The 112,561-nt window shown below is 72.9% G+C and carries 110 protein-coding genes (1 of these 110 cut by a window edge); 83 read left to right on the top strand and 27 right to left on the bottom strand.

What is annotated here, in order from left to right; translation table 11 throughout:
- Positions 1-814, top strand: partial view of an amino acid permease gene (locus ROT00_RS10665; RefSeq protein ID WP_404774699.1) — the 3' portion only. It extends 770 nt beyond the left edge of the window; only the last 814 of its 1,584 coding nucleotides appear in the window; its start codon lies beyond the left edge, outside the window; it ends in the stop codon at positions 812-814.
- Positions 815-1,027: 213 nt separating this feature from the next.
- Positions 1,028-2,485 carry an aspartate ammonia-lyase gene (locus ROT00_RS10660; protein ID WP_404774872.1) on the top strand — a complete coding sequence of 486 codons (1,458 nt, stop codon included), beginning with the start codon at positions 1,028-1,030 and terminating at the stop codon, positions 2,483-2,485.
- 61 nt (positions 2,486-2,546) lie between these two features.
- On the opposite strand, the gene ROT00_RS10655 is transcribed toward ROT00_RS10660, so the two are convergent.
- A complete protein-coding gene (locus ROT00_RS10655) occupies positions 2,547-3,422 on the bottom strand; it encodes a fumarylacetoacetate hydrolase family protein (RefSeq protein ID WP_404774697.1) in 876 nt (291 codons plus the stop codon).
- A gap of 110 nt (positions 3,423-3,532) precedes the next feature.
- Positions 3,533-5,068, bottom strand: coding sequence for an AlkA N-terminal domain-containing protein (locus ROT00_RS10650; protein WP_404774696.1), 1,536 nt, complete (start codon positions 5,066-5,068; stop codon positions 3,533-3,535).
- A gap of 74 nt (positions 5,069-5,142) precedes the next feature.
- Here ROT00_RS10650 and ROT00_RS10645 point away from each other — a divergent pair, with 74 nt between their 5' ends.
- The 4 genes from ROT00_RS10645 (at position 5,143) to ROT00_RS10630 (ending at position 9,129) form a co-directional block, all read left to right on the top strand.
- Positions 5,143-6,546 carry an FAD-binding oxidoreductase gene (locus ROT00_RS10645; RefSeq protein WP_404774694.1) on the top strand — a complete coding sequence of 468 codons (1,404 nt, stop codon included), beginning with the start codon at positions 5,143-5,145 and terminating at the stop codon, positions 6,544-6,546.
- 10 nt (positions 6,547-6,556) lie between these two features.
- Positions 6,557-7,696: a PrsW family intramembrane metalloprotease gene (locus ROT00_RS10640; RefSeq protein ID WP_404774692.1), complete on the top strand. Its 1,140-nt coding sequence runs from the start codon at positions 6,557-6,559 to the stop codon at positions 7,694-7,696.
- 198 nt (positions 7,697-7,894) lie between these two features.
- Positions 7,895-8,266 (top strand): FKBP-type peptidyl-prolyl cis-trans isomerase, encoded by a 372-nt coding sequence (locus tag ROT00_RS10635; protein ID WP_189086090.1) that lies wholly within the window; start codon positions 7,895-7,897, stop codon positions 8,264-8,266.
- Positions 8,267-8,418: 152 nt separating this feature from the next.
- Entirely contained in the window at positions 8,419-9,129 is a 711-nt protein-coding gene (locus ROT00_RS10630) for a lysoplasmalogenase (RefSeq protein ID WP_404774690.1), read from the top strand.
- Here ROT00_RS10630 and ROT00_RS10625 read toward each other — a convergent pair.
- Entirely contained in the window at positions 9,041-9,340 is a 300-nt protein-coding gene (locus tag ROT00_RS10625; RefSeq protein WP_404774688.1) for a protealysin inhibitor emfourin, read from the bottom strand. The genes ROT00_RS10630 and ROT00_RS10625 overlap by 89 nt on opposite strands.
- Positions 9,341-9,384: 44 nt before the next feature.
- Positions 9,385-10,437, bottom strand: coding sequence for a M4 family metallopeptidase (locus ROT00_RS10620; protein WP_404774687.1), 1,053 nt, complete (start codon positions 10,435-10,437; stop codon positions 9,385-9,387).
- Between the two features lie 51 nt (positions 10,438-10,488).
- Between ROT00_RS10620 and ROT00_RS10615 the strand changes: the two genes are divergently transcribed.
- The gene (locus ROT00_RS10615) at positions 10,489-11,322 is read left to right on the top strand and encodes a CPBP family glutamic-type intramembrane protease (protein ID WP_404774685.1); all 834 of its coding nucleotides are present in this window, start codon (positions 10,489-10,491) and stop codon (positions 11,320-11,322) included.
- 76 nt (positions 11,323-11,398) lie between these two features.
- Positions 11,399-12,421 carry a CPBP family intramembrane glutamic endopeptidase gene (locus ROT00_RS10610; protein ID WP_404774683.1) on the top strand — a complete coding sequence of 341 codons (1,023 nt, stop codon included), beginning with the start codon at positions 11,399-11,401 and terminating at the stop codon, positions 12,419-12,421.
- 18 nt (positions 12,422-12,439) lie between these two features.
- On the opposite strand, the gene ROT00_RS10605 is transcribed toward ROT00_RS10610, so the two are convergent.
- On the bottom strand, positions 12,440-12,811 hold the full coding sequence (locus ROT00_RS10605) for a DUF488 domain-containing protein (RefSeq protein WP_404774681.1): 372 nt from the start codon (positions 12,809-12,811) through the stop codon (positions 12,440-12,442).
- A 133-nt stretch (positions 12,812-12,944) separates the two neighbouring features.
- On the opposite strand from ROT00_RS10605, the gene rpsO reads away from it, so the two are divergent.
- The gene (rpsO, locus tag ROT00_RS10600; protein WP_189086083.1) at positions 12,945-13,214 is read left to right on the top strand and encodes a 30S ribosomal protein S15; all 270 of its coding nucleotides are present in this window, start codon (positions 12,945-12,947) and stop codon (positions 13,212-13,214) included.
- Between the two features lie 118 nt (positions 13,215-13,332).
- On the opposite strand, the gene ROT00_RS10595 is transcribed toward rpsO, so the two are convergent.
- Entirely contained in the window at positions 13,333-13,875 is a 543-nt protein-coding gene (locus tag ROT00_RS10595) for a CGNR zinc finger domain-containing protein (RefSeq protein WP_404774679.1), read from the bottom strand.
- Between the two features lie 53 nt (positions 13,876-13,928).
- Between ROT00_RS10595 and ROT00_RS10590 the strand changes: the two genes are divergently transcribed.
- From ROT00_RS10590 to ROT00_RS10580, 3 genes are read left to right on the top strand one after another with little or no spacing between them, the layout of a single operon-like run.
- Positions 13,929-15,005: an EamA family transporter gene (locus ROT00_RS10590; protein WP_404774677.1), complete on the top strand. Its 1,077-nt coding sequence runs from the start codon at positions 13,929-13,931 to the stop codon at positions 15,003-15,005.
- A gap of 9 nt (positions 15,006-15,014) precedes the next feature.
- Positions 15,015-15,902 (top strand): LLM class flavin-dependent oxidoreductase, encoded by an 888-nt coding sequence (locus tag ROT00_RS10585; protein ID WP_404774675.1) that lies wholly within the window; start codon positions 15,015-15,017, stop codon positions 15,900-15,902.
- Between the two features lie 46 nt (positions 15,903-15,948).
- Positions 15,949-16,542, top strand: coding sequence for a hypothetical protein (locus ROT00_RS10580; protein ID WP_404774674.1), 594 nt, complete (start codon positions 15,949-15,951; stop codon positions 16,540-16,542).
- A gap of 9 nt (positions 16,543-16,551) precedes the next feature.
- On the opposite strand, the gene ROT00_RS10575 is transcribed toward ROT00_RS10580, so the two are convergent.
- The gene (locus ROT00_RS10575) at positions 16,552-16,926 is read right to left on the bottom strand and encodes a thioredoxin family protein (RefSeq protein ID WP_404774672.1); all 375 of its coding nucleotides are present in this window, start codon (positions 16,924-16,926) and stop codon (positions 16,552-16,554) included.
- Positions 16,927-17,041: 115 nt separating this feature from the next.
- Here ROT00_RS10575 and ROT00_RS10570 point away from each other — a divergent pair, with 115 nt between their 5' ends.
- Positions 17,042-18,013, top strand: coding sequence for an alpha/beta fold hydrolase (locus tag ROT00_RS10570; RefSeq protein ID WP_404774670.1), 972 nt, complete (start codon positions 17,042-17,044; stop codon positions 18,011-18,013).
- Here the strand turns inward: ROT00_RS10570 and ROT00_RS10565 are convergent.
- A complete protein-coding gene (locus ROT00_RS10565) occupies positions 17,998-18,747 on the bottom strand; it encodes a glycosyltransferase family 2 protein (RefSeq protein WP_404774669.1) in 750 nt (249 codons plus the stop codon). The genes ROT00_RS10570 and ROT00_RS10565 overlap by 16 nt on opposite strands.
- A 135-nt stretch (positions 18,748-18,882) precedes the next feature.
- Here ROT00_RS10565 and ROT00_RS10560 point away from each other — a divergent pair, with 135 nt between their 5' ends.
- Together ROT00_RS10560 and ROT00_RS10555 are read left to right on the top strand one after the other, a co-directional pair.
- Positions 18,883-20,142, top strand: coding sequence for an LLM class flavin-dependent oxidoreductase (locus ROT00_RS10560; protein WP_404774668.1), 1,260 nt, complete (start codon positions 18,883-18,885; stop codon positions 20,140-20,142).
- On the top strand, positions 20,139-20,771 hold the full coding sequence (locus ROT00_RS10555; RefSeq protein ID WP_404774666.1) for an FMN reductase: 633 nt from the start codon (positions 20,139-20,141) through the stop codon (positions 20,769-20,771). Before ROT00_RS10560 ends, ROT00_RS10555 begins: the two co-directional genes overlap by 4 nt.
- 72 nt (positions 20,772-20,843) lie before the next feature.
- Here the strand turns inward: ROT00_RS10555 and ROT00_RS10550 are convergent, their stop codons facing one another.
- Positions 20,844-21,428, bottom strand: a complete 585-nt coding sequence (locus tag ROT00_RS10550; protein WP_404774664.1) for a DedA family protein — start codon at positions 21,426-21,428, stop codon at positions 20,844-20,846.
- A gap of 182 nt (positions 21,429-21,610) precedes the next feature.
- Between ROT00_RS10550 and ROT00_RS10545 the strand changes: the two genes are divergently transcribed.
- Together ROT00_RS10545 and ROT00_RS10540 are read left to right on the top strand one after the other, a co-directional pair.
- Positions 21,611-23,659: a GDSL-type esterase/lipase family protein gene (locus ROT00_RS10545; protein WP_404774663.1), complete on the top strand. Its 2,049-nt coding sequence runs from the start codon at positions 21,611-21,613 to the stop codon at positions 23,657-23,659.
- A gap of 192 nt (positions 23,660-23,851) precedes the next feature.
- Positions 23,852-26,137: a polyribonucleotide nucleotidyltransferase gene (locus ROT00_RS10540; protein ID WP_404774661.1), complete on the top strand. Its 2,286-nt coding sequence runs from the start codon at positions 23,852-23,854 to the stop codon at positions 26,135-26,137.
- Positions 26,138-26,264: 127 nt separating this feature from the next.
- Here the strand turns inward: ROT00_RS10540 and ROT00_RS10535 are convergent, their stop codons facing one another.
- From ROT00_RS10535 to ROT00_RS10525, 3 genes are all read right to left on the bottom strand, one after another.
- Entirely contained in the window at positions 26,265-26,477 is a 213-nt protein-coding gene (locus ROT00_RS10535; RefSeq protein ID WP_404774659.1) for a hypothetical protein, read from the bottom strand.
- A gap of 2 nt (positions 26,478-26,479) precedes the next feature.
- Positions 26,480-27,133, bottom strand: coding sequence for an ArsR/SmtB family transcription factor (locus tag ROT00_RS10530; RefSeq protein WP_404774657.1), 654 nt, complete (start codon positions 27,131-27,133; stop codon positions 26,480-26,482).
- A gap of 160 nt (positions 27,134-27,293) precedes the next feature.
- A complete protein-coding gene (locus ROT00_RS10525) occupies positions 27,294-27,752 on the bottom strand; it encodes an Lrp/AsnC family transcriptional regulator (protein ID WP_404774655.1) in 459 nt (152 codons plus the stop codon).
- Positions 27,753-27,916: 164 nt separating this feature from the next.
- Here ROT00_RS10525 and pdhA point away from each other — a divergent pair, with 164 nt between their 5' ends.
- From pdhA to ROT00_RS10505, 4 genes are all read left to right on the top strand, one after another.
- A complete protein-coding gene (gene pdhA / locus ROT00_RS10520) occupies positions 27,917-29,071 on the top strand; it encodes a pyruvate dehydrogenase (acetyl-transferring) E1 component subunit alpha (RefSeq protein ID WP_404774653.1) in 1,155 nt (384 codons plus the stop codon).
- Positions 29,068-30,078, top strand: coding sequence for an alpha-ketoacid dehydrogenase subunit beta (locus ROT00_RS10515; protein WP_404774651.1), 1,011 nt, complete (start codon positions 29,068-29,070; stop codon positions 30,076-30,078). Before pdhA ends, ROT00_RS10515 begins: the two co-directional genes overlap by 4 nt.
- Positions 30,075-31,451 carry a dihydrolipoamide acetyltransferase family protein gene (locus tag ROT00_RS10510; RefSeq protein WP_404774650.1) on the top strand — a complete coding sequence of 459 codons (1,377 nt, stop codon included), beginning with the start codon at positions 30,075-30,077 and terminating at the stop codon, positions 31,449-31,451. The genes ROT00_RS10515 and ROT00_RS10510 overlap by 4 nt, the downstream gene beginning before the upstream one ends.
- Positions 31,452-31,536: 85 nt before the next feature.
- Positions 31,537-31,827 (top strand): 4a-hydroxytetrahydrobiopterin dehydratase, encoded by a 291-nt coding sequence (locus tag ROT00_RS10505; RefSeq protein WP_404774648.1) that lies wholly within the window; start codon positions 31,537-31,539, stop codon positions 31,825-31,827.
- A 33-nt stretch (positions 31,828-31,860) separates the two neighbouring features.
- Here ROT00_RS10505 and ROT00_RS10500 read toward each other — a convergent pair whose 3' ends face one another.
- The 3 genes from ROT00_RS10500 to ROT00_RS10490 all read right to left on the bottom strand — a co-directional run bounded on the left by ROT00_RS10500 (position 31,861) and on the right by ROT00_RS10490 (position 33,730).
- Entirely contained in the window at positions 31,861-32,340 is a 480-nt protein-coding gene (locus tag ROT00_RS10500; protein ID WP_404774646.1) for a GNAT family N-acetyltransferase, read from the bottom strand.
- On the bottom strand, positions 32,319-32,930 hold the full coding sequence (locus tag ROT00_RS10495) for a TetR/AcrR family transcriptional regulator (RefSeq protein ID WP_404774644.1): 612 nt from the start codon (positions 32,928-32,930) through the stop codon (positions 32,319-32,321). Before ROT00_RS10495 ends, ROT00_RS10500 begins: the two co-directional genes overlap by 22 nt.
- 86 nt (positions 32,931-33,016) lie before the next feature.
- Entirely contained in the window at positions 33,017-33,730 is a 714-nt protein-coding gene (locus ROT00_RS10490) for an MBL fold metallo-hydrolase (protein ID WP_404774643.1), read from the bottom strand.
- An 85-nt stretch (positions 33,731-33,815) separates the two neighbouring features.
- Between ROT00_RS10490 and ROT00_RS10485 the strand changes: the two genes are divergently transcribed.
- The 9 genes from ROT00_RS10485 (at position 33,816) to ROT00_RS10445 (ending at position 44,058) form a co-directional block, all read left to right on the top strand.
- On the top strand, positions 33,816-34,514 hold the full coding sequence (locus tag ROT00_RS10485; RefSeq protein WP_404774641.1) for a TetR/AcrR family transcriptional regulator: 699 nt from the start codon (positions 33,816-33,818) through the stop codon (positions 34,512-34,514).
- 47 nt (positions 34,515-34,561) lie between these two features.
- Positions 34,562-36,169, top strand: a complete 1,608-nt coding sequence (locus tag ROT00_RS10480; RefSeq protein ID WP_404774640.1) for a carboxyl transferase domain-containing protein — start codon at positions 34,562-34,564, stop codon at positions 36,167-36,169.
- Between the two features lie 5 nt (positions 36,170-36,174).
- Entirely contained in the window at positions 36,175-38,259 is a 2,085-nt protein-coding gene (locus ROT00_RS10475; RefSeq protein ID WP_404774639.1) for an acetyl/propionyl/methylcrotonyl-CoA carboxylase subunit alpha, read from the top strand.
- Positions 38,244-39,410 carry an acyl-CoA dehydrogenase family protein gene (locus ROT00_RS10470; RefSeq protein ID WP_404774637.1) on the top strand — a complete coding sequence of 389 codons (1,167 nt, stop codon included), beginning with the start codon at positions 38,244-38,246 and terminating at the stop codon, positions 39,408-39,410. Before ROT00_RS10475 ends, ROT00_RS10470 begins: the two co-directional genes overlap by 16 nt.
- Before the next feature lie 17 nt (positions 39,411-39,427).
- Positions 39,428-39,958 carry a MaoC family dehydratase gene (locus ROT00_RS10465; RefSeq protein ID WP_404774636.1) on the top strand — a complete coding sequence of 177 codons (531 nt, stop codon included), beginning with the start codon at positions 39,428-39,430 and terminating at the stop codon, positions 39,956-39,958.
- A complete protein-coding gene (locus ROT00_RS10460) occupies positions 39,955-40,782 on the top strand; it encodes an HpcH/HpaI aldolase/citrate lyase family protein (RefSeq protein WP_404774635.1) in 828 nt (275 codons plus the stop codon). The genes ROT00_RS10465 and ROT00_RS10460 overlap by 4 nt, the downstream gene beginning before the upstream one ends.
- A 74-nt stretch (positions 40,783-40,856) precedes the next feature.
- Positions 40,857-41,921, top strand: coding sequence for an aldo/keto reductase (locus ROT00_RS10455; protein ID WP_404774634.1), 1,065 nt, complete (start codon positions 40,857-40,859; stop codon positions 41,919-41,921).
- Positions 41,922-42,035: 114 nt separating this feature from the next.
- Positions 42,036-43,418: a M16 family metallopeptidase gene (locus ROT00_RS10450; protein ID WP_404774632.1), complete on the top strand. Its 1,383-nt coding sequence runs from the start codon at positions 42,036-42,038 to the stop codon at positions 43,416-43,418.
- 37 nt (positions 43,419-43,455) lie between these two features.
- On the top strand, positions 43,456-44,058 hold the full coding sequence (locus ROT00_RS10445; protein WP_404774630.1) for a histidine phosphatase family protein: 603 nt from the start codon (positions 43,456-43,458) through the stop codon (positions 44,056-44,058).
- 5 nt (positions 44,059-44,063) lie between these two features.
- Here ROT00_RS10445 and ROT00_RS10440 read toward each other — a convergent pair whose 3' ends face one another.
- Positions 44,064-44,549: a GNAT family N-acetyltransferase gene (locus ROT00_RS10440; protein ID WP_404774628.1), complete on the bottom strand. Its 486-nt coding sequence runs from the start codon at positions 44,547-44,549 to the stop codon at positions 44,064-44,066.
- A gap of 90 nt (positions 44,550-44,639) precedes the next feature.
- On the opposite strand from ROT00_RS10440, the gene dapB reads away from it, so the two are divergent.
- Together dapB and ROT00_RS10430 are read left to right on the top strand one after the other, a co-directional pair.
- A complete protein-coding gene (dapB, locus tag ROT00_RS10435) occupies positions 44,640-45,392 on the top strand; it encodes a 4-hydroxy-tetrahydrodipicolinate reductase (protein ID WP_404774626.1) in 753 nt (250 codons plus the stop codon).
- A complete protein-coding gene (locus tag ROT00_RS10430; RefSeq protein ID WP_404774625.1) occupies positions 45,389-45,823 on the top strand; it encodes a hypothetical protein in 435 nt (144 codons plus the stop codon). The genes dapB and ROT00_RS10430 overlap by 4 nt, the downstream gene beginning before the upstream one ends.
- Positions 45,824-45,887: 64 nt before the next feature.
- Here the strand turns inward: ROT00_RS10430 and ROT00_RS10425 are convergent, their stop codons facing one another.
- From ROT00_RS10425 to ROT00_RS10410, 4 genes are all read right to left on the bottom strand, one after another.
- Positions 45,888-46,781, bottom strand: coding sequence for a TIGR01777 family oxidoreductase (locus tag ROT00_RS10425; protein ID WP_404774623.1), 894 nt, complete (start codon positions 46,779-46,781; stop codon positions 45,888-45,890).
- Positions 46,782-46,783: 2 nt separating this feature from the next.
- Complete coding sequence (locus ROT00_RS10420) at positions 46,784-47,209, bottom strand: OsmC family peroxiredoxin (protein WP_404774621.1); 426 nt, start codon at positions 47,207-47,209, stop codon at positions 46,784-46,786.
- A 142-nt stretch (positions 47,210-47,351) separates the two neighbouring features.
- Positions 47,352-47,834 (bottom strand): DUF4395 domain-containing protein, encoded by a 483-nt coding sequence (locus ROT00_RS10415; RefSeq protein ID WP_404774620.1) that lies wholly within the window; start codon positions 47,832-47,834, stop codon positions 47,352-47,354.
- Positions 47,821-48,327 (bottom strand): TlpA family protein disulfide reductase, encoded by a 507-nt coding sequence (locus tag ROT00_RS10410; protein WP_404774618.1) that lies wholly within the window; start codon positions 48,325-48,327, stop codon positions 47,821-47,823. Before ROT00_RS10410 ends, ROT00_RS10415 begins: the two co-directional genes overlap by 14 nt.
- 122 nt (positions 48,328-48,449) lie before the next feature.
- Here ROT00_RS10410 and ROT00_RS10405 point away from each other — a divergent pair, with 122 nt between their 5' ends.
- From ROT00_RS10405 to ROT00_RS10355, 11 genes are all read left to right on the top strand, one after another.
- On the top strand, positions 48,450-49,259 hold the full coding sequence (locus ROT00_RS10405) for a thymidylate synthase (RefSeq protein WP_404774616.1): 810 nt from the start codon (positions 48,450-48,452) through the stop codon (positions 49,257-49,259).
- Positions 49,256-49,864, top strand: a complete 609-nt coding sequence (locus tag ROT00_RS10400) for a dihydrofolate reductase (protein ID WP_404774614.1) — start codon at positions 49,256-49,258, stop codon at positions 49,862-49,864. The genes ROT00_RS10405 and ROT00_RS10400 overlap by 4 nt, the downstream gene beginning before the upstream one ends.
- A gap of 277 nt (positions 49,865-50,141) precedes the next feature.
- Entirely contained in the window at positions 50,142-51,041 is a 900-nt protein-coding gene (locus ROT00_RS10395; RefSeq protein ID WP_404774612.1) for a type IV toxin-antitoxin system AbiEi family antitoxin domain-containing protein, read from the top strand.
- Positions 51,042-51,303: 262 nt separating this feature from the next.
- Entirely contained in the window at positions 51,304-52,278 is a 975-nt protein-coding gene (gene dapA / locus ROT00_RS10390) for a 4-hydroxy-tetrahydrodipicolinate synthase (RefSeq protein ID WP_404774610.1), read from the top strand.
- A 72-nt stretch (positions 52,279-52,350) separates the two neighbouring features.
- Positions 52,351-54,024: a ribonuclease J gene (locus tag ROT00_RS10385; RefSeq protein ID WP_404774608.1), complete on the top strand. Its 1,674-nt coding sequence runs from the start codon at positions 52,351-52,353 to the stop codon at positions 54,022-54,024.
- A gap of 280 nt (positions 54,025-54,304) precedes the next feature.
- Entirely contained in the window at positions 54,305-55,306 is a 1,002-nt protein-coding gene (locus tag ROT00_RS10380; protein ID WP_404774606.1) for an efflux RND transporter periplasmic adaptor subunit, read from the top strand.
- Positions 55,303-56,013: an ABC transporter ATP-binding protein gene (locus ROT00_RS10375; protein WP_404774604.1), complete on the top strand. Its 711-nt coding sequence runs from the start codon at positions 55,303-55,305 to the stop codon at positions 56,011-56,013. The genes ROT00_RS10380 and ROT00_RS10375 overlap by 4 nt, the downstream gene beginning before the upstream one ends.
- Complete coding sequence (locus tag ROT00_RS10370) at positions 56,010-57,248, top strand: ABC transporter permease (protein ID WP_404774602.1); 1,239 nt, start codon at positions 56,010-56,012, stop codon at positions 57,246-57,248. Before ROT00_RS10375 ends, ROT00_RS10370 begins: the two co-directional genes overlap by 4 nt.
- 75 nt (positions 57,249-57,323) lie before the next feature.
- Positions 57,324-60,161, top strand: coding sequence for an FtsK/SpoIIIE family DNA translocase (locus ROT00_RS10365; protein WP_404774600.1), 2,838 nt, complete (start codon positions 57,324-57,326; stop codon positions 60,159-60,161).
- A gap of 18 nt (positions 60,162-60,179) precedes the next feature.
- The gene (pgsA, locus tag ROT00_RS10360) at positions 60,180-60,785 is read left to right on the top strand and encodes a CDP-diacylglycerol--glycerol-3-phosphate 3-phosphatidyltransferase (protein ID WP_404774598.1); all 606 of its coding nucleotides are present in this window, start codon (positions 60,180-60,182) and stop codon (positions 60,783-60,785) included.
- A gap of 86 nt (positions 60,786-60,871) precedes the next feature.
- Positions 60,872-61,342 carry a CinA family protein gene (locus ROT00_RS10355; RefSeq protein WP_404774870.1) on the top strand — a complete coding sequence of 157 codons (471 nt, stop codon included), beginning with the start codon at positions 60,872-60,874 and terminating at the stop codon, positions 61,340-61,342.
- On the opposite strand, the gene ROT00_RS10350 is transcribed toward ROT00_RS10355, so the two are convergent.
- Together ROT00_RS10350 and ROT00_RS10345 are read right to left on the bottom strand one after the other, a co-directional pair.
- A complete protein-coding gene (locus ROT00_RS10350; RefSeq protein WP_404774596.1) occupies positions 61,339-62,022 on the bottom strand; it encodes a response regulator in 684 nt (227 codons plus the stop codon). The genes ROT00_RS10355 and ROT00_RS10350 overlap by 4 nt on opposite strands.
- Positions 62,019-63,638, bottom strand: coding sequence for an ATP-binding protein (locus tag ROT00_RS10345; protein ID WP_404774595.1), 1,620 nt, complete (start codon positions 63,636-63,638; stop codon positions 62,019-62,021). Before ROT00_RS10345 ends, ROT00_RS10350 begins: the two co-directional genes overlap by 4 nt.
- Positions 63,639-63,821: 183 nt before the next feature.
- Here ROT00_RS10345 and ROT00_RS10340 point away from each other — a divergent pair, with 183 nt between their 5' ends.
- The 11 genes from ROT00_RS10340 to ROT00_RS10290 all read left to right on the top strand — a co-directional run bounded on the left by ROT00_RS10340 (position 63,822) and on the right by ROT00_RS10290 (position 74,758).
- Positions 63,822-64,883, top strand: a complete 1,062-nt coding sequence (locus tag ROT00_RS10340) for a Bug family tripartite tricarboxylate transporter substrate binding protein (protein ID WP_404774593.1) — start codon at positions 63,822-63,824, stop codon at positions 64,881-64,883.
- On the top strand, positions 64,880-65,434 hold the full coding sequence (locus ROT00_RS10335) for a tripartite tricarboxylate transporter TctB family protein (protein ID WP_404774592.1): 555 nt from the start codon (positions 64,880-64,882) through the stop codon (positions 65,432-65,434). The genes ROT00_RS10340 and ROT00_RS10335 overlap by 4 nt, the downstream gene beginning before the upstream one ends.
- Complete coding sequence (locus ROT00_RS10330; RefSeq protein ID WP_404774590.1) at positions 65,427-66,986, top strand: tripartite tricarboxylate transporter permease; 1,560 nt, start codon at positions 65,427-65,429, stop codon at positions 66,984-66,986. The genes ROT00_RS10335 and ROT00_RS10330 overlap by 8 nt, the downstream gene beginning before the upstream one ends.
- A gap of 213 nt (positions 66,987-67,199) precedes the next feature.
- Positions 67,200-67,508, top strand: a complete 309-nt coding sequence (locus ROT00_RS10325; protein ID WP_189086033.1) for a helix-turn-helix domain-containing protein — start codon at positions 67,200-67,202, stop codon at positions 67,506-67,508.
- Positions 67,509-67,600: 92 nt separating this feature from the next.
- A complete protein-coding gene (locus tag ROT00_RS10320; protein WP_404774588.1) occupies positions 67,601-67,831 on the top strand; it encodes a DUF3046 domain-containing protein in 231 nt (76 codons plus the stop codon).
- 371 nt (positions 67,832-68,202) lie between these two features.
- Positions 68,203-69,267 (top strand): recombinase RecA, encoded by a 1,065-nt coding sequence (gene recA, locus ROT00_RS10315; protein ID WP_404774586.1) that lies wholly within the window; start codon positions 68,203-68,205, stop codon positions 69,265-69,267.
- A 5-nt stretch (positions 69,268-69,272) separates the two neighbouring features.
- Positions 69,273-70,076 (top strand): regulatory protein RecX, encoded by an 804-nt coding sequence (locus ROT00_RS10310; RefSeq protein WP_404774584.1) that lies wholly within the window; start codon positions 69,273-69,275, stop codon positions 70,074-70,076.
- A gap of 12 nt (positions 70,077-70,088) precedes the next feature.
- Positions 70,089-71,693: a tRNA (N6-isopentenyl adenosine(37)-C2)-methylthiotransferase MiaB gene (miaB, locus tag ROT00_RS10305; protein ID WP_404774583.1), complete on the top strand. Its 1,605-nt coding sequence runs from the start codon at positions 70,089-70,091 to the stop codon at positions 71,691-71,693.
- Between the two features lies 1 nt (position 71,694).
- A complete protein-coding gene (gene miaA / locus ROT00_RS10300) occupies positions 71,695-72,615 on the top strand; it encodes a tRNA (adenosine(37)-N6)-dimethylallyltransferase MiaA (RefSeq protein ID WP_404774581.1) in 921 nt (306 codons plus the stop codon).
- A 5-nt stretch (positions 72,616-72,620) separates the two neighbouring features.
- Entirely contained in the window at positions 72,621-73,502 is an 882-nt protein-coding gene (dapF, locus tag ROT00_RS10295) for a diaminopimelate epimerase (protein WP_404774580.1), read from the top strand.
- Positions 73,499-74,758: an MFS transporter gene (locus ROT00_RS10290; RefSeq protein ID WP_404774579.1), complete on the top strand. Its 1,260-nt coding sequence runs from the start codon at positions 73,499-73,501 to the stop codon at positions 74,756-74,758. Before dapF ends, ROT00_RS10290 begins: the two co-directional genes overlap by 4 nt.
- 19 nt (positions 74,759-74,777) lie before the next feature.
- Here ROT00_RS10290 and ROT00_RS10285 read toward each other — a convergent pair whose 3' ends face one another.
- Positions 74,778-75,392 carry a class I SAM-dependent methyltransferase gene (locus ROT00_RS10285; RefSeq protein WP_404774577.1) on the bottom strand — a complete coding sequence of 205 codons (615 nt, stop codon included), beginning with the start codon at positions 75,390-75,392 and terminating at the stop codon, positions 74,778-74,780.
- 42 nt (positions 75,393-75,434) lie between these two features.
- Here ROT00_RS10285 and hflX point away from each other — a divergent pair, with 42 nt between their 5' ends.
- From hflX to metE, 3 genes are all read left to right on the top strand, one after another.
- Positions 75,435-76,964, top strand: coding sequence for a GTPase HflX (gene hflX / locus ROT00_RS10280; protein ID WP_404774575.1), 1,530 nt, complete (start codon positions 75,435-75,437; stop codon positions 76,962-76,964).
- Positions 76,965-77,231: 267 nt separating this feature from the next.
- Entirely contained in the window at positions 77,232-78,185 is a 954-nt protein-coding gene (locus ROT00_RS10275; RefSeq protein ID WP_404774573.1) for a methylenetetrahydrofolate reductase, read from the top strand.
- Between the two features lie 104 nt (positions 78,186-78,289).
- The gene (metE, locus tag ROT00_RS10270; RefSeq protein WP_404774571.1) at positions 78,290-80,623 is read left to right on the top strand and encodes a 5-methyltetrahydropteroyltriglutamate--homocysteine S-methyltransferase; all 2,334 of its coding nucleotides are present in this window, start codon (positions 78,290-78,292) and stop codon (positions 80,621-80,623) included.
- A 92-nt stretch (positions 80,624-80,715) separates the two neighbouring features.
- On the opposite strand, the gene lexA is transcribed toward metE, so the two are convergent.
- Complete coding sequence (gene lexA, locus ROT00_RS10265) at positions 80,716-81,405, bottom strand: transcriptional repressor LexA (RefSeq protein WP_404774569.1); 690 nt, start codon at positions 81,403-81,405, stop codon at positions 80,716-80,718.
- 257 nt (positions 81,406-81,662) lie between these two features.
- On the opposite strand from lexA, the gene ROT00_RS10260 reads away from it, so the two are divergent.
- The 8 genes from ROT00_RS10260 to ROT00_RS10225 all read left to right on the top strand — a co-directional run bounded on the left by ROT00_RS10260 (position 81,663) and on the right by ROT00_RS10225 (position 91,610).
- Entirely contained in the window at positions 81,663-82,028 is a 366-nt protein-coding gene (locus ROT00_RS10260) for a LysM peptidoglycan-binding domain-containing protein (protein ID WP_404774567.1), read from the top strand.
- An 82-nt stretch (positions 82,029-82,110) separates the two neighbouring features.
- Positions 82,111-83,211: a histidinol-phosphate transaminase gene (locus ROT00_RS10255; RefSeq protein ID WP_404774565.1), complete on the top strand. Its 1,101-nt coding sequence runs from the start codon at positions 82,111-82,113 to the stop codon at positions 83,209-83,211.
- Positions 83,208-83,822, top strand: a complete 615-nt coding sequence (gene hisB, locus ROT00_RS10250) for an imidazoleglycerol-phosphate dehydratase HisB (RefSeq protein WP_404774563.1) — start codon at positions 83,208-83,210, stop codon at positions 83,820-83,822. The genes ROT00_RS10255 and hisB overlap by 4 nt, the downstream gene beginning before the upstream one ends.
- Positions 83,819-84,457: an imidazole glycerol phosphate synthase subunit HisH gene (hisH, locus tag ROT00_RS10245; RefSeq protein ID WP_404774561.1), complete on the top strand. Its 639-nt coding sequence runs from the start codon at positions 83,819-83,821 to the stop codon at positions 84,455-84,457. Before hisB ends, hisH begins: the two co-directional genes overlap by 4 nt.
- A 122-nt stretch (positions 84,458-84,579) precedes the next feature.
- A complete protein-coding gene (gene priA / locus ROT00_RS10240) occupies positions 84,580-85,326 on the top strand; it encodes a bifunctional 1-(5-phosphoribosyl)-5-((5-phosphoribosylamino)methylideneamino)imidazole-4-carboxamide isomerase/phosphoribosylanthranilate isomerase PriA (RefSeq protein WP_251202568.1) in 747 nt (248 codons plus the stop codon).
- Positions 85,327-85,336: 10 nt separating this feature from the next.
- On the top strand, positions 85,337-86,179 hold the full coding sequence (locus ROT00_RS10235; protein WP_404774560.1) for an SseB family protein: 843 nt from the start codon (positions 85,337-85,339) through the stop codon (positions 86,177-86,179).
- Positions 86,180-86,218: 39 nt separating this feature from the next.
- Entirely contained in the window at positions 86,219-90,826 is a 4,608-nt protein-coding gene (locus ROT00_RS10230) for an ATP-dependent helicase (protein WP_404774558.1), read from the top strand.
- A complete protein-coding gene (locus ROT00_RS10225) occupies positions 90,813-91,610 on the top strand; it encodes a DNA-formamidopyrimidine glycosylase family protein (RefSeq protein ID WP_404774556.1) in 798 nt (265 codons plus the stop codon). The genes ROT00_RS10230 and ROT00_RS10225 overlap by 14 nt, the downstream gene beginning before the upstream one ends.
- Positions 91,611-91,662: 52 nt before the next feature.
- Here the strand turns inward: ROT00_RS10225 and ROT00_RS10220 are convergent, their stop codons facing one another.
- Complete coding sequence (locus tag ROT00_RS10220; RefSeq protein ID WP_404774554.1) at positions 91,663-92,070, bottom strand: DUF1844 domain-containing protein; 408 nt, start codon at positions 92,068-92,070, stop codon at positions 91,663-91,665.
- Positions 92,071-92,349: 279 nt separating this feature from the next.
- Here ROT00_RS10220 and infC point away from each other — a divergent pair, with 279 nt between their 5' ends.
- From infC to ROT00_RS10135, 17 genes are all read left to right on the top strand, one after another.
- On the top strand, positions 92,350-92,970 hold the full coding sequence (gene infC / locus ROT00_RS10215) for a translation initiation factor IF-3 (RefSeq protein ID WP_189086189.1): 621 nt from the start codon (positions 92,350-92,352) through the stop codon (positions 92,968-92,970).
- A 46-nt stretch (positions 92,971-93,016) separates the two neighbouring features.
- Positions 93,017-93,211 (top strand): 50S ribosomal protein L35, encoded by a 195-nt coding sequence (gene rpmI, locus ROT00_RS10210; protein ID WP_243568617.1) that lies wholly within the window; start codon positions 93,017-93,019, stop codon positions 93,209-93,211.
- A 29-nt stretch (positions 93,212-93,240) separates the two neighbouring features.
- A complete protein-coding gene (gene rplT / locus ROT00_RS10205) occupies positions 93,241-93,624 on the top strand; it encodes a 50S ribosomal protein L20 (protein WP_189086013.1) in 384 nt (127 codons plus the stop codon).
- Between the two features lie 215 nt (positions 93,625-93,839).
- Positions 93,840-94,640, top strand: a complete 801-nt coding sequence (locus ROT00_RS10200) for a TrmH family RNA methyltransferase (RefSeq protein ID WP_404774552.1) — start codon at positions 93,840-93,842, stop codon at positions 94,638-94,640.
- Positions 94,641-94,708: 68 nt separating this feature from the next.
- Positions 94,709-95,497 carry an amino acid ABC transporter ATP-binding protein gene (locus ROT00_RS10195; RefSeq protein ID WP_404774551.1) on the top strand — a complete coding sequence of 263 codons (789 nt, stop codon included), beginning with the start codon at positions 94,709-94,711 and terminating at the stop codon, positions 95,495-95,497.
- A gap of 56 nt (positions 95,498-95,553) precedes the next feature.
- Positions 95,554-96,453: a glutamate ABC transporter substrate-binding protein gene (locus ROT00_RS10190; RefSeq protein WP_404774549.1), complete on the top strand. Its 900-nt coding sequence runs from the start codon at positions 95,554-95,556 to the stop codon at positions 96,451-96,453.
- Between the two features lie 66 nt (positions 96,454-96,519).
- Positions 96,520-97,176, top strand: coding sequence for an amino acid ABC transporter permease (locus tag ROT00_RS10185; RefSeq protein ID WP_404774548.1), 657 nt, complete (start codon positions 96,520-96,522; stop codon positions 97,174-97,176).
- Positions 97,173-98,075: an amino acid ABC transporter permease gene (locus tag ROT00_RS10180; RefSeq protein ID WP_404774546.1), complete on the top strand. Its 903-nt coding sequence runs from the start codon at positions 97,173-97,175 to the stop codon at positions 98,073-98,075. The genes ROT00_RS10185 and ROT00_RS10180 overlap by 4 nt, the downstream gene beginning before the upstream one ends.
- A 46-nt stretch (positions 98,076-98,121) precedes the next feature.
- On the top strand, positions 98,122-99,162 hold the full coding sequence (pheS, locus tag ROT00_RS10175; RefSeq protein WP_404774544.1) for a phenylalanine--tRNA ligase subunit alpha: 1,041 nt from the start codon (positions 98,122-98,124) through the stop codon (positions 99,160-99,162).
- Positions 99,163-99,164: 2 nt separating this feature from the next.
- Entirely contained in the window at positions 99,165-101,690 is a 2,526-nt protein-coding gene (gene pheT / locus ROT00_RS10170) for a phenylalanine--tRNA ligase subunit beta (RefSeq protein WP_404774542.1), read from the top strand.
- Positions 101,691-102,019: 329 nt separating this feature from the next.
- Positions 102,020-103,063, top strand: coding sequence for an N-acetyl-gamma-glutamyl-phosphate reductase (gene argC, locus ROT00_RS10165; protein ID WP_404774541.1), 1,044 nt, complete (start codon positions 102,020-102,022; stop codon positions 103,061-103,063).
- Positions 103,060-104,217: a bifunctional glutamate N-acetyltransferase/amino-acid acetyltransferase ArgJ gene (argJ, locus tag ROT00_RS10160; protein WP_404774539.1), complete on the top strand. Its 1,158-nt coding sequence runs from the start codon at positions 103,060-103,062 to the stop codon at positions 104,215-104,217. The genes argC and argJ overlap by 4 nt, the downstream gene beginning before the upstream one ends.
- 2 nt (positions 104,218-104,219) lie before the next feature.
- Positions 104,220-105,143: an acetylglutamate kinase gene (argB, locus tag ROT00_RS10155; RefSeq protein ID WP_404774537.1), complete on the top strand. Its 924-nt coding sequence runs from the start codon at positions 104,220-104,222 to the stop codon at positions 105,141-105,143.
- On the top strand, positions 105,140-106,324 hold the full coding sequence (locus ROT00_RS10150) for an acetylornithine transaminase (protein WP_404774535.1): 1,185 nt from the start codon (positions 105,140-105,142) through the stop codon (positions 106,322-106,324). Before argB ends, ROT00_RS10150 begins: the two co-directional genes overlap by 4 nt.
- Before the next feature lie 23 nt (positions 106,325-106,347).
- On the top strand, positions 106,348-107,283 hold the full coding sequence (argF, locus tag ROT00_RS10145) for an ornithine carbamoyltransferase (protein ID WP_404774868.1): 936 nt from the start codon (positions 106,348-106,350) through the stop codon (positions 107,281-107,283).
- On the top strand, positions 107,280-108,728 hold the full coding sequence (gene argH / locus ROT00_RS10140) for an argininosuccinate lyase (protein WP_404774533.1): 1,449 nt from the start codon (positions 107,280-107,282) through the stop codon (positions 108,726-108,728). Before argF ends, argH begins: the two co-directional genes overlap by 4 nt.
- 8 nt (positions 108,729-108,736) lie before the next feature.
- Positions 108,737-109,342, top strand: a complete 606-nt coding sequence (locus ROT00_RS10135; RefSeq protein ID WP_404774531.1) for a DNA-3-methyladenine glycosylase — start codon at positions 108,737-108,739, stop codon at positions 109,340-109,342.
- A gap of 47 nt (positions 109,343-109,389) precedes the next feature.
- Here ROT00_RS10135 and ROT00_RS10130 read toward each other — a convergent pair whose 3' ends face one another.
- Both ROT00_RS10130 and ROT00_RS10125 read right to left on the bottom strand, forming a co-directional pair.
- Positions 109,390-109,983: a hypothetical protein gene (locus ROT00_RS10130; RefSeq protein WP_404774530.1), complete on the bottom strand. Its 594-nt coding sequence runs from the start codon at positions 109,981-109,983 to the stop codon at positions 109,390-109,392.
- Positions 109,980-110,624: a DNA-binding protein gene (locus tag ROT00_RS10125; RefSeq protein ID WP_404774529.1), complete on the bottom strand. Its 645-nt coding sequence runs from the start codon at positions 110,622-110,624 to the stop codon at positions 109,980-109,982. Before ROT00_RS10125 ends, ROT00_RS10130 begins: the two co-directional genes overlap by 4 nt.
- 120 nt (positions 110,625-110,744) lie before the next feature.
- On the opposite strand from ROT00_RS10125, the gene tyrS reads away from it, so the two are divergent.
- Positions 110,745-112,046, top strand: coding sequence for a tyrosine--tRNA ligase (gene tyrS, locus ROT00_RS10120; RefSeq protein ID WP_404774527.1), 1,302 nt, complete (start codon positions 110,745-110,747; stop codon positions 112,044-112,046).
- Positions 112,047-112,561: the final 515 nt, after the last annotated feature.

Here is a 112,561-nt window from a genome sequence, read left to right as displayed (position 1 = left end):
CCTCATCGCCCGCGCGACGCTCATCATCACCGGCCTCCTCGTGCTCTTCCTGAACACCGGGGTCATCGGCGCCGAGGCGACGGGGACGGCGGGGGAGCCCCTGCTCGACGGGTTCCGGGCGATCGTCGGCGACGGCGCGGCCGCCGTGCTCGCCCTCTTCGCCCTCGTCGGCCTGCTCGCCTCGCTGCAGGGCATCATGTTCGCGTACGGACGCAACATGTACTCGCTCTCGCGGGCCGGGTACTACCCGAAGTTCCTCTCGCTGACGGGCTCGCGGCAGACGCCGTGGGTCGCGCTCGTCGCCGGCGCCATCATCGGCTTCGTCGCGCTCATCATCGTCGACCTCGCGGGCGGCGCGACGGGGGTCGCGGGCGCGATCGTGCTGAACATCGCGGTGTGGGGCGCCGTGCTCGCCTACCTGATGCAGATGGTCGCCTTCGTGCTGCTCCGCCGCAAGTTCCCGAACGCGAGCCGGCCCTACCGCAGCCCCTGGGGCGTGCCCGGGGCGATCGCCGCGGCCGTCATCGCCGGGCTCATCTTCGTCGGCTTCCTGCTGAACCCGACGTTCGTGCCCGCGATCATCGCGATCGCCGTCGTCTACGTGGTGATGCTCATCGGCTTCGGCGTCTGGGGCCGGCATCGGCTCGTGCTCTCCCCGGAGGAGGAGTACGCGGTGTCCGGCGGCCTGCACGGCGACCCGCAGGCCGAGGGCTACGGCGGCACGGTCGAGGAGGAGCTCCTCGCGAGCGACGGCGTCGACGAGCCGGCCGACGGCCGGCCCGCGGGCGGTCAGGGCGGTGCCCCGCTCGGCTGAGCGGGGGACGAGCGTCCCGGCTCGGGGGGAGCCGGGACCGGACGAGCGGCGGGGCGCTGGGGGCGCTCCGCCGCTCGGCGCTTCGGGCTAGGCTCGTGGGAGGCGCGGATCCGCGCCGGTACCACCCGCCGGGAGAACCCCGGCGGCCGAGGCGATGGAGCCAGCGTGTCGATCTCCGCACACCCGACCCACGAGCGCCGCCTGGAGGCGAACATGATCGGACCCGACGTCCCCACCCGAGTCGAACGCGACTCCCTCGGCGAAGGTCAGGTGCCGGCCGACGCCTACTGGGGAGTCCACACGCTCCGCGCCCTCGAGAACTTCCCGATCACGAAGCGCCCGATCTCCGTCTACCCCGAGCTCGTCGTCGCCCTCGCCTCGGTGAAGCAGGCGGCCGCGCGCGCCAACCGCGAGCTCGGCGTGCTCACCCCGCAGAAGGCTGCCTGGATCGACGAGGCCTGCCAGCGCATCATCGACGGCGAACTGCACGACCAGTTCGTCGTCGGCGTCATCCAGGGCGGCGCGGGCACCTCGACGAACATGAACGCGAACGAGGTCATCGCGAACTTCGCGCTCGAGATCGGCGGGCACGAGAAGGGCCGCTACGACGTCCTGCACCCGATCGACGACGTCAACCGCAGCCAGTCGACGAACGACACCTACCCGACCGCGGTGAAGCTCGCCATGGCGTTCTCGCTGCGCACGATGCTCACCGAGCTCGACCTGCTCCGCATCGCCTTCGGCGCGAAGGGCCGGGAGTTCCACGAGGTGCTGAAGGTCGGGCGCACCCAGCTCCAGGACGCGGTGCCGATGACCCTCGGCCAGGAGTTCCACGGCTTCGCGACCACGCTCGGCGAGGACGTCGACCGGCTGCGGGAGACCATCAAGCTGCTGTCCGAGGTGAACCTCGGCGCGACCGCCATCGGCACCGGCATCACGGCCGAGCCCGGCTACACCGACGCCGTCGTGCGCGAGCTCAGCGCGATCACGGGGCTCACGCTCGAGTCCGCCCCCGACCTCATCGAGGCGACGAGCGACACCGGCGTGTTCATGACCTTCTCGAGCGCCCTGAAGCGCAGCGCGATCAAGCTGTCGAAGATCTGCAACGACCTCCGACTGCTCTCCTCCGGCCCCCAGGCCGGCCTCGGCGAGATCAATCTGCCGCCGAAGCAGGCGGGCTCCTCGATCATGCCGGGCAAGGTGAACCCGGTCATCCCCGAGGCGGTGAGCCAGGTCGCGTACGCCGTCGCCGGAGCCGACCTCACGGTCACGATGGCCGCCGAGAGCGGGCAGCTGCAGCTGAACGCCTTCGAGCCGGTGATCGCGCACTCGCTGCTGCAGTCGATCACCTGGATGCGGCAGGCCTGCTGGACCCTGCGCGTGAACTGCGTCGACGGCATCACCGCGAACACCGAGCGCCTGGAGCACATGGTCTCGACGAGCGTCGGCGTGATCACCGCGCTCATCCCGTTCATCGGCTACACCGAGGCCGCGACGCTCGCGAAGCTCGCCCTCGCGACCGGGCGACCCGTCGCCGACCTCGTCGTCGAGGCGGGCCTGATGAGCCGCGACGAGGTGGAGCGCCAGCTCTCGCCGTCGAAGCTCTCCGGCATCCGCCCGATCACGACGGCCATCCCGGTGCAGCAGCTCCAGGCCGAGCCGAGCGAGTGACGCGAACGGCGCCCCGGGTCTCCCCGGGGCGCCGTCTCCGTCGGAGCTCTGCGACTCGGCGTCAGACCATCCGGCAGTGCGTCGTGAGCGAGCCGATGCCCTCGACCGTGATCGTAACCGTCGAGCCGTCCTGCAGGAACACCTGCGGGTTGCGCGAGTACCCGGCGCCACCCGGGCTGCCGGTGCTGATCAGGGTGCCCGCCGGGATCGTCGCGGAGCGCGAGAGGTAGGCAATGATCTCCGCGACGCTCCGCACCATCTCGTTCGTGGAGGCGTCCTGGAGGATGCGGCCGTCGAGGTTCGTCGTGAGCCAGAGGTCCTGCGGGTCGGCGATCTCGTCGGCCGTGACGACGACGGGCCCCGTCGGGGTGAAGCCGTCGAACGACTTGCAGCGCGACCACTGGGCCTCGCTGAACTGGATGTTCCGCGCGGTGATGTCGTTCACCACCGTGTAGCCCCAGACGTAGTCGAGCGCGTCGCGGACGTGCACGCCGCGGGCGGGGCGGCCGATGATGACGCCGAGCTCGGCCTCGTAGTCGACCTGGGTCGAGAGCTCCTCGGGCCAGCTCGTGGTCGCGCCGTGGGCGGTGAGCGAGTTCGGCCAGAGGGAGAAGATCGTGGGCGCCGTCTCGTGGCGGAGCTTCAGCTCCTGGGAGTGCGCCGCGTAGTTCGCGCCGATCGCGAGGATGTGCGGAGGCCGCAGCACGGCGGAGGCGTGCCGGAGCTCGGAGACGGGGGTGAGCCGCGCGCCGGCCTCGAGGGCGGCGTCGACCGCGACGCGGACGGCGGCGAGACCGTCTGGGCCCTGCTCGATGAGGTCCTGCAGATCGCGCGGCGAGGGGTCGAGCACCTCGTCGAGGAAGAGTGCTGCTTCGGCGATCACCACCGCGAGCCGGGGGGTCGTCTGGCCTTCGACTCTCAGGTGCGCGAATTTCACCATTCCACGCTATCGGGTGGGATCCGGGCGAAACCTGACGGCATGTACAACAGTCCAGCGGGATCCTTCCACAATGGCGACAGTCGCTTCCGCCATCCGAAAGCGCCGGGTCAGGGGGCCGCGCGCCAGAGGTGCATCGAGGCGTAGCTCCGCCACGGCGCCCACACGGCGCCGCGCTGCGCGAGCTCCGTCGCGTCGCCGGGCAGGCCGAGCGCCGCGGCCCCGGCGCGCAGCGCGAGATCCCCGGTGAGCAGCACGTCGGGGGCGCGGGTGACGCGCATGGCGACGTAGCCCGCGGTCCACGGACCGATGCCGCGGATCGCGAGGAGCTCAGCCGCGAGCTCCTCGCGCGAACGCTCGGCGGAGACCACGAGCTCACCCGTCGCGAGGCGCTCGGCGACGTCGAGGATCGTCGCGATCCGCGCCCGCGGCCCGGTGAGCACCTCGGCTCCGCGCTCGGCGACGGCCGCAGCGGTCGGGAAGAGGAGCGGGAGGCCGTCGGCGCCGGGCTGCGGCATCCGCTCGCCGAGCGCGGCCGCGAGGCGGCCGAGCGCGGTGCGGGCCGCGGCGACCGAGATCTGCTGGCCGATGAGGGCGCGGAAGAGCAGCTCATGGGCGTCGAGGCAGCCGGGGACGCGGATGCCGGGGACGCGCGCCACCGCCGGGGCGAGCGCCGGATCGTCGGCGAGGGCCGCGTCGATCGCCACGGCGTCCGCGTCGAGGTCGAACAGCCGGCGCACGCGGGCGACGAGCGGCGGGAGGTCGCCGAGCGCGGCGAGTCTGGCCTCGACCTCGACGGCGGCGCCGCCCTCCGCCTTCGTGAAGGCGAGGAGCGCCGGGCCGCCGGGCAGGCGGAGGGTGCGCTCGAAGCTCCCCGCGCCGGCGCGCTCGACCCCCGCGACCGCGCGGGCGGCGAGCCAGGCGAACACGCCGTCGGCGTCGAACGGCTCACGGGCGGGCAGCCTGAGCCGCACGTGCGCCCCGCCGTCGGCGGTCGCCTCGGGCGGGGCGGTGCCCGCGCCCGTGCGGTGCGCCGCCGCCCGCAGTTCGAGCGGGCTGCGGTCGTACACCTCGCGGATCGTCTCGTTGAACTGGCGGACGCTCCCGAACCCGGCGGCGAACGCGATGTCGGCCGCGGGCATGCTCGTGGAGAGGAGCAGTGTGCGAGCGGTCTGCGCCCGGTGCGCGCGGGCGAGGGCGAGGGGGCCCGCGCCGAGCTCGGCGCCGAGCACCCGGGTCAGGTGCCGCGTCGTGTAGCCGAGCCGCGCCGCGAGGCCGGGCACGCCCTCCCGTTCGACCACGCCGTCGGCGATGAGCCGCATGGCGCGCGCGGCGAGATCGTCGCGGAGGTCCCACTCCGGCGAGCCGGGGACCGCATCGGGCAGGCAGCGCTTGCAGGCGCGCAGCCCCGCCTCGTGCGCGGCCGCTGCGGTGAGGTAGAAGGTCACGTTCGAGGGTTTGGGGGAGACGGCCGGGCAGCTCGGCCGGCAGTAGATGCCCGTGGAGTGCACGCCCGTGATGAACTGGCCGTCGAAGCGGGCGTCGCGGGCGCGCATCGCCCGGTACCGCTCGGCGAAGACGGGGTCGGCGAGCGCGGCCTCGTCGCGGGCGGCGACCCGGCGGGAACGGTCGAGTGTCGTGGGCATGCCTCCAGCCTGCCACCGTCCACCGACAGGAACTCGCGGAAATCGGACACGGGCGCCGCGGCTAGGCTGCATCCATGTCGAACGAGGTCGTGGAGCAACTGGTCGCCGAGCTCGGAGCCGCCGTGGTCCTCGACGGCGCCGCGCTCGACGCGGTCCGGGAGGACCGGTCCGGGCACCGCGCCGCCGAGCGGCCCCTCGCCGTCGTCCGAGCCGGCACGGTCGGCGAAGTGCAGGCGACAATGCGGATCGCCGCCGCGACGCGTACCGCCGTGGTGCCGCGCGGGGCCGGCACGGGGCTCGCGGGCGGCGCCATCGCGAGCCCGGGCGCGATCGTGCTCGACCTCTCCGGGATGAACCGCATCCTCGAGCTCGACGAGGCCGACGAACTCGCCGTCGTCGAGCCGGGCGTGCTGAACGGCGCGCTGAACGCGCGCGCCGCCGCGAGCGGGCTGTGGTTCGCCCCCGACCCCGCGAGCCGGGAGATCTCCTCCATCGGCGGCAACATCGCCACGAACGCCGGCGGGCTGCTCTGCGCGAAGTACGGCGTCACCCGCGAAGCGGTGCTCGGCCTCGCCGTGGTGCTCGCGGACGGGCGGCTCGTGCGCACCGGGCGCCGCACCGTGAAGGGGGTGACCGGCTACGACCTCACCGCTCTGCTCACCGGCTCGGAGGGCACCCTCGGCGTCATCGTCGAGGCGACGGTGCGGCTCCGGCCGATCCCGCTCGGCGGGCCCGTCACGATCGCGGCCGCCTTCCCCGACGTCGAGGCGGCCGCGGCGGCGTGCGCGGCGGTCACCGCAGGCAAGCTCCGCCCGGCGATGCTCGAGCTGCTCGACGCGGGCTCGATCGCCCGGATCGCCGAGCACCTCGGCGCCGCGGCGCTCGCCGGCACCCCGCTCGACGGGCTCGCCCCGGGGGAGGCGTTCGTCGTCGCGCAGTGCGACGACGCGGGCGCGGAGGCCGATGCGCTCGCCGTCGCGGCGGTCTTCGAGGCGGCCGGCGGCCGGACCCGGTGCTCGAGCGACCGGCAGGAGGGCGAGCGGCTACTCGGCATCCGCCGCGCGATGCATCCCGCGATGGCCGCCCGCGGCGAGGTGCTGATCGAGGACGTCGCGGTGCCCCGCTCGAAGCTCGCCGAGATGTTCCGCGCCATCGAGGAGATCGGCGCCCGGCACAGGGTCGAGATCCCGACGATCGCGCACGCCGGCGACGGCAACCTGCACCCGAACTTCGTCTACGAGGGCGGCGAGGTGCCCGCCCGCATCTGGGCCGCCGCCGACGAGATGTTCCGCACCGCGGTCCGCCTCGGCGGCACGCTCACGGGGGAGCACGGCGTCGGCATCCTGAAGCGGCGCTGGCTCGCCGACGAGCTCGGCCCCGAGGTGTTCGAGCTGCAGCGCGGCATCAAGCAGCTGTTCGACCCGCTCGGCATCCTGAACCCGGGCGTCATGTTCGATGCGGAGCCCTCCGCTCGATAGGCTGCGGCCCGTGAGCTTCCACCCGCAGGCCCAGCCGCAGTTCCTGCCGCCCGCCGCGACGCCGCCGCGCCGCACGGGCGGGCTCGTGTTCGCCGTCGTCGGCATCTCGCTCGCCGGACTCGTCGGCCTCCTCGTGCTCGCCTACCTCGGCGTCGCGCTCGGCGGTTCGAGCCTCGTCGTGGGCTCCGTGCTCGCCGTCGTGCCGCTCGTGATCGTGCTCCTCGCGGTGCGCTGGGTGGACCGCTGGGAGCCCGAACCGCGGTGGGCGCTCTGGTTCGCGTTCCTCTGGGGCGCGGCGGTCTCCGTCGCGATCGCCCTCATCGTCGACCTGGGCGTGCAGATCGCTGTCGCGGTGACCACGCCGGGCGGCGCGAGCGACGAGGTGCTCCAGTCCGTCGTGCAGGCCCCCATCGTCGAAGAGCTCGCGAAGGGGATCGGGGTGCTCCTCATCTACCTGTTCTCCCGTTCGCACTTCGACGGGCCGGTCGACGGACTCGTGTACGCCGCGACCGTCGCCGCCGGGTTCGCCTTCACCGAGAACGTGCTCTACTTCGGCGTCGCGCTCGCCGAGGGCGGGGCGCAGGAGCTCGGCGCCACCTTCGTCGTGCGCGGGCTCTTCTCGCCGTTCGCCCACGTGCTGTTCACCGCCTGCACCGGCCTCGCGCTCGGAGTCGCGGCGAGCCGGGGCGGCGGCCCCCGCGTCGTGGGCTGGTTCCTCGGCGGGCTCGCGCTCGCCATCGCGCTGCACGCGCTGTGGAACGGCTCGCTCGCCTTCGCGGACGCCGTGCTCCTCTACGCGACCGTGCAGGTCCCGATCTTCGTCGGCGCGATCGTCGTCACCGTGCTGCTCCGACGGCAGGAGGTGCGCATCACCCGCCTGCGCCTCGGCGAGTACCAGCTCGCCGGCTGGTTCGACGCGGGCGAGGTGGACGGGCTCTCGACGCCGGCCGGTCGCCGGGCCGCGCTCGCGTGGGCGAAGGCGCAGCGGCCGCCGAAGACCGCCGCGGTGCGGAGCTTCATCGTGAACGCGACCCGGCTCGCCTTCACCCGGAACGCGATCGCGACCGGCCGCGCCGACGTGCGCCGCCTGGAGGACGAGCGGGTGCTGCTCGAGCGGGTGGCCGCCGACCGCCGCGCGATCATGGGCTAGCCCGCGAGCCGGGACGGAAGAAGCTCGTCGCCGGGAACGGAAGAAGCTCGTCGCCCTGGGGTGTGGCACTGCCGACAGCTCTCCTGGGCGACGAGCTCCTTAGGGTTCCAGGGTGCACGCTGTTCGCAGTCAGCGCAAGAGCGGGGTGGACGCGCGTCCGCGATTGCCCTCGGCCGTGGCATCCGTTTGGATGGATGCATGACCGACACCAACAGCAAGCCTGAGATCGACGCCCCCGAGGGGCCCGCCCCCACCGAGCTCGTCATCGAGGACATCGTCGTCGGCGACGGCGCCGAGGCGCAGCCCGGCTCGACCGTCGACGTGCACTACCTGGGCGTCGAGTACGACTCGGGCGAGGAGTTCGACTCGTCCTGGAGCCGCAACCAGTCCATCAACTTCCCGCTGCAGGCGCTCATCGCCGGCTGGCAGGAGGGCATCCCCGGCATGAAGGTCGGCGGGCGCCGCAAGCTCACCGTCCCGCCGCAGAAGGCGTACGGCCCCGCGGGCGGCGGACACCGCCTCTCGGGTCAGACCCTGATCTTCGTGATCGACCTCCTCGGCGTCAGCTGAGCGATCCACTTCCACGACGAGGGCCGGCGGGCATTCCCGCCGGCCCTCGTCGCGTCAGGGGCGGTCCGGGCCGTGGATCCGGGCCGTCGCGGCCGGGCCGTCGCATCCGGGCCGTCGCGCCGGTCGATCCGGCCCGCGCTACGATGCCTGCTGTGCTGCCCCCGTTCCTGCCCTACCTCGGGCTCTCGCTCGTGCATCTCCTGTTGCTCACGCTCGGCCCGGACTGGTCGGTCACCGCGACGAAGGCGCTCCTCATGCCGGCGCTCGTGCTCGCCGTGCTGCTCGCCGCGCCGCGTCCTCGCGGGACCGCGTGCTGGCTGCTCGTGGCGGGGCTCGGCTTCTCCTGGGGCGGCGACGTCGCGCTGAGCTTCCCGGGCGACGGCTGGTTCACGGTCGGGCTCGGGTCGTTCCTCGCCGCGCACCTCGTGTACCTCGCACTGTTCCTCCGGCTCTCGCGGGGGTCCGGCTCGCTGCGGCTGCACCGCCGTCGCCGCGTGCCGATCTGGGCGCTCGTCGTGTACCCGCTGTGGTTCGCCGGCTTCCTCGCACTGCTCGGCCCCCACACCGGGGCGCTCCTCGTACCGGTCGCCGCCTACGGCCTGGCGCTCGGCGCGATGGCGGCGTTCGCCGCGGGCGACGGCCCCCTGCTGGCGGCCGGTGGCGCGCTCTTCGTCGTCTCCGACTCGGTGCTCGGGCTCGGCCGCTTCCTGCCGGGCTACGACTTCGCGTGGCACGATGCCGTCGTGATGGTGAGCTACCTCGCCGCGCAGGGCCTCATCGCCCTGGGCGTCGTGGTGCACCTCCGCGTCGCGGCGATGCGGTCTGCCGCACCCGTTCGACGAGCTGCTGCCACGGCCCGGTGAGCTGACCCTCGCCGAGCTCGACCTCGTTCGGCGGGCAGCTGATGCGGTAGACGTAGCGGTCGGGCTCCCGCGGGGCCTGCGGCACCTCGTGCCAGGGCAGCCCGTCGAGCAGGAGCACCCAGTCGTCGCGGTCGGGTTGCGCGTCGACTTCGACCTGCCAGGTGACGCGGAGCCCGGCGATCCCGCCGCTGCGTTGCACGATGACGTCCATCGCGCCAGATGCTACTCCTCGGAGCGGGCGCCGCGCCCGTGCCTTCACCCCTCGGCGGGCGGCGCGGGCTCGACGCCGACCTCGAGCCAGCCGCGGCGCACCGCCTCCTGCTCGCGCGACCCCGGGCCGAACCGTTCACCGGCGGTGCGCACCGTCTCGGCAGCGAACCCGGCGAAGGTCTCGTCGACGCGCAACCGGCCCGACACGAGCGCGTCGTACCAGACGCGGCCCACGTGCTCCCAGGCGAAACCGCCGAGCTCGCGCGCGGCGAGGGCGAAGGCGCGGTTCGGGATGCCGGAGTTCAGGTGCACCCCGCCGTGGTCGTCGGTGGTCTCGACGTAGTCGCGGAAGTGCCCCGGCTGCGGATCGCGGCCGAGCACGTCGTCGTCGTACGCCGTGCCGGGCTCGAGCATGGAGCGGAGCGCCCGCCCCTCGACCTCGGGCGTGAAGATGCCCTCGCCGATGAGCCAGTTCGCCGCCTCGGCGTCCTGGCCGAGGGCGTACTGCTCGACGAGCGCCCCGAAGGCGTCGGAGACGTGTTCGTTGAGCGCGCCCGACTGGCCTTCGTACCTGAGCCGCGCGGTGTGCTCGGTGACGCCGTGCGCGAGCTCGTGGCCGATGACGCTGAGCGAGCCGGTGAAGCTCCGGAACACCTCGCCGTCGCCGTCGCCGAAGACCATGCGCTCGCCGTCCCAGAACGCGTTGTCGTAGCGATCGCCGAAGTGCACCGTGGCCTCGAGCGGCATGCCGTCGCCGTCGATCGAATCGCGGCCGAAGACGCGCTCGAACAGCCGGTGCGTGTCGCCGAGGCCGTTGTACGCCTCGTCGACGGCCTCGTCGCCCGTGGCCGGTTCGCCCTCGCGCCGGACGAGCCGTCCCGGCAGCTTCTCGAGGCCCTCGGCGTCGGAGATGCGGCGAACGGGCGTCGAGGGGGCGTCGGGGAGCGCACTCGGCAGCTCGGGCAGCGGGCCGGGGCCGAGCCGCGGTGACGCGGGTCGCAGCAGTGCCCGGCGGGCGGCCTCGGCGGCGAGCGGGAAGCGCGGCCCGGCGGCCTCGGCGATGCGATCGAGCAGGTAGGGCGGGACGATCTCCGTCATGCCCCGATGCTGCCACCGACGGCCGACAGCGGCCACCTCTAGGCTGGATCCGTGCCAGCGCTTCCGACGGGCGAACTCCGCCGCCATGCGATCGGCCTCCTCCCTGCCGCGGCGGTCTGCGGCGCCGCGGTGCTGCTGTTCGGCGTGCAGCTGGTCTGGCCGGGCTACGCGCTCCTCGCCATCGGCCTCGTCGGCGCCTGGGCCTGCGATCGCAGCGGCCGTACCGAACGGCTCGCGCCCGATCTGGCGCTCATCGCGCTCGGGCAGCTCATCATCTCGACCGTGTCGCTGAAGGCCGACCTCTCGAACGAGGGCATGGTCCGCTTCACCGTCGTGCTGGGGCTCGCCGTGGCGGTGCCGTACCTCGTCTCGCGCTTCGTCTACCGCGAGCGGGTCATCCGCTTCCCGTGGCGCACGGGGCAGCGCTGGACGCTCGTGCAGTGGGGGTATCTCGCCGCGGTCGTGGTGGCGGGATGGCTCATCCTGCCGTTCTACTTCATCACCTCCGGCGTCTACACGAACTGGCCGACGGTCGTCGCGCCCGACGAGATCGCTCGCCTCTTCGTCGGCGTGAACGCGGTCGGCACCTGGGACGAGCTGTTCTTCATCTGCACCGTGTTCACCCTGCTCCGCCGGCACTTCCCGGTCTGGCAGGCGAACCTGCTGCAGGCGACGGTGTTCGTCTCGTTCCTCTGGGAGCTCGGCTACCAGTCGTGGGGGCCGCTCCTCACCATCCCGTTCGCCCTCGTGCAGGGCTGGACGTTCACGCTGACGAAGTCGCTCACCTACGTGCTGACCGTGCACCTGCTCTTCGACGCGGTCGTCTTCGCGGTCATCGTCTACGCGCACACCGGCTGGCCGGCGATCTTCCTGCTCGCGCCCTGACCTCCCACGGGCGGGGGAGAGGATTCCGTCGCGCGGGGGAGGCGAGGCATCCGCCGGCTCCGATTCGATGGGAGCCATGAGCGACTCCGAGATCACCATCGCACCCGACGCGGCGCACGGCGCCGGCGGCCCGAGCGCCGCCGACCGCCAGCGCGCGAAGAACTCCGAGCGGGGCGCGGTGCTGCCGACGTCCGTGCCGTGGCGGGCGGTGGTCGTCTTCCTCGTCATCGCGCTCGGCGGAGCCTGGCTCGTCGAGCTGCCGGTGTGGTTCTCCGGCGAGGGGCTCGCGAGCCCGCTGTTCGGCCCGCTCACGCTCGCGATGATGTTCACCCCGACGATCGCCGCCCTCGTCGTGGTGTTCTGGGTGCACCGCGCCCCGAGCGTGCCGCGCTGGCTCGGGCTCTGGCCGGTGCGGCCCGCCGGCCGCACCTGGCTCTTCATCGCGCTCGGCGCGGTCGGCTTCACGGTCATCCCGTTCGCCGCCCTCCTCCTGGGTGACGCGATGGGGCTCATCCGGCTCGACCTGACGGGCTTCAGCGGGGTCGCCGCGGCGCTCGCCGCGAGCGGAGGGCAGGGCGCGGATGCCTCGACCGTCGTGACGATCACGCTCCTCATGCTCCCGATCGTGACCCTCGTCAACTGCGGCGCCACCTTCGGCGAGGAGCTGGGCTGGCGCGGCTGGCTGCTGCCGGCGCTCCGTCCGCTCGGCACATGGGCTGCGCTCCTCCTGAGCGGGGTGATCTGGGGGCTCTGGCACGCGCCCGTCATCCTGCTCGGCTACAACTACGGCCGCACCGACGTCGTGGGCGTCCTCTGCATGATCGTCTTCTGCGTGCTCGTCGGAGCCGTCTTCGGCTGGCTGCGCCTGCGCAGCGCCTCGGTGTGGCCGGCGGTCGTCGCCCACGCGGCGCTCAACACCGCCGGCTCGCAGTTCCTGATCTTCGTCGACGCGAGCGACCTCCCGGCCGACCCGTGGGGCTCGATGCTCGGCTGGCCCGGCTGGATCCTCTTCGCCGTGGTGATCGTCGTCCTCGCGCTGACGGGGCAGTTCCGGAAGCAGCCGCAGCCGGGGCTCACGCTCGCCGAGTCGCGCGTCTGAGTGCGCTGGCGGCGCGGCTCAGGCCGGGCGCTCGACGTCGGCGCCGTGCGCGGCGAGCCAGTCGAGCAGCACCGCCGCGTGGTTCACCCGTTCGTCGCGGGCGCCGAACAGCAGGGTGACGCGCGGGTGCTCCCGTCCGAGCTCGAGGAGCTCGCGCCCAGCCGTTCCGGCGTCGAGCTCCTGCCGGTACTGCTCGGCGAAGTGCGCGAAGTCCTCGAGCCGGTGGTGCCAGGCGGTGCGGAGCTCGGGCGACGGGGCGACGTCCTTCGCCCAGAGATCGAGCTCGGCCCGCTCCCGGCTCACCCCGCGCGGCCACAGCCGGTCGACGAGCACCCGGAATCCGTCGTCGGCCGAAGCCGGCTCGTACACGCGCCTGATCGCGAACACCATGGTTCCAGTGTGCGGCAAGGCGGGCACCCGCGCTCTGCTAAGCTAGTTCGGTTGCCGTCCACCGGCCGCGCATGAAGAGAGCCCAGGCATCAGGCCCCGGGCAGCGCGCAACGAGAAGAAAGGGGATCCCTCTATGGCACTGGATTCAGAGACCAAGAAGGCGATCATCGAAGAGTACGCGACGCACCCCGGTGACACTGGATCCCCCGAGGTCCAGATCGCGATCCTCACCAAGCGCATCAAGGACCTCACCGAGCACCTGAAGGAGCACAAGCACGACCACCACTCGCGTCGTGGTCTGCTGCTCCTCGTCGGTCAGCGTCGTCGTCTGCTCGGCTACCTCGCCGACGTCGACATCGAGCGCTACCGTGCGCTCATCGAGCGTCTCGGGCTGCGCCGCTAAGCGTCGCATCCGACGCGGCTCTCGACGATTCCGCGAACTTCTTGCGAAGGCCCCCGCACCTGCTCCTCGGAGCACGGCCGGGGGCCTTCGTCATGTCCGGCGTGCGCCGCGGCCCGGCTCAGCCCCGGGCCCGGTAGGCGCGCACCGCCATCCGATTGCCGCAGCGCGTCGAGCAGAAGCGCCGGGAGCCGTTCTTCGAGAGGTCGAGGTAGGCGCCGGCGCAATCGTCGGCGTCGCAGATTCGGAGCCGGTCGAGCTGGTCGGCGCGCACGACGTCGACGAAGGCCATGGCCGCCTCGACGAGGATGCGCTCGGCGAGCGGCGCCTCGTTGGAGGTCGCGTGGATGTGCCAGTCGAGGGCGTCGTGCCGCACGAGCCGGGGCACCGCGTTCGACTCGGCGAGGATCGCGTTGACCTCCTCGACCGCATCGTCGCGGTCGAGCGACCAGAGCGCGCGCAACCGTGCGCGGGCGGACGCCACCTCGGCGAGCTCGCGGCGGTCGCCGTCGCGCCGGCCCGAGTACCACCAGCGGTCGAGGATCGCCACGAGCGCCGCGGGGTCGGCCAGCTCGTCCGTGCCGGAGTCGCTCGCCTCCGGCACGGTGTTCGCGAGTGCGGCCGCGAACTGCAGGGCATCGATCGTGTCATTGGTGAAAATCATTTGACTCCTGACTTCGCGGTGCCGTACTGTCACGAGCATAACGGCGTTCGCCCATGACGGGCGGGCGTTTCGGCATCGGAGTCGAGGAGGAGCTCGTGCGGGGTACGCGCGGCATGACGGGGATCGCGCTGGGCGTGGCGGCGGGGCTCGCCTTCGGCGTCGGCGGCGTGTTCGTGAAGCCGCTGCTCGAACAGGGCTGGTCGCCGGGCGCCGCGGTGCTCGCCCGCATCTCGATCGCCGCCGTCATCCTCGCCGTGCCCGGCATCCTCGCCCTCCGCGGCGATCTCCGCCCGCTGTGGCGGGCGCGCTGGACGGTGCTCCTCTTCGGGCTCATCGCCGTCGCCGGCGTGCAGTTCTTCTTCTACGCCTCCCTCGAACGCATCCCGGTCTCGCTCACCCTCCTCATCGAGTACCTCGCGCCGATCGCGCTCGTGCTGCTCGCCTGGGTGCGCGGCAGACGGATGCCCCGGCGGATCGTGCTCGCGGGCTCCGCGCTCGCGCTCGCGGGCCTCGTCCTCGTCATCGGCCCCGGCGGCGGACGGCTCGACCCGCTCGGCCTCGCCTTCGCCGCCCTCGCGATGCTCGGCGTCTGCGTCTACTACGTCGTCGGCGAGACCTCGGCCGCCCAGCTGCCGCCGCTCGCGCTCATCGCGGCCGGCTTCCTCGTCGGCGCCGTCGCGCTCGCCCTCCTCGGTCTCGCGGGCCTGCTGCCCATGACCTTCGTCTTCGACGACGTCGCCTTCCTCGGTGGCAGTGCGCCGTGGTACGTGCCGCTCCTCGCGGTCGGCCTCGTGTCGACGGCCTTCGCGTACACCGCGGGGCTCGCGGCGATCGGGCGCCTCGGCTCCCGGCTCGCCGCCTTCCTCGGGCTCTCCGAGGTGGTGTTCGCGGGCATCGCGGGCTGGGTGCTGCTCGGCGAGGTGCTCGGTCCGCTGCAGATCCTCGGCGGCGTGCTCATCCTCGCGGGAATCGTCTGCGTGAAGCTCGAACGGCCGGCGACGACCGCCCACGGGAGCGCGGAGCCTGCGCCGGGCGCGCGCATCGATGCCGTCGAGCTCGGCGCCGAGCCGATGCCGATCACCGCCTCGCTCACGCTCCCGTCCGATGCGGACGACGGACGAGCGGCCTAGGCTCGCAGCATGCGATTCGGCATCGTCATCCTGCCCCAGTTCCCCTGGCCGGAGGCCGCGCGGCGGTGGCGCGCCGCCGAGGAGTACGGCTTCGACGTCGCGTGGACGTACGACCACCTCTCCTGGCGCTCCCTCGCCGACGAGCCGTGGCACGCGACGGTGCCGACGCTCACCGCCGCGGCGCTGTCGACCTCGAGCATCGGGCTCGGCACCTTCGTCGCGAACCCGAACTTCCGCCATCCCGTGCCGTTCGCGAAGGAGCTGGCGACGATCGACCAGATCTCCGGCGGCCGGGTCGTCGCCGGGCTCGGCTCCGGCGGCACCGGCTTCGACGCCCACGTGCTCGGCCAGGAGGCCCTCTCGCCCCGGCAGCGGCACGAGCGCTTCGTCGAGTTCGCGGACGCGCTCGACCGGCTGCTCCGCTTCGAGGCGCCGGGCTCCGGCGGCGTCTCGTTCTCCGGCGAGTGGTTCACGGCCGACCGCGCCCGCATGGTCGGCACCCCGGCCCAGTCGCCGCGGATGCCGATCCAGCTCGCGGCGAACGGCCCGCGCGGCATCGCGCTCGCCGCCGGCCTCGCCGACGGGTGGATCACCACCGGCCGCGAGGACCTCGAGCCCGAGGCCTGGTGGCGGCACGTGGGCGAGCTCTCCGCACGGTTCGGCGAGGCGTGCGCGACGCTCGGCCGCGACGTCGACGGCGCCGCCCGGGTGCTCTCGATCGACGCGGGCGAGCGGTACTCGCTCGCGAGCGTCGACGCCTTCGAGGACGCCGTGGGGCGAGCCGCGGAGCTCGGATTCACCGAGGTGGTCGCGCACTGGCCGCGCGAGTCCGGCGTCTACGCGGGGGAGGAGCGGGTGCTCGACGAGGTGGCCGCCCGGCTGCCGGCGCTGCGCTGAGAAGGCGCCGTGAGTCCTCGGGCGACGAGCAGATACCGTTGAGGGCATGTCCGCCCCCCGCCGCAAACCGCTGCTTCTCTGGGAGCCGTTCCCCTACCTCGTGCTCTTCGTCGTGCTGCTCGCGACGAGCTTCGTGCGCCCGGGCGCCGAGCCGTGGCTGTTCTGGCCCCTCATCGTGCTGCTCGCGGCGGCGATCGTGTACCTCGTGATCTCGATCGGGCGGGAGAAGCGCGGGGCGAACCCCGACCAGTGGGGCAACCTGCTCGGCGTCGACGACCTCACCCTCGTCGAGACGCCCGCGGTCGACCGGGAGGTGCGCACGGTCGTGCCGATCGACGGGGCCGCGCACCGGCAGTCGGGCATCGAGATCGCGCGCACGCAGGGCGGGCCCGACCAGGCCGCGGTGCTCGTGCCCCGGGCGAGCCGCTGGATGGCGCGCCGCTACCGGGTCGGCGTGCAGCTCGTCGGCGGGCAGCGGCCGAGGCACGCCGGGTACCTCGGGCAGGCGGCCGAGGACCGCTACGTCGACCGGCTCGACGCGCTCCGCAGCGAGGGGAAGTACGTCACGGTGCCGGCGCGCATCGTGGGCGACGGCCGGCCGTTCAAAGTGGAGCTCGACCTCAGCGGGCTCGACGGCTGACGCGCGGCGTCAGGAGGCCTTGCCGTCCTCCTCGCGCGCGAGCTGCTCGCGCACCTGGTCCATGTCGAGCGCGCGGACCTGCGAGACGAGGTCGTCGAGCACCGGCCGGGGGAGGGCGCCCGCCTGGGCGAAGACGCCGATGCCGTCCTTGAACGCCATGATCGTCGGGATCGAGGTGATGTTCATCGCGGCGGCGAGCTGCTGCTGGTCCTCGGTGTCGACCTTCGCGAAGACGAGGTCGGGGTTCGCCTCGGCCGCGGCCTCGTAGTTCGGGGCGAACTGCAGGCACGGCCCGCACCAGGCGGCCCAGAAGTCGACGAAGACGGTGCCGCCTTCGAGGATCGTCTTCTCGAAGGTGTCCATGGTGAGCGCGACGGTAGCCATGGGCGTCAGCCTACGTGGCCGAGCTTCGAGCTCGCCCGGTGTTCGCTGTCGGCGATGGCCGGGCGGGGCGCCGCGGTTCCGCCGACTCGAGCGGCGACGGCGCTATCGTGAGGGCGTGACTGAGCGCGGTCCCGATGAGGTGGAGCCGGCGACGGATGCCTCCATCCGGAGCACGCCCGCGGGCGTGCTCGCGCCGCCGCCGCCCGGGTGGGAGCCCCGCGCGGCCGAACTCGACGCCGCCCTTCCCGACTTCGACTGGCGCTCGCTTCCCGCGGGCGCCGAACGCGTCGCGTTCGCATCGCCGAGCGGCCGGCTCGCGGGTCTTGCGATGGGGCCGGCGAACGGGCCCCGAGTGCTCCTCGTGCCCGGGGCGACGGGCTCGAAGGAGGACTTCGTGCTCATGCTGCCGCTCCTCGCCGATGCCGGGTACCGGGTCGAGGCGTTCGATCTCGCGGGGCAGTACGAGTCGGCGGCCGCCGGGCCGTGGCGGCTCGATCCGCCGCGCGAGCGCTACGACCGCGCGCTCTTCCTCGGCGACCTGCTCGCGGTGCTCCGCTCTGGCACAGGGCCGGTGCACGTCCTCGGCTACAGCTTCGCCGGCACGATCGCACAGGAGGCGCTGAGTCTCGAGCCCGAGCGCTTCGCGAGCCTCGCACTGCTCTCGAGCCCGCCGGAGCCCGGTCAGGCGTTCCGCGGCGTGAAGCGGATCGGCGCGCTGTCCGGGTTCACGACGCCGCGGCAGGGCGCGGCGCTCATGCTCTGGGGCATCCGGAACAACCTGAACCGGGTGCCGCCCGGCCGGCTCGCCTTCGTGCGCGAGCGCTTCCGGCTGACCCGCAGGGACAGCGTCGACGACCTCATCGCGTGCATGATGGCGACGCCGGATCTCCGGCAGGAGGTCGCGGCATCCTCGATCCCGAAGCTCGTCGCCGTCGGTGCGCACGACCTCTGGCCGCTCGAGCTGCACGCGCGTTCCGCGCGCGAGCTCGGGGCGCGGTTCACCGTGTACCCGACCGGGCACAGCCCGTGCGAGACGACCCCGCATCAGCTCGTCCGCGACCTGCTCGGGCTCTACGCGACCGCCTGATCCTCGGCGGCCGCGTCGCGGCGTTCGGCGCGCCGGGTGAGCGGCGGCCACTCGCGCCACTCGACGGCGAGCGTGTGGAAGGCCATCCGGAGCCGCCGCCCGAGCGCCGACCAGCTGTCGAACGGGCGCGCGGAGACGTCGACGAGCAGGCTCGGCTCGTAGGCGACGGTCATGCCCGGCTGCAGCCACCAGGCGAGGTCGAGGTCGTCATGGAGGTCGGCGCGGTCGCGGTGCACGATCTCGCGGAGGTTGCGCCAGGCATCCGCACGCAGCGCGTAGTTCGAGCCGAAGAGCGGGGGATGGCCGAGCATCAGGCCGACGGCCCAGAAGTAGCCGCCGATGTAGAGTCGCCGCGCGATCCAGCGGGTGGCCCGGGTGCCGCCGTAGAAGTGGCCGGGCCCAGTGACCGCGGTCGGTGCGTCGGCCGCCGCCATGCGCCGCTCGACGCGCTCCAACCAGTCCTCCGGTGGGACGGAGTCGGCGTCGAGCCGGGCGAGGATCGCGCCGTGCGCCGCGTCGAACCCGGCGGCCGTGGCCGGCCAGATCCCGCGCCGCGGTTCCACTACGACGCGGGCGCCCGCCGCGACGGCGACGGCGACGGAGTCGTCGCGGGAGCCGTTGTCGACGACGATCACCTCGTCGGCCGGGCGGCGCTGGGCGGCGACGGCGGCGAGGCATGCCCGGAGCATGACGGCATCGTCCAAGCAGGGGATGACGACCGAGATGCTGCCCATCACCCCGGAGTCTAGACCCGCCGCGCGCGAGGTCCGCGGCGCCGGGGGAGACTGGATCCGGATGCGTCCGAGCGCCGATCTTCGATCGGATCGGCGAAGCGGGAATAGTCTCGGAACCGAGCTGGTTCCCTATCTATGCAAACGCATCGAACAGCTCCATCGACCCGCATCCAGGAGGACGCCGTGCAGTTCGGAATCTTCACCGTCAGCGACATCACGCAGGACCCGACGACCGGCCGCACGCCGACCGAGGCCGAGCGCATCCAGGCGACCATCGCGATCGCGAAGCACGCCGAGGAGGTCGGACTCGACGTCTTCGCCCTCGGCGAGCACCACAACCCGCCGTTCTGGTCGTCCTCGCCCACGACGACGCTCGCCTACATCGCCGGGCAGACCTCGACGCTGCAGCTCTCCACCGCGACGACGCTCATCACCACCAACGATCCGGTGAAGATCGCCGAGGACTACGCGATGCTCCAGCACGTGTCCGGCGGCCGCGCCGACCTCATGCTCGGGCGCGGCAACACCGGGCCGGTCTACCCCTGGTTCGGCAAGGACATCCGGCAGGGGCTCCCGATCGCCGTCGAGAGCTACGAGCTGCTGCACCGGCTCTGGCGCGAGGACGTCGTCGACTGGGAGGGCAAGTTCCGCACGCCCCTCCAGGGCTTCACCTCGACCCCGCGCCCGCTCGACGGCGTGCCGCCCTTCGTCTGGCACGGCTCGATCCGCACCCCGGAGATCGCCGAGCAGGCGGCCTACTACGGCGACGGCTTCTTCGCGAACCACATCTTCTGGCCCGCCTCGCACACCCAGCGCATGATCGCCCTCTACCGTCAGCGCTTCGAGCACCACGGGCACGGCAGCGCCGCGCAGGCGATCGTCGGCCTCGGCGGCCAGGTCTTCATGCGCCGGAACTCCCAGGACGCCGTGCGCGACTTCCGCCCCTACTTCGACAACGCGCCGGTCTACGGTCACGGCCCGAGCCTCGAGGAGTTCACGCAGCAGACGCCGCTCACCGTCGGCAGCCCGCAGGAGGTCATCGACCGCACCCTCGGCTTCCGCGACTACGTCGGCGACTACCAGCGCCAGCTGTACCTGGTCGACCACGCGGGCCTGCCGCTGAAGACCGTGCTCGAGCAGCTCGACCTCCTCGGCGAGGTCGTCGCGGTCCTCCGCACCGAGTTCGCGAAGGACCGCCCGGCCGAGGTGCCCGACGCGCCGACGCACGCCTCGCTCGTCGCCGCGAAATACGGTGACGAGGCCCCTCGCCAGGCGACCCCGAACGCCAACCGCGGCGACAACCTCACCGTGGGCGCCTCGCCCTACCAGGACGGGCCCGCGCCCGCCGGCTCGGCCTTCGGCCCCGCCGCGACCCGTGCAGGAGGTGCACGATGACCGCCAAGCAGATCGTCGTCGTCTCGGCGGGGCTCTCCACGCCGAGCTCCACCCGCCAGCTCGCCGACCGGCTCGCCGCCGACTCGGTGGCGGCCCTCGCCGAGCGCGGGGTCGAGGCCGAGGTGCGCACCTTCGAGCTGCGCGAGCTCGCGCACGACATCACGAACCACCTGCTCATGGGCTTCGCGCCGCCGAAGCTCGAGGAGACGCTCGACGCCGTGGCGTCGGCCGACGGCCTCATCGCCGTGACGCCGATCTTCACGACGAGCTACGCCGGGCTGTTCAAGTCGTTCGTCGACGTGATCGACCCGCAGGCGCTCACCGACCTGCCGGTGCTCCTCGGCGCGACGGGCGGCACGCCCCGGCACTCGCTCGCGATCGACTACGCGATGCGCCCGCTGTTCACCTACCTGCACGCGGTGCCGGTGACGACCGGGGTGTTCGCGGCGACGAGCGACTGGGGCGGCGCGGACGGCGACGGCGTGCGCTCCCTGCCCGAGCGCATCTTCCGCGGGGCGAAGGAGTTCGCCGAGCTCGTCGAGCGCACCGACCGTTCGGATCGGGTGGCCGATCCGTTCCGGCTCGACCGGCCGATGGGCCACCTCATCGGCGGTCTCGCCGGCGAGTAGCCGCATCGCCCCTCTCGCATGACGAGTTGCCCGACTTCCATGGAAGTCGGGCAACTCGGCGTTCGAGTGGACTCAGGGCGCGAAGCGACGCACGAGCGCGTCGACGGCGAGGCCGGAGAGGATTGCGACGGGGATCGAGACGGCGAGTGCGAGGAGCGGCTGATCCGCGAACGCCGAACCGACGACCGCGCCCATCGTCGTGTTGAACACCGCCCAGGCGAGTCCGGCGGCGGCCGAGAGCGGCAGATACCTCGCGAGCGGGATCCGGACCGCTCCCGCCGCGAGGTTCACGGCGATGCGGGCGAACGGCACGTAGCGGGCGGTGAACACGAGCACCGCCGTGCGGCGGCCCACGGTGCGGCGCACCCGGTCGATCGCCGCGGCCACGCGCGGCGTCCGCTGCCACGCCCAGCGGTCGAGTCCGCCCGCGCGGCCGATCCCGTAGCAGGCGAGGTCGCCGACGACGGCCCCGACCGCGGCGACGGGGATGACGAGGAGCAGGTTCGGCTGCCCCGTCGTCGCCGCGAGCGCCCCGAGGGCCACGACGAGGGTCTCGCTCGGCAGCACGACGAGGAAGGCGTCGCCGACGACGAGCGCGAAGAGCGCGGGGAGCAGCCACGGCGAGGCGGCGAGCTGCGCGAGGGCGTCGTCCGGCACCCAGCCTTGCTATCCCGGTGAGATGAACGGCGGGTGACGGGGCGCCCGCTCGTCTCCGTCCCGCGGCGCCCGGCGACCGGCGCGCGACCGGGCGGCGAACGATCGCCGACGCCCGGGTGAATCCTCGGTGCCCCGGCCCGCTTCGGCGCCGCCGCGGCCCGCCGCCGGGGCACCCTGGTCACGTGAAGGTCGCGATCCTCGCCGAATCGTTCCTCCCGCACATGAACGGGGTCACCCACTCGCTCCTGCAGGTGCTCGGGCACCTCGAGCGCGCCGGGCACGAGGCCCTCGTCGTGGCACCGCGCGCCGGCCGCGTGGATGACGCCGCGCTCCGCGGCGCGCGGCTCCTGCAGCTGCCCTCCACTCCGCTGCCGCGCTATCCGCAGGTGCGGATCGCCGTGCCGGGCGTGCGCCGGCTCGCCGCCGCGCTCGCCGAGTTCTCGCCCGACGTCGTCCACCTGGCCTCGCCGTTCGTCCTCGGCTGGCAGGGCGTGCGGGCGGCCGAGTCGATCGGGGTGCCGAGCGTCGCGGTCTACCAGACGGATGTCCCGGCCTACGCCGCGCGCTACGGGGTGCCGGCCGCGGCGCCGGCCCTCGAACGGCACGTCGCGAGGCTGCACGGGCGCGCGACGCTGACGCTCGCCCCGTCGAGCTCCGCCCTCGAACGGCTCGACTCGCTCGGCGTCGCCGGATCGAGGCTCTGGCGGCGGGGCGTCGATCTCGAGCGCTTCCGGCCCGGGCGCCGCGACGAGGCGTGGCGGCGTCGCATCGCGCCGGGCGGCGAGGTCGTCGTCGGTTACGTCGGCCGGCTGGCCCCCGAGAAGCAGGTCGAGGATCTGCTGGCGCTCCGGGACCTCCCCGGGATCCGGCTCGTGATCGTCGGCGACGGACCCTCGCGCGACGAGCTCGAGGCGCTGCTGCCGGACGCCGTGTTCACCGGCTTCCTCGGTGGCGAGGAGCTCGCGACCGCCCTCGCGAGCTTCGACGTCTTCGTGCACCCGGGCGAGAGCGAGACCTTCTGCCAGACCGTGCAGGAGGCGCACGCAAGCGGCGTCCCGGTCGTCGCCACCGGAGCCGGAGGACCGCTCGACCTCGTCCGGCAGAGCGTCGACGGCTGGCTCTACCGCCCGGGCGAGCTCGCCGAGTTCGCGGCCAGGGTCGCCGACCTCGCCGGCGACGCGGCGAAGCGCCGGGCCTTCGGCCGGGCGGCGCGGCGGGGCGTCGAGGGGCGCGGCTGGGACGTGCTCTGCGAGGAGCTGCTCGGGCACTACCGCGACGCGCGCGCCCTCGCCGCGGGCGTCGGGCGGGCCGAGGCCGGCGCGGGCGATGCGCGCCGCGGCGGCCCGGGCGACCCGAGCGCCGCGGCCGTGGCGCCGCTCCGCTTCGTCGCCGTCGGCGACTCGCTCACCGAGGGCCTCTGCGACGACTCCCGCACAGCTCCGGGGGAGTACCGCGGCTGGGCCGACCGGCTGGCGATGCTCCTCGCGATGAGTCGCCCGGGACCGGGCGTGGAGTACGCGAACCTCGCCGTGCGGAGCCGCAGGATCGACGACGTCGTCGACGAGCAGCTGCCCGCGGCGCTCGCCCTCGGCGCCGATCTCGTGGGCGTCTTCGTCGGCGGCAACGACCTCGTGAAGCGCGGCGCGGACCCCGACGCGCTCGCCGAGCGGCTCGCCGAGGGGGTGCGCGCCGCGACGGCGGCGGGATGCCGCGTGCTCCTCGTGACGCCCTTCCTCCCGGACCGCTGGGAGGTCCGCGGGCTCCGCGCCCGCTTCGCCCGCTTCGACGAGCGGCTGCGGGGCATCGCGGCGGAGCACGGCGCGGTCCTCGTCGACGTCGAGCACGCGCCCGAGCTGCGCACCCGCACGAGCTGGGCGGAGGACCGGGTGCACCTGAACCCCGCGGGCCACCGCACCCTCGCCTACGCGGCGGCGCGCGCGCTCGGCATCCCCGACGCCGCGGTGCTCGCCGATCTGGAGCTCGCCCTGCACGACGCCGGCCGCACCACGCGGGTGTCCGGGCCGACCTGGATGGCGGTCCACGTGGTGCCCTGGGTGCTCCGGCGGCTCCGCGGCAGGACGGCGGGGGAGGGCCGCTCGCCGAAGCGCCCGGAGCTCGCCGCGCTCCGGATTCCGGCCCCGACCGGGCCCGCTCTGCTAGAGTCGAAGCGGTTGCCCGTGTGGTCACCGCCTCTCGGTTCTGCGTCAGCGCAGGCCGCGAACCGCAACTGAACACCGAGCACCTTCGGAGCAGGCCGGCAGGAAGCTGGTCCCCTGTGGTGGCTTACCGACTCGATCGGTGGACTTCTACTGGTGGCCAGCGTGAGCGCATCGTCCTGATGCGATTCGTATTGCCTGTTCCTGCTCCTTCGTATGCAGTCGTGCCCACACGGGGTGCGACGGGAAACAAAGGAGAGAGACCTCTTGGAAGGTCCTGAAATCACGTTCGCCGAGACCGTCATCGACAACGGCAAGTTCGGCACCCGCACCATCCGCTTCGAGACCGGCCGCCTCGCCCAGCAGGCGCAGGGCTCGGCCGTCGCCTACATCGACGAAGAGACTATGCTGCTCTCGGCGACGTCCGTCTCGAAGCAGCCGAAGGATCACTTCGACTTCTTCCCGCTCACGATCGACGTCGAGGAGCGCATGTACGCCGCGGGCCGCATCCCCGGCTCGTTCTTCCGCCGTGAGGGCCGTCCCTCGACCGAGGCGATCCTCACCTGCCGCCTCATCGACCGTCCGCTCCGTCCCTCCTTCGTCGAGGGGCTGCGCAACGAGGTCCAGGTCGTCGTGACCGTCCTCGCCATCGAGCCCGACGAGCTCTACGACGTGCTCGCGATCAACGCCGCGTCGCTCTCGACGCAGCTGTCCGGCCTGCCGTTCTCGGGCCCGGTCGCGGGCGTCCGCGTCGCGCTCATCGACGGCCAGTGGGTCGCCTTCCCGAAGCACTCGCAGCTCGAGGACGCCGTGTTCAGCATGGTCGTCGCCGGTCGCGTCGTGACCGAGGACAACGGCTCGCAGGACGTCGCGATCATGATGATCGAGGCCGAGGCCACCGACAACGCGTGGAACCTCATCCAGGCCGGCGCCGTCAAGCCGAGCGAAGAGGTCATCGCGCAGGGCATCGAGGCCTCGAAGCCCTTCATCAAGCAGCTCGTCGAGGCGCAGCAGCAGGTTGCGAAGACCGCCGCGAAGCCCACCGCCGACTACCCGACCTTCCCGCCCTACCAGGCCGAGGTCAAGGCGGCCGTCGAGGAGTTCGCGAGCGCCGAGCTCAAGGACGTCTACAAGATCGCCGGCAAGGTCGAGCGTCAGGACGCCGACGACGCCCTGAAGGCGCGCGTCAAGGAGCACATCGCGGCCAAGGTCGAGGCGGGCGAGCTGCCCGAGTCGGCCAACGCCGAGGTCTCCGCGGCCTACAAGTCGGTCACCAAGAAGGTCATGCGCACGCGCGTGCTCGAGGAGGGCGTCCGCATCGACGGCCGCGGCCTCGCCGACATCCGCCCGCTCGACGCCGAGGTGCAGGTCGTGCCCCGCGTGCACGGCTCGGCCATCTTCCAGCGCGGCGAGACCCAGATCCTGGGCGTCACCACGCTGAACATGCTGAAGCTCGAGCAGCAGATCGACTCGCTGAGCCCGGTCACCAAGAAGCGCTACATGCACAACTACAACTTCCCGCCCTACTCGACCGGTGAGACCGGCCGCGTCGGGTCGCCGAAGCGTCGCGAGATCGGGCACGGCGCACTCGCCGAGCGCGCCCTCGTGCCGGTGCTGCCGACGCGCGAGGAGTTCCCCTACGCGATCCGCCAGGTGTCCGAGGCGCTCGGCTCCAACGGCTCGACGTCGATGGGCTCCGTCTGCGCCTCGACCCTCTCGCTGCTGAACGCCGGTGTGCCGCTCCGCGCTCCCGTCGCCGGCATCGCGATGGGCCTCATCTCCGACACGGTCGACGGTGAGACCCGCTACGCGGCCCTCACCGACATCCTCGGGGCCGAGGACGCGCTCGGCGACATGGACTTCAAGGTCGCCGGCACGAGCGAGTTCGTCACGGCCATCCAGCTCGACACGAAGCTCGACGGCATCCCCGCCTCGGTGCTCGCCGGCGCGCTGACCCAGGCCAAGGACGCCCGCACCACGATCCTCGCGGTGCTGAACGCGGCGATCGACGGCCCGGACGAGATGGCCCCGACCGCGCCGCGCGTCATCAGCGTGCAGATCCCGGTCGACAAGATCGGCGAGCTGATCGGCCCGAAGGGCAAGACGATCAACGCGATCCAGGACGAGACCGGCGCCGACATCTCCATCGAGGAGGACGGCACCGTCTACATCGGCGCCACCGACGGCCCCTCGGCCGAGGCGGCCCGCGCCCAGGTGAACGCGATCGCGAACCCCACCAACCCGGAGGTCGGCGAGCAGTTCCTCGGCACCGTCGTGAAGATCGCCACCTTCGGCGCCTTCGTGTCGCTGCTGCCGGGCAAGGACGGCCTGCTGCACATCTCCGAGGTGCGCAAGCTCGCGGGCGGCAAGCGCGTCGAGAACGTCGAGGACGTGCTGGGCGTCGGCCAGAAGCTCCTCGTCGAGATCACGAAGATCGACGACCGCGGAAAGCTCTCGCTCGCCCCGGTCCTGCAGGAGGACGCCGACGTCGAGGGTCGTGCCGCCACGGGCGAGCACACCGACGCGCCGGCCGAGGGCGCCGAGATCGCCTGATCCGGTTCCCGCCTGACACGCGGATGCCCCGCCCGATTCGTTCGGGGCGGGGCATCCGTCGTTCTGCGGCGGGGCGAGCGGCGCGGCGGCGGCGCGGCTGCCGGCGCGATGGCAGGGCCGGCGCGGCTCAGAGGGGCAGGTAGCCGGCGCTGCGGAACAGCTCCTCGCGTTCGGCGAGGGCGCGCCGGGCGGCGGCGGCCGACTCCGCCCGGCTCAGCAGCTGCTCGCGATCGGTGCGTCGGCGTGCGCGGCGGAGACCCCAGCTCGCGAGGCCGAGTCCGCTGCGGACGGCGAGGCCGGCGAGCCGGCCGGCGCCGGGGGAGAGGGTGGCGGTGGTCATGATCACTCCTTCCGAGTGTCTTCGGTGGCCTCGCCGCGCACGAGCGGGAAGGCGTTGAGGTGGATCTGCACGGGCATGGAGCCCGGCGTGGGCGTGCGCTTGTAGCGCTCGCCGAACTTCTGGAAGACGGCGTCGATCTCGGCGACGAGCTCGGCGAGCTGCTCGACGGTCAAGCGGAGGTTCACCGTGTCGCTCGTCGCGACCTCGAGCCATTCCTTGCCGAAGACGTGCGGGCCGTCCGAGACGAAGTCGCGGTAGTTGCGGTCGCGGATCGTGAGCCACTCGTCCTCGACGAGCTTCGCCGCGAGCCGCTCGGCGCTGCCCGGGGGCAGGTCCTGCGGGTCGGGGACGGCGACCGAGCCCGGCGTACGCTCCCACCAGCGTTCGCGGCCGGTGCCGCGGCTCGTGTCCTCCCGGACGAGCCCGGCGCGCTCGAGCTGGCGCAGGTGGTAGCTCGTGGAGCCGCTCGACTCGCCCAGCCGTTCGCCGAGACCGCTCGCGGTGAGTGGGCCGTAGGACGACAGCTCGTCGTAGATGCGGATGCGCAGCGGATGCCCGAGGGACTTCAGCGCCGTCGTCGACAGCACGTGGTCGATGCCGGGATGGCGGGTGCTGCTCGGCTGCGCCTCGATGTGGTTCGGGGTCGTCTCGCTCATGGGTGCAAAGATAGCATTGCAAAGAAAACTTTGCAAGCATTTGTTTGCAAGCATGTGTTTGCAAGGAAATGTTTGCAGCGTGCTCTCTGCCTGTGCCGGGCCGTGCCGGCACTCCAGCTCCCAGGGCGGAGCCGATCGCTGCGCTCGTCCCCGGCTCGGCTCAGCGTTCGAGCAGCGGCCCGAGCCGATAGGGGATGAGCTCGCCCATCGAGAGCGACGTCTCGGTGCGTTCGACGCCGTCGATCGCGAGGATCTCGCCGTCGATGCGGAAGAGGTCGTGCGCGTCGCGGCAGACGACGCGCACCAGGAGGTCGACGGAGCCGGAGAGTCCGTGCGCCTGCAGCACCTCGGGGATCTCCGCGATGCGCTCGACGACCTCGCTCAGCCGCTTCTGCCGGACGTGCACGGCGACGAAGGCCTCGAGCGGATAGCCGAGCGGCGCCGGGTCGATCGCGCGCTCGAAGGAGGCGAAGGCCCCGGACGCCTCGAGTCTGGCGAGCCGGGCCTGCACCGTGTTGCGACTCAGGCCGAGTCGCTCGGCGAGGGCGACCACGGTCGCGCGGTGGTCGGCCGCGAGCGCCGCGAGCAGGGCCCGGTCGAGCTGGTCGAGAGTGGTCATGCTGCGCAGTCTAGCGAGAGGCATCCGCCACCTGCTTGGCAACATGCTCAAGCATTCGGTCGATGCTTGAGCTGTGTGACCTGCAGACGTACGCTCGGGGCATCCGGCGAGGTGGCCGGAGCCGGAGCGCGCGGGACGCGCTCCGCCGAACAGGAGGATCGACGATGACCCTTTCCGACCGGGACGCGACCGGGCTCTTGACGAGGCCCGAGTCCTTCGTGCAGCTCGTCGACGAGTCGGGCACGAGGCGGCACGATGCGGAGTTCGACCCGTGGGTCGCCGACATCGACGCCGCGGCGCTCGGCCGGCTCTACCGCGACATGGTGATCGTCCGCCGGCTCGACGCCGAGGGCGTCGCGCTGCAGCGCCAGGGCGAGCTCGGCCTGTGGCCGCCGCTCGCGGGACAGGAGGCCGCCCAGATCGGCTCCATCCGCGCCCTGCGCGACGACGACTACGCCTTCACGAGCTACCGCGAGCTCGCCGTCGCCTGGGCGCGCGGCGTGGCCCCGGAGGGGCTCGTGACCACGTGGCGCGGCACCGCCTCGTCCGGCTGGGACCCGGCCGCCCACCGCGTCGCCGTACCGCAGATCATCATCGGCGCGCAGGCGCTGCACGCGACCGGCTATGCGATGGGCCTCCGCTGGGACCGCTCCGACGCCGCGGCCATCGCCTACTTCGGCGACGGGGCGACGAGCGAGGGCGACGTCAGCGAGGCCTTCGTCTTCGCCTCGAGCTTCCAGGCGCCGGTCGTCTTCTTCTGCCAGAACAACCAGTGGGCGATCTCCGAGCCCGTCGGCCTTCAGTCGCGCCAGGAGCTCGCCCGCCGCGCCGACGGCTTCGCGATGCCCGGCATCCGCGTCGACGGCAACGACGTCCTCGCGGTGCTCGCCGTGACCAGGATGGCCCTCGAACGAGCGCGACGCGGCGACGGGCCGAGCCTCATCGAGGCGGTGACCTACCGCATGGGTCCGCACACGACGGCCGACGACCCGGGCCGGTACCGCGACGAGGCGGAGCTCGCGGCGTGGCGGGAGCGCGACCCGATCGCGCGCGTGCTGGCGCTCCTCGACGGCCTCGGCGTCGACACGGCCGGGCTCGAGCGCGAGACGGCGGAGGCGGCCGATCGCGCCGCCGCCGAGCTGCGCGCCGCCTGCCTCGCCCTCGCCGACCCGCCCGCGCTCAGCGTCTTCGACCACGTCTACGCGGAGCCGAACACCCACGTCGAGCGCCAGCGGGACCACTACGCCCGCTACCTCGCGCTCTTCGAAGCGGACCCGGCGGATGCCGCGGACGCGTCGGCCGACGGAGGTGCACGATGACCACGCTCACCCTCGGCAAGGCGCTGAACCGGGGTCTGCGCGCGGCGCTCGCCGCCGACGACCGGGTCGTCCTCATGGGCGAGGACATCGGCACGCTCGGCGGGGTGTTCCGCATCACCGACGGGCTGCAGGCCGAGTTCGGCGCCGATCGCGTCGTCGACTCGCCGCTCTCCGAGGCGGGGCTCATCGGCACCGCGGTGGGGCTCGCGTACCGCGGCTTCCGTCCGGTCGTCGAGATCCAGTTCGACGGCTTCATCTACCCCGGCTTCGACCAGATCGTCGCCCAGGTGGCGAAGCTGCACTTCCGCTCGCGAGGGACGGTGAAGGTGCCGATCACGATCCGGGTGCCGTTCGGCGGCGGCATCGGGGCGGCGGAGCACCACTCCGAATCGCCCGAGGCCTACTTCGCGCACACCGCCGGTCTCCGCGTCGTCGTGTGCTCGAACCCGGCCGACGCGCACGTCATGATCCAGCAGGCGATCGCGAGCGACGATCCCGTGCTCTTCTTCGAGCCGAAGCGGCGCTATCACGCGAAGGGCGAGGTCGACGAGGCGGCGCGCCTCGCCGACGCGAAGCCGATGGGGATCGCGACCGTCGTGACCCCGGGCGACGACGTCACGCTCGTCACGTACGGCGCCCTCGTGCAGACGGCGCGCGACGCGGCGACCGCCGCGGCCGAGGACGGCGTCTCGATCGAGGTCGTCGACCTCCGCTCGCTCGCGCCGGTCGACTACCCCACGCTCGAGGCCTCGGTGCGGCGCACCGGACGCCTCGTGATCGCCCACGAGGCGGGGCAGCAGGGCGGTGTCGGGGCGGAGATCGCGGCGAGCCTCACCGAGCGCTGCTTCGAGTACCTCGAGCACGCGCCGGTCCGGGTCACGGGGCACGACGTCCCCTATCCGCCGGCGAAGCTCGAGCAGCACCATCTGCCCGACCTCGACCGCATCCTCGACGGCGTCGACCGCGTGCTCGGCCGCGCCAACTCGCTCTCGGGGGTCGAGGCGTGAGCGGGGTGCGCGCGTTCGCGCTGCCCGATCTCGGCGAGGGGCTGACGGAGTCCGAGCTCGTCGCGTGGCGGGTCGCGGTCGGCGACCGGATCGAGCTCAACCAGATCGTCGCCGACGTCGAGACGGCGAAGGCCGTGGTCGAGCTGCCCTCGCCGTTCGCGGGCGTGATCACCGCGCTGCACGCCGAGCCCGGCCAGACCATCGAGGTGGGCGCGCCGCTGTTCTCCTGCGAGACGGGCGAGGGCGGCCCGGCCGGCGAGAGCGCCGCAGGCGGGACGGATGCCCCGGGCGATGCGGATGCCGACGTCGATCCGTCGGGGGAGCCGGAGCGGGAGCCGACGCTCGTCGGCTACGGTGCCGCGGCCGATCGCGGTCCGCGCCGCCGCCAGCGCGCCGCGTCCCGGGCCGGAGCTGCTCCTGCGGCCGGCGCCGAGTCCGTCGGCGGCGGGGCATCCGCCGTCAGCGCCGTCGTCGAATCCTCGCGGCGCGGCGACCGGCCGCGCTCCACCCCGCCCGTCCGCCGGCTCGCGCGCGAACTCGGCATCGACCTCGAGACGATCGAGGGCTCGGGCGAGCGGGGGCTGATCACGCGCGACGACGTCGAGCGCGCCGCGAGCGCCGAGCGGGCGCCCGCCACCGCTCCGAGCGCGCCCCGCCCGGCCGCGGGGGAGCGGCCCGCCGAGACGCGCATCCCGATCCGCGGGGTCCGCAAGCACACCGCGGCGGCGATGGTGCGCAGCGCGTTCACCGCGCCGCACGTCACCGAGTTCCTGACGGTCGACGTCACCGCGACGATGGAGCTCCTCCGCGGCATCCGCGAGGACCGGGCCTTCGCCGGCCACCGCGTCACCCCGCTCGCCGTGGTCGCGAAGGCGCTCTGCCTCGCCGCCGCGCGCACCCCGGAGGTGAACGCCCGCTGGGACGAGGAGCAGCAGGAGATCGTGCAGTTCGGCGGGGTGAACCTCGGCATCGCCGCGGCCACGGAGCGCGGCCTCGTCGTGCCCGTGATCCCGGCGGCCGACCGGATGCCGCTCGTCGAGCTCGCCGACGCCATCGTCGCCCTCGCGGAGACGGCGCGCGCCGGTCGCACGAGTCCGGCCGAGCTCTCGGGCGGAACGATCTCGATCACGAACATCGGGGTGTTCGGCATCGATGCGGGCACGCCGATCCTGAACCCGGGCGAGGCGGCGATCCTCGCGATGGGGCAGGTGCGGCGTCAGCCGTGGGAGTACCGCGGCGAGATCGCGCTCCGCGAGGTGATGACGCTCTCGCTCTCCTTCGACCACCGGCTCGTGGACGGCGCGCAGGGCTCGCGCTTCCTCGGCGACATCGGGCGGCTGCTGCACGAGCCCGGCCTCGCGCTCACGATGTGAGCCGCCGCGGGGGATGGCGGCGCCGTCCCCCGCGGCGTAGCCTCGCCCCGACGGACCGCTCGGGCGGACCGGGACGGAGGCCGGGATGGACGACCGCACGCTGCTCCTCGCCGAGGACACCGCCGACGCCCTCGCCGGTACGCCGTTCGAGCACGCCGTCGACCACCTGGTCGCGAGTTACGAGACCGGCGGCTTCACCTCCGGGGTGCGCTTCCTCGACCGGGTCGCCGTCGTCGCCGACGAGCTCGGCCATCACCCGGACGTGCACGTGCGCTGGGGCTCGATCACCTTCGAGCTGCGCTCGCACGACGTCGGCGGGGTGACCCGGCGCGACGTGGCGCTCGCGCAGCGCATCCACGCGCTCGCGACCGAGTAGCCGGGCGCACGCCGCCGCGTGCCGGGCTCGGGCTCAGTCGAGCTCGTAGACGAGGCGTTCGGTCTCGCCGCCGCGTGCCGGCGCGAACGCGAGCTCGCGGCCGACCTCCGCGAAGCCGAGCTTCGCGAGCACGGCGCGGGAGCCGCGGTTGTCGGCGGCCACCCGGGCGCGGACGGGGCGTCCGGGCAGCCCGTCGAGGAGCAGCCGGAGGGCGCGGGTGGCGATGCCCCGGCCCCAGTGATCGGGGTCGATCCAGGAGTCGAGGACGGCGATCCCGTGCTCGCGCCGGACTTCGACGTCGCCGACGATGCGGCCGTCGGCACGCACGGTCCTGGCGGTCAGTTCGGGGTCCGCGAGGCGGCGCGCCCAGTCGGCGTCGAAGGCGGGGCGATCGAGGTCGTCCGGCGCGAAGGCGGCCTGGCGGACGGCGGCCTCGTGGTGGTGGAAGCGGAACAGTGCGTCGAGATCGGCGGCGCGGGTGGGGCGCAGCGTCACGACATGAGGCTCGCCCATGTCATTTCCTCCAGAATGCCGCGGATGGTGGTCGCGGCGGGTCGGCGCCCAGGGGTGCGGGCGCTGTGGGGAGTGGAGTTCATGAGGCCGAAGGCGGCGTGTGCCCTGACCCTGAGCTCCTCTTCGGCCAGGTCCGGCCGGAGTCGTTCGAGCACGCCGACCCAGTGTTCGACGTACCTGCGCTGGAGGGTGCGCATCTCGTGCCGCGCGGCGGGGTCGAGCTGGGTGACCTCACGCTCCTGGACGGCGATCACGTCGGCGTCGCCGACGGAGAATTCGACGTGGAAGCGGACGAGGGCGCGGAGCGCCGGCTCGGGCTCCGGGTCGCCGGCGAGCACGCGTTCGGCGCCGTCGAGCAGCGCGCGGCTCGCGTCGACGAGGATGGCGGCGAGCACCGCGCCTTTGCCGGGGAAGTGCCGGTAGAGGGCGGGGCCCGAGATGCCGACCGCGGCACCGAGTTCGTCGAGGGTGACGCCCGCGTAACCGCGCGCCGCGAACAGGGCGGCCGCGGCGTCGAGGATCGCGGCGCGTCGGTCGGCCTTGCGGAGGCTCCGCTGGGTGGGCGCCTCGACTTCAGTGCCACTCGTCATGCGCGCTCCGCGTCCTCGGGGGATTCAGTGAGTGCAGGTTAACCGGGCGGTGCTCGGCCGGTCAACCCGGGGTCGCGGCCGGGCGCTCAGTCGGCGATGGCGCGGATGCGGCGCACGGCCTCGGCGACGTCGCCGTGCCAGGGGGCGCCGTGCCCCGGGAGCACCCAGGCGGCACCGAGGCCGGCGATCCGATCGAGCGCCGCGAGCGCAGCGGGCGGGTCGTCGGTGAAGGGCGCCGGGGCGGGGCCCTCGGCGCCGGTGAGGACGTTCCGCGTCGTGAGCGCGTCGCCCACGAAGACGGCGTCGAGCGACGGCACGTGCACGGCGATGCTGCCGGGGGAGTGGCCCGGCATCGCGATGATCTCGGGTCGGCCGGGCAGCGGCAGCGCGGTGCCCGCTTCGATGCGCTCGACCTCGCGGGGGTGCTCGGTGCGGAGCCCGCCGCGGCGCAGGGTGAACCAGAGGAAGCGCGCCGTCGCACCGAGCCGGAATCGCTCGCGGCCGGTCTTCGGCTTCGGTCCGCCGAGGGCCCGCTCCGCGTCGTCGGCGTGCACGGCGACGGGGACGCCGTGGTCGCGGCGCAGCCGCTCGGCGAAGCCGAGGTGGTCGGAGTCGCCGTGGGTGAGCACGACGCCCCGGATGTCGGCCGGGGTGAGGCCGAGCGCGTCGAGTTCGGCCAGGAGTTCCGGCCACTGCCCGGGGATGCCGGCGTCGACGAGGAGCGCGCCGGTGTCGTCGGCGATGAGATAGCAGGCGACGAGGTCGTTGCCGATGCGGTGCAGTCCGGGGCGGAGTTCCATGAAGGCTACGATATGTAGCTATGATGGCTACTGTCAATAGCTATGCCGGGTCGCTCCAGTGCTCGGCCGGAGTGAGGAGATCCGTATGCCGACGCCCAGCCGCACCTCGGAGACCGAGATCGTCCGCGCCGCGAGCGCGCTCCTCGAGCGGGGCGGCCTCGACGCGCTGACCATGCAGGCCGTCGCCGCCGAGGTCGGCGTGCGCGCGCCGTCCCTCTACAAGCGCGTCGGGGGCCGCGACGAGCTGCTGCGCCGGGTCGCGATCGCCGCCGCGGACGCGCTCCGCGAGGCGATGGCGGCGAGCGTCGGCGGCGGGGCGGGGATCGCCGACGCATCCGACGCCGCCGGGGAGGCCCCGGTCGCGCCCCCCGCCGAGCGGGTGCTCGCGCTGGCCGGGGCGGTCCGCCGCTTCGCCCGAGCGCGCCCGGGCGCATACCGCCTCGTGTTCGCGCCGCCCTCCGAGACGGCCGCGGTGCCGGCCGACGTCCTCGGCAGCGCCGCCGGGCCCGTCCTCGCCGTCGCCGTCGAGCTGGCCGGGCAGGAGCGCGCGCTCGACGCGGCGCGAACGCTCACCGCCTGGGTGCACGGCTTCGTGTCGATGGAGCTCGCCGGCGCCTTCCGGCTCGGTGACGGGCTCGACGAGGCGTTCGAGTTCGGCGCGCGTGCGCTCGCCGCGGCCCTCGCGGCGCCCGCGCGACCGGCCGGGTCCTCGGTCCCCGCTGGGAGACTGAGCGCGTCGGCCTTGCCGTCTCAGTTAATCCCCACTAACATCAGATCGAGTTAGCGGGCATTAACCGAAGTGTCCGCGCACGCCACGACGGAGAGGCGGACATGGCCACCCTGGCGACATCGATCGACCCGGCATCCGCGCGTGCGACCGCGAACGCCGCGGCCCACGCCGCGCTCGCGACCGAGCTGCGCGAACGGCTCGCGCGCGCGGCCCTCGGCGGTCCCGAGGCGTCCCGCGAGCGCCATGTCGCGCGAGGCAAGCTGTTGCCCCGTGCGCGGGTGGAGCGCCTCCTCGACGAGCGCAGCCCCTTCCTCGAGCTCGCGCCGCTCGCCGCCGACGGCCTCTACGGCGACGACTCGCCGGGCGCCGGACTCATCACAGGCATCGGCCTCGTGCACGGTCGCCCGGTGATGGTCGTCTGCAACGACGCAACCGTGAAGGGCGGCACGTACTACCCGATGACGGTGAAGAAGCACCTCCGCGCCCAGGAGGTCGCCCTCGAGCACCGCCTGCCCTGCATCTCCCTCGTCGACTCCGGCGGCGCCTTCCTGCCGATGCAGGACGAGGTGTTCCCCGACCGGGAGCACTTCGGCCGCATCTTCTACAACCAGGCGACGATGTCCGCCCGCGGCATCCCGCAGCTCGCCGCCGTGCTCGGCTCCTGCACCGCGGGCGGCGCCTACGTGCCCGCGATGAGCGACGAGACGGTCATCGTCCGCGAGCAGGGCACGATCTTCCTCGGCGGACCGCCGCTCGTGAAAGCCGCCATCGGCGAGGTCGTCACGCCCGAGGAGCTCGGCGGCGGCGAGCTGCACGCCCGCGCCTCCGGCGTCGTCGACCACCTCGCCGAGGACGACGAGCACGCCCTCGAACTCGTCCGCGACATGGTCGCGACCCTGGCCCCGCCCGCCGAGCGCGCCTGGACGGTGCGCGCGCCGCGGCCGCCGCTCGTCGACCCCGCCGGCCTCACCGCGGCGGTGCCCGTCGACGTGCAGCAGCCCTACGACGTGCGCGAGGTCATCGCGAGGCTCGTCGACGGCAGCGAGTTCGCCGAGTTCAAGCACGAGTACGGCGACACGCTCGTCACCGGCTTCGCCCACCTCGACGGGCACCCGATCGGCATCGTCGCGAACAACGGGGTGCTCTTCAGCGAGTCGGCGCTGAAGGGGGCGCACTTCATCGAGCTCTGCGACCAGCGCGGCATCCCCCTCGTCTTCCTGCAGAACATCTCCGGCTTCATGGTCGGGCGCGATGCCGAGGCCGGCGGCATCGCGAAGGACGGCGCGAAGATGGTCACCGCGGTCGCCACGACCCGCGTGCCGAAGTTCACGGTCGTCATCGGCGGCTCGTTCGGCGCCGGCAACTACTCGATGTGCGGGCGCGCCTACTCGCCCCGCTTCCTCTGGATGTGGCCGAACGCCCGCATCTCCGTGATGGGCGGGGAGCAGGCCTCCTCCGTCCTCGCCACCGTGAAGCGCGACCAGCTCGCCGCGCGCGGCGAGGACTGGCCCGAGGCCGAGGAGGCGGCCTTCCGCGCCCCGATCCGGGCGCAGTACGAGGAGCAGGGCAGCCCGTACCACTCGACCGCGCGGCTCTGGGACGACGGCATCATCGAGCCGGGCGACACCCGCACCGTGCTCGCCCTCGCGCTCGAGCTCGCAAGCCGCACGCCGCTGCCCGAACCCCGCTTCGGCCTGTTCAGGATGTGACCGCGATGACCGATCAGCAGCTCCGACGCCCCGCGGGCCTGCGCCCCTTCGACCGGGTGCTCGTCGCCAACCGCGGCGAGATCGCCGTGCGCGTCATCCGCACCCTGCAGCGGCTCGGCATCGACGCCGTCGCCGTGTACTCCGACGCCGACCGCGACGCCCCGCACGTCGCCCTCGCCGACCGCGCCGTGCGGATCGGCCCCGCGCCCGCCGCGGACAGCTACCTCGACCCCGAGCGCCTCGTGCGCGCCGCGGTCGAGAGCGGCGCCGAGGCCGTGCACCCGGGCTACGGCTTCCTCTCCGAGCACGCGGGCTTCGCGCGCGCCTGCGCCGACGCGGGCCTCGTCTTCATCGGCCCCGGGGAGCGGGCGCTCGACGTCATGGGCGACAAGATCCGGGCGAAGCAGCACGTCGCCGCGAACGGCGTGCCGGTCGTTCCCGGCGTCGCCGACCCGTCGCTCGACGACGACGCGCTCCTCGACGCCGCCGAGTCGGTGGGGTATCCGATCCTCGTGAAGCCCTCCGCCGGCGGCGGCGGCAAGGGCATGCAGCTCGCCCGCGACCGCCGCGAACTCGCCGAGGCGCTGCCCGCCGCGCGTCGCGTCGCGGCCGCGGCGTTCGGCGACGACACGCTGCTCCTCGAGCGCTTCATCGAACGGCCGCGCCACATCGAGGTCCAGGTGCTCGCGGATGCCCACGGCGCCGTCGTGCACCTCGGCGAGCGCGAGTGCTCGCTGCAGCGCCGCCACCAGAAGGTGATCGAGGAGGCGCCGTCGGTGCTCATCGACGAGCGGACGCGCGAACGCATCGGCCGTGCCGCCTGCGAGGCGGCGCGGAGCGTGGACTACCGCGGCGCCGGCACCGTCGAGTTCCTGGTCTCGGATGCCGCCCCCGGCGAGTTCTTCTTCATCGAGATGAACACGAGGCTCCAGGTCGAGCATCCGGTGACGGAGCTCGTGACCGGGGTCGATCTCGTCGAGCAGCAGCTGCGGATCGCCGCGGGGGAGCCCCTCGCGCTCGAGCAGGCCGGGCTCCGGCTCGACGGGCACGCCATCGAGGCCCGGCTCTACGCCGAACGGCCGGCCGACGGCTTCCTGCCCTCGACCGGGCCCGTGCTCGCGTGGCACCCGCCGACCGGGGACGGCGTCCGCGTCGATGCCGGTCTGCGCACCGGGCAGGAGATCACCGCCCACTACGACCCCATGCTCGCGAAGCTCGTCGCCTGGGGGCCCGACCGCCCGACCGCCCTCGCCCGGCTGCGAGCCGCGATCGACGAGGCCGTGGTGCTCGGCGTCGAGACGAACCTCGAGTACCTCGCCGCGCTGCTCGACGACCCGGAGGTGCGCGCCGGCCGACTGCACACCGGGCTCATCGACGAACGGCCCGCGCCCGCCGCCGCGCCGCCGAGTCCGGCCGCGCTCGCCGCGGCCGTCGAGCTCGCGGAGTCCGAGGCGCTGGCGGATGCCGGTCCGGACGCGCACGCCTGGCAGCGGGAGCGGGGCTGGCGGATCGCCCGCGGCGGCCGCGACGCAGCCGCCCCGGCCCCCGGCCCGGCCGCCGCTCCGGATACCGCCGGCCCGCTCGCGGTGCGCGCCCCGGACGGTGCGGTCTGGGTGCACGCGGACGGCCGGGCGCAGCGCATCGTGCCGACGGACCGCCGCGCGGCCCTCGAGCTCCGGCTCGCCGCCGCCGAACGCGGGGGAGCCGCCGACCCGGTGCTCCGGGCGCCGATGCCCGGCACGGTCACGAGCGTGCTCGTCACGGACGGCGACGCGGTCGACGCGGGCGCCCCGATCCTCGCGATCGAGGCGATGAAGATGGAGCACCGCGTGACCGCCCCGCTGGCGGGCGTCGTGCGCCTCTCCGTCGAGCTGGGGGCGCAGGTGTCCCGCGACCAGCTCGTCGCCCGGGTCGAGCCGCACGAGGAGCCGGGCCACGACGGCCCCGAGGCGGCCGTCTCCGAGGCATCCGACGCCAAGGCATCCGACTCCGCAGCATCCGGCCCCGCCGACTCCGGCGGCGCCGACCCCACGGCCCAGACGGCCACGACCACCGACGAGCAAGGAGCACCGCAGTGGACTACCAGTTGAGCGACGAGGAGCAGGCGCTCTTCGACCGGGTCAAGGACTTCGCCGACACCGTCGTCGCGCCGGCCGCGTACGAGTACGACACGAAGCGCCGACTCCCGCTCGAGATCATCGCCCAGATGGGCGAACTCGGCCTCTTCGCCCTGCCGTTCCCCGAATCGGTGGGCGGACTCGGCAAGTCGTACTTCCAGCTCTGCCTCGCGGTCGAGGCGCTCGGCCGCGTCGACCAGTCGATCGGCGTGACGCTCGAGGCGGGCGTCGGACTCGGCGTCATGCCGATCTACCGCAACGGCACGCCCGAGCAGCACGCCGAGTTCCTGCCCGATCTCATCGCCGGCCGGGCGCTCGCCGGCTTCGGGCTCACCGAGGCGAGCGCGGGATCCGACGCGGGGGCGACGCAGACGACCGCCGTGCTCGACGGCGACGAGTGGGTGATCAACGGCTCGAAGCAGTTCATCACGAACTCGGGCACGCCGATCACGAAGCTCGTCACGATCACCGCGGTCACCGGTGAGCGAGAGCTGCCGGACGGCACGGTGAAGAAGGAGCTCAGCTGCATCATCGTGCCGAACGGCACCCCCGGCTTCACGGTCGAGGAGGGCTACGACAAGGTCGGCTGGCACACGAGCGACACCCACCCGCTGACGCTCCGGGACGTGCGGGTGCCCGCCGGCAACCTCCTCGGCGAACGGGGGCGCGGCTACGCGAACTTCCTGCAGCGGCTCGACGAGGGCCGCATCGCCTTCGCCGCGCTCGCGACGGGCGCCGCCCAGGGCTGCCTCGAGGAGGCCGTGCGGTACGCGAAGCGCCGGGTGGTGTTCGGTCACGAGATCGGGCGGAACCAGCACATCGCGTTCAAGATCGCGAAGATGCAGGCCCGGGTGCACCAGGCGCGGCTCGCCTGGCACGACGCCGCACGCAAGATGGATGCCGGCCTGCCCTTCAAGATGGAGGCGTCGATCGCGAAGATGGTGTGCGGGGAGGCGGCGATGGACAACGCGCGGGACGCGACGCAGATCTTCGGCGGCTACGGCTTCATGAACGAGAACCCGGTCGCCCGCCACTACCGCGACTCGAAGATCCTCGAGATCGGCGAGGGGACCACCGAGGTGCAGCTGATGATCATCACGAGGGAGCTCGGGCTCGTGGCCTGAGCGGCGAGGAGACCGCCATGACGGATGCCGGGACCGGACCGGCCGCGATGCGCGAGGTCGTGCAGCGCGGGCTGTGGTTCGAGGAGTTCGAGGAGGGGGTGCGCTACGTGCACCGCCCGGGTCGCACCGTGACCGAGGCGGACAACGTGCTGTTCACGACGCTCACGATGAACCCGCAGCCGCTGCACCTCGATCGGGCGTTCGCCGCGACGCAGCCGTTCGGGCGGGTGCTCGTGAACTCGATGTTCACGCTGTCGACGCTCGTGGGGCAGTCGGTCGCGCAGCTGACGCTCGGGACGCTCGTGGCGAATCTCGGGTTCGGGGAGATCGCGTTCCCGGCGCCGGTCTTCGTCGGCGACACGCTCTCGGGCGAGAGCACGGTCGAGGCGAAGCGCCTGTCGTCCTCGCGCCCGGGCGAGGGCGTCGTCACGCTCCGGCACGTCGCACGGAACCAGGACGGCGTCGTCGTGGCCCGCTGCACGCGGAGCATGCTGGTGTGGACGCGGGAGGCGGGGGAGCGGGCCGCGCTGGGCGGGGCGGGATCGTGAGCGCCGGATTCCGATTCGGCCCGGCCCTCCTCTTCTGCCCGGCCGACCGGCCCGACCGCTACCGGAAGGCGCTGGAGCGGTCCGATGCCGTCATCCTCGACCTCGAGGACGCCGTCGCGCCCGCGTCGAAGCCGGCGGCGCGGCGGTCGCTCGTCGAGCACCCCATCGATCCCGAACGGGTCGTCGTCCGGCTGAACCCGGCCTCGAGCGGCGAGCTCGCGGCCGATCTCGAGGCGCTCCGGCAGACCGCTTACCGCACCGTCATGCTCGCGAAGTGCGAGGGCACCGCGGATCTCGTCGGGCTCGGCGAGCTCGAGGTGATCGCGCTCTGCGAGACCGCCCGCGGGGTGCTCGCGGCGGGCGAACTGGCGGCGCTCGCGCCCGTCATCGCGCTGATGTGGGGTGCGGAGGACCTGCTCGCCTCGCTCGGTGGCACCTCGAGCAGGTTCCCCGACGGGCGGTACCGCGACGTCGCGAGGCACGCCAGGTCCCAGGTGCGCCTCGCGGCGGCCGCGCACGGCGTCGCCGCCGTCGACGCCGTGCACCTCGACCTCGACGACGAGGCGGGGCTCCGGGCGGAGGCGGAGGACGCGGTCGCGCTCGGATTCGAGGCGACGGCCTGCGTGCATCCGCGGCAGGTCGATGTCGTCCGCGCGGCATACCGACCGGATCCGGGGACGCTCGCGCGGGCCCGCGAGGTGCTCGCCGCGGCGGCCGGGGAGCCCGGTGTGTTCGCCTTCGACGGTGCGATGGTGGATGCCCCGCTCCTCCGGCAGGCGGAGGCCGTCGTGCGCCGCGCGGGAGGTTCGCCAACGATTCGGTAACGCTTCGGCGCGCATTCACGTCGAGTGGTATCCCCGCCCCGTACGCTCGGAAACGATCCTGGGGAGGAGGAGCGGTGGCGCGGCACACGATGGCGAGAGACGACCTGCGAACGGTCGAGGCGGTCGAGATCGATCTCGACGCCGAGGTCCTCGCCGAGCCCACCGAAGCGACAGGCGGTCGTCTGATCGAATCGAATCCCGTCTCCGGTCCCATCCGCGTCCCGCGGAAAGCGACGCTCGGCGACACCGGCATCGCTGTGCACCCCCTGGCCCTCGGCGGCAGCGTGTTCGGGTGGACGCTCTCCCACGAGGCGTCCTTCGACGTCCTCGACCGCTTCGCCGCCCTCGGCGGCGAGCTCATCGACACGGCCGACGCCTACGCCTCCGGCCGGAGCGAGCAGATCATCGGCGCCTGGCTCGCCGACCGCGGTCTGCGCGAGCGGATGACGGTGATGACGAAGGCGGGTCGGCACCCCGAGCACCGCGGGCTCTCGCCGCGGTCCCTCCAGGGCGCGGTGGATGCCTCGCTCGCGCGGCTCGGCACGGAGCGCATCGACGTGCTGTTCTTCCACGGCGAAGACCCGGAGGTCCCGCTGGAGGAGAGCCTCGGCGCGGTCGACCGGCTCATCGCCGCCGGCAAGGTGCGCTCGATCGGCGCGTCCGACTTCTCGCCCGAGCGGCTGATCGAAGCGCGGGTGCTCGCGGCCAACGGACTGCCGCGGTTCCAGCTGGTGACGACGGCCTACAACCTGATGGACCGCCGCGGTTTCGAGGGCGCCCCCGAGCTCGTGGCGCATGCTCAGGGCCTCGCCGTGCTGCCGTACTTCGCGCTCGCCGGCGGCTTCCTCGGCGGTCGGGTGCGTCGTCGCACCGATCTCCGCCACGACGCCCGTGGTGCGCGGCTCGCGCGGCACCTCGGCCGTCGCGGGCACCGGGTGCTCGCCGCCCTCGACGACATCGCCGAGGAGCACGGCGTGACGCCCGCCGCGATCGCCGTCGCCTGGCTGCAGTCGCGGTCGACGGTCGCGGCCCCGGTCGCCGGCGTGTCGCACCCCGAGCAGGTCGACGGGCTCATCGCCGCGGCATCCGTGCAGCTGCAGCGATCCGAGCTCGTCGAACTCGATCGCGCCTCGGCCTGACGCGCGCCGCGCCCGACGCGGGTCGTCCGACGCGCACCGTGCCCGGCGTGCGGCTCGCCGGCCGCCCGGACGGGGGCGACCCACCTCCGGGGGACGTGGCTTAGGCTGTTCGGGATGAACGGCGCTGTCGACCTCCCTCTCGGCCTGGCCGAGCTCTCCTTCCGGGCGGCCGGGGAGTCGCTCGTCCGGCGCAGCGTCCTCCCCTCCGGCGTCCGGGTGCTGAGCGAACAGGTGCCGGGGGCGCGCAGCGCCACGATCGGCTTCTGGGTCGCCGTCGGCTCGCGCGACGAGCAGCCGACCGGTGCCGGGCATCCCGCCACCTACGGCTCCACGCACTTCCTCGAGCACCTGCTCTTCAAGGGCACCGCCGGGCGCAGCGCGCTCGACATCGCGGTCTCCTTCGACGCCGTGGGCGGCGAGCACAACGCGCTCACCGCGAAGGAGCACACCTGCTACTACGCCAAGGTGCAGGACCGCGACCTGCCGATGGCCGTCGAGGTGCTCGCCGACATGTTCACCTCCTCGCTGCTCGACGCGGACGAGTTCGAGACCGAGCGCGGCGTCATCCTCGAGGAGCTCGCGATGGCGGGGGATGACCCGGCCGACGTCGCGGGCGAGCGCTTCTTCTCCGCGGTGCTCGGCGAGCACCCGCTCGGCCGCCCCATCGGCGGCACCCCCGAGACGATCCGTGCGGCCGCTCGCGACGCCGTATGGGAGCACTACCGCGCCAACTACCGTCCGCAGGACCTCGTGGTCACGGTCGCCGGCGCCGTCGACCACGACGAGCTCGTGCGGCTGCTGGAGGCCGCGCTCTCCGCCGCGGGCTGGCGCATGGACGAACCGGGCGTTCCCGTCCCGCGCCGGGCGGCCGCCGCGGCGCCGCTCGAACGCGGCCCCGAGCTCACCGTCGTCGAGCGCCCGATCGAGCAGGTCAACCTCCTCGTCGGCGTGCCCGGACTCGTCGCCTCCGACGAGCGCCGTCCGGCGATGAGCGTGCTGAACGCGATCTTCGGCTCCGGCATGAGCTCCCGGCTGTTCCAGGAGGTGCGCGAGCGCCGCGGGCTCGCCTACTCGGTGTACTCTTTCGCGCCCGCGTACTCCGATGCGGGGCTCTTCGGCATGTACGCCGGCTGCGCACCGCAGAAGGCGGGCACGGTCACGGCGCTGCTCCGCAGCGAGCTCGAGCGCCTCGCCGAGCACGGGGTGACGCCGGAGGAGCTCGGCCGCGCCGCGGGGCAGCTCGGCGGCGCCTCGGCGCTCGCCCTCGAAGACTCCGACACGCGCATGTCGCGTCTCGGTCGTGCCGAGCTCACGCTCGGCGAGTTCCAGGATCTCGATGAGGCGCTCCGTCGCATCGCACTCGTCACCGTCGACGATGTGCGGGCGCTCGCAGCCAACCTCGTCTCGCGGCCGTTCTCGGTCGTCGCCGTTGGGGCGACCGACGACGCCGCCCTCAGCGGAGCGGCCGACGCCGTCTCCGCGACCAGCGTCGCCTGAGCGCGGCATCCGATCGACGACAGGGAATCGAAACCTCGTGGCACACCACCTCTACCTCGTACGCCATGGCGAGCAGCTCGACGCCGAGCACGGCATGCCGGACGGCCCGCTCTCACCGCGCGGGCGCCGGCAGGCGGAGCTCCTCGCCGAGCGCCTCGGGGGCATCCCCTTCGACGCGGCCTGGCACTCGCCGCTGCAGCGGGCGGCCGAGACGGCGGAGATCGTCGCCGCGAAGCTCCCCGCGGTCACCCCGGAGCCGTCCGCACTGCTGTTCGACTGCATCCCCTCGGGGCCGGCCCCCGAGACCCCCTCGGCGTACGCGCCGTTCTTCGGCGGGGTGACCGACGCCGAGATCGAGGCGGGGAGCGCGCAGATGGCGGACGCCGTCGCCGAGTTCCTGCGCTCGCACCGCGACGACCGGCACGAGCTGCTGATCACCCACAACTTCGTCATCGCGTGGTTCGTGCGCGAGGTGCTCGGCGCCCCCGACTGGCGCTGGGTCTCCATCAACCAGGCGAACTGCGGCCTCACGGTGCTCACCCAGAAGCCCGGCCGGCCCTGGAGCCTCGTCGTGCACAACGACCTCTCGCACCTGCCGCCCGAGCTGCGCACCGGACTGCCCGAGCCGTACGCGCTCTGAGCGCCTCAGCCGAGGCGCTTGCCGAACCAGTCCGTCGCGTTCGGGTTCGCGTTGTACGGCTCGATCGGGGTGAAGCCGCTCGCACGGTAGAGCCCGCCGGCGGCCTCGAGGCTCCGGTTCGTGTCGAGCACCAGCTCCTGCGCACCGAGCTCGCGGGCCCGTCGTTCGAGCGCGTCGAGGAGGCGTCGCCCCTCGCCGCCGCCGCGCGCCGCCGGGGCGAGCCAGAGATGCTTGACCTCGAAGCGCACGAGCTGCTCGGGCTCGGGGGAGCGCTGGATGCGCCGCACCCCGCCGCAGCCGACCGCACGCCCGTCCCCGTCGACGACGAGGAGGAACGCCCCGGCGGGCGCGGCGAACTGCGCCGGGTCCGGGAACGTCGGGCGGTACTCGCCCTGCTCCGGCGGGAACCCCGCGGCGCGCTCGTCGAAGTACGCCGTGAGCATGGTCTGCGCGTCGTCGTCGGCGACGTCGACCTCTCGGTGCTGCAGCATGGGCCAAGCCTACGGCCGGCACGGCGAGGGCGCCCGCGGTCGGGCGGCCTCGCCGCGGGCCGAGCGCGCGGCCCGCGATAGGCTGGCCGGGTGACGATACGGGTCGCGGTGGCCGGAGCCACCGGCAAGATGGGACAGCTCGCGACGAGGCTCATCGAGGCCGCCGACGACCTCGAACTGCACGCCGGGCTCGACTCGCGCACCCCGCTCGGGGCGCTCGACGGCGCCGATGTCGTGCTCGACGTCACCCACCCCGCCGCGAGCGCGGCGATCGTCGAGCACGCGGTGCGCGGCGGCATCCCCGTCGTCGTCGGCACCTCCGGCTGGTCGGCCGACCGCATCGCCGGCGTCGAACGGCTCGTGCGCGACACCGACGGCTCCCGCGCCGTGCTCTTCGTCCCCAACTTCTCGATCGGCAGCGTGCTCGGCACGGCGTTCGCCGCCCTCGCGGCCCCCTTCTTCGAGACCATCGAGGTCGTCGAGGCGCACCACGCCGGCAAGGTCGACTCGCCGTCGGGCACCGCGGTGCGCACCGCGGAGCTCATGGGTGAGGCCCGGGCCGCTGCAGGCGAGCCGCCCGTCGCCGCGCCCCACGTCGACCAGCGGGCGCGCGGGCAGCTCGTGGCCGGCATCCCGGTGCACAGCCTCCGCATGACGGGACTGCTCGCCGAGCAGCGCGTCCTCCTCGGCGGCGACGGCGAGACGCTGCAGATCAGCCACTCGACGCTCTCGGCGAGCTCCTACGAGGCCGGGATCCTGCTCGCCCTCCGCCGGGCGCCCGAGGCGGACGGCGTGAGCGTCGGTCTCGACGCCCTGCTCGACCTCGGGCTGAGCGGCCGATGAGCGTCCGCGTCGGCGCCGTCGTCATGTCGGTGCTGCTCGCCGTGTACCTCGTGCTCGTCGGCTGGCGCGCCGTGCAGTTCATCGGCACGGGCGAGCCGATCGCCGTCGCGATCGGCGTGGCGCTGCTCGTGCTGCCGATCATCGGCGCCTGGGCGCTCTGGCGCGAAGTGCTCTTCGGCGTCCGCTCGCAGGCGCTCATGACGACGCTCGCGGAAGAGGGCGGCACCGAGCTCGGGCTGCCGGTGCTGCCGAGCGGGCGCCCGCAGCGGCAGGCGGCCACGGAGCGCTTCGACGAGTTCCGGGTCGCGGCCGAGGCCGAGCCGGATTCGTGGCGCGCCTGGCTGCGACTCGGACTCGTTTACGACGCCGCGGGCGACCGCAGGCGTGCGCGGCAGGCGGTGCGGCGCGCGATCGAGCTGTCGCGCTCCTGAGGGCGGGCCGCCACGACGCGGCGCAGTCCGTGGTGCGGTCCGCGGCGCGGCGCGGCCTCGACGCTCAGCGCTCGACGGCGAGCATCGCGTCGAGTGCGGTCTCCACCGAGGGCCGGCTGAAGCGGAACCCGTCGTCGAGGAGCCGTTGGGGCACCGCCGCCTGGTCGGCGAGGAGCAGCTCGTCGGCCGCGACGCCGAGGCCGAGCCGGATGAGCGGAGCCGGAGCCGCGAGGAAGTACGGCCGGTGCATGCGGGTCGCGAGCGCGGCGAGCACGTGGTCCGCGGTCGCCGGTGCGGGCCCGACGAGGTTCACCGGGCCGTCGAGCTCGGAGTCGAGCAGATGCAGCATCGCATCGATCTCGTCGTCGAGCGCGATCCAGGGCCAGTGCTGGCGTCCGGAGCCGAGCCGCGCGGAGAGTCCGGCCCGGGTGAGCGCCGCCATCCGGCGCATCGCGCCGCCCCGGCCGACGACGATGCCCGAGCGGAGAAGCACGGTGCGGGTCCCGCTCGGGGCGCGGAGCGCCTCCTGCTCCCAGACCGCCACCACCTCGGCGAGGAAGCCCTCGCCGGGCGCGGCTGATTCGTCGAGCGTCTCGCCGGGCCGGTCGCCGTAGGCGCCGACGGCGGAGGCGTTCAGCAGTACCGCGGGCGGGGCCGCGGCCTGTCGCATCCCCTCGACGAGGGTGCGGGTCGCAGCGACTCGGGACGCGACGATCTCGGCCCGGTAGCGGCGGGTCCACGGCAACCTGGCGAGCGAGGCGCCCGAGAGGTTCACGACGGCGTCGGCCCGGTCGAGCTCGGCGAGGTCGACGTCACCGCGATCGGGCGCCCACGAGGACTCGTCGGGCGCCGCCGCCGGCCGCCGCACGAGCCGCACGACCTCGTGGCCCGCCGCCCGCGCGCGGGCGACGAGCTCGGTGCCGAGGAAGCCGGACGCACCGGCGACGAGCACCCGCATGATCAGGCGAGCTCGGCCTCGATGGTGATCGGGATGCCGGCGAGCGCCTGCGAGATCGGGCAGTTCTTCTTCGCATCCTCGGCGAAGGTCTGGAAGTCGGCCTCGCTGAGCCCCGGAACCCGCGCGCTCACGAGCAGGTGGCTGCCGAGCACGCCCTTGCCGGCCTCGAAGGTCACCGCGGCGGTGGTCTGGATGCTCTCGGGCTCGTGCCCCGCGCCCGAGAGCGCGTGCGAGAGCGCCATCGAGAAGCACGAGGAGTGCGCGGCCGCGAGGAGCTCCTCGGGGGTGGTCGTCGCGTCCGCGCCCTCGGAGCGGGCGCGCCAGTTCACGTTGAACTCGGCGAGCTTCGACGAGTCGAGACGGACGCTGCCGGAGCCGGCGACGAGGCTCCCGTTCCAGACGGTGGTGGATTCGCTCGTGACGGCCATGGGGTCCTCCTCTTCGCGCCGGGGATCCGGCGTCCGTTCGGTGCGCCGGGCGACCCCGCGGCGCTGGCGCGAGCCGTGGAGGCCCTCGCCGGGTGCGTCGTCGTGGTGCCCGCCGGTGCTCGTCTTCGAGCCGCTCCCCAGCCTAGCGAAGCGATCCCGCGAGCGGACGGCTCGGACGGATGACTCCGGCCCGGATGAGCAGGAGGTAGAGCTGGCAGCCGAGGCAGAAGCCGAACGCGGCGTTCAGGAACGCGGCGAGGAACGCCGCCGCGGCGGCGATCGGCACGGCGAGCGGGAGGCCGAGCGCCCCGAGCACGACCCCGACCCCGGCGACGACGAAGCCGACGCCCTGGGCGAAGGTCGGCGGCCGCGGGTCCTCGAGCTCCGTCGGCGGCCCGGGGCGGGGACGCACCAGACGCCGGTAGAGGAAGCCGAACGGATGCCTCGCCACGCCCGCGAGCGCGCCCCAGGCGAAGAGCAGCGCGAGCGCGGCGAGCAGCAGCCACGCGGCGAGCTCGGCCCCGGCGATTCCGAGCACGACCGAGACGAGCAGCAGGGCGGCGGTGATCGCGGCGCTGAACCGGGGGCCGCGGGGGTCGATCGCGGCGGGGTCAGATCGTGGCACGGGTCCTCCTGGTGAGCGAGTCGACGAGCTCGGCGAGCTCGGTCATGCGGGGCGGGCCGCCGATCCGGGCGACGGTGCGGCCGGCCCCGTCGATCACGAGCGTCGTCGGGGTCTGCAGCACGGAGTGGCGGGCCGCGAGCTCCGGATCGTCGGTGAGGTCGATCTCGACGTGGCGCACGCCGGGGGAGTCGGCCGCGAGCGCTCCGAGCTGCCGGGCGGTGCCCGGGCAGCGGCTGCAGAACGCGGTCGAGAACTGCACGAGGGTCGCGTCCGCGCCGAACGCGTCGGCGTCGAGGCGGAGCGTTGCGGCGGCGGACGCGAGGCCCGCGTCAGTGGCATCCGTCGACTGCGCGCTCACGGCGGAGACCGAGGCATCCGCCCGGCCGCCGGCGGTCCGGACGATCCGGCCCGATCGGGCGCGCAGCGCGAGCCCGATCGCCGTCGCGGCGCCGACGAGGGCGAGGGCGACGAGAAGGGCCGTGGTCCACTGCATGCGGCGATGCTAGGCGCGGCGGATGCCTCCCGCGAGCATGTGACGGCGGGTGACGCCGGATGACGTCGCGCGGGCCAGCGCGGCACGGCCGCGACGTCGGCGGGCGGGGCTAGCATCGAGGGGTGGCAGCTGCGATCCCGACCCCGTACGAAGACCTGCTCCGCGATGCGCTCGAGCACGGCACGCACAAGTCCGATCGCACCGGCACGGGCACGACGAGCGTGTTCGGCCGGCAGATCCGCTTCGACCTCTCCCAGGGATTCCCGCTCATCACGACGAAGCGCGTGCACTTCAAGTCGATCGCGTACGAGCTGCTGTGGTTCCTCCGCGGCGACTCGAACGTGCGCTGGCTGCAGGAGCACGGGGTCTCCATCTGGGACGAGTGGGCCGACGCCGAGGGCGAGCTCGGTCCCGTCTACGGCGTGCAGTGGCGCTCCTGGCCGACGCCGGGCGGCGAGCACATCGACCAGATCGCCCAGGTGATCGAGCAGATCCGGCAGACCCCCGACTCGCGGCGGCTCATCGTGTCGGCGTGGAACCCGGCCGACATCCCCGACATGGCGCTCGCGCCGTGCCACGCGCTGTTCCAGTTCTACGTCGCCGACGGCAAGCTGTCGTGCCAGCTCTACCAGCGCAGCGCCGACCTCTTCCTCGGCGTGCCGTTCAACATCGCCTCGTACGCGCTGCTCACCCTGATGGTGGCCCAGCAGACCGGTCTCGAGCCGGGCGACTTCGTCTGGACGGGCGGCGACTGCCACATCTACGACAATCACCTCGAGCAGGTGCGGCTCCAGCTGGAGCGCGAGCCCTACCCGGCGCCGACGCTGCGGCTCGCCCGGAAGCCCGAGTCGATCCTCGACTACGAGTACGACGACTTCGTCGTCGAGGGCTACGAGCACCACCCCGCGATCCGCGGCGCGGTCGCGGTATGAGCGACGCCTCGGCGCCGCCCGCGGTCCGCATCGGGCTCGTCTGGGCCGAGGCGCACGGCGGCGTGATCGGCGCGGGCGGCGGCATGCCCTGGCACGTGCCGGAAGACCTCGCGCACTTCAAGGCCGTCACGCTCGGCGCACCGGTCGTCATGGGCCGCAAGACGTGGGACTCGCTGCCCGAACCGTTCCGTCCGCTGCCCGGGCGCGCGAACCTCGTCGTCACCCGGCAGGCGGAATGGTCGGCCGAGGGTGCGCAGCGCGCCGCCTCGCTCGAGGAGGCGCTCGCGCTCGCCGCGTCGGGTGCGAGCGTGGGGGCGGCGGATGCCTCGGCCGAGGCCGGGCGGGTGTGGGTCATCGGCGGCGGCGAGCTGTTCCGGGAAGCGGTGCTGCTCGCCGATCGCCTCGAGGTGACCGAGCTCGACCTCGAGGTGCCGGGCGACGCCTTCGCCCCGGCGCGCGGACCGGAGTGGCGGCTCGAGGCGGTCGACCCCGACCCCGTCGATCCCGAAGCCGCCGATCCCGAGGCCGCCGAGCGCGTCGCCGAGTCGAGCTGGCACACCTCTCGCACCGGCATCCGCTACCGCTTCCTCAGCTACGCGCGCTGACCAGCCCGCGCCTGCCTGCCGCGTCCGGATCCCGGCCCTCCCACCTACCCACCCACCACCCACCCACCCGCCTGCGAGTTGCACGACGATCCGTGCGGCACGCCGCCTCGGGCCGGCGCGCCGGAACATCCGCCGTGCAACTGGCCGAGCACGGCAGCACCACTGCCCAGCGCGGGGGCGGCTGTCGCTCCTCCTCATCAACCGGCGATCCGCTGCCCCAGTCCACAGATCTCGGAGTCGATCGAGCGGGCAACGGGAATCCCGCGACGCTGTGGGTATGCCCATCGCCGCCACCCTCGTCCGGCGTCGGTGCGCGTCCTCGGGCGGGGTCGCGCGCACGAGCGAGCTCGCCGCGGCCGGCATCGACCGGTACTCGCTCGCGCTCGCGGTCGCCGCCGGTGAGGTCGTCCGGCTCCGGGAGGGCGTCTACGCCGTTCCCGAGCTCCCGCTGCCGGTGCAGACCGCGGTGCGGCATGGCGGCGCGCTCGGATGCCTCAGCCGTGTCCACGCCGCCGGGCTGTGGGTGCTCGCGGCGCCCGACGTCGTGCACGTGTCGATGCCGCGCACGGGCCGGCGGCGGCGCCATGAGGGGTGCCGATGCCGCACGCACTGGAGCCGCGAATCGACGACGGAGCCGCGCGCGACACTCGAGGAGGCACTCGTTCAGCTGCACGGCTGCCGCGGAGCGGAGGAGTTCTTCGTCGCCCTCGAATCGGCGATGCGGAAGCGCTTCCTGACGAGGAAGCGAGTGCTGGCGCTTCGGGCCCGGATCCCGGCCAGGCATCGATGGCTCGTCGACTTCGCGCGCTGGAACGCCGACAGCGGTCTCGAGTCGTTGCTCCGTCTTCGACTCCGCGGGCTCGGCCTCGAGCTCCGTTCGCAGGTCTGGGTGCCCGGGGTCGGGCGGGTCGACTTCGTGCTCGGCGACCGGCTGATCCTGGAGGCCGATGGGAAGGCGAACCACGTCGACGAGTTCCGTCCGTCGCCCGGATCCGGCTCGATGGCCGTGTCGAAGCGTCACAAGGACCTCGCCCGCGACGCCGCGGCGGCGGCGCTCGGCTTCGAGACCCTCCGCTTCGACTACGCGCTGATCGTTCATGACTGGCCGACGGTGGCGGCCGCAATTCTCGCCCGCATCGAACGCGGCACGCACGTCCGTGGTCGAGTCGCACGATGATCCCGACGGCGCGCCAGGTCGCACGGCGCGTCGCGCGGTTCGTCGTGCAACGTGCACGGGGAGGGATGACGTGAGCGGGAGAGCGGGGGAGGGATGACGAGAGCAGGAGAGCCGGGGAGGGATGACGAGAGCGGGAGAGCCGGGGAGGGATGACGACAGCGGGAGAGCGGGGAGGTTCGGCGGCCCCGCAACGGATCGTCGATGAGGGCCGCGGGGCGCAACGGATCGTCGTGCGGTGCGCAGAACCGATAGCCTGGAGGGCGTGACTCAGGAAAACCCCTTCGGACAGGTGCTCGTCGCGCTCGTCACGCCCATGACGGCGGACGGCGAAGTCGATTGGCCCGGGGTCGAGAAGCACATCGACGACCTCATCTCGAACGGTGCCGACGGCATCGTCGTCACGGGCACGACGGGGGAGACCTCCACGCTCACCGACCCCGAGAAGCTGCGGCTCGTCGAGGTCGGCAAGTCGGTCGCCGCGGGGCGGGCGAAGATCATCACCGGCGGCGGGTCGAACGAGACCGCCCACGCCATCGAGCTGTACCAGCACAGCGAGAAGGCCGGCGCCGACGGCATCATGATCGTCACGCCGTACTACAACAAGCCGACGCAGGCCGGCATCCTCACGCACTTCCGCATGGTCGCCGACGCGACCGATCTGCCGGTGATCCTCTACGACATCCCCGGCCGCACGGGCGTGCCGATCAAGTACGAGACGATCCTGCGCCTCGCGAAGCACCCGAACATCCTCGCCGTGAAGGACGCCAAGGGCGACTTCAGCGAGGTCAGCCGGGTGCTGAACCAGACCGACCTCATGTACTTCTCCGGCGACGACGCGAACGTGCTGCCGCACCTCGCGATCGGCGCGACCGGGCTCATCGGCGTCACCGCGAACATCGCCCCGGCCCCGTACCGGGCCATCGTCGACGCCGTGAACCGCGGCGACCTGACGGCGGCGACGGCCGAGCACCAGCGGCTCGAGCCGCTCGTGCGCGCGACGATGACCCACGTGCCCGGCACGGTCGCGGCGAAGTACATCCTGCACGGCCTCGGCCGCATCGGCAGCCCGCGCGTGCGCCTGCCGCTCGTCGGACCCGAGGAGTGGGAGGCCGCCCTCATCGAGGACGAGCTCGCGCTCGTCCAGGGCGTGCCCGGCGCCGACTTCCACAACTTCCGGCCCGACCGCAACGCCGCCGCGGGCGGCGCGCTGCCGAAGATCGCCGGCACCACGCGCTGAACGGCGCACCGAGACATCCGCTGGGCCGCGCGGCCCGCACCGTCAACTGAACATCAACACGAAGGAGGGCCTATGCCCGACGTCTTTGAACCCGCCACGCTCGAGGCGGGCACGCTGCGCGTGATCCCGATCGGCGGCCTCGGCGAGGTCGGCCGCAACATGACGAGCTTCGAGATCGACGGCAAGATCCTGATCGTCGACTGCGGCGTGCTCTTCCCGGAGGAGCACCAGCCCGGCGTCGACCTGATCCTGCCCGACTTCGGCTTCCTCGAGGACCGCCTCGGCGACGTCGTCGGCGTCGTGCTCACCCACGGTCACGAGGACCACATCGGCGCGGTGCCGTACCTCCTGAAGCGCCGCGCGGACATCCCGCTCATCGGCTCGACGCTGACGCTCGCGCTCGTGGAGGCGAAGCTCAAGGAGCACCGCATCCAGCCGTACAGCCTGACGGTGCGCGAGGGGCAGCGCGAGACGCTCGGCCCCTTCGACCTCGAGTTCGTCGCGGTGAACCACTCCATCCCCGACGCCCTGGCCGTCGCGATCAAGACCCGCGCCGGCAGCGCCCTCGCCACGGGCGACTTCAAGATGGACCAGCTCCCGCTCGACGGCCGGCTCACCGACCTCCGCGACTTCGCGCGGCTCGGCGAGGAGGGCATCGACCTGTTCCTCGTCGACTCGACGAACGCGGATGTCCCGGGCTTCACGCCGCTCGAGCGCGAGATCGGGCCTGTCCTCGACCAGGTGATCTCCCGGGCCACGAAGAAGGTCGTGGTCGCGAGCTTCTCGAGCCACGTGCACCGCGTTCAGCAGGTGCTCGACGCCGCCCACGCGAACGGGCGCCGGGTGGCGCTCCTCGGTCGCAGCATGGTGCGCAACATGACGATCGCCGCCGAGCTCGGCTACCTGAAGGTGCCCGACGGCGTGCTCGTCGACTACAAGAAGGCCGGCGACATCCCCGACGAGCAGATCGTCTACATGTCGACCGGGTCGCAGGGCGAGCCGATGGCCGTGCTCAGCCGCATGGCGAGCCGCGACCACCAGATCGAGATCGAGGAGGGCGACACCGTCATCCTCGCCTCGAGCCTCATCCCGGGCAACGAGAACGCCGTGTACCGCGTGATCGACGGGCTCACGAAGCTCGGCGCGAACGTCGTGCACAAGGGCAACGCCCGGGTGCACGTCTCGGGCCACGCGGCCGCCGGCGAGCTGCTGTACTGCTACAACATCCTGAAGCCGCGCAACGTGCTGCCGATCCACGGCGAGTACCGGCACCTCGTCGCGAACGCGAAGCTCGCGCGCGACACGGGCATCCCGGAGCGCAACACCTTCATCGGCGAGAACGGCACCGTCTTCGATCTGAAGGACGGCGAGGTGCGCGTCACCGGTCAGCTCGACCTCGGCTTCGTGTACGTCGACGGCTCGACGGTCGGCGAGATCACCGACGCCGACCTGAAGGACCGTCGCATCCTCGGCGAGGAGGGGTTCATCTCCGTCATCGTCGTCATCGACGCCGCGACGGGTCGGGTCATCTCGGGGCCGGAGATCCACGCGCGCGGCTTCGCGGAGGACGACGCCGTGTTCGAGGACGTGAAGCCCAAGATCGTCGGGGCGCTCGCGGATGCCGCGCAGAACGGTGTGCGGGACGCCTACGCGTTCCAGCAGATCGTCCGTCGGACGCTCGGCACCTGGGTGAACCGGCGTCTGCGCCGGCGCCCGATGCTCGTTCCCCTCGTGATCGAGGCCTGAGCGCCGATCCACCCCGCTCCTCGCACCGCCCGCGGCTCCGGCCCGGGCGGTGCGCGGCGTTTCCGGGCGCGCGACTGGCGTGCTGGGGGCATTCGAGTGGCGCGTCCGCGACAGAAGTGGCGCGCCCGCGACCGCAGGCTCGGGGTTTTCCCCGATTCATCCCCGAGACGTATGAAGCGGAGCCGATTCACCCCATAGGGTGGTCCAGTGCCCGGGGGCCGGGCCGAACGATTGGGGTGGCGTGGGCGTCTGGCGCAAGTGGATCTTTCCGATCATCCGAGTGGTGCTCGTCGCAGTCGTCGCGGTCGCGCTCGTGAAGCTCGCGTTCTTCCCGGACCGGGCCGAGGACGACTCGGCGCTCGAGCCGGGCGGGAGCCTCACCCAGCCCGAGGTGGTCGTCGCGACGGGCACGATCACGAACGACCTCGTGCTGAGCGGCACGGTCAACGCCGATGCCGCGGTGACCGTGAAGGCGACCGGCACCGGCACCGTCGACGAGATCTTCATCGGCGCGGGCAGCAAGGTCGCGAAGGGCGACAAGATCTTCGACATCAAGGTCGAGGACCCGCCGGCGATGGTCGAGGAACCCGGTCCTGACGGGCAGCCGATGACCGTGCCCGCCGAACCCACCTATCACTTCGAGAAGGTCTTCGCTCCGGCGAACGGCGTCCTCTCCTCGCTCGACGTCATCGAGGGGCAGCCGGTCACGACCGGGGCTGCCGCGGGCAAGGTCGCTCCGCCGTCGTTCAACGTCACGGCGACGCTCACGCCGGAGCAGCAGTACCGGCTCATGCAGCAGCCGAGCGAGGCGACGGTCGCCATCACCGGCGGCCCGGCGCCGTTCACCTGCACCGGACTCACCATCGGCACGCCGCTCGCCGGGGGCGGCGACGGCGGCGGCGAGGACGGCGGCGGCCAGAGCGACGGCACCGCGACCGCGGCGACCGTGCGCTGCGCGGTGCCCGGCGATGTGCGGGTGTTCCCGGGCCTCGCGGCCGAGGTGACGATCCAGGCCGGCACGGCCGAGAACGTCCTGATCATCCCCACGACCGCGGTGAAGGGCGGGGCGGAGACCGGCGTCGTCTGGGTCGTGGATGCCGACGGCGCGCAGACCGAGCGGAGCGTCAAGCTGGGTCTCAGCGACGGCACCCAGGTGGCCGTCGCGGAGGGGCTCGCGGAGGGCGACACGATCCTCGAGTTCGTGCCGGGCGCTCCGGCCGTGCCCCCGGGCATGGAGGGCTGCGAGCTGCTGCCCGACGGCAGCGAGGTGTGCCTCGGATGAGGCTCGTCGAAGCCATCGACGTCGGGCGCACCGTCCAGATCCCCGACGCCGATCCCCTCACGATCCTCCGGGGTGTCGATCTCACGGTCGAGGCGGGGGAGCGGGTGTCCATCGTCGGGCGGAGCGGCTCCGGCAAATCGACCCTGCTGAACCTCCTCGGGCTCATCGACAGCCCCACGGAGGGCGAGCTGCGCATCCTCGGCGAGGATGCCGCGCGACTCCGCGGCGCGCGGCGCGATCGGCTTCGCGGCCGGGAGATCGGCTTCGTCTTCCAGCAGTTCAACCTGCTGCCGGGGCGCACGGCGATCGAGAACGTGCAGACGCCGCTCCTCTACGCGGGTGGTTCCTCGTTCTGGCGTCGCGAACGGATCGCCCGCGAGATGCTCGAACGGGTCGGGCTGGGCGAGCGCACGGACGCGAGGCCCGAGCGGCTCTCGGGCGGCGAGCAGCAGCGCGTGGCGATCGCCCGCGCCCTCGTCCGCCGGCCCCGGCTCATCCTCGCCGACGAGCCCACCGGCGCGCTCGACCTGGAGACAGGCGGCACGGTGATGGAGCTGATCGAGGAGGTCGCGGGGGAGACCGACGCCGCGCTCGTCACGATCACGCACGATCCGGCGATCGCCAGGCGGGCCGACCGCCACCTGCGTCTGAGCGCCGGGCGGCTCGTGCCGCTCGACGAGCCGGTTCCGGCGGGGAGCGCCGCATGAACGCGCTCGCACGGCTCGGCACGGGGTTCGTCAGCGCCGTCGTCGAGGCGATGGAGGAGCTGCGCATCCACCGCGGTCGGGTGCTGCTCTCGCTCGTCGGCGTCGCGGTGGCGGTCTGCGCGCTCGCGACCGTCGTCGGCGCGGGCGCCGTGGCCGAGCAGGGGGTGCGCGAGTCGTCCGAGCGCGGCGGCGGCCGGGCCGCGACGGCGACGTTCAACGTCAACGCGTCGACCCCGCCCGACGCCGAGCGGCTCGACACCGCCTGGCAGGAGGTCCTCGAACGCTACGGCGTCGCCTACGGCACGCGACTCGCGTACGGCGAGATCACCGTGCAGTTCACCGACGGCGCCCTGCCGGTGCCCGTGCAGGCGGTCGACCCGGCGTACGGCACGATCCACCGCGTCCGCATCAGCGAGGGCGCCTGGTTCGCCGATGGCGACGCCCAGCGGCTCGCACCCGCCGTCGTCATCAGCGAGGCGTTCTGGGATCGCATCGGCCGGCCGCCGCTCGCCTCGCATCCGACGATCGAGCTCCTCGGAGAGGGGAGCCGCACGGCCGTCGTCGTCGGGGTCACGCCGAGGAACGGCGAGTGGGACACGGAGCCGAGCGCCTACATCCTCTCGGACGCCTACGCCGCCCTCCCGCAGTCCGGCTCCGGCTCGTCGATGATGGGCGGGATGCCGCCGAGCTTCGAGGCGTGGATCGACCAGAACCAGGCGGACCCCATCATCGAGGCGATCCGGCGTGATTTCGCCGCCGCGCTCGGAGAGGGCGTCCAGGTCGACGGCTACCGCACCGACTACGCGGCGTTCGGCGAGGACCCGCTCCTCTTCGTGAAGCTCCTCGTGGTGGGCGTCGCCGTCGTGATCCTCCTGCTCGGCGCACTCGGGCTCGTGAACATCGCCCTCGTGACGGTCCGCACCCGGATCCGGGAGATCGGCATCCGCCGCACCTTCGGCGCGACGAGCGGCCGGGTGTTCTTCGCGGTCATGATGGAGAGCGTCGTCGGCACCTTCGTCGCGGGCGTCGTGGGCGTCGGCGTGGCCATCCTCCTGGTTCGGAGCCCGCTCATGACGATGCTGCTCGGCGGCGGCGAGCTCCAGGATCTCCCCGGCTTCCCCGTCGAGGCCGCGGTGATCGGTCTCGGCTCGGCCGTCCTCGTCGGCGCGCTCGCCGGGCTGCTGCCCGCGTTCGCGGCGGTCCGGGTGCGGGTCATCGATGCGATCCGGTTCTGAGCGTGCCCAGGCGGATCCGGAACATTCCCGCGCTGCTGCCCGCCGGTGACGGCGGGCGGCCGTAGCCTGGTGGGCATGGCAACGAGCACGAAGTCGACGGGCCGTGCCTCGGGTACCTCGACCCGCGGCGCCGCGCGCACCGCGCCGACCAAGAAGCTGCCCGCCGCGACGGCCAAGCAGACGAAGACGGCGCAGGCGAAGGCCCCCGCCGAGGGACCCAATCTGCTCGTGCGCGCCTGGATGGGGCTCGCCCACCTCGCCGGCGGGGCGGCGCGCGCCCTCGGCCCCGAGACCCTCCAAAAGGAGGAGCGCCGAGACGGGCTGCCCTTCTTCCTCGTGCTGCTCGCGATCGCCGGTGCGGTGATCGAGTGGTTCCTCATCAACGACCCGGTGGCGCAGACCCTCGATGCCTGGAGCTTCGGCGCCCTGTTCGGCCGGGTCGCGTTCGCGCTCCCCGTCGTCATGCTGCTGTTCGCGGTCTGGCTGTTCCGCCACCCGAGCTCGGTGCACGACAACACCCGCATCGGCATCGGGCTCGGCCTGCTGCTCGTCACGGTGTCGGCGCTCTGCCACATCTTCGGCGGGCAGCCCGAGCCGAGCGAGGGAATGGCGGTGCTCGCGAAAGCGGGCGGCGTGCTCGGCTGGATGCTGGCGCAGCCCCTCGTCTTCCTGATCACGCCCATCGGCGCCACCGCCGTCGTGATCCTGCTGCTGCTGCTCGCGCTGCTCATCATGACGAAGACGCCGCCGAACCGAATCGGCGCACGGTTCCGCGAGCTCTACGCGTGGCTCTTCGGCGCGCCGGAGGCGGCGCAGGAGGCGGAGCCCGAGGCGAAGCCGAGCCGCCGCAAGAAGGAGCGCAGCGAACCGGTCGAGCTCGACGGGCTCGATGACGACGACGACGAGTCGAGCGCCGGCGGACTCGTGCCGTGGTGGCGGCGCAACAGCTCCAACCGCGAGGAGGACCCGAGCTTCGAACCGCCCGGCGTCGACGGGCTGACCGAGGTGTTCGGCCCGGGGTCCGCTGCGGGCAGCTTCGAGTCGGCGATCGAGGGCGAGGGCGGCTACGGGGCCGAGGTGCTCGGCGAGCTCGAACGGGCGGAATCCGCCGTCGCGCGGTTCACCGGCGAGGTGCCGCACGGCGGCACCGGCCTCCGCGGCGACGACGCCGGGGCGACCGCCGTCCTCGAGCCGCTCGCCGGCCTCGACGAGGAGCCCGGCGACGTGCAGCCGGGGCTCGTGCCCGATGCCGGTGCCGAGCCGCAGCCCGACCGTCCCTACCACCTCCCGGCCTCCTCGACGCTCGCCGCGGGCGCGCCCGCGAAGACCCGTTCGCAGGCGAACGACGACGTGGTCCGCGCGATCACCGGCGTGCTCGAGCAGTTCTCGGTCGACGCGAAGGTCACCGGGTTCTCCCGCGGCCCGACCGTGACGCAGTACGAGATCGAGCTCGGTCCGGGCGTCAAGGTCGAACGGGTCACCGCCCTCTCGAAGAACCTGTCCTACGCGGTCGCCTCGAACGAGGTCCGCATCCTCTCGCCGATCCCCGGCAAGAGCGCCATCGGCGTCGAGATCCCGAACGCCGACCGCGAGATCGTGACGCTCGGCGATGTGCTGCGTGCGCCCGCCGCGGCGAACGCGAAGCACCCGATGACGATCGGCGTCGGCAAGGACGTCGGCGGCGGCTACGTCGTCGCGAACCTCGCGAAGATGCCGCACCTCCTCGTGGCCGGGTCGACCGGTTCGGGCAAGTCGAGCTTCGTGAACTCGATGATCACGAGCCTGCTGATGCGGGCGAAGCCGAGCGACGTGCGCATGGTGCTCATCGACCCGAAGCGCGTCGAGCTCGCTCCGTACGCCGGGGTCCCGCATCTCATCACCCCCATCATCACGAACCCGAAGAAGGCCGCCGAGGCGCTGCAGTGGGTCGTGAAGGAGATGGACATGCGGTACGACGACCTCGCGTCGTTCGGGTTCCGCCACATCGACGACTTCAACAAGGCCGTGGTGAACGACGAGATCGTCCTGCCGGCGGGCAGCGAGCGGGTGCTGAAGCCGTACCCCTACCTGCTGGTCGTCGTCGACGAGCTCGCCGACCTCATGATGGTCGCCCCGCGCGACGTCGAGGATTCGATCGTGCGCATCACCCAGCTCGCGCGCGCCTCCGGCATCCATCTCGTGCTCGCGACACAGCGACCCTCGGTCGACGTCGTCACCGGTCTGATCAAGGCGAACGTGCCGTCGCGGCTCGCGTTCGCGGTGACGAGCGTCACCGACTCGCGCGTCATCCTCGACCAGCCCGGCGCCGACAAGCTCATCGGCCAGGGCGACGGGCTCTTCCTGCCCATGGGGGCGTCGAAGGCGCTCCGCGTGCAGGGCGCCTGGGTGAGCGAGGCGGAGATCGAGCGCGTCGTCTCCCACGTGACCCGCCAGGCCCGGCCCGAGTACCGCCAGGACGTGCAGGCCGCGGTCGAGAAGAAGGAGATCGACTCCGACATCGGCGACGACCTCGAGCTGCTGCTCGCGGCCGCCGAGCTCGTGGTGTCGACGCAGTTCGGCTCGACGTCGATGCTCCAGCGCAAGCTCCGCGTGGGCTTCGCGAAGGCGGGCCGGCTTATGGATCTGCTCGAGTCCCGCGAGATCGTGGGGCCCTCGGAGGGGTCGAAGGCGCGCGACGTGCTCGTGACCGCCGAGCAGCTGCCCGGCGTGCTGGCGAAGCTCCGCGGCGAGCCGTCCGGTCCGGCCGCCTCCGCGCCGTCGGCGCAGCTCGCGGCCCCGGCCGCCGCTGCGGCGCAATCGCCGCAGCCGGTCGATGACCGCTACGACGACCCGGTCGGGCGCATCCCGGAGGGCCTCGAGGAGGTCGAGGCGAGCGACGACGAGGATGCCTGGGGCCTCACCGGACGCGACTGACCCGGTAGCCTTGGCCCTATGACCTCCTCCGCCGAAGGGCGTGCTCGATCGGCGAACTGGAATCTGCCGAACGCGATCACGATCGTGCGCATCCTGCTCGCGCCGATCTTCTTCTGGCTGCTCCTCGCCGATGCCGGTGCGGGCGGCGGGCTCCGCTGGGCCGCGACGGCGCTCTTCGTCGTGGCGATCGCGACCGACGGCATCGACGGGCACATCGCCCGCAGCCGGGGGCTCGTCACCGACCTCGGCAAGATCCTCGACCCGATCGCCGACAAGCTGCTGACGAGCGGGGCGCTCATCTGCCTGTCGATCCTCGCCGAGGTGCCGTGGTGGGTCACCGGCCTCATCGTGCTCCGCGAGGTCGGCATCACCGTCTGGCGCTTCGTCGAACTCGGCCGGGGCACCGTCGTGCCGGCGTCCTCCGGCGGCAAGCTGAAGACCGTCGTGCAGGCCGTCGCGATCTCGGTGGCCCTCGCCCCCTTCCCGGTGCTCCTCGGCGAGTGGATGGCCTGGGTGAACGCCGTGCTGATCGCCGCCGCGCTCGTCCTGACCGTGTGGTCGGGTCTGCTCTACGTGCGCGACGCGGTGCGCCTCGGCCGCGAAGGGCGCGCGGGAGCGGCGTGAGCACGCGGCCGGATGCCGGAGAACCGGATGCCGGAGCACCGAGCGGACCGGCACCGGTAGCCGACCCCTCGCCCGACGAGACGGCGCTGCTCGTCGCGGCCCTCGCGGCGCGCGGCCTCCGGCTGGCGGTGGCGGAGTCGCTCACCGGCGGTCTGCTCGCCGCCGAGCTCATCCGCATCCCGGGCGCCTCCGCCGTGGTGAACGGCGGCGTCGTGGCCTATGCGACGCCGCTCAAGCACCGGCTGCTCGGGGTCGATGCGGGCCTCCTGGCCGCCGAGGGCGCGGTGCATCCGGAGGTCGCCCGGCAGATGGCGCGCGGCGCCCGTTCCGCGCTCGCGGTCGACGGGCGGGATGCCGAGCTCGGCATCGCGACGACCGGCGTCGCCGGCCCGGATCCGCAGGACGGCCGTGCGCCGGGCACCGTCTTCCTCGGCGTCAGCAGCGACGCCGGCGACCGGGCGGTCGAGCTGCGGCTCGCGGGCGATCGGGCGGCGATCCGCGCCGAGACGGTCCGGCTGGCCGTTCGGGAGCTCCGTCGCGAGCTCGACGGCCGCTAGCGCCGGGTGCGCCGCCGGTAGCGGTGCTCCGGCCGGCCCGCCGCGCCGTAGCGCGGGGCGACCTCGGCCGCTCCGGTCGCGACGAGGTGCTCGAGATAGCGCCTGGCGCTCACCCGGCTCATGCCGAGCGACTGGGCGATCTCCGCCGCCGAGGCATCCGGATCCGCGTTCGCGAGTTCGGCCGACACCCGGGAGAGGCTCACGCCGGAGAGGCCTTTCGGCACTGCGACCGGACCGCTCTGCCCGGCGGTGCCGAGGAGGCGGTCGACCTCCTGCTGGTCGAGTGCGTCCGGCCGGCGCTCCCGGCGCAGCTCCCGCCGCACCTCGTCGAGCCGGTCGCCGAGGGTGGCGCCCGTGAAGGGCTTCACCAGGTACTGCCGCACGCCGAGGAGCCTCGCGCGTCGCACGGTGTCGAGGTCCCGTGCCGCGGTGACGGCGATGACCTCGACCTCGTCGCCGGAGGCGCGGAGCCGGCGGAGCACCTCGAGACCGCCGAGATCGGGCAGGTAGACGTCGAGCAGGACGAGCTCCGGCCGGTGCTCCTCGATCGCCGCGAGCGCGGCCGCGCCGGTGTGCGCCTCGGCGACGACCTCGAACCCCGGGCGCGCATCGACGAACGCGCGGTTGACGTGCGCGACGGCGAAGTCGTCGTCCACGATGACGACGCGGACGTCGCTCATGACTCGGTCTCCGCCCACGACGCGGCATCCACCAGCGGCCGTGCGGACGGCAGCCGGACGGTGAAGCGCGCGCCGCCGGCCGGCGAGCTGCCGGTCTCGGCGGTCCCGCCGAGTCGCTGCGCGATGCGCTGCACGATGGTGAGCCCGATGCCGCGTCGCGCTTTGCCGGGCGCCGGCGGCTTGTCGCTCACGTCCGGTTGGAAGATCGCGGCGCGCCGCTCGGCGGGGACGCCGGGGCCGTCGTCGTCGACCTGGACGAGGACGACGTCGCGCTCGAGGTCGTCGCGGACGAGGAGCCGCACCGCGCCGCCGAGCACGCAGGCCTCGACGGCGTTGTCGAGGAGGTTCGCGACCACGGTGCGGATGTCGTCGGCGGCGGGGTGCCCGGTGCCGAGGCGCGAGGAGGGGTCGACCTCGAGGGCGATGCCGAGCTCGTGGGCCCGCGAGCGCTTCGCGAGGACGAGCGCGGCGGTCTCCGCATCGGCGATGCCGCCGTGGTCGTGCAGCGAGCTGAGCGCGCCGCCGGCGCCGACGCGCTCGATGAACGCGGTCGCGGCCTCGAGCTGCCCGAGCTCGATGAGTCCGCCGAGCACGTGCAGCGTGTTCGAGAACTCGTGCGACTGGGCGCGGAGGTCGTCCGCGAGGCTCTGGGCGCCCTGGAGCTCCCGCAGCATCGTCTCGAGTTCGGTGCGGTCGCGGAGGATCGCGATCCAGCCGACCTCGCGGCCGTCGACCCGGATGCGGTCGGCGTGCACGAGCAGCACGCGCTCGCCCGAGAGCACCGGGGTCTCCGCGGGTTCGTCGGCCACGATGAAGCGGGCGAGCTCGCCGTCGAGTACGTCCCCGACCGCGCGGCCGAGCACCTCGTCGGCGTCGACGCCGAGGAGCCGGGCGGCCGCGTCGTTCACGAGCACGATCCGCTGCTCGCCGTCGAGGGCGACGAGCCCCTCGCGGATGCCGTGCAGCATCGCCTCGCGCGTCTCGAGCAGGGCGCGGATCTCGTCTGGCTCGAGCCCGTAGATGCGGCGGCGGATGAGCCCGCCGATCCACGCGGAGCCGAGCACGCCGACGAGGGTCGCGCCGACGAGCGCCGCGAAGAGCGCCCAGAGGCCGCCGAGGAAGTCCTCGCGGAGCTCGGACTCGAGGATGCCGACCGAGACCTGGCCGATCACGGTCGTGCCGTCCTCGGCGAAGATCGGCACCTTGACCCGCCAGGACTCGCCGAGCGTGCCGGTCTGGGTGCCGACGAAGATGCGACCGGACAGCGGCACCGACGGGTCGGTCGAGACGCGTTCGCCGATGCGTTCGGGATCCGGGTGCGAGTAGCGGATGCCTTCGTCGTTCGCGACGACGACGTAGGTCACATCCGATGCCTCCCGGATGACCTCGGCGATCGGCTGGATGGTCCTCGACGGGGTGCGGTCGTCGAACGCCTCGATGATGACGGGGAGCGAGGCGACGGATTGCGCGACGGCGACCATGCGGTCCTCGTAGGACTCGCGCAGCTGCTGCTCCTGGAGGAGCGCGGCGACGAGGCCGGTGCCGACCACCGTCGCGAGCACGATCGTCACCTGCAGCAGCAGGAGCTGCATGCGCAGCGACATCGACCGGCCCACTGGAACAGTGTGCCGCACGAGTCGTCCGCTCCAGGCATCCAGCACTGTGAACACTACGACCGAAATGACCGCAACGACCGCTACGACGCTTACGACCGCAGTGTTCCGACGTCGCGAGGCCTGGTTCTAGCGTCGTCCAGTACCGATCGACCGGCCAGGGTGGCCGGCGCTCAAGGAGGAGTCTTGCGATCAGCATCCGGGCCGCGTCCCGCGACCCTTACCCGACCCACTGCACGCCGCTTCGGCGTCGCGGCACTCGCCCTCGCCACCGGTCTCGGGCTCGCCGCCTGCTCCGGCACCGGGGCGCAGCCGGCCTCAGGCGGCGACGAGGCCGCACCGGCGGCGCTCGACGCCGTCCAGCTCATCGCGCCCGCCGACCCCGGGGGCGGCTGGGACCAGACCGCCCGCGCGCTCGGCGAGGTCCTGACCGGCGAGGGGCTCGTCGGCAAGGCGCCCGTGGAGAACATCGGCGGGGCGGGCGGCACCGTCGGCCTCGCGGCGCTCGCGAACGAGAAGGATCCCGCCACCCTCATGGTCACGGGCCTCGTGATGGTCGGCGCCGTCGAGACGAACGCATCGCAGGTGCGCATCGAGGACGTCACGCCGATCGCACGGCTCACCGAGGAGCCGCTCGTCGTCGTGGTGCCCTCGTCCTCGCCGTACGAGTCCGTCGGCGACCTCGTCGATGCGATCGTGAAGGACGGCGCGGCCATCTCGGTCACCGGCGGTTCGGCGGGCGGTGCCGACCACATCCTCGCGGGCATGCTCGTCACCGAGGCCGGGGTCGACCCGGCCGACGTGCCGTCGACGCTCAACTACATCCCGAACTCGGGCGGCGGCGAGGCGGTCACGATGCTCCTCGGCGGCACGGTCCAGGCGGGCATCTCCGGCGTCGGCGAGTTCGCCGAGCAGGTCGAGGCCGGCGAGCTCCGCGCGCTCGCCGTGTCGTCGGGCGAGCCGAGCGAGCTCCTCCCCGAGGTGCCGACGCTGGCCGACGAGGGCTACGACATCGAGCTCACCAACTGGCGCGGACTCCTCGCGCCTCCCGGTATCGAGGACGCCGACCGCGACGCGCTCATCGAGCTCGTGACCGAACTGCAGGCCTCGGACGCCTGGACGCAGACCCTGGCCGACAAGGGCTGGAGCGACGCGTTCCTCAGCGGCGACGAGTTCCAGGAGTTCCTCGACGGCAACATCGCCGAGGTCTCCGACACCCTGCAGACGATCGGCCTGGTCGCGAAGTGACCGCCGAGACTCCGGACCCCGCCGGCATCACCCGGCCGGCGGGGGCCGGAGCCCGCCGGCCGGTGGGCGAGCTCGTCTTCGCCGCGGTCTGCGCGCTCCTCGGCGTCGGCGTCATCATCGGAGCCGGGGCCATCCGCGTTCCGCCGGGCTCCGCGAGCGTGCTCGGCCCGCGCGTCTTCCCCTACTTCGTCGGCGCGCTCCTGCTGGTCTCGGCCATCGCGGTCATCGTCGCGATCGCCACCGGCCACCGGGGCCAGCCCGACGAGGGCGAGGACGTCGACCCGAACGCGAAGACCGACTGGCGCGCGGTGCTCCTGCTCGTCGCGGTGTTCTGCTCGCAGCTCGTGCTGATCGAGTTCGTCGGCTGGCCGATCGCGATCGCCGTGGTCTTCGCCGGCGCCGCGCTCACCCTCGGCGCGAAGCGCTGGTGGGTCGCCGTGCTCGTGGGCCTCGGCCTGGGCCTCGCCACGCAACTGCTCTTCGGGACCTGGCTGGGGCTCTCGCTCCCCGCCGGCCCCCTGCTCGACTGGATCCCGATCTTCAATGGATAGTCTCGCCGCCCTGCTCGAGGGCTTCGCCACGGCACTGCAGCCGCAGTACCTGCTCTACGCGCTGTTCGGCGTGTTCGTCGGCACCGCGGTCGGCGTGCTGCCGGGCATCGGCCCGGCGATGACCGTCGCCCTGCTGCTGCCGCTCACCTACTCGCTCGATCCGACGGGTGCCCTCATCCTCTTCGCCGGCATCTACTACGGCGGCATGTACGGCGGCTCGACGACCTCGATCCTCCTGAACACGCCGGGGGAGTCGGCCTCGATCGTCACCGCGCTCGAGGGCAATCGGATGGCGAAGGCCGGGCGGGGCGCGGCCGCCCTCGCCACCGCGGCGATCGGCTCCTTCGTCGCGGGCACCATCGCGACGGTGCTGCTCACCTTCCTCGCCCCCGGCATCGCGAAGCTCGCGGTGCAGCTCGGTCCCGCCGACTACTTCGCCCTCATGGTCGTCGCCTTCCTCACGGTCGGCGCACTGCTCGGGTCGAGCGTTCCGCGCGGCCTCGTCTCGCTCGGGCTCGGACTCATGCTCGGCCTCGTCGGCACCGAGGTGCTCTCCGGGCAGCAGCGCTACACCTTCGGGGTGCCGAGCCTCGCCGACGGCATCGATGTCGTGCTGATCGCGGTCGGTCTCTTCGCGCTCGGCGAGACGCTCTACGTCGCCTCCCGGCTGCGTCACGGTCCGGTGCAGGTCATTCCGGTGACCCGCGGATGGCGCAGCTGGATGACGCGCAGCGACTGGCGCCGCTCGTGGAAGCCGTGGCTCCGCGGCACCGCGATCGGCTTCCCGATCGGCACGATCCCCGCCGGCGGCGCGGACGTGGCGACGTTCCTCTCCTATGCGGGCGAGCGCAAGCTCGCCAAGGGCCGGGCGCGCGAGCAGTTCGGCCGCGGCGCGATCGAGGGGGTCGCCGGGCCGGAGGCCGCGAACAACGCCGCCGCCGCGGGCGTGCTCGTCCCGCTGCTCACGCTGGGCCTGCCGACGACGGCCACCGCGGCCATCATCATCTCGGCGTTCCAGTCCTACGGCATCCGGCCCGGTCCGCTGCTGTTCGAGAATCAATCGGGCCTCGTCTGGGCGCTCATCGCGAGCCTCTACATCGGCAACGTCCTGCTCCTCGTGCTGAACCTGCCGCTCGTCGGCATGTGGGTGAAGGTGCTGCGCATCCCGCGGCCGTACCTCTACGCGGGCATCCTCGCCTTCGCCGGTCTCGGCGCCTATGCGCTGCACTTCAACGTGTTCGACACGCTGACGCTGCTCGTGGTGGGCGTCGCCGGCTTCCTGATGCGCCGCTACGGCTACCCGGTCGCGCCGATGGTGGTCGGCGGCATCCTCGGTCCCATGGCGGAGGAGCAGCTGCGCAAGTCGATGGCCATCAGCCAGGGGGATCTGCTCTACCTCGTACACAGCCCGTTCGCGATCATCGCCTACTCGACGATGGCCGTGATCGTCCTCACCGGCATCTGGCTGAAGCGCCGCAGGGCGAAGCTCGAGGCCGCGCCGAAGCTCGTGCCGACCTCGGCGATCCAGGCGATCGACGAGCCGACGAAGTAGCCCGCGCGGAGCTCCGCGGGGCCCGGTGACGACCGCACTCGATCGTCACCGGGCCCCGCGGAATACCTGTCGACTCCGAGCCGTTACATGTGACGAGTTCACACGGGAATTCCAGTGTGCAAGGCTAGAGTCTGACTCACGGGAGACGTCGGTTAGACTGACGCTCCCGTTCCGGCCCGTCCGGGCCGCGAGGGAGAAGAGAAGGAGGTTCCGATGGTTCTGGTTCGACAGGAGATCGGCGATGTGCTGAGGGACTTCCGGCTGCAGAAGGGGCGCACCCTTCGCCAGGTGGCGTCCAAGGCATCCGTCGCTCTCGGCTACCTCAGCGAGGTCGAGCGCGGGCAGAAGGAGGCGTCGAGCGAGATCCTCGCCTCCGTCGCCGAAGCGCTCGACACTCCCATCTCGGTGATCATGCATGAGGTCGGCGATCGCATCGCCGTGCTCGAGGGGCTCACCGCGGTTCCCGACAGCCTGCCCGACGAGCTCGTCGCCGAGTTCGACGCAGACATGATGGTGCGCTGAGCGACGCTCTCGGTGCACCCTGATTTCCCGAACGGCCGGTCCTCGACCGGCCGTTCGGCTGTGAGCGGCCGGTCGGCCGACTGGAGGCGGACGTGAAGCTGAGCGAGTTCCAGCTCGCCGTGGCGGAGGAGTTCGGCGCGGGCTACGGCGGGGTCGTGGTCGCGGATCTGGCCCTCGCGCCGTTCGGCGGCCGCACCGCCGAGGAGGCGCTGGCCGCCGGCGTCCCGGCGCGCGAGGTCTGGGCGGCGCTGTGCGAGGCGACCGACGTCCCGATCGAGCGGCGGCACGGCCCGGCGATCCGGGAGCCCCGCGTCTCGGACTGAGCGCGCCGGACGTTCGGGCGCGCCTGCTGGACCGGCGCGAGGCGTCGGACGGATGCGTCGGACGGCGGCGCCGAGCGGAGCGCCGGGGGACCGGGGCCCCGCGCGGCCTCCTCCCGAATATCTGTTCGACACGCCGCGGGGCGTTCGAACATGCGTTCGGTGCTGCGGTACTGTCCTCAACAGGTGAGGAGATTCTCGGATCCGTCCACGGTTCGCCGTCCTCGACACCCCGGTGTCGGTGGTGGTGACTAGCGTCGGAGGCGTCGGATTTCCGAACCGCAACCGCCTTGTCGCAAGACGAGCAGGGTCACGGCCCCGCTCGAGGCGCGACAGCCTAGAGGCAGCCGAGCGAACACCGAAGGAGCCATGTCATGCCCTCTCCCGCAGACCGCGAGAAAGCCCTCGAAACCGCCCTCGCCCAGATCGACCGCCAGTTCGGCAAGGGCTCCGTCATGCGTCTCGGCAGCGAGGAGCGCGCCCCGGTCGAGGTGATCCCCACCGGGTCCATCGCCCTCGACGTGGCCCTCGGCGTCGGCGGCCTGCCCCGTGGCCGCATCATCGAGATCTACGGTCCGGAGTCGTCGGGTAAGACGACGCTGACCCTGCACGCCATCGCCAACGTCCAGCGCGCGGGCGGCATCGCCGCCTTCGTCGACGCCGAGCACGCGCTCGACCCCGACTACGCGAAGAAGCTGGGCGTCGACATCGACTCGCTCCTCGTCTCGCAGCCCGACACGGGTGAGCAGGCGCTCGAGATCGCCGACATGCTGGTCCGTTCGGGCTCCATCGACCTCGTCGTCATCGACTCGGTGGCCGCGCTCGTGCCCCGGGCCGAGATCGAGGGCGAGATGGGCGACTCGCACGTCGGCCTCCAGGCGCGACTCATGTCGCAGGCGCTCCGAAAGCTCACCGGTGGCCTCAACCAGACGAACACGACGATGATCTTCATCAACCAGCTGCGCGAGAAGATCGGCGTGTTCTTCGGCTCGCCCGAGACGACCGCGGGCGGCAAGGCGCTGAAGTTCTACGCCTCGGTGCGACTCGACATCCGTCGTATCGAGACCCTGAAGGACGGCACCGAGGCCGTGGGCAACCGCACCCGCGTCAAGGTCGTGAAGAACAAGATGGCCCCGCCCTTCAAGCAGGCCGAGTTCGACATCCTGTACGGCGTCGGCATCTCCCGCGAGGGCTCGCTCATCGACTACGGCGTCGAGCAGGCCATCGTGAAGAAGTCGGGCGCCTGGTACACCTACGACGGCGACCAGCTCGGGCAGGGCAAGGAGAATGCGCGCAACTTCCTCCTGCAGAACCCCGACATCGCCGCCGACATCGAGCAGAAGATCCTCGTGAAGCTCGGCATCGGCAAGCAGGGGCAGACGGCCGCTGAGCCGGCCGGCAACGTCGAATCCCTCGACGCGAAGCGCCGGGGCGCCTGAGACGCATGGACCGTCGGCACGAGCCGGATGGTGGGCGCGAGCGCTCGGGAGAGGTCGGAGAGCCGACCGACTCCGAGCGTCTCGCGCCCGTCGCGTACCTGCCCTGGGCGGTCCCCGGCATGGAGCCCGAGGCGAGCACGGCCGACCGCTCGGCCGACGCCGGACGGAGCCGGCGCGAGTCGCGCTCGCCGCGCGGCGGCGAGTGGTCGCATCTCGTCGCCGTGACGCCGGAATCGTCCGACAGTGCAGCCCAGTCGGCAGCGGGTTCCTCGCGTGCACCGGCCGGTTCGAAACGACGCCGTCGTGACGAAGCGCCCGCGGAGTTCGACGAGCCCGGCCCCGAGCGCGACGAGCGCATCGATCGCATCGTCGTCGGACGCCTCCGTCGATCGGCGCTCTCGATCTCCGAGGTGCGCGCGGTGCTCGTCGAGCACGGGCTCGACGATGTCGAGGTCGAGGAGTGGCTCGACCGCTACGAGCGCCTCGGCTACCTCGACGACGCCCGGCTCGCCGAGCAGCTCGTGCACAGCCACGGAGAGCGCCGCGGTCGGGGGAGCGGGGCGATCCTCGCCGAGCTCGGTCGACGGGGCATCCCGCCGAACGTGGCGCGTGAGGCGGTGGGCGAGCTCGACCCGGAGACCGAGCTCTCGAACGCGATCACCGTCGCCGAGCGGCGCGCCAGGCAGCTCGGCGGGCTCGATCGGGCGGTCGCGGAGCGTCGGCTCTCGGCCTTCCTCGCCCGACGGGGCTACCCGGGCGACGTGGTCCGCGAGGCGGTGGCGACGGCGCTTCCACGCGATCGCTCGTAGACTGGTGCGATCATGAGCACGCTTCACGAGGTCTCGCCGGGCGAGGCCGTCCCCGCCCAGGCAGATGCCGCTCCGCGCACCTACGAGGTGCGCACCTTCGGCTGTCAGATGAACGTGCACGACTCCGAGCGCCTGTCGGGTTCCCTCGAGGCGGCGGGGTACGTGCCCGCGAACGGCGCCGAGCCCGACGTCGTCGTCATCAACACCTGCGCGGTGCGCGAGAATGCCGACAACAAGCTCTACGGCAACCTGGGCCACCTGGCCGGGGTGAAGCGCCGTCACGCCGGCATGCAGATCGCCGTCGGCGGATGCCTCGCCCAGAAGGACAAGAACGTCATCCTCGAGAAGGCGCCGTGGGTCGACGTCGTCTTCGGCACGCACAACATGGGCTCGCTGCCGAGCCTGCTCGAGCGGGCCAGGCACAACGACGAGGCGCAGCTCGAGATCCTCGACGCGCTCGAGGTCTTCCCGTCGACGCTCCCGACCAAGCGGGACTCGACCTACAGCGGCTGGGTCTCCATCTCCGTCGGCTGCAACAACACCTGCACGTTCTGCATCGTCCCCGCGCTCCGCGGCAAGGAGAAGGACCGCCGGCCGGGGGAGATCCTCGCCGAGGTCCAGGCGCTCGTCGACGACGGGGCCATCGAGGTGACGCTCCTCGGGCAGAACGTGAACTCCTACGGGGTCGAGTTCGGCGACCGCCAGGCGTTCGGCAAGCTGCTCCGCGCCGCGGGGCAGATCGACGGCCTCGAGCGCATCCGCTTCACGAGCCCGCACCCCGCGGCGTTCACCGACGACGTGATCGACGCGATGGCCGAGACGCCGAACGTGATGCCGCAGCTGCACATGCCGCTGCAGTCCGGCTCCGACCGCATCCTGAAGGCCATGCGCCGCTCGTACCGCTCGGAGCGCTTCCTCGGCATCCTCGACCGCGTGCGGGCGAAGATCCCGAACGCGGCGATCTCGACCGACATCATCGTCGGCTTCCCCGGTGAGACCGAGGAGGACTTCCAGGAGACCCTCCGGGTCGTCGAGGCGGCGCGCTTCGCGTCGGCCTTCACGTTCCAGTACTCCATCCGGCCCGGCACCCCGGCGGCGACGATGGACGAGCAGGTGCCGAAGGAGATCGTGCAGGAGCGCTACGAGCGCCTCATCGCCCTCCAGGAGCGCATCTCCTGGGAGGAGAACCAGCGCCTCATCGGCCGCACCGCCGAGGTCCTCGTCGCGACCGGTGAGGGCAAGAAGGACGCCGAGACGCACCGACTCTCCGGGCGCGCAGAAGACAGCCGGCTCGTGCACTTCGAGGTGCCCGAAGGCTCCGAGATCCCGCGGCCGGGCGACGTCGTCACCGTCGTCGTCTCGCAGGCGGCGCCGTTCCACCTCATCGCCGACTCGCCCGACGGGGCGCCGCTCCGCGTCCGCCGCACCCGGGCCGGCGACGCCTGGGACCGCGCGCAGGCCGAGAGCTGCGGCGTGCCGGGCGACGGAGGTGCCGAGAGCGCGGCGGGCGGGCCCGTCTCGCTCGGCCTGCCGACGGTGCGGATCGCCCGCGAACCGCTCGTCGCCCCCGGCGTCGGCACCATGCCGATCTACGACCCCACCGACGGTCAGCGCTGACGTGACCCTCGTCGCGGTCGTCGGAGCCACCGGCACCGGCAAGTCGGCGTTCGCCCTCGACCTCGCCGAGGCGTACGCGAACGCAGGGCGGCACGCCGAGGTCGTGAACGCCGACGCCATGCAGCTCTACCGCGGCATGGACATCGGCACCGCGAAGCTTCCGCTCGCAGAACGCCGCGGGGTGCCGCACCATCTCCTCGACGTGCTCGAGGTGACCGCCGAGGCATCCGTCGCCGCCTACCAGCGGGACGCCCGCGCAGCCGTCGATCGCATCATCAACGGGGGCGGGATCGCGCTCCTCGTCGGCGGCTCCGGCCTCTACGTCTCGAGCGTCATCCACGACTTCCGGTTCCCCGGCACCGACCCGGCCGTCCGCGCCCGGCTCGAGGCCGAGCTCGAGCAGCTCGGGCCGGGGATGCTGCACGCGCGCCTGCGGTCGATCGACCCGGAGACGGCGGCCGGCGTCGACGCGCAGAACGGCCGCCGCATCGTCCGCGCGCTCGAGGTCATCGAGGTCACAGGCGAGTCGAAGGCGGCTCGCCTGCCGGACGAGCCGGTGCCCTGGCGACCGCACCGCATCGTGCACCTCCGCAGCGACCGGGCCACGCTCGTGGAGCGCCTGGACGCCCGCGTCGACGAGATGTGGCGCGGCGGGCTCGTCGACGAGGTCGCCGCGCTCGTGCCGCTCGGGCTCGAGCGCGGCGTCACCGCCCGGAAGGCGATCGGCTACGCCCAGGCGCTCGCCGAACTGCAGGGACGCGCGACCCGTGCCGAGGCGGTGGCTGAGACGCAGCAGCTCACCCGCGTGTACGCGAGGCGCCAGGTCGGATGGTTCCGGCGGTACCGCGAGGCGAGCGTCATCGACGCCCTCGACGCGGGCGCCCGCGCCGCGGAGCTGGCGCGCCTCACCGCCCTAGACTGAAACGCATGTCGTTCGATCTCAGGTTCACCAAGGGGCAGGGCACCGGCAACGACTTCGTGCTCTTCGCCGATCCCGAGGGGGACCTCGAACTCACGCCCGAGCAGATCCGAGCCGTCTGCGACCGCCGCTTCGGCGTCGGGGCCGACGGGGTCATCCGGGCGGTCCGCAGCACCAATCTCGAGGCCGGCGCCGACGCCCTCGCCGAAGACGCGGGCGCCGTCTGGTTCATGGACTACTGGAACGCCGACGGCACCGTGTCCGAGATGTGCGGCAACGGCATCCGCGTCTACGCCGCCTACCTCGTCGACCAGGGCCTCGCAGAGCTGCCCGACGGCGGCGAACTGGTGATCGGCACGCGCGCTGGCGTGCGCCGGGTGCGCCGTGCCGCCGGCGGCTACCAGGCTGATCTCGGCGTCTGGCGGCTCGCGGGGGGCGAGCCGCTCGTGCGCGCCAAGAACCTGCCGGTGGCCCGGCCCGGCCTCGGCATCGACGTCGGCAACCCGCACGTCGTCGTCGCCCTCGCCGACGAGGAGGAGCTCGAGGGCCTCGACCTCGGCTACCTGCCCGTGCTCGACCCGGAGCCCGAGGCCGGCGCGAACGTCGAGTTCGTCGTGCCCGCCGATCCGCTCGTCGAGGACGGCGTCGGCCGCATCCGCATGCGCGTCCACGAGCGCGGCTCCGGCGAGACCCTGTCGTGCGGCACCGGTGCGGTCGCCTCCGCGCTCGCGGTGCGGTACTGGGCCGGCGCGGGCGCGCCCGACTCGTGGCGCGTGCAGGTCCCCGGCGGCGTGCTCGGAGTGCGCATGGTCGCCGCGCCCGACGGGGAGCACGTCTCGCTCTCCGGGCCGGCCGAGCTCGTCTACGACGGCGTGCTCGCGCTCGCATGAGCCGCCCCGGAGGACGCGAACAGGCCCGCTCGGCCTTCCCCTGGCTGCTGCTCGTCGGCATCTCGCTCGTCGCCCTGAACTTCCGCGGGCCTCTCGTCACGATCTCCCCGGTCATCGACGACATCGAGCAGAGCCTCGGGATCACCCCGACGACGGCGGGCCTGCTCACGAGCCTCCCGGTACTGTGCTTCGCGCTCGGCACCCCGGTCGCGGCCTGGACGATCCGGCTGACCGGCGCGGAACGGGCCGTCGCGATCGCGCTCGTCGGCACCCTGATCGGCACGATCACCCGCTCCGGCGGCACGACGGCCGCCGCCTTCGTCGGCACGATCGTGATCGGCATCGCGATCGCCATCGGCAACGTCGTCGTGCCCGTGGTCATCCGCCGCGACGTGCCCCCGGCGCGCGCGCAACTCGTCACGGGCGTCTACTCGGCGATGATGAACGTCGGTTCGATGCTCACGATCGCGGCGACCGCCCCGCTCGCCGAGCAGATCGGCTGGCAGTGGGCGACGGCGGTGTGGGGCGTGCTCATCCTCGTCGCGCTCGCGGTCTGGGGCGTGCACCTCCGCCGCACGGTCGCGGAGACGCGCGAGGCGCGAGCCGCCGAGGCGCTCGCGGTGACCGGGTCGCTCCAGGCCGTGACCGGGCCGAACGGGGTCGTGCCGGGCGAACGCTCGGCGTGGCGCAACGCGATGACGTGGCTCCTCGCCGCCGCGTTCGCCGTGCAGTCGTTCTCCTACTACGGGCTGAGCGCGTGGCTGCCGAGCCTGTACGGCGACGAGTACGGGCTCGACCGCATCGCGGCGGGCAACGTCTCCTCGCTCTTCCAGCTCGCCGCCGTCGCCGGGGCGCTCGGCGTGCCGTTCCTCGGTCGCGCGCGCCCGGTCTGGCTGCAGCCGGCGATCGTCGGCGTGCTCTGGATGAGCCTGCCGCTCGGGCTGCTCCTCGCCCCCGACGCGTACCTCCTCTGGACCATCACGGGCGGCATCGCCCAGGGCGGCGGCTTCGTCGTCATCATCGCCTCGGTCGTGCGGTTCACCCGGAGCGACCGTGAGACGACCCAGATGTCGGCGCTCGTGCAGGCCGGCGGCTATCTCGTCGCGGCCACCGCACCGCCCGTGCTGGGCGCGCTGCACGAGTCGACCGGCGCCTGGACCGTGCCGCTCCTCGTCGTGCTGGTCGCGACGACCGCGTTCCTCGTGCTCACGAGCTCGGCGGCGATCCGCGCCGCCCGCACGGGCGCAGCCGACTAGAACGCAGCAGTCCCGTCGCTCAGGCCGACGGCGATCGAACCTCGATGAGGCGGAAGCCCTTGTCGGTCGCGCGCCGCTCGATCGTCGTGCCGGCCGCCAGGGTCTCGCCGAGCCAGCGCTGCAGCGAGTCGGCGCCGAGGTTCTTCTGCACGACGAGCCACGCCGAGCGCTCGGCCTCGAGCCGGGGGAGCCAGGTCTCGAGCAGTTCGTGGAGCGCCTGCTTGCCGATGCGGATCGGCGGATTCGACCAGATCGCCCGGAATTCGAGCTCCCCGGGAACATCGCCGGGCAGGACGGCGTTGACGTTCGTGAGGCCGAGTCGGGCGGCGTTCCGCCGCACGAGATCGAGCGCCCGTTCGTTCACGTCGACCGCCCAGACGGTCGCGTCGGGGGAGCGGAGCGCGAGGGTGAGGGCCATCGGCCCCCAGCCGCAGCCGAGATCGAGCAGCGCACCGTCGGCGGGCGGCACGGGCACGTGCTCGAGGAGCACCCGCGTCCCGTGGTCGAGGTGCTCGGGGCTGAACACCCCGGCGGCCGTGAGGAGCTCCAGGTCCCGCCCGGCCAGACGCACCCGGACGGTGCGCAGCGCGTCCTCCGACGCGGGCTTGGACGAGAAGTAATGCTCCTGAGACATACAGGGGAACCTATCGCACGAGGGAGAAGTAGGCTGGACACGATGAACGACGCTTCAGAACAGCACCCCGACGACGCCGTCGAGCGCGTGCTGCGCTCGGCGGACGCCCGCGCGGGCGTCGCCCGATTCGGCGCAGAGACCGCCGCAGCCATCCAGAAGGACGCGGCGGATGCCTCGCCCGGGCAGTCGAGCGACGGCGAGCAGCTCGACCGCGAGGAGCGTGCCGCCCTCCGGCGCGTGAGCGGGCTCTCCACGGAGCTCGAGGACGTCACCGAGGTCGAGTACCGGCAGCTCCGTCTCGAGAACGTCGTGCTCATCGGCGTCTACTCGCAGGGCTCGCTCGAGGACGCGGAGACCTCGCTCCGCGAGCTCTCGGCGCTCGCCGAGACCGCCGGCGCCCGGGTGCTCGACGGCGTGCTGCAGCGCCGGCCGCACCCCGACCCCGCGACCTACCTCGGGCGCGGCAAGGTCGAGGAGCTCCGGCACATCGTCGCCTCCCTCGGCGCAGACACCGTCATCGCCGACACCGAGCTCGCCCCGAGCCAGCGCCGTGCGCTGGAGGACGCGGTGAAGGTGAAGGTCATCGACCGCACGGCCGTCATCCTCGACATCTTCAGCCAGCACGCGAAGAGCCGCGAGGGCAAGGCCCAGGTCGAGCTCGCGCAGCTCGAGTACCTGCTGCCGCGGCTGCGCGGCTGGGGCGAGTCGATGTCGCGGCAGGCCGGTGGGCAGGTCGGCGGCGCCGGCGCGGGCATGGGCAGCCGCGGCCCCGGTGAGACGAAGCTCGAGCTCGACCGCCGGCGCATCCACTCACGCATGGCGAAGCTCCGCAAGCAGATCGTCGGCATGAAGCCGGCGCGCGAGGCGAAGCGGGCGAACCGCAAGCGCAACGCGGTCCCGTCGGTCGCGATCGCCGGCTACACGAACGCCGGCAAGTCGAGCCTCCTGAACCGCATCACCGGAGCCGGGGTCCTCGTCGAGAACGCGCTCTTCGCGACCCTCGACGCGACGGTCCGCCGGAACACGACGGCGGACGGCCGCGTGTACACGATCGCCGACACCGTGGGATTCGTGCGCAACCTGCCGCACCAGCTCGTCGAGGCGTTCCGTTCGACGCTGGAGGAGGTCGGCGACGCCGATCTCATCGTCCACGTCGTCGACGCCGCGCACCCCGACCCCGCGGGGCAGATCGCGACGGTGCGCGATGTCATCGGCGAGGTCGGCGCCCGCGATCTCCCCGAGCTGATCGTCTTCAACAAGGCCGATCTCGTCTCCGCCGAGGACCGGCTCGTGCTGCAGGGGCTCGAACCCGACGCGCTGTTCGCCTCGGCCCGGACCGGCGAGGGCGTCGAGGCGGTGCTCGAGGCGATCGGGCGCATGCTGCCCGACCCGGCCGTCGAGGTCGAGCTGCTCGTGCCGTACGAGCGCGGCGACGTCGTCTCGGCGCTGCACGAGACGTCGCGCGTGCTCGAGATCGAGTACGTCGAGGAGGGCACGCGCGTGCGCGCCCTCGTCTCACCGGAGCTGGCCGGGCAGCTGGCCGAGTTCCGCGCACCGGCCGTCGCCGCCTGAGTCGGAGCAGGACTCGGCGCCGGGAGCGCGGCGCCGCGCGGCGGACGGGTCACGGGGCGTCCCGCGGCGTCATCCTCGGTCACACTCGTGCGAGGCGGGCGCCGTCGGCGTATCGTCGCTCTTGATCGTCGGCGACGGGCCGGATGCCCGCCGTCAGGAGCGACCGCCGAGCCCGGCACCCGCCCGCGAGTCCCATCCGCCGCCCCGCGGCGATGGTCGCGGCAAGCCGTGCCATCGCCCATGCGGCATCCCTTCGAGGAGCCCGCCATGACCGGAGCCGCAGGCGACTGTCCCGGCCGCCCGCCGATCTCCTTCGAGCTGTACCCGCCGCGCAGCGACGCCGCGGCGATCGCGCTCGGACGAACGATCGATCGGCTGGCCGAGGTGGAACCCGCCTTCATCTCCGTGACCTTCGGCGCAGGCGGCTCGTCGCGCGGGCGCTCGCTCACCGTGCTCCGGTACATCCTCGAGCAGACCCACGTCGAGCCGATGGCGCACCTCACCTGCGTCGGCTCCTCGCACGCGGAGGCGAACCGGATCGTCCGCGAGTTCCTCGACGCCGGCATCACGAGCTTCCTCGCCCTCCGGGGCGACCCGCCGGAGGATGGCGACCCGGACTCGGGCCTCGGCGACCTCGGCTCGGCCGCGGAGCTCGTGCAGCTCATCCACCGGGTGCAGGAGGAGCGCGAGCCCTTCGGCCAGGTCGGGGTGCCCGGCGCTCCCCGCGCCCGGCGGATCCGGGCCAGGCCGCGACCCGAGCGGGTCGCCGTCGCCGCGTTCCCCACGGGGCATCCCCGCTCGCGCGGTCTCGCGCAGGACGTCGACGTGCTCCTCGCCAAGGAGGTCGCCGGGGCGACGCTCGCGATCACGCAGCTGTTCTGGCACGCCGAGGACTACCTCGGCTTCGTCGAGCGGGCGCGCGCGGCCGGGGTGACGATCCCGATCCTGCCCGGGCTCATGCCCGTCACGACGCCGGCTCGGCTCGCCCGGCTCACCCAGCTGACGGGCGTCGAGCCGCCGGCCGAATTGGCGATCGCGCTCGAGATCGAGCCGCACGCCGAGGCTCGCGCCGAGATCGGCGAGGCGCACGCGGCGGAGCTCGCCGCGGCGGTGCTGGCCGGCGGTGCGCCGGGCCTCCACCTGTACACCTACAACCGGCACGAGACGGTCCGTTCCGTGCTCGATCGGATCGGCATCCACTCGGCCGCCGCGCACGGCTGAGCGAGCGAAGACCTGCCCAGGGACGCACCGTCCCGGGCTCCTCCGGCGACCCGCGACCCCGCGGTGCCTCGCCGACCCCGCAGCACGACGAAAGGACGCAGCACATGACCGCACCCGCCTTCCCCGCGGGCACGATCCTCGGGTACCCGCGGATCGGCCGCCGCCGCGAGTTGAAGCGCGCCGTCGAGGCCTACTGGGCCGGACGGATCGATGCAACCGAGCTCGAACGGCGCGCCGCCGAGCTGCGCGCAGCGACGCGGGCCCGACTGCTCGAGCTCGGCCTCGGCCGCGACGACTCGTCGATCCCGGAGGCGTACGCCGCCTACGACCACGTGCTCGACACCGCGCTCGCGGTCGGCGCCGTGCCGGAGCGCTTCGCGCACGTCCGCGCGGCCGACGGCTCCGTCGACGTGGACGGCGAGTTCGCACTGGCGCGCGGCGAGGCCGGGCAGCCGCCGCTGGAGATGACGAAGTGGTTCGACACGAACTACCACTATCTCGTCCCGGAGCTCGCGCCCGCGACCGCGTTCGCCGCGCACCCGGAGCGGCTCGTCGCCCGCTTCGCGGAGGCGCTCGCGGAGGGCGTCCTCACCCGGCCGGTGCTCGTCGGGCCGGTGACGCTGCTCGCGCTCGCGAAGCCCGCGGCGGAGGCGCCGGAGGGATTCCGTCCGCTCGACGAACTCGACCGGCTCCTGCCGGTGTACGCGGAGCTCCTCGCACGCCTCGCCGAAGCCGGCGCGCAGTGGGTGCAGCTCGACGAGCCCGCTCTCGCGAGCGAGAGCCTCGACGAGACGCCCGCGCGCCTGCGCGACGCGGCCGCCCGCGCGTACGCCGCCCTCGGCGGCGCGGCGCGCCGGCCCGCGCTCTTCATCGCGACGCCCTACGGCGGCATCGGCGCCGGGCTCGCCTCCCTCGCGGCGACCCCGGTCGAGGCGATCGGCCTCGACCTCGTCCGCGGCGAGCTGCCCTCGGACCTCGACGAGCCGACCCGCGCGGCGCTCGCCACGAAGACGCTCGTCGCGGGCGTCGTCGACGGCCGGAACATCTGGCGCGGCGACCTCGCCGCCGCCTTCGATCGCGCCCTCGCCCTCGAGGGGGTCGCAGGGGCGCTGTCCGTCTCGAGCTCGACGTCGCTCCTGCACGTGCCGCACGACCTCGCCGACGAGGAGCAGCTGGACCGGCGGCTCGTGAGCTGGCTCGCATTCGCCGATCAGAAGGTCGCGCAGCTCGCGACGCTCGCGCGCGGGATCGCCGACGGTCGCGAGTCGATCGACGCCGAGCTCGCGGATGCCTCGGCTGCGCTCGCCGACCGGAGCGGTGCTCCCGGGGTGCGCGTGCCGGCGGTGCGCGAGCGGCTCGCCGCGCTCCGCGACGCCGACTTCGCCCGCGCCGCGTACGACGACCGGGTCGAGGCGCAGCTCGACCTCGGCCTGCCGGAGCTGCCCACGACCACGATCGGCTCCTTCCCGCAGACCGGGGAGCTCCGCCGGGCGCGTGCGGCGCGCGCGAGCGGGGAGCTCGACGAGCCAGGCTACCGCCGGCTCATCGAGGCGGAGATCGAGCGCGTGGTCCGGCTGCAGGAGGAGCTCGGGCTCGACGTGCTCGTGCACGGCGAGCCGGAGCGCAACGACATGGTGCAGTACTTCGCGGAACTGCTCGACGGTTTCGCGGTGACCCAGCACGGCTGGGTGCAGTCGTACGGCTCGCGCTGCACGCGCCCCTCGATCCTCTGGGGCGACGTCTCGCGCCCGGCCCCGATGACGGTCGGCTGGTCGGCCTACGCGCAGTCGCTCACCGAGCAGCACCTGAAGGGCATGCTCACCGGCCCGGTGACGATCCTCGCCTGGTCGTTCGTGCGCGACGACCAGCCGCTCGCGGACACGGCGCGGCAGGTGGGGCTCGCGCTCCGAGACGAGGTCGCCGACCTCGAGGCCGCCGGCATCCGCATCATCCAGGTGGACGAGCCCGCGCTGCGGGAGCTGCTCCCGCTGCGCCGGGCGGATCAGCCCGGCTACCTGGACTGGTCGGTCGGCGCGTTCCGGCTCGCGACGGGAGGAGCGGAGCCCGCGACGCAGATCCACACGCACCTCTGCTACTCGGAGTTCGGCGTCGTCATCGACGCGATCCGCGGACTGGACGCGGACGTCACGAGCATCGAGGCGGCGCGGAGCCGGATGGAGGTCGTCGAGGACCTCGGCCGCAGCGGCTTCGATCACGGCGTCGGCCCCGGCGTGTACGACATCCACTCGCCCCGCGTGCCCGCCGAGGACGAGGTGCGCGAGCTTTTGGAGCGCGCCGTCGCCGAGGTGCCGGCGTCGCGGCTCTGGGTGAACCCGGACTGCGGGCTGAAGACGCGCGGCTACGAGGAGACCGTCGCCTCGCTCGGGCACCTCGTGCAGGCGGCGCGCTCCGTGCGGGAGTCGCTCGCGCGCGGCTAGTCCGGCGCGCGCCTCCTGCGCCGAGCCACGGCGCACGAAGGGCCCGGGATGCATCCGCATCCCGGGCCGTTCCGCGTGTGCGCTGCGCCGGCTCAGACCGCGCGCAGCACCGCCACCACCTTGCCGAGCACCTCGGCGTCGTCGCCGAGGATCGGCTCGAAGGCGCTGTTTCGGGGGAGCAGCCAGGTGTGCCCGTCGCGCTGGCGGAACACCTTGACGGTCGCCTCCTCGTCGAGCATGGCCGCGACGATCTCGCCGTTCTCCGCGGTGCGCTGGGAGCGCACGACGACCCAGTCGCCGTCGCAGATGGCCGCGTCGACCATGGAGTCGCCGACGACCTTCAGCATGAACAGCTCGCCCTTGCCGACGAGCTGGCGGGGGAGCGGGAACACCTCGTCGATCTGCTGCTCGGCAGTGATCGGGATGCCGGCCGCGATGCGGCCGACGAGCGGCACCATGGCGGCGTCGCCGACGGGGATCGGCTCGCCCTCGCTCTGGGGGCGCTCCTCGGTGCCGGGCAGTTCGATGAGCACCTCGAGCGCGCGGGGCCGGTTCGGGTCGCGCCGGAGGTATCCGGCGAGCTCCAGCTGGTTCAGCTGGTGGGTCACGCTCGACAGGGAGGAGAGCCCGACGGCGTCGCCGATCTCCCGCATGCTCGGCGGATAGCCGCGCGTGGCGACGGAGCGCTGCACGACCTCGAGGATCGAGATCTGCTTCGCGCTGAGGCTCTTGCGACGGCGCGCACGCGGTGCCGGCTTGCTGGGTTCGGTGTCGGTGCTCACGTGCTGACGCCCCTCGTCGGCGGCCTTGCGACCGGAATGTCGGTGGTCCCTGCTGGACTGTGTTCGGACATTCGAAACTGTATCCGCGCAGGGCGGGTGCGGCAAACATTCATTCGAGTGTGTCGCGAATTCGATGCGGCCGGATGTTCGAAGAACGACTTGCAGATTCGAACAATCGAAGATAGATTCGGAACATAGCTTCGCATCCGGCCCTCCCGGCCGAGGGCCGGATGCGATTCTCCCCTGGAGGTGTTGAGATGAGCGCAGTCACGGCGACGAGTGCCGGTTTCGCAACGAACCGCTTCGAGGTGCCGCGCACGCGGCTTCGGCTGACCACGCGCGGCCGTGCGGTGTTCACGGTCCTCGGCGCGCTGCCGCTCGTCCTCTGGGCGGCGCTGAGCGTGCTCGGTGCGGGCGCGGCTGCGGCCGACGACGCCATCGGCCAGCCCGGTGCGAGCTTCGACTACGTCACGGTGGGCGCGGGCGACACGCTGTGGGAGATCGCAGAGGCGGCCGACCCCGGTGCCGACCCGCGCGTCGTCATCGACGACATCATCCGCCTCAACGGCCTCGACTCCTCGGTGGTCGAGCCGGGGCAGCGGCTCGCGCTTCCCGCCCAGTGAGCGTCGCCGCCGTGCTCTGCGCCCTGCGCTGAGGTCGAGGCCGCCGGCGTCACATGCGCCGGTCGCTCACTAGCATGGGGTGGTGACGAGCTTCGAAGATCTGCCCATCCGCGACGACCTCCGGGGCCGCACGCCCTACGGCGCGCCGCAGAAGGTTGTTCCGGTCGCACTGAACGTGAACGAGAACACGCATCCGATCCCCGAAGACGTCGCGCACGACATCGTGGCCAGGGTCGCGGCGGCGATCCTCCAGTTGAATCGGTACCCCGATCGCGAGTTCACCGAGCTGCGCGAAGCGTTCGCGGGCTATCTCGGTCACGGGCTCGGTCCCGAGCAGATCTGGGCGGCGAACGGCTCGAACGAGGTGCTGCAGCACCTCCTGCAGGCCTTCGGCGGTCCGGGGCGGCGTGCACTCGGCTTCTCGCCCACCTATTCGATGTACTCGCTGCTCGCCTCCGGCACCGGCACCGAGTGGATCGATGCCCCGCGGGATGCGGAGTACGAGCTGTCCGCGGAGACCGCCGTCGCCGCGATCGAGCAGCACGACCCCGACCTCGTGTTCCTCTGCGCGCCGAACAACCCGACGGGCACGCCCGTGCCCATCGAGACCGTCCGCGCGGTCGCCGATGCCGCCCGCGGCATCGTGATCGTCGACGAGGCCTACTTCGAGTTCACGGAGCCCGGTGCCCCGAGCGCGCTCACGCTGCTCGAGGGACGCCCGCGCCTCGTCGTCTCCCGCACGATGAGCAAGGCGTTCGCCTTCGCCGGCGCCCGCGTCGGCTACCTCGCCGCCGACCCCGCGGTGATCGACGCGCTCCGGCTCGTCCGGCTGCCGTACCACCTGTCCGTGCTGACCCAGGCGGCGGCCCTCGCCGCTCTCGCGCACAGTGACGAGATGCTCGCGATGGTCGACGAGATCCGCGGCCAGCGCGAGCGGATCGAGCGCGAGCTCGAGCGCCTCGGGTTCCACCCGTACCGCAGCGGTTCGAACTTCGTGCTGTTCGGCGGCGTCGACGACCCGGCGGCGCTCTGGCAGGCGCTCCTCGAGCAGGGGGTGCTGATCCGCGACATCGGCCTGCCCGGCAGCCTCCGGGTGAGCGCCGGCACCGAGGCGGAGACGACCGCGTTCCTCGAGGCGATCGCGCGCTTCGCGCCGGCCGCCGCGAATAGGATCGGATCATGACCACGGCGAACCAGCACCGCACGGCCCGCGTCCAGCGCGAGACGAGCGAGTCGAGCATCGACCTCTCCATCGATCTCGACGGCACCGGCACGAGCGACATCGAGACGGGCGTCCCGTTCTACGACCACCTCCTGACGGCGTTCGCCAAGCACTCGCTGAGCGACCTCACCGTGCGGGCGAGCGGCGACGTGCACATCGACGTCCACCACACCGTCGAGGACACCGGCATCGTGCTCGGCCAGGCCATCCGTCAGGCGCTCGGCGACAAGCGCGGCATCTCGCGCTACGGCGACGCGCTCGTGCCGCTCGACGAGGCGCTCGCGCAGGCGGTGGTCGACATCTCCGGCCGTCCCTACCTGGTGCACACCGGGGAGCCCGAGGGCTTCGAATTCCACCTCATCGGCGGGCACTTCACCGGATCGATGGTGCGCCACGTCTTCGAGGCGATCACCTTCAACGCGGGCCTCACCGTGCACGTCCGCGTGCTCGGCGGCCGCGACCCCCACCACATCGCGGAGGCGGAGTTCAAGGCGTTCGCCCGTGCGTTCCGGCAGGCGAAGGCGCTCGACCCGCTCGTCGTCGGCATCCCGTCCACGAAGGGCGCGCTGTGAGTCGCACCCGCCGCGTCGTCGTCCTCGACTACGGCTCCGGCAACGTGCACTCCGCGGCGAAGGCGCTCGAGCGCGCCGGCGCGGAGGTCGAGGTCACGGCCGACCGCGCCGCGGTCATGGAGGCGGACGGCCTCCTCGTGCCCGGCGTCGGCGCCTTCCGCGCGGTGATGGAGCAGCTCCGCTCGGTCCGCGGCGACGAGCTCATCGACCGCCGTCTCGCGGGCGGGCGCCCGGTGCTCGGCATCTGCGTCGGCATGCAGGTCATGTTCGAGCGCGGCGTCGAGCGCGGCACCGACACCGAGGGGCTCGGCGAATGGCCGGGGGTCGTCACCGAGCTGCCGGCCGAGGTCCTGCCCCACATGGGCTGGAACACGGTGACGCCCGACGCGGGCAGCGTGCTCTTCGACGGCATCGAGGACGAGCGCTTCTACTTCGTGCACTCGTTCGCGGCGCAGCAGTGGAGTCTCGACGTCATCCCGCCGTTCCCGCAACCGGCGCTCACCTGGGCCGAGCACGGGGGTCGCTTCCTCGCGGCCGTGGAGAACGGCCCGCTGTCGGCCACCCAGTTCCACCCCGAGAAGTCGGCCGACGCCGGCATCCGGCTGCTCTCCAACTGGATCGGCAGCCTCTGCTGACCAGCGGAGCGCGCGAGCGCTCCGACCCTGACCGTCACGTGTCAACGGCGGCCGCCGGCCGCGACTAGGATGCTGTGACTGTGCCCGAGTGCCGCACAGCGGCCTTCTCTCCGAGGACAGTGATGAGCGAGTTCAACCACACCCCCCGCCTGGTGCTGCTGCCGGCCGTCGACGTCGCGGGCGGCAAGGCCGTCCGCCTGACCAAGGGGGAGGCGGGCACCGAGACGAACTACGGCGACCCCGTCGACGCCGCGGCCGAGTGGGCCGATCAGGGCGCCGACTGGATCCACCTCGTCGACCTCGACGCCGCCTTCGGCCGCGGGTCGAACGCCGGCATCCTGAAGAAGGTCATCCGCCAGGTGCGCGGCGTGAACGTCGAGCTCTCCGGCGGCATCCGCGACGACGCCTCCCTCGAGAACGCGCTCGAGATCGGTGCGAAGCGCATCAACCTCGGCACCGCGGCGCTCGAGAACCCCGAGTGGGCGGCGTCCGTCATCGCCCAGTACGGCGAGGCGATCGCGATCGGCCTCGACGTGCGCGGCACGACGCTCGCCGCACGCGGCTGGACGAAGGACGGCGGCGACCTCTGGCAGGTCATGGACCGCCTCGAGGAGGCCGGCGCGGCGCGCTACGTCGTGACCGACGTCACGAAGGACGGCACCCTGCAGGGGCCGAACCTCGACCTCCTCCGCCAGGTCATGGAGCGCACGCACCGTCCGGTCGTCGCCTCGGGCGGCGTCTCGAACCTCGACGACATCGCCGCGCTGCGCGAGCTCGTCCCGCTCGGGCTCGAAGGCTCGATCGTGGGCAAGGCGCTCTACGCGGGGGCGTTCACCCTCGCCGAGGCCCTCGACGTCGCCGGGTACTGACGGCCCCGCGATGAGCGACGCCGACGACGCGCGCTCCGACGACGAGCGCTCGCCCGAGAAGCGCGGCGAGCCGCGGGAGCTGCCCGCCCACCTCGCCGACTCGGCGGGCGTGCCGTGGGCGGGCCGATCCTTCGAGGCCAACCCGCACGCCGGTGACGACGGCTCGACCCCCGTCGAGCTCGGAGCGGCGCTCATCCGCTTCCGCGACGGCGACGGCTCGCAGGCCGACGTGGTCGCCGAGTTCGGCGGCGCCCGCCTCCTGATCCCGCTCCTCGCCGAGCTCGGCGACGGCGGTTCCGAGATCGGGGCGCACGGGCACGCCGTCGACAAGAGCCAGGAGCTCTCGATCGTGACGGTGGAGGGGCCCGACGGGCGCCGCGTCCTGCCGGTGTTCTCCTCGGTCGACGCGATGCGCGCGTGGAACCCCGAGGCGCGGCCGGTGCCGGCCGACGGGGTCCGGGTCTGCCTCGCCGCCGCCGACGACGGCACCGAGCTCGTGGTGCTCGACCCGGGCTCGGGCGACGAGTTCGTGCTGCGCCGTCCCGCGGTGTGGGCGGTCGCGCAGTCCCACGATTGGCGCCCGCCCTTCGAGTCGGAGCCCGTTCGGCTCGCGTTCGAGCGCTCGACCGCGAGCGAGCTCGCGGTGCTCGGCGTCGAGCTGGCGGCGGGCGATCCGCTCGCTCGCCTCGCCGGCCCGGAGCTCGTCGTGGTGCTGCACCTCGTCGAGGGGCTGACGCGCGAGGAGCTCGACGCGACGACGGCGCGACTCGCGCGGCGCTGGGCCGAGGACGACACCATCGCGACCGGGGTGGACTCGCTCGCCGTTCGTCTCGTCGGCGGCCGCGCCGCCTGAACCGCCTGCGTGTCGGCGGCATCCGCTTGAATGGATGCCATGACCGATGCGCTCGCGGCGTTCTCGGCGGCCACCCGCACGTGGTTCACCGAGGCGTTCCGCGCGCCGACGCCCGTGCAGGCGGGCGCGTGGGCGGCCATCGGGCGCGGGTCGCACGCCCTCGTCGTCGCGCCGACCGGCTCCGGCAAGACGCTCTCCGCGTTCCTCTCCGCGATCGACCGGCTGCACCGGGAGCCGGCGCGCGAGCCCGGCACCCGGGTCGTCTACCTGTCGCCGCTGAAGGCGCTCGGCGTCGACGTCGAGCGCAACCTCCGCGCGCCGCTCACCGGCATCGGGCGGGTCGCCGAGCGGCTCGACGAGACCCCGCCGCCCATCACGGTGGGCGTCCGCTCCGGCGACACCCCGGCCGACGAACGGCGCGCCCTGCAGCGCCGTCCGCCCGACATCCTCATCACGACCCCCGAGTCGCTCTTCCTCATGCTCACCTCGCAGGCGCGCGAGACGCTGCGCTCGGTGGAGACGGTCATCGTCGACGAGATCCACGCCGTCGCCGGGACGAAGCGCGGGGCGCACCTGGCGGTCACGCTCGAACGCCTCGATGCGCTCCTCGAACGGCCCGCCCAGCGCATCGGGCTCTCCGCGACCGTCCGCCCCGTCGAGGAGGTGGCCCGGTTCCTCTGCGCGAGCGCGCCCGTCGAGATCGTCGCGCCGCCCGCCGACAAGCGCTTCGAACTGCGCGTCGTCGTCCCGGTGGAAGACATGGCGCAGCTGCCCGCGAGCGACGACGCCACCGGGTCGATCTGGCCCCACGTCGAGCAGGCCATCCTCGACCAGGTGCTCGCGAACCGCTCGTCGATCGTCTTCGCGAACTCGCGCCGGCTCGCCGAGCGGCTGACCGCGCGGCTCAACGAGCTGCAGCTCGAGGAGTCGGAGCGCGAGGAGCTCGCCGTCGCCGCGGGCAGCGGCGGCCCGCCGGCGCAGGTGATGGCCCAGTCCGGCCAGACGATCGGCGCGCCGCCCGTCATCGCGCGGGCGCACCACGGCTCTGTCAGCAAGGAGCAGCGCGCCGAGATCGAGGACGACCTGAAGTCCGGCCGGCTGCGCTGCGTCGTCGCGACCTCGAGCCTCGAGCTCGGCATCGACATGGGCGCCGTCGACCTCGTGGTGCAGGTCGAGTCCCCGCCCTCGGTGGCGAGCGGCCTGCAGCGGCTCGGGCGCGCCGGGCACCAGGTGGGCGAGGTCTCGCGCGGGGTGATGTTCCCGAAGAACCGGGCCGATCTCGTGCACACGGCGGTCGCCTCCGAGCGGATGCTCGCCGGGGCGATCGAGACGCTGCGGGTCCCGGCGAACCCGCTCGACATCCTCGCGCAGCAGACCATCGCCGCCGCCGCGGTCGACGAGCTCGACGTCGAGGGCTGGTTCGCCACGGTGCGCCGGTCCGCACCGTTCGCCGGGCTGCCGCGCTCGGCCTACGAGGCGACGCTCGACCTGCTCGCCGGCCGCTACCCGTCCGATCGCTTCGGCGAGCTGCGCCCGCGGGTCGTCTGGCACCGCGAGGAGGGCGTCATCGCCGGCCGGCCCGGGGCCCAGCGGCTCGCCGTGACGAACGGCGGCACCATCCCCGACCGGGGCATGTTCGGCGTCTTCCTGGTCGGCGGCGACGAGGGCGCCGCGCGCCGCGTGGGCGAGCTCGACGAGGAGATGGTCTACGAGTCGCGGGTCGGCGACGTGTTCGCGCTGGGTGCGACGAGCTGGCGCATCCAGGAGATCACCTTCGACCGGGTGAACGTCGTGCCGGCCTTCGGGCAGCCGGGCCGGGTGCCGTTCTGGAAGGGCGATGCGCTCGGCCGGCCCGCCGAGCTCGGGCGCGCGCTCGGCGGGTTCATGCGCGAGCTCGCCGCGTCGGCCGAGACGCCGGCGCTCGAGCGGCTGAGCGCGGCAGGCCTCGACGAGAACGCGGCGCGCAATCTGCTCGCCTTCCTCGCCGACCAGGCGCGGGCCACCGGCCAGGTGCCGAGCGACCGCACGCTCGTTGTCGAGCGCACCCGCGACGAGCTCGGCGACTGGCGGGTCATCCTGCACTCGCCGTTCGGCATGCCGGTGCACGCGCCGTGGGCGCTCGCCGTCGCGGCGCGGGTGCGCGAGCGGCTCGGGGTCGACGGCTCGGCCGTCGCGTCCGACGACGGCATCATCGTGCGGGTGCCCGACACCGGACAGGATCCGCCGGGCGCGGAGCTGTTCGTCTTCGAGACCGGCGAGCTGGAGCAGCTGGTCGCCGACGAGGTCGGCGGGTCCGCGCTGTTCGCGAGCCGCTTCCGGGAGTGCGCCGCCCGGGCCCTGCTCCTGCCGCAGTACCAACCGGGCCGGCGTTCACCGCTCTGGCAGCAGCGGCAGAAGGCCGCCCAGCTGCTCGAGGTCGCGAGCGCGTACCCGACGTTCCCGATCATCCTCGAGACCGTCCGCGAGGTGCTGCAGGACGTCTACGACGTCCCCGGGCTCGTCGCGATCGCCGGCGACATCGCCGCGCGGCGGGTGCGGCTCGTCGAGGTGACGACCGACACGCCGAGCCCCTTCGCGAGCGCGCTGCTGTTCGGCTACGTCGGCGCGTTCATGTACGAGGGCGATTCGCCGCTCGCGGAGCGCCGGGCGGCCGCGCTCGCGATCGACCAGTCGCTGCTCGGGGAGCTCCTCGGCCGGGTGGAGCTCCGCGAGCTCCTCGACCCGGGCGTGATCGACGAGACCGAGGCCGAGCTGCAGCGGCTCGCTCCGGACCGCCGGGCGAGGGGCGTCGAGGGCGTCGCCGATCTGCTGCGGGTGCTGGGGCCGCTCCGGGACGACGAACTCGTCGCGCGCGTCGAGGCGGAGACGGATGCCGCGGCGGCGGTCGCCGGGCTCGTGGCCGAACGCCGGGCCGTCCGGGTCTCCTTCGCCGGCGCGGAGTTCGTCGCCGCCGTCGAGGACGTGGGCCGCCTCCGCGACGCCCTGGGCGTCCCGGTGCCGCCCGGGGTCGCGGCGGCGTTCGGCGAGGGCGTCGCCGATCCGCTCGGCGACCTGATCGGCCGCTATGCGCGGACGCACGGGCCGTTCGCCGTCGAGGACGTCGCCGAGCGCTTCGGCATCGGGGTCGCGGTCGCCCGTTCGGCGCTTCGCCGGCTCGCCGACGAGCGACGCGTGGTCGAGGGGGAGTTCCGCCCGCACGGCACGTCGACGGAGTGGTGCGACGCCGAGGTGCTGCGCCGGCTCCGCCGACGCTCCCTCGCCGCACTGCGGCACGAGATCGAACCGGTCCCGCAGCAGGCGCTGGCCCGGTTCCTGCCCGCCTGGCAGCACGTCGGCGGCACGCTGCACGGGCTCGACGGAGTCGTCGCCGCCGTCGAGCAGCTCGAGGGGGCGCGGCTGCCCGCCTCCGCGTGGGAGTCGCTCGTGCTGCCGGCGCGCGTCGCCGACTACTCGCCCGCCATGCTCGACGAGCTGATGGCGGCCGGGGAGGTGCTCTGGGCGGGTTCCGGCTCGCTCGCCGGCGACGACGGCTGGATCACCCTGCACCTCGCCGAGACGGCGCCGCTCACCCTTCCGGCGCCCGCCCCGATCGAGCTCGATCCCGTGCAGCGGGAGCTCCTCGTCGCCCTCGGTTCGGGCGGGGCGTTCTTCTTCCGCCAGCTCGCCGACGCGGTCGGCGCCTTCGGCGAGCTCGAGCACGCCCCCGACGATGCGGCGCTCGTCGAGGCGCTGTGGGGCCTCGCCTGGTCGGGGCTCGTGACGGGCGACACCTTCGCGCCGGTGCGCGCGCTCGTCGGCGCGGGACGGAGCGCCCACAAGTCCTCGCGGCCGGCGCCGCGGGCCCGGATGCTCCGGGGGCGCGCCCTGCCCCGCGCGACCATGCCGAGCCGGAGCGGACCGCCCTCCGTCGCCGGCCGGTGGTCGGTGCTCCCGGTCGCCGACGACGACGCGACCCGGCGTGCGCACGCGCTCGGGGAGACGCTGCTCGACCGCTACGGCGTCGTCACCCGGGGCAGCGTGGTCGCCGAGGGCGTGCTCGGCGGCTTCGCCCTCGCGTACAAGACGCTGCGCGGCTTCGAGGACTCCGGCCGATCCCGCCGCGGCTACTTCGTGGAACGGCTCGGGGCCGCCCAGTTCGCGGCGCCCGGTGCCGTCGACCGGCTCCGCGGCTTCGCCGAGTCCGCGAACGGGGCGGCCGGGTCCGGCGACCCCGACGGCTCGGCGGCGGTGCTGCGCCAAGGGACGGCCTCGGCGGGTCCCGATGGGGCCGGTCTCCGCCCGCTGGCACTCGCAGCGACCGACCCGGCGAACGCCTACGGGGCTGCGCTGCCCTGGCCCGAGCCCCCGGGGGAGAGCTCGCACCGGGCGGCTCGCAAGGCGGGTGCCGTCGTGGTGCTGGTCGACGGCGAGCTCGTCTGCTACGTCGAGCGCGGCGGCAAGACGGTGCTCGTCTACCGCGACGACGAGGCCACGTTGCACGCGGCGGCGGGCGCGCTCGCCGCGCTCGTGCACTCCGGTCGGGTGCGCCGGCTCGCAGTGGAGTCCGTCAACGGCGTGTTCGTGCTCGGCACCCCGTTCGGTCGGGCGCTCGGTGCTGCGGGATTCGGCGAGACGCCGAGAGGGGTGCGCCTCGATGCCCGAAGGTGACACCGTCTACCGGGCCGCCGCTCGGCTCCGGGAGGCGCTCGCCGGGCGGGTGCTCACCCGCAGCGACTTCCGGGTGCCGCGGTTCGCGACGGCCGATCTCCGCGGCGAGACGGTCGAGGAGGTCGTGAGCCGCGGCAAGCACCTGCTCGTCCGCACCGCCGCGTGGAGCATCCGCACCCACCTCAAGATGGAGGGGGAGTGGCGGGTCTATGCGCCCGGCCAGCCCTGGGGGAAGCCCGCTCAACTCGCCCGGCTCGTGCTCGCGAACGCGGAGTCCGTCGCGGTCGGCTTCGAGCTCGGCGAGGTGGAGCTGCTGCCCCGCGATGCGGAGGACGCGGCGCTCGAACGGCTGGGCCCGGATCTCCTCGGCCCCGACTGGGACCCGGTCGAGGCGACCGCCAGGCTCTCGGCCCGGGCCGAGCAGCCCGTCGCGGTCGCCCTGCTCGATCAGCGGGTGCTCGCGGGCCTCGGCAACGTGTACGTCAACGAGCTGTGCTTCCTGCGCGGCATCCGCCCCGACCGGCCGGTGGCGGACGCGGGCGACCCGGCGCGGATCGTCGATCTCGCCCACCGGCTCATCACCGCGAACCGGGAGCGCGTGGCGCGGGTCACGACCGGAGTCGATCGCCGCGGCGCTCGGCTCTGGGTCTACGGCCGCGCCGGCGCGCCCTGCCGGCGCTGCGGCACCCTGGTCGAGCGCGGAGAGCTCGGACGCGGGCGCACCGACTCGGTCACCGACCCGCAGGAGCGGGTGGTCTTCTTCTGCCCGCACTGCCAGCGCTGAACACGGCGCCGCAGCGAACCGCTGCGCCGCGGGTGTCGGACGGACGCCCCGATCAGCTGACCGGGCCGGTCCACTTCTCGCCCGGGCCCTGGCCGATGGGGTCGGGGATGGCGGAGGTCTCGCGGAACGCGAGCTGGAGCGAGCGGAGGCCGTCGCGGAGCGAGCGCGCGTGCATGTCGCTGATCTCCGGGGCGCCGGCGGTGATGAGCCCGGCGAGGGCGTTGATGAGCTTGCGGGCCTCGTCGAGGTCGAGCTGCGAATCGGGATCGTCGGCGAGTCCGACCTTGACGGCGGCGGCGCTCATGAGGTGGACGGCGGCCGTCGTGATCACCTCGACCGCGGGCACCTCGGCGATGTCGCGGGTGGCGTCGGCGGCCTCGGCCGCGACCGCTGCGGCGTACTGCTCGGCTTCCTCCCCGTGCGAGTGGACGGCGGGGGACTCGGCGGAATTGTCGGTCACGGATTTCCTCTGCTAAACTTCTGCGGGCTCCGGGGTTCATCCCCGGTACGAAAGTGGATCTTCTCCCACCCGCGCTGACCGCTCAAGGTTACCGGGTCGTTGCACTCCGCCGGGTCTCGCGAGAGGCCGGGTAGTCAGGGTGCCGCACGAGCCCTCGGAATCCGTTCCGGGGGAGCAGTGCGTGCCAGAGTTTCTGGCAAAGGAGTGCCGCTCTCGTCGTCGGGCGGCATCCGTCTCCCGATCGGCTTCTGAAGAATGCCTTGAGCAGAGGAGACACGCATCAGCGATCCGCGTACCAATGACCGTATCCGCGTCCCCGAGGTCCGTCTCGTGGGTCCTGGCGGAGAGCAGGTCGGCGTCGTGAAGATCGAGGTGGCCCTGCGGCTCGCGCAGGAGGCGGACCTCGACCTCGTCGAGGTCGCACCGAACTCCCGCCCGCCGGTCGTCAAGATCATGGACTACGGCAAGTACAAGTACGAGGCTGCGCAGAAGGCCAAGGAGGCCCGGCGCAATCAGGCGAACACCATCCTCAAAGAGGTCCGGTTCCGCCTCAAGATCGACAAGCACGATTACGAGACCAAGATGAAGCGCGCCGTCGGCTTCCTGAAGGCCGGCGACAAGGTCAAGGCGATGATCCTGTTCCGCGGTCGCGAGCAGTCGCGCCCCGAGATGGGCGTCCGCCTGCTGCAGCGCTTCGCCGAGGACGTGGCGGAGTTCGGCACCGTCGAGCACACGCCCACCATCGACGGCCGCAACATGGTCATGGTCATCGCTCCGCTCAAGAACAAGTCCGAGGCCAAGGCCGAGGCGAACGCACAGCGTGCTGCGTCCAAGGCGCGACCGGCCGAGGCCGGCGAGCCCGAGGCGCAGACGGCAGAGTCCGGTACGGACGAAGCCTGACACCCCCGTCCGTCATTCGTGGCGGCAGATCCAAGGAGAACACGAGATGCCGAAGCAGAAGACCCACTCCGGGTCCAAGAAGCGCTTCAAGATCACCGGCAGCGGCAAGATCAAGAAGCAGCAGGCCGGTATGCGCCACAACCTCGAGGGCAAGTCCTCGGTGCGCACCCGCCGCCTGAACCAGGACAAGGTCGCCGCGGCGCCCGACGCCAAGGTCATCAAGAAGCTTCTCGGCCGCTGAGCCGAAGAGACCCGTAAGGAACACACGTCATGGCAAGAGTGAAGCGCGCTGTCAATGCGCACAAGAAGCGTCGGGTCATCCTCGAGCGCGCCGAGGGCTACCGCGGTCAGCGGTCGCGCCTCTACCGCAAGGCGAAGGAGCAGGTCACCCACTCCCTCGTCTACTCGTACAACGACCGCCGCAAGAAGAAGGGCGACTTCCGTCGCCTGTGGATCCAGCGGATCAACGCGGCCTCGCGCGCGAACGGCCTCACCTACAACCGCCTCATCCAGGGCCTTGGCCTGGCCGGCGTCGAGGTCGACCGTCGCATCCTCGCGGAGCTCGCGGTGAACGAGCCCACCGCGTTCGCGGCGCTCGTCGAGACCGCCAAGAAGGCGCTCCCCGCCGACGTCAACGCGCCTTCGGCCGCGTAACGTCGCTTCGGCACCCGAAGGGTCCGGCATCCTGCACAGGATGCCGGGCCCTTCGCCGTCCCCGGGGGCCGGCGGCTGCCGGGGACGGCCCGCCCCGCGTCGTCGAGCAGGGCGGCCGCCCCGACCGTCGAGCGGCGCGACCGCCCCGGTGCGCGGCCGGATGGCGCGCGGCGGGATGGCGCGGCGCGGGGCGCCCCGCTCGCTAGGCTGAAGGCATGCTCGAGAACCCCCGTTCGCCGCGCGTCCGCGCCGTGGCGAAGCTCGCGAAGAAGCCCGCCCGCCAGGAGAGCGGCCGCTTCCTGCTCGAGGGGCCGCAGTCCGTCGGCGAAGCCCTCAGCTTCCGTCCCGAGCTCGTCGAGGAGCTCTTCGCGACGCCGACGGCGCTCGAGCGCCACCCCGAGCTCGCCGAACGCGCGCGCGAGCACGGCCTCGAGGTCGAGTTCGTGACTGAGCAGGTGCTCGAGTCGATGGCCGACACGGTGACGCCGCAGGGCTTCGTCGCCGTCTGCCGGCAGTTCCCGACCGCCGTGAAGGACGTCTTCGCCGCGAAGCCGAAGCTCATCGCGATCCTCGAGGAGGTGCGCGACCCCGGCAACCTCGGCACGATCGTCCGTGCGGCCGACGCGGCGGGCGCCGACGCGGTCGTGCTCACCGGCCGCGCCGTCGATCTCTACAACCCGAAGGTGGTGCGGAGCTCCACGGGCTCGATCTTCCACCTGCCGGTCGCGGTGGGCGCGGAGCTCGAGGACATCGTGACGCGCGCCCGTGCAGCGGGCCTCACCGTGCTCGCCGCCGACGTCAAGGGCGACGACCTCCTCGCCGTGCGCACCGAGGGCCTCCTGGCGGAGCCGACGGCCTGGATCTTCGGCAACGAGGCCCGGGGGCTCGACGACGAGAAACTGGCCCTCTCCGACCGCGCCGTGGTCGTCCCGATCTACGGCAACGCCGAGTCGATGAACCTCGCCACGGCGGCCTCGGTCTGCCTCTACGAGAGCGCGTTCGCACACCGGAGCTGATCACGAATCGGTAACCGCGCCGCTCGCGCTCTGGCGATTCGCGGGTCGTTGTCCCTAACTTGGGGGGTATGCAGCGCAGCGAACCCGGGACCGACACGTCGAACTTCTCGGTGCGCCGGGGAGAACCGCTGGTCGTCGTCGACCACGTCGAGAAGCACTACGGGCAGTTCCACGCACTGAAAGACGTCTCGTTGAGCGTCGATCGCGGTGAGGTCGTCGTCGTCATCGGTCCGTCCGGGTCCGGCAAGTCGACGCTCTGCCGCACGGTCAACCGACTCGAGACGTTCACGTCCGGCTCGATCCGCATCGACGGCGCCGAGCTGCCGAAGGAGGGCAAGGCGCTCGCCGAGCTCCGCGCCGACGTCGGCATGGTGTTCCAGTCCTTCAACCTGTTCTCGCACCTGACGGTGCTCGACAACGTCACCCTCGGGCCGATCAAGGTCAAGCGGCAGTCGAAGGCGGATGCCGAGCGCGCGGCGCGCGTGCTGCTCGAGCGCGTCGGCGTCGCCCAGCAGGCCGAGAAGCTGCCCGGTCAGCTCTCCGGCGGCCAGCAGCAGCGCGTGGCGATCGCCCGGGCGCTCGCGATGAACCCCAAGGTGATGCTCTTCGACGAGCCGACGAGCGCGCTCGACCCGGAGATGATCAACGAGGTCCTCGACGTCATGGTCGGCCTCGCCCACGACGGCATGACGATGATCGTCGTCACCCACGAGATGGGCTTCGCCAGGAAGGCGGCCGACCGCGTCGTGTTCATGGCCGACGGGCAGATCGTCGAGGAGGCGGCGCCCGAGGAGTTCTTCACGGCGCCGAAGAGCGCGCGCGCCAAGGACTTCCTCTCGAAGCTCATCACCCACTAGACGTCCGCGCCCTGCCGCGGCGACCCGAACGACGGATACGAAACCAGGAGGATCACATGCGAAGCAGAACACGACTCGCCGGCGCCATCGCCGGCCTCGCGGTCGCGGCACTCGCCCTGACCGGCTGCAACAGCGGGAGCCCCGGTGACCCGTCCGGCGACGCCGGCGACGCGAGCGACGCGCCGCTCTGGGAGGTCGCCACGGATGTGCAGCTCGAGGGCAGCCCCACCTTCGACGCGATGACCGAGCGCGGCAAGGTCGTCATCGGGGTGAAGAACGACCAGCCCGGCCTCGGCTACGAGGACGCCGCCTCGGGGGAGCGCAGCGGCTTCGACATCGACATCGCGCGCTGGATCGCGGCGTCGCTCGGCTTCGACGAGGACCAGATCGAGTACCAGACGATCCCGTCGGCGAACCGCGAGCAGGCGATCGTGAACGGCGACATCGATTACTACGTCGGCACGTACTCGATCACCGACAAGCGCAAGGAGCAGATCGACTTCGCGGGCCCCTACCTCATCACGGGGCAGGGCCTGCTGGTCGCCGCCGACAACGAGGACATCAACGGACCCGACGACCTCGCCGGCAAGATCGTCTGCTCGGTGACGGGGTCGACCCCGCTGCAGCGCATCCGGGACGAGTACAACCCGGGCGACACCGTCGAGTACGACACGTACTCGCAGTGCGTCGACCAGCTCGTGCAGGGCTCCGTGGACGCGATCACGACCGACGAGGCGATCCTCGCCGGCTACGTGGCGCAGCAGCCCGATGAGCTGAAGATCGCGGGCGAGCCGTTCAGCGAGGAGCGCTACGGCGTCGGCCTCGCCAAGGGCGACACCGAGCTGCAGGCCCACATCAACGAGCTCTTCACCGACGGCGGCGACGTGTGGCAGGCGCTCTTCGACGAGCACCTCGCACCCGCCGGCATCAAGGGCGAGCAGCCGGCCGTCGACTGATCGGAGCGGGCGGGGGCTCCGGCCCCCGCCCGTCTCGCCGGCCGACCCGATCCGCGGAGGAGCACGATGGGCATCATCACCGACAACCTCGACCTCTGGTCGTCGACCCTGCTCGGCACGCTCGTGCTGTTCTTCGCGGGCGGCCTGCTCGCGCTCGTGCTCGGCACGATCGTCGGCGCGATGCGGGTCTCGCCGATCCCGGTCGCCCGGGCGGTCGGCACGTTCTACGTCAACACCATCCGCAACACCCCGCTCACCCTCGTCTTCTTCGCCTTCGCGTTCGCGCTGCCGCCGCTGCTCGGCCTCCGGCTGACCGGCGACGTGTCGTTGACGCTCGCGATCTGCGCGCTCGGCATCTACACCGCCACCTACGTCGCGGAGACCATCCGCTCCGGCATCAACACCGTGCCGGTCGGGCAGGCGGAGGCGGCACGCGCGCTCGGCCTCACCTTCGGGCAGGTCATGACGCTCGTGGTGCTGCCGCAGGCGTTCCGCTCGGTCATCCCGCCGATGATGAGCGTGTTCATCGCCCTGCTGAAGAACACGACCGTCGCGGCGGGCTTCTCCGTCGTGAACCTCGGCTCCGTCCGCAGCTACCTCAGCGAGCGCGGCGAGAACCAGTTCGTGGCGATCCTCTGGGTCATGGTCGTCTTCGTGGTTCTCGTGCTCCTGCTGTCCTGGCTGCAGCGAACGTTCGAGAACCGTTGGAAGGTGGCCCGATGAGCAGCGTCCTCTACGACGTCCCCGGCCCTCGGGCGATCGCGCGCAACCGCATCCTCGGCGTCTTCACCGTGCTCGTCGTGCTCGGGCTGCTCGGCTTCATCGTGTGGCGGCTCTGGGAGACGGGCCAGTTCTCCGCGGAGAAGTGGGACGCCTTCACCTACTCGAACGTGTGGCTCCAGATCGGGCTCGCCACGGGGCGCACGCTCGCGGCGTTCGGCGTCGCGGCGGTCGGCGCGCTCGCGCTCGGCTTCGTACTCGCCATCGGCCGGCTGAGCGACCACGCCTGGCTGCGCGGGCCGGTCGGCGCCGTCGTCGAGGTGCTCCGCGCCATCCCGGTGCTCGTGTTCATGTTCCTGCTCTACTACGGCCTGCCGGTCCTCGGCATCCGCATGGAGCCGTACTGGGCGGTCGTGATCGCGCTCGTCGCCTACAACGGTTCGGTGCTCGCGGAGGTCATCCGGGCCGGCGTGGAATCGCTGCCGAAGGGGCAGAGCGAGGCCGGGTACGCGATCGGCCTGCGCAAGGCCTCGGTGATGCGGCTGATCCTCCTGCCACAGGCGATCCGCGCGATGATGCCGGTGATCATCGCCCAGCTCGTGGTGACGCTGAAGGACACCGCGCTCGGCTACATCATCACGTACCAGGAGCTGCTCTTCTACGCCCGCTACATCGGCTCCCAGTCGACGTACGGTTCGCCGATCGTCCCGGCGACGATCGTCGTCGGTGCGATCTACATCGTGCTCTGCCTGATCCTCTCCTTCGTGGCGAACCGCGTCGAGCGCCGGCTCCGCCGCAGCGCGAAGCTCGTGGCGGGCGTCGCCCCCGCCGACGACGGGATGACCGCGACGCGCGCCGTCGCGGTGCAGGCGGGTCTCGACGACGCCGAACCGCGTCGCTGAGCGTGCGGCGTCCCCCGTTCGCGGCGGCCGACTAGACTCGTTCTTCGTGCCAGAGCCCACTGAAATCACCGAGCCCGCGGTCGCCGCGGCCGTCGACGCCGCCCTCGCGGCGATCGCCGCCGCGGGAGACTCCGCCGCGCTCAAGCAGGTCCGCGCCGAGCACACCGGCGAGAAGTCGCCGCTCGCCCAGTTGAACGCGCTGCTGCGCAGCGTGCCGAACGAGCAGAAGGCCGCCCTCGGCAAGCTCGTCGGCGGCGCGCGCGGGCGCGTGAACCAGGCGTTCGCGGCGCGCGAGACGGAGATCACCGCCGCCGAGGCCGAGGCCCGCCTCGCCGCCGAGGCCGTCGACGTGACCGCGCTGCCGTCGCGCTACACGGCGGGCGCGAGGCATCCGCTCGCCCTCCTGCAGGACCGCGTCGCCGAGATCTTCACCGGCATGGGCTGGGAGATCGCCGAGGGCCCCGAGGTCGAGAGCGAGTGGTTCAACTTCGACGCGCTGAACTTCGACCCCGACCACCCCGCCCGCGCGATGCAGGACACCTTCTTCATCGACCCGCCGGAGCAGCACCTCGTGCTCCGCACGCACACGAGCCCGGTGCAGGTGCGTTCGATGCTCGAGCGCGAGGTGCCGATCTACGTGCTCGCCCCCGGGCGCGTCTACCGCACCGACGAGTTCGACGCGACCCACCTGCCGGTGTTCATGCAGTTCGAGGGGCTCGCGGTCGACCGCGGCCTCACGATGGCGCACCTGAAGGGCACGCTCGACCACTTCGTGAAGGCCGTCTTCGGCGAGGAGGCGAAGATCCGCCTGCGCCCGAGCTACTTCCCCTTCACCGAGCCGAGCGCCGAGCTCGACTTCTGGCACCCGACCTTCAAGGGCGGCGCGCGCTGGATCGAGTGGGGCGGCTGCGGCATGATCCACCCGAACGTGCTCCGCTCCGCGGGCATCGACCCGGAGGAGTACTCCGGCTTCGCGTTCGGGATGGGCGTCGAGCGCGGGCTGATGCTCCGCAACGACGTCTCCGACATGCGCGACATGGCCGAGGGCGATGTCCGTTTCTCCCAGCAGTTCGGAATGGTGGTCTGACGATGCGAGTGCCGCTCAGCTGGCTCGCCGAGTACGTCGAGCTCGTCCCCGGGACGACGCCCGAAGAGGTCCATGCCGCCCTCGTGAAGGTCGGCCTCGAAGAGGAGGACGTGCACGCGTTCGAGCTCGAGGGCCCGATCGTCGTGGGCGAGGTGCTCGAGTTCGTCGAGGAGCCGCAGTCCAACGGCAAGACGATCCGCTGGTGCCAGGTCCGCGTCGCGCCCGAGGGCGAGACGGCGGCCGACGGCGGGGACGCCGTGCACGGCATCGTCTGCGGCGCCCGCAACTTCTTCCCGGGCGACAAGGTCGTGGTGACGCTGCCCGGCTCGGTGCTGCCCGGCCCGTTCCCGATCGCGGCGCGGAAGACGTACGGGCACGTGTCCGACGGCATGATCGCCTCGGCGCGCGAGCTCGGACTCGGCGAGGACCACGACGGCATCCTCCGGCTCGCCGAGCTCGGCATCGACGCACCGGTCGGCAGCGATGCGATCGAGCTGCTCGGGCTGAACGATGCGGCGGTCGAGATCAACGTCACGCCCGACCGCGGCTACGCCTTCTCCATCCGCGGCGTGGCGCGCGAGTACGCGCACGCCACGGGCGCCGCGTTCCGCGACCCGGTGGCGCAGTCGGCGCCGGCGGATGCCACGACCGGGAGCTTCCCGGTCGTGATCGCCGACGAGGCGCCGATCCGGGGCCGGGTCGGCTCGAACGTCTTCGCGACGCGCATCGTGCGCGACGTCGACGCCTCGCGTCCGACGCCGCCGTGGATGGTGGCGCGGCTGAAGCTCGCGGGCATCCGCTCGCTCTCGCTCCTCATCGACATCACCAACTACGTGATGCTCGAGTTCGGGCAGCCGATGCACGGCTACGACCTCGACACGCTCGAGGGCGGCATCACCGTCCGGCGTGCGCGCGAGGGCGAGACGATCGAGACGCTCGACGGCAAGGTGCGCACGCTCCACTCCGAGGACCTGCTGATCACCGACGATGCCGGTCCGATCGGCATCGCCGGGGTGATGGGCGGCGCCCGCACCGAGATGAGCGGCACCACGCGCAACGTGCTCATCGAGGCCGCGAACTTCGACCCCGTGTCGATCGCCCGTGCCGCCCGCCGGCACAAGCTCCCGAGCGAGGCGTCGCGGCGCTTCGAGCGCGGCGTCGACCCCGAGATCGCCGCCGCCGCGGCGAGCCGGGTCGCGCAGCTCATGGTCGACCTCGCCGGCGGCACCGCCGACCCGGCCGGCGGCCTCATCCACGAGGCGCCCGCGCGTGAGGCCATCCTCCTGCCCGACGGTTACGCGTCGGCGCTCATCGGCGTCGAGTACACGGATGCCGAGATCCGCGTCGCGCTCGCGGAGATCGGCGCCGCGGTCGAGGCGGTCGACGGCGGGCTCGCCGTCACGCCGCCGAGCTGGCGCCCGGACCTCACCGGCAAGGCGGAGCTCACGGAGGAGGTGGCCCGACTCGTCGGGTACCACCGGATCCCCTCCGTGCTCCCCGTCGCGCCGCCCGGGCGCGGCCTCACCCGGGCGCAGCGCCTCCGGAAGCGCACGGCCGACGTGCTCGCCGCGGGCGGCGGCACCGAGGTGCTGGCGTTCCCGTTCGTGAGCGAGGCCGACAACGCGAGCTTCGGCAGCGTCGACGGCGCGCCCGTGGCGTCCGTCCGCGTGGCCAACGCGCTCGACGCGAGCCGGCCGTTCCTCCGCCGGTCGCTCCTGCCCGGCCTCATCGAGGTCGCGCGGCGCAACCTCTCGCGCGGACTCGTGGACCTCGAGATCTTCGAGCTCGGCCTCGTCTTCCTGCCCGAGTCCGGCCGCGAGTACGGCACCGCCGTGCTGCCCGCGGCCGCGGCGCGGCCGAGCGACGACGAGCTCGCGGCCCTCATCGACGGCATCCCGCCGCAGCCGCGCCACGTCGCCGTGCTGCTCACCGGCGACGTCGTCGCGAAGCAGCCGGGTCAGCCCGCCGTGCCCGCCGGCCTCGCCGACGCGCTCGACGCCGTGCGCCGCATCGCGCTGGCGACGGGCGGCGAGATCGAGATCGTCCAGGGACGCCACCAGGCCATGCACCCGGGCCGCACCGCCGAGCTCCGCGCGGGCGGCGCGCGGATCGGCTTCGCCGGCGAGCTGCATCCGGCCATCGCCGAGGCGGCCGACCTGCCGCGCGTCGTCGCGGTCGCGGAACTCGACCTCGACGCGCTCATCGCCGCGGCCGACCGCACTGTCGAGGCGAGCCCGCTCGGCACGCACCCCGCGGCCACGCAGGACCTCTCGCTCGTCGTGCCGCTCGAGGCGGCGGCGGCCGAGGTCGGTGCCGCGGTGCGCGAGGGTGCCGGCGAGCTCCTCGAGGCGCTCCACCTCGTCGACGACTACCGCGGCCAGGGCGTCCCGGATGGGGCGAAGAGCCTGACCTTCGCGCTGCGCTTCCGGGCGGCCGACCGCACGCTGACCGCCGCCGAGGCGAGCGAGGCGAAGCTCGCGGGCGCGAAGCTCGCGGCCGAGCGCTTCGGTGCGGCGATCCGCGACTGACCGCACGGCGTCCGGCGCACGCGTTCGTTCGTGCGCGACGGAACGGCCCCGTCCCGGCAGCAGCCGGGCGGGGCCGCTGCCGTTGCAGCCGGGCGGGCCGGTCGGTCATCGGGCGACCGCCGGTTTGGCATCCCTCCCCTCGAGTCGATAGGGTCGCAGCATGTCCTCCCTTCGGTCCCTCGTCGCGGCGCAGCCTCTGCGCGCCGCCGCGCTGCGCGACCGACGCCGGGGCGCTCGCCGACGCTAGGCGACCCCGTGCACGGCACTGCCGCCGTGCACCGGTGTCGCCGGAGCCGACTCACGACCGCTCAGACCTTTAAGGTGGACTCATGACCTACTCCGTCGCCGTCTCCGGCGCGTCCGGCTACGCCGGAGGAGAGATCCTCAGGCTCCTCGCCGATCACCCCGAGTTCGAGGTGCGCACCGTCACCGCGCACCAGAACGCCGGACAACCGCTCGTGCAGGTGCAGCCGCACCTGCGCAGTTACACGCACCTCACGCTGAAGGAGACGAGCGCCGAGACGCTCGCGGGCCACGACCTCGTCTTCCTCGCCCTGCCGCACGGCGCCTCGGGCGCGGTCGCGGCGGAGCTCGCCGACGACGCGCTCGTCATCGATTGCGGAGCCGACCACCGGCTCGAGAGCGCCGCCGACTGGAGCGCGTTCTACGGGGGAGACTTCCACGGCGCCTGGACGTACGGCGTCCCCGAGCTGCCGCGCCTGTCGGGCACGCAGCGGGACCGGCTCGCGAAGACGCGGCGCATCGCGGCCCCGGGCTGCAACGCGTCCACCGTCGCGCTCTCGCTCGCCCCCGGCATCCGTGCCGGCGTCGTCGAGCCGACCGACCTCGTCAGCGTGCTCGCCGTCGGCCCGTCGGGAGCTGGGAAGAGCGCGAAGACGCACCTGCTCGCCTCCGAGATCCTCGGCTCCGCGAACCCCTACGCCGTCGGCGGCACCCACCGGCACATCCCCGAGATCCAGCAGGCGCTCCGGTGGGCCGGGGCCGCCGCTCCGACGATCTCGTTCACCCCGGTGATCGTGCCGATGTCGCGCGGCATCCTCGCGACCTCGACCGCCCGCATCGTGCCGGGCACGAGCGCCGCAGCGGTCCGCGCCGCCTGGGAGGACGCGTACGCGGGGGAGCGATTCGTCCAGCTGCTCCCCGAGGGCCAGTTCCCGCGCACCGCCGACGTGCTCGGCGCGAACACCGCGCTCATGGGCCTCGCCGTCGACGAGGCCGCCGGCCGGGTCGTCGTCGTCACCGCCGTCGACAACCTCGTGAAGGGCACCGCCGGTGCCGCCATCCAGTCCGCCAACCTCGCACTCGGCCTCGCCGAGTCGACCGGTCTCCCCGTGAACGGAGTCGCCCCGTGACCGTCACCGCCCCCGCAGGCTTCGAGGCCGCCGGCATCGCGGCCGGCATCAAGCGCTCCGGCGCGCTCGACCTCGCCGTCGTCGTGAACCGCGGGCCCGCTCAGCAGGCGGCCGTCGTCTTCACCTCGAACCGGGCGCAGGCGAACCCCATCCTCTGGTCGAAGGAGGCGGCGAAGGACGGCATCGTCTCGGCCGTCGTCCTGAACTCCGGCGGCGCGAACTGCTTCACCGGCCCCGAGGGCTTCCAGGTCGTGCACCGCACGGCCGAGGCCGCGGCCTCCGCGCTCGGCGTGGCGGCGGGCGACGTGCTCGTCTGCTCGACGGGGCTCATCGGCGAGCAGCTCGACGGCGAAGTGCTGGAGGAGGGCGTGCTCTCCGCCGTGGCGCGGCTCGGTTCCGACGCCGGCTCGGGCGACGACGCCGCGCGGGCCATCATGACGACCGACACCAAGCCGAAGACCGTCGTCGTGGCGGGCGCCGGTTGGAGCGTCGGCGGCATGGCGAAGGGCGCCGGGATGCTGGCGCCCGGGCTCGCCACGATGCTCGTGGTGCTCACGACCGACGCCGCCCTCGACGCGGCGTCGCTCGACCGGGCCCTGCGCAGCGCCACCCGGGTGAGCTTCGACCGGCTCGACTCCGACGGCTGCATGTCGACGAACGACCAGGTCACCCTGCTCTCGAGCGGCGCGTCCGGCGTGACGCCCGACGAGGCCGAGTTCGCCGACGCGGTCACCCGCGCCTGTCTCGACCTCGCGGCGCAGCTGCAGGCCGACGCCGAGGGGGCGAGCCACGACATCACGATCGAGGTGCGCGGCGCCGTCACCGAGGACGACGCGGTCGAGGTCGGCCGCTCGGTCGCCCGGAACAATCTGTTCAAGGCCGCCGTCTTCGGCAACGACCCCAACTGGGGCCGAGTGCTCGCCGCGATCGGCACCACCCGGGCCCCCTTCGACCCCTACCTCGTCGACGTCACGATGAACGGGGTGCGCGTCTGCCACGCCGGGCGCCCCGACCGCCCGAGGGAGGACGTCGATCTGACGCCCCGCGCGACGCACGTGCTGATCGAACTGCACAACGGCGCCGAGACGGCGACGATCCTCACGAACGACCTCACGCACGACTACGTGCACGAGAACAGCGCGTACGCGAGTTGAACGTGACCGAGCAGCGCGATTCCGGCGCCGACGCGGATGCCGCGTCGAAGGCGCAGACCCTGATCGACTCCCTGCCGTGGCTGAAGCGCTTCCACGGCGAGACGATCGTCGTGAAGTTCGGCGGCAACGCGATGGTGAGCCCCGAGCTCCAGCGCGCCTTCGCCGAGGACATGGTCTACCTCCGCTACGCGGGTGTGAAGCCCGTCGTCGTGCACGGCGGCGGACCGCAGATCTCCGCCATGCTCGGCCGGCTCGGCATCGAGAGCGAGTTCCGCGGCGGCTACCGGGTGACGACCCCCGAGACGATGGACGTCGTCCGCATGGTGCTGTCCGGGCAGGTGAACCGCGAGCTCGTGAGCCTCATCAACGAGCACGGCCCGCTCGCCTCCGGCCTGTCCGGCGAGGACGCCGGGCTCTTCACCGGACGTCGTCGCGGTGCCGTCGTCGACGGCGTCGAGGTCGACCTCGGCCTCGTCGGCGACGTCGTCGCGGTCGACCCGGCGCCCGTGCTCGCCCAGCTCGCGGCCGGGCAGATCCCGGTCGTCTCCTCGATCGCCCCCGACGGCGACCACCCGGGGCAGTCGTTGAACGTGAACGCCGACTCGGCCGCCGCATCGCTCGCCGTCGCGCTCGGTGCGGCGAAGCTCGTCATCCTGACGGACGTCGCCGGGCTCTACCGCGACTGGCCCAACCGCGACTCGCTCGTGTCGGTGATCGACGCGGCCGAACTCGCCGAGCTGCTGCCCTCGCTCGAGTCGGGCATGATCCCGAAGATGACCGCGTGCCTCGAGGCGGTGCATGGCGGCGTCGCGAAGGCGGCGATCATCGACGGGCGCGAGCCGCACTCGATCCTGCTCGAGGTCTTCACGACTCAGGGCTCCGGCACGGAGGTCGTGCCGGCGACGACGAAGGGAACCCCGGCATGACCGCCTGGCAGCCGCGCTTCGAGGCGCGCATCATGCGTTCGATCGGGCTCCCGCTCGCGAAGCTCGAGCGCGGCGAGGGCGCCTGGGTCTGGGACGACGAGGGCACCCGCTACCTCGACTTCCTCGCCGGCATCGCGGTCAACGCCCTCGGCCACGCGCACCCCGTCTTCGTCGAAGCCGTCAGCACGCAGGCGGCGAAGCTCGCGCACGTCTCCAACTACTTCACGACCGAGCCCGCGCTCGAGCTCGCCGAGCGCATCGTCCGGCTCGCCGGGGCCGGCGACGCGGGACGCGCGTGGTTCGGCAACTCGGGCGCCGAGGCGAACGAGGCGGCGTTCAAGCTCGCGCGCCTGAACAATGACGGCGGCGCGCGCACCCGGGTGCTCGCGCTCGTCGACGCGTTCCACGGCCGCACGATGGGCTCGCTCGCCCTCACCGGCAAGCCGCAGATGCGGCAGGCGTTCGAACCGCTGCCCGGCGGGGTCGAGCACATCCCGGCGACCCTCGAGGCGCTCGAGGCATCCGTCGACGACGCGGTCTCAGCGCTCATCCTGGAGCCGATCCAGGGCGAGGCCGGCGTGGTCGAACTGCCCGAGGGCTATCTCGAGGCCGCTCGCGAGCTCACCAGCAGGCACGGCGCCCTCCTCATCGTCGATGAGATCCAGACCGGCGCCGGGCGCACGGGCGCCTGGTTCGGCTTCCAGCACGCGGGCATCGCGCCCGACGCGATCACGGTCGCGAAGGGCATCGGCGGCGGCTTCCCGATCGGCGGTCTCGTGACCTTCGGCCGTGCATCCGAGCTCTACCAGAAGGGCATGCACGGCTCGACCTTCGGCGGCAACCCGCTCGCGACGGCCGTCGCGAACGCGGTGCTCGGCGAGATCGAACGCGCGGGCCTCGTCGACAACGCCGCCCGCCGCGGGAACGAGTTGCGCGAGCGCGTCCTCGGCCTCGGCTCGCCGCTCGTCTCGGGCGTGCGCGGCCGCGGGCTCCTCATCGGCATCGGCCTCGCCGAGCCGGCGGCGCAGGCCGTCGTCGCCGAGGCGATGCGCGAAGGCCTCATCGTGAACGCCGCCAACGACCACACGCTCCGGATCGCGCCGCCGCTCACGATCGGCGACGCGGAGCTCGACGAGTTCGAGGCGCGGCTCGGTCGCGCGCTCGCCGCCGTCGCCCGATGACCGCACGCAACGAACGGATGCCGATGACCCGCCACTTCCTCCGCGACGACGACCTGAGCCCCGCCGAGCAGGCCGAGGTGCTCGAGCTGGCCGCCCGGCTCAAGGCCGATCGCTACGCCGAGCGCCCGCTCGCCGGCCCGCAGACGGTCGCCGTGCTGTTCGACAAGACCTCCACCCGCACGCGCGTCTCGTTCTCGGTGGGCATCGCCGACCTCGGCGGCGTCCCGCTCGTCATCAGCTCGAACGAGAGCCAGCTCGGCGGCAAGGAGTCGGTCGCAGACACCGCCCGAGTGCTCGAGCGGATGGTCGCCGCCGTCGTGTGGCGCACCTACGCGCAGTCGGGACTGGAGGAGATGGCGGCCGGCACCGCCGTCCCCGTCGTGAACGCCCTGTCCGACGACTTCCACCCCTGCCAGATCCTCGCCGACCTGCAGACCGTGCGCGAGCGGAAGGGCGAGCTCGCGGGGCTCACGCTCGCGTACTTCGGCGACGGGGCGAACAACATGGCCCACTCCTACCTGCTCGGCGGAGTCACGGCCGGCATGCACGTGCGCATCGCGGCACCGGCCGACTACGCGCCCAGGGCCGACCTCGTCGCCGACGCCGAGCGGATCACCGCGGAGACCGGCGGCTCGGTCACCGTGACGACGGATGCCCCGGCCGCGGCGCGCGGCGCCGACGTGATCGTCACCGACACCTGGGTCTCGATGGGGCAGGAGAGCGAGAAGGCCGAGCGCCTCGCGACGTTCGGCGACTACCGGGTGACCGCGTCGCTCATGGCCGACGCCGACGCCGACGCGATCTTCCTGCACTGCCTGCCGGCGTACCGCGGGATCGAGGTCGACGCGGAGGTCATCGACGGGCCGCAGTCCGTCGTCTGGGACGAGGCCGAGAACCGCCTGCACGCGCAGAAGGCGCTGCTCGTCTGGCTGCTCGCGAAGCAGGAGGAGGCACGATGACCGACGACACGAACGCCGAGGCGCACGGCACCAACGAGGGCTCGCTCTGGGGCGCCCGCTTCGCGAGCGGACCGTCGCCCGAGCTCGCCCGGCTCTCGAAGTCGACGCACTTCGACTGGCAGCTCGCCCGCTACGACCTCGCCGGCTCGCGCGCCCACGCCCGTGCGCTCGCCGCCGCCGGGTATCTGCAGCCGGCCGAGCTCGACGGGATGCTCGCCGGGCTCGACGCGCTCGAGGCTCGGATCGAGACCGGCGAGCTCGTCGCCGCCGAGGCCGACGAGGACGTGCACGGCGCGCTCGAGGCCGCGCTCATCGACGTGGTCGGGCCGGAGCTCGGCGGCAAGCTCCGCGCCGGCCGCAGCCGAAACGACCAGATCGCGACGCTCGTCCGCCTGTACCTGAAGGACCACGCCGCCGTCATCGGCCGCGAGCTGGTGCACCTCATCGACGCGCTCGTCGCCCAGGCCGACGCCCATCCCGCCGCGATCATGCCGGGTCGCACCCACCTCCAGCACGCGCAGCCGGTGCTCCTCGCGCACCACCTGCTCGCGCACGGCTGGGCGCTCTCGCGCGACCTCGAGCGCCTCGTCGACTGGTCGAAGCGCGCCGACGTCTCGCCGTACGGCGGCGGAGCGCTGGCGGGGTCGACCCTCGGGCTCGACGCCGCCGCCGTCGCGAGCGACCTGGGGCTCGCGAGCCCCGCGCCGAACTCGATCGACGGCACCGCGAGCCGCGACGTCGTCGCCGAGTTCGCCTTCGTCGCCGCGCTCATCGGCATCGACCTCTCGCGCATCTCCGAGGAGATCATCCTCTGGAACACCCGCGAGTTCGGCTTCGTGACCCTCGACGACGGGTACTCGACCGGCTCGTCGATCATGCCGCAGAAGAAGAACCCCGACATCGCGGAGCTCGCCCGAGGCAAGTCCGGCCGGCTCATCGGCAATCTGACCGGCCTGCTCGCGACGTTGAAGGCGCTGCCGCTCGCCTACAACCGCGATCTGCAGGAGGACAAGGAGCCCGTCTTCGACTCCGTCGAGACGCTCGAGGTGCTCCTGCCGGCGTTCACGGGGATGGTGGCGACGCTCACCTTCCACACGGAGCGGATGGCGGAGCTCGCGCCGGCCGGGTTCTCGCTCGCGACCGACGTCGCCGAGTGGCTCGTGAAGCGGCACGTGCCGTTCCGCGACGCCCATGAGATCACCGGGGCGCTCGTCCGCGCGGCCGAGGAGCGCGGCGTCGGGCTCGAGGGTCTCGACGACGCCGAGCTCGCGGCGGTGTCGCCGCATCTCGTCCCGGAGGTGCGCGAGGTGCTGACGATCGAAGGCTCGGTGGCGAGCCGGGACGGCATCGGCGGCACCGCCCCGGTGCGGGTCGCCGAGCAGCTCGCCGCGCTCGCCGATCGAGTCCGTCAGCTCGTCGCCGAGCTCCCGGAGGCCGCACGCTGAGCGAACTCGTGGCGGTGCCGCGCTCGTTCTTCGAGCGCGACCCCGTCGTGCTCGCGCCGCTCCTGCTCGGCGCGGTCCTCGGCTACGAGACCGAGGAGGGCCGGGTCGCGATCCGACTCTCCGAGCTGGAGGCCTACCGCGGCGTCGGCGAGGACCCGGGATCGCACTCGAATCGCGGCCGGACGCCGCGCAACGAGGTCATGTTCGGTGCGCCCGCGCACCTGTACGCGTACTTCAGCTACGGCATGCACACGTGCCTGAACATCGTCGCGCGACCGGAGGGCCGGGCGGCGGGCATCCTGATGCGCGGCGGCACCGTCGTCGAGGGGATCGAACTCGCTCGCGCCCGACGCGCCGGGGCCGCCGATCGGGAGCTCGCCCGCGGGCCGGCGCGGCTGTCGATCGCGCTCGGCGTCCCCCTCGCGGCGAAGGGCGCCGATCTCCTGGCGTCCCCGTTCGATCTGCGGGTCCCGGCCGAGCCGCTCGCTTTCGTCTCGGGCCCGCGCACCGGCGTGAACGGTGCGGGCGGCGGAAGCGCCTATCCGTGGCGGTTCTGGCTCCCGGACGATGTCGGCGTCTCGCCGTACCGGAAGCACGCGGGCGCGCACGCCTGATCGCGCCGATCGGGTCGCGGAGCGCACGCCCCGGCCCGTGGCGCGGCTCAGCGCAGCACGAGGTGGGCGACGAGCCCGGCGCCCGCCGCCCAGATGAGGCTCGCGAGCGTGCCGATGATGAAGCGCTCCCGCGCTTCCGGCGCCTCGAGCTCCGTGAATCGGCCGACGCCCTTGACGGCGACGACGATCGCGAGGGCTTCGGGGAAGCCTGCGACGATCGCCCCGGCGGTGGCGAGCCGTTCGAGGACGCCGATCGTGCGTCCGCCGCGCAGCACCTCGCGCTGCGCCGGGCGGACGCCGTCGGCGGCGTCGCCGTGCTTCGCGTCGACGAGGATGCCGCCGTGCAGCCCCTGCCTGACCGATCCGCCCATCGCGAGGTCGAGGGCGACCGAGGCGGCGGGCCCGCCGCCGAAGACCGCGACGAGGATGGCCGCCGCCGAGGTCAGGACGCCGATCCCGAGCGGTGCCGGTCCGGGGAGGGTCGCGGCGGCGACGAGCGCGACCGCGAGTGCACCCGCGGCGAGCCAGAGGTGGAGCCGGCGCGGCTTCCAGTAGGCGAGCATCGAGAACGCCGTTGCCGCGCCGAGCGCGAGTGCCAGCACGATCCAGCCGAGGAGCTCGGCGAGGAACCAGGAGGTCACGGTCGTCCTTCCGTCGGGGATTCCGGGGCGGCGGGGCCCGAACTCCGCGGGTCGGGGGAGTCCAGGAGTTCGAGCAGCCGGGCGAGCGCCGGCAGGGCGTCGAGCTCGGCGCGGATGTTCGCCGTCTTCATCCGCGCGCTGATCGCGGGCGCGCTGACGCCGAGCTCCTCGGCGATGTCGGTCTGGCGGGCGCCCGCGACGATGCGGTCGTAGACCTCCCAGCCCTCGGCCGAGCGGCGCTCGCGCAGCACGAGGGCGAGGCGGAAGAGCGCCTCGACGTGGGCGGCGTCCGCGGATGCCGCGCCGATCGCGAAGCGGGGAGTGCTCTTCTTCGCCCGCTCGACGGCGTCGCGGGCGGCGAAGAAGGCCTCGCCGCTCGCCTCGCGGATGTCCTCGGGAAGCGGCTCGTGCACCTCGCCGACGCCGATGCCGACGCTCCAGTCGCCGGAGCGCACGAGCTCGAAGACGATGTCCACGATCGTCTCGGCGTCGTCGCTCACCAGCTGGAGCTCGTCGCCGGCGTTCCGCGCGACCGGGAGCAGCAGGCGTGCGCCGTACACCGCCTGGAGCCGATCGCGCTCGTCCGCGGTGAGGTCGGGCCGGGTGCGGCTCGCGACCTGGTCGGCGGTGACGACGATCATGGTGCTCCTCGAGGTGCAGCGGGCCCGGCCGATCGGTGGCCGAGTATGCATAAGGATAGGGCATTAATCGTGATTCAGTTAGTGTTCCATCCTGAATCCGTCCGCTGGTAGCCTGACGTGGTGTCAGATCCCGAGATCCTCGCAACCCAGCAGAACGACGCCTCCTTCGAGGACGTCTGGGACGAGCTCCTCTGGCGCGGCCTCGTGCACGTGTCGACCGACCAGGCTGCGCTGAAAGAGCTCCTTTCCGGCGAGCCGATCACGTATTACTGCGGGTTCGACCCGACCGCACCGAGTCTCCACCTCGGCAACCTGGTGCAGCTGCTGACGATGCGCCGCCTGCAGCTCGCCGGCCACCGCCCGCTCGGACTCGTCGGCGGGTCGACGGGGCTCATCGGCGATCCGCGGCCGACCGCCGAGCGCGTGCTGAACACGAAGGAGACGGTCTCCGAGTGGGTGGGCTTCCTGCAGGCGCAGGTGAGCCGCTTCCTCTCCGCGGACGGCGAGAGCGCGGTCCGGCTCGTCAACAACCTCGACTGGACGGCCGGCCTCAGCGCGATCGACTTCCTCCGCGACGTCGGCAAGCACTACCGCGTGGGCACGATGCTGAAGAAGGACGCCGTCGCGTCGCGGCTGAACTCCGACGCCGGCATCAGCTACACGGAGTTCAGCTACCAGATCCTGCAGGGCTACGACTACCTCGAGCTCTTCCGCCAGTACGACTGCCGGCTGCAGACCGGCGGCAGCGACCAGTGGGGCAACCTCACGAGCGGCACCGACCTCATCCATCGCGTCGAGGGCGCCTCGGTGCACGCGATCGGCACGCCGCTCATCACGAACGCCGACGGCACGAAGTTCGGCAAGAGCGAGGGCAACGCGATCTGGCTCGACGCCACGATGTGCAGCCCGTACCGCTTCTACCAGTTCTGGCTCAACACCGACGACGCCGACGTCGTGCAGCGGCTGAAGGTCTTCACGTTCCTCAGCCGGGCGCGGATCGAGGAGCTCGCCGAACTCGTCGAGCGCGAGCCGTTCCGCCGCGAGGCGCAGCGGGTCCTCGCGCACGAGGTGACCACGATGGTGCACGGCGCGGAGGCGGTCGCCGCGGTCGTCGCAGCGTCGCAGGCGCTCTTCGGCCAGGGCGAGCTCGCCGAGCTGGATGCCGAGACGCTCGAGTCCGCGCTCCGGGAGCTGCCGAACACGACCACCTCGCCCGATGCGCCGATCGCCCAGCTGCTCGTGGACACCGGACTCGTGGCGAGTGCGAGCGAGGGGCGCCGTGCGATCGCGCAGGGCGGGGTCTCGCTCGACAACGTGCGCATCGACGATGAGAAGGCGACCCTCGAAGGGCGCGTCCAGCCCGGCGGAATGGCGGTGCTCCGCCGCGGCAAGAAGACCCTCGCCGGCGTCTTCGTCGTCTGATCCCCGCGAAGTTCGCGAATCGGCCCCGCATCCACCCGGCTGCGGGGCCGATTCGCGTCCGGCGGGCGCTCCCGTGGACGACGGCGGCGAGAACCCGTGGAAATGGCGCTGATCCGGGACTTCTGCGGGGGAGCGCCGGGCGGGACGACCGCGACACGCCCGGGATGTAGGGCCGAGTTGCGGGGAGGTGGCGATCTCCGTAAAGTATTCATCTGTTGCCCCACAGCAGCGGGAAGAGCGAGAAGCTCACCGCTTCGAGGTGGCAGAACAATCCCGAGACCTGAAGGTTCGTCCTTCACGATCTCGAAGCATTCGGTTCCGTCCTTTTGAGGATGCCCGGGTGAAGAACGAAAGCTCCGAATGAGCGGCGTCTGTACGTCGTGAAGCGGGTGCGTCCGTTTCTTGAGAACTCAACAGCGTGCACTATGTTCAATGCCAATTTATTGAACCCCAGCCTGTTTTTGCAGGTGGGATTCCTTTGATTGATGGACAATTTGATTTTGATTAGTCAGTTG

Origin of the sequence: Agromyces mediolanus (assembly GCF_044917495.1) — a bacterium.
In the GTDB taxonomy this organism is placed as follows: Bacteria; Actinomycetota; Actinomycetes; order Actinomycetales; family Microbacteriaceae; genus Agromyces; species Agromyces mediolanus_B.
This window is presented reverse-complemented; position numbering and strand designations above follow the sequence as displayed.

Coding starts and splice junctions, on each gene's coding strand:
- rpsO (WP_189086083.1), top strand. CDS start 12,945: ATGGCACTGGATTCAGAGACCAAGAAGGCGATCATCGAAGAGTACGCG.
- ROT00_RS10595 (WP_404774679.1), bottom strand. CDS start 13,875: ATGATTTTCACCAATGACACGATCGATGCCCTGCAGTTCGCGGCCGCA.
- ROT00_RS10495 (WP_404774644.1), bottom strand. CDS start 32,930: ATGACGAGTGGCACTGAAGTCGAGGCGCCCACCCAGCGGAGCCTCCGC.
- ROT00_RS10475 (WP_404774639.1), top strand. CDS start 36,175: ATGACCGATCAGCAGCTCCGACGCCCCGCGGGCCTGCGCCCCTTCGAC.
- ROT00_RS10395 (WP_404774612.1), top strand. CDS start 50,142: ATGCCCATCGCCGCCACCCTCGTCCGGCGTCGGTGCGCGTCCTCGGGC.
- recA (WP_404774586.1), top strand. CDS start 68,203: ATGCCCTCTCCCGCAGACCGCGAGAAAGCCCTCGAAACCGCCCTCGCC.
- ROT00_RS10420 (WP_404774621.1), bottom strand. CDS start 47,209: ATGGCCGTCACGAGCGAATCCACCACCGTCTGGAACGGGAGCCTCGTC.
- ROT00_RS10565 (WP_404774669.1), bottom strand. CDS start 18,747: ATGGGCAGCATCTCGGTCGTCATCCCCTGCTTGGACGATGCCGTCATG.
- ROT00_RS10325 (WP_189086033.1), top strand. CDS start 67,200: ATGGTTCTGGTTCGACAGGAGATCGGCGATGTGCTGAGGGACTTCCGG.
- ROT00_RS10535 (WP_404774659.1), bottom strand. CDS start 26,477: ATGACCACCGCCACCCTCTCCCCCGGCGCCGGCCGGCTCGCCGGCCTC.
- ROT00_RS10410 (WP_404774618.1), bottom strand. CDS start 48,327: ATGCAGTGGACCACGGCCCTTCTCGTCGCCCTCGCCCTCGTCGGCGCC.
- ROT00_RS10200 (WP_404774552.1), top strand. CDS start 93,840: ATGCTCGAGAACCCCCGTTCGCCGCGCGTCCGCGCCGTGGCGAAGCTC.
- argH (WP_404774533.1), top strand. CDS start 107,280: ATGACCGACGACACGAACGCCGAGGCGCACGGCACCAACGAGGGCTCG.
- ROT00_RS10580 (WP_404774674.1), top strand. CDS start 15,949: ATGTCCGCCCCCCGCCGCAAACCGCTGCTTCTCTGGGAGCCGTTCCCC.
- pgsA (WP_404774598.1), top strand. CDS start 60,180: ATGACCTCCTCCGCCGAAGGGCGTGCTCGATCGGCGAACTGGAATCTG.
- ROT00_RS10230 (WP_404774558.1), top strand. CDS start 86,219: ATGACCGATGCGCTCGCGGCGTTCTCGGCGGCCACCCGCACGTGGTTC.
- ROT00_RS10310 (WP_404774584.1), top strand. CDS start 69,273: ATGGACCGTCGGCACGAGCCGGATGGTGGGCGCGAGCGCTCGGGAGAG.
- pdhA (WP_404774653.1), top strand. CDS start 27,917: ATGACCCTTTCCGACCGGGACGCGACCGGGCTCTTGACGAGGCCCGAG.
- hisB (WP_404774563.1), top strand. CDS start 83,208: ATGACCACGGCGAACCAGCACCGCACGGCCCGCGTCCAGCGCGAGACG.
- ROT00_RS10590 (WP_404774677.1), top strand. CDS start 13,929: ATGACGGGCGGGCGTTTCGGCATCGGAGTCGAGGAGGAGCTCGTGCGG.
- ROT00_RS10225 (WP_404774556.1), top strand. CDS start 90,813: ATGCCCGAAGGTGACACCGTCTACCGGGCCGCCGCTCGGCTCCGGGAG.
- ROT00_RS10290 (WP_404774579.1), top strand. CDS start 73,499: ATGAGCCGCCCCGGAGGACGCGAACAGGCCCGCTCGGCCTTCCCCTGG.
- ROT00_RS10125 (WP_404774529.1), bottom strand. CDS start 110,624: ATGATCGTCGTCACCGCCGACCAGGTCGCGAGCCGCACCCGGCCCGAC.
- argF (WP_404774868.1), top strand. CDS start 106,348: ATGACCCGCCACTTCCTCCGCGACGACGACCTGAGCCCCGCCGAGCAG.
- ROT00_RS10585 (WP_404774675.1), top strand. CDS start 15,015: ATGCGATTCGGCATCGTCATCCTGCCCCAGTTCCCCTGGCCGGAGGCC.
- miaB (WP_404774583.1), top strand. CDS start 70,089: ATGAGCACGCTTCACGAGGTCTCGCCGGGCGAGGCCGTCCCCGCCCAG.
- ROT00_RS10620 (WP_404774687.1), bottom strand. CDS start 10,437: ATGACGGAGATCGTCCCGCCCTACCTGCTCGATCGCATCGCCGAGGCC.
- ROT00_RS10625 (WP_404774688.1), bottom strand. CDS start 9,340: ATGGACGTCATCGTGCAACGCAGCGGCGGGATCGCCGGGCTCCGCGTC.
- ROT00_RS10330 (WP_404774590.1), top strand. CDS start 65,427: ATGGATAGTCTCGCCGCCCTGCTCGAGGGCTTCGCCACGGCACTGCAG.
- ROT00_RS10185 (WP_404774548.1), top strand. CDS start 96,520: ATGGGCATCATCACCGACAACCTCGACCTCTGGTCGTCGACCCTGCTC.
- ROT00_RS10385 (WP_404774608.1), top strand. CDS start 52,351: ATGCCCGACGTCTTTGAACCCGCCACGCTCGAGGCGGGCACGCTGCGC.
- ROT00_RS10365 (WP_404774600.1), top strand. CDS start 57,324: ATGGCAACGAGCACGAAGTCGACGGGCCGTGCCTCGGGTACCTCGACC.
- ROT00_RS10450 (WP_404774632.1), top strand. CDS start 42,036: ATGAACGGCGCTGTCGACCTCCCTCTCGGCCTGGCCGAGCTCTCCTTC.
- argC (WP_404774541.1), top strand. CDS start 102,020: ATGACCTACTCCGTCGCCGTCTCCGGCGCGTCCGGCTACGCCGGAGGA.
- pheT (WP_404774542.1), top strand. CDS start 99,165: ATGCGAGTGCCGCTCAGCTGGCTCGCCGAGTACGTCGAGCTCGTCCCC.
- ROT00_RS10525 (WP_404774655.1), bottom strand. CDS start 27,752: ATGACCACTCTCGACCAGCTCGACCGGGCCCTGCTCGCGGCGCTCGCG.
- ROT00_RS10605 (WP_404774681.1), bottom strand. CDS start 12,811: ATGGTGTTCGCGATCAGGCGCGTGTACGAGCCGGCTTCGGCCGACGAC.
- priA (WP_251202568.1), top strand. CDS start 84,580: ATGAGCGAGTTCAACCACACCCCCCGCCTGGTGCTGCTGCCGGCCGTC.
- ROT00_RS10150 (WP_404774535.1), top strand. CDS start 105,140: ATGACCGCCTGGCAGCCGCGCTTCGAGGCGCGCATCATGCGTTCGATC.
- ROT00_RS10425 (WP_404774623.1), bottom strand. CDS start 46,781: ATGCGGGTGCTCGTCGCCGGTGCGTCCGGCTTCCTCGGCACCGAGCTC.
- ROT00_RS10375 (WP_404774604.1), top strand. CDS start 55,303: ATGAGGCTCGTCGAAGCCATCGACGTCGGGCGCACCGTCCAGATCCCC.
- ROT00_RS10660 (WP_404774872.1), top strand. CDS start 1,028: ATGATCGGACCCGACGTCCCCACCCGAGTCGAACGCGACTCCCTCGGC.
- ROT00_RS10370 (WP_404774602.1), top strand. CDS start 56,010: ATGAACGCGCTCGCACGGCTCGGCACGGGGTTCGTCAGCGCCGTCGTC.
- ROT00_RS10500 (WP_404774646.1), bottom strand. CDS start 32,340: ATGGGCGAGCCTCATGTCGTGACGCTGCGCCCCACCCGCGCCGCCGAT.
- ROT00_RS10610 (WP_404774683.1), top strand. CDS start 11,399: ATGAGCGACTCCGAGATCACCATCGCACCCGACGCGGCGCACGGCGCC.
- ROT00_RS10515 (WP_404774651.1), top strand. CDS start 29,068: ATGACCACGCTCACCCTCGGCAAGGCGCTGAACCGGGGTCTGCGCGCG.
- ROT00_RS10440 (WP_404774628.1), bottom strand. CDS start 44,549: ATGCTGCAGCACCGAGAGGTCGACGTCGCCGACGACGACGCGCAGACC.
- ROT00_RS10490 (WP_404774643.1), bottom strand. CDS start 33,730: ATGGAACTCCGCCCCGGACTGCACCGCATCGGCAACGACCTCGTCGCC.
- hflX (WP_404774575.1), top strand. CDS start 75,435: ATGAACGACGCTTCAGAACAGCACCCCGACGACGCCGTCGAGCGCGTG.
- ROT00_RS10530 (WP_404774657.1), bottom strand. CDS start 27,133: ATGAGCGAGACGACCCCGAACCACATCGAGGCGCAGCCGAGCAGCACC.
- ROT00_RS10485 (WP_404774641.1), top strand. CDS start 33,816: ATGCCGACGCCCAGCCGCACCTCGGAGACCGAGATCGTCCGCGCCGCG.
- ROT00_RS10275 (WP_404774573.1), top strand. CDS start 77,232: ATGACCGGAGCCGCAGGCGACTGTCCCGGCCGCCCGCCGATCTCCTTC.
- ROT00_RS10555 (WP_404774666.1), top strand. CDS start 20,139: ATGACCGCCAAGCAGATCGTCGTCGTCTCGGCGGGGCTCTCCACGCCG.
- ROT00_RS10560 (WP_404774668.1), top strand. CDS start 18,883: ATGCAAACGCATCGAACAGCTCCATCGACCCGCATCCAGGAGGACGCC.
- ROT00_RS10350 (WP_404774596.1), bottom strand. CDS start 62,022: ATGAGCGACGTCCGCGTCGTCATCGTGGACGACGACTTCGCCGTCGCG.
- ROT00_RS10430 (WP_404774625.1), top strand. CDS start 45,389: ATGAGCGTCCGCGTCGGCGCCGTCGTCATGTCGGTGCTGCTCGCCGTG.
- ROT00_RS10400 (WP_404774614.1), top strand. CDS start 49,256: ATGAGCGACGCCTCGGCGCCGCCCGCGGTCCGCATCGGGCTCGTCTGG.
- rpmI (WP_243568617.1), top strand. CDS start 93,017: ATGCCGAAGCAGAAGACCCACTCCGGGTCCAAGAAGCGCTTCAAGATC.
- ROT00_RS10180 (WP_404774546.1), top strand. CDS start 97,173: ATGAGCAGCGTCCTCTACGACGTCCCCGGCCCTCGGGCGATCGCGCGC.
- ROT00_RS10195 (WP_404774551.1), top strand. CDS start 94,709: ATGCAGCGCAGCGAACCCGGGACCGACACGTCGAACTTCTCGGTGCGC.
- ROT00_RS10480 (WP_404774640.1), top strand. CDS start 34,562: ATGGCCACCCTGGCGACATCGATCGACCCGGCATCCGCGCGTGCGACC.
- ROT00_RS10190 (WP_404774549.1), top strand. CDS start 95,554: ATGCGAAGCAGAACACGACTCGCCGGCGCCATCGCCGGCCTCGCGGTC.
- metE (WP_404774571.1), top strand. CDS start 78,290: ATGACCGCACCCGCCTTCCCCGCGGGCACGATCCTCGGGTACCCGCGG.
- ROT00_RS10260 (WP_404774567.1), top strand. CDS start 81,663: ATGAGCGCAGTCACGGCGACGAGTGCCGGTTTCGCAACGAACCGCTTC.
- ROT00_RS10505 (WP_404774648.1), top strand. CDS start 31,537: ATGGACGACCGCACGCTGCTCCTCGCCGAGGACACCGCCGACGCCCTC.
- ROT00_RS10645 (WP_404774694.1), top strand. CDS start 5,143: ATGTCGAACGAGGTCGTGGAGCAACTGGTCGCCGAGCTCGGAGCCGCC.
- ROT00_RS10650 (WP_404774696.1), bottom strand. CDS start 5,068: ATGCCCACGACACTCGACCGTTCCCGCCGGGTCGCCGCCCGCGACGAG.
- ROT00_RS10635 (WP_189086090.1), top strand. CDS start 7,895: ATGACCGACACCAACAGCAAGCCTGAGATCGACGCCCCCGAGGGGCCC.
- rplT (WP_189086013.1), top strand. CDS start 93,241: ATGGCAAGAGTGAAGCGCGCTGTCAATGCGCACAAGAAGCGTCGGGTC.
- ROT00_RS10465 (WP_404774636.1), top strand. CDS start 39,428: ATGACGGATGCCGGGACCGGACCGGCCGCGATGCGCGAGGTCGTGCAG.
- dapF (WP_404774580.1), top strand. CDS start 72,621: ATGTCGTTCGATCTCAGGTTCACCAAGGGGCAGGGCACCGGCAACGAC.
- ROT00_RS10285 (WP_404774577.1), bottom strand. CDS start 75,392: ATGTCTCAGGAGCATTACTTCTCGTCCAAGCCCGCGTCGGAGGACGCG.
- ROT00_RS10575 (WP_404774672.1), bottom strand. CDS start 16,926: ATGGCTACCGTCGCGCTCACCATGGACACCTTCGAGAAGACGATCCTC.
- ROT00_RS10235 (WP_404774560.1), top strand. CDS start 85,337: ATGAGCGACGCCGACGACGCGCGCTCCGACGACGAGCGCTCGCCCGAG.